Raw genomic sequence first — 115,343 nt, 5'->3', positions numbered from 1 at the left:
CGAAAAGAAATGTTCATCCCTTATAACGCTTACGAGTTCTACTTCGACTGTGAGCAGGACAATCAATTCAAGAATAACCACGCAAACCCGAAATGCGAACGTTGGGAGCTCCACAGGGTCTGGGTGGTCGAGGCCACATTGAAGCCAGGCCAACGTCATGTATACAGCAAGCGCCAGTATTACCTTGATGAAGACACCTTTGGGGTTGGCCTGTATGACGCATGGGACCAAAGCGGAGAGCTATACAGATCCATGTTTTTGAGTGGCGTACAACTCTACAACCTTGATATCCCCTACAACGTCAAAAACGTCATCTACGACTTCAACAAGAACATGTACGGCGTCATAAACGATGGCCTGGAGGGCGGCTACCGATTCTTCTTTGACGCCCTGCCGGAAGTTCAGATGTCCCCCGGGGCTATTGTTCAGCGCAAGAGCCAGCGCTAAATACCTTGACTAACAACCATTTCTCCAAGGAGAGCATTATGAAAACCTTCGACACCATTCCCGAAAGAGGCGACTTCGATTACCAGCAGCTGGTCGGCCCCCACAAAGTTACGGGGCCTGCGATCGCCGGTGAACGCGGCTTCTTTGGACTTAAGCTCAGTAAAAGCTCGCCATTCGGCTCAGTCCGGGACGAAGACGGCAACATCTATTCCTTCGTTCGTTCACTGCTGGCTCCCGGTGGTACACCTAACCCAACAAAGTTCATCTACCAGAGCAACCACATCGATGGTCAGAACTTGCGCATGGATCATGAGCGAATGAAGGCCCAGGCGGAGACTCCCATCCCGGTACAGACCCTCGATGGCGATGTCGTGAGTTGGAGCAACCAGCCCGACGAACCAGGAAATCCCTGGCAAATCACTGCGTCGAGCAACCGTTTGACATGGAAGGAAGAGGGCCTTTTCGAACTGGAAGGCAAGCTCTTGGGCTCTGGCATGCAATGGTATTTGCCGGGCGTGGAATGGGGGACGTTCTACGTTTCCCAGCTATGGGACATTCACGGCACATGCGAGGGCCGGCCAGTCAAAGGGGCGATGGCGTTAGACCAGTTCTATATGGCAGAAGGCGGCGCCATCCACTTCAAAAAAGACCTGGTTGTTAACAACAAGATGCATGTCATCTGGTGGTCGTTTGTCACCGTGTATACCGACGGAACCTGGGATGCTGGCTCCTTCATGGTCGGGCACAACCATCTAGGTTATGCCATTTTCATGAATGAAAAGGGCGAGGTCCGCGTCACCAATGACATTGAAGGCAAAGCCGTTCACAAAGACGGCAGTTACTTTCTGGAATCCGCCCGCATCGTTCTGGATGGCAAAGAGGAATGGGAATTCCTGCCAGACCCCAAGGGAGAAATGATCGACTTCGTCGGCGGTTTTCCGATCACCGCCCAGCAGGAAGGTCGCTGGCGTCGTGTAGGTGACACACGCACTCCCGATCACTGGCTGTCCTGGGGCGAATCGGATCGGCGCAACGGGTCCGAGCGCAATGTGAGGGGCTCAGACATCTGATCGACGAACGTCCGGATTCTGCTACTTATCCAGGCGGATCCGGCCTCAACGAACCCCTGGATCTGGAGTAGCTGCCAATGAAATTCGAGAACAAGGTTGTTCTGGTTACCGGCGCCGGTCGCGGAATGGGACGTGCAGTGGCGCTGGAATACGCTCGTCAGGGTGCCAACGTAGTTGTTTCAGCCCGCACGGTAGAATATGGAGAGGAAACCGTCAGGCAGATTCGGGCGCTGAATGCCGAGTGTGCATTAGTAGGTGGCGATATCGCAGATCGCGACGCTATCCGTACCATGATCGACGGCGCTATCAACGCCTTTGGCCAGTTGGATATCCTTGTACATTGTGCCGCTGACACGGCCCACGGCCTGATCACCGAGATGTCGGATGACACCTTTGATCACTTGGTTCGCAGCAACATACAGTCTCTTTTCTGGCTGGCGAAGGATGCCGCCCCCCACCTGTCGAAAGCGTCGGACAAGGGACGCATCGTATTTATTTCGTCTGGGGAGGCGAATCGTAAATACACCCCGACGCTCATCCCTTATGGCTCAAGCAAAGCGTTCATGAATGCGTTTGCTCGTGGCCTGGCGGTGGAGTTTGGTGCAATTAACATCCTGGTCAACGTGGTGGAACCTGGCCTTATTGGCACCGATCACATGCTTCGAACATTGGGTGAGGAGCTTCCACATAAACTGGCCGCGCACTTTCCGGTGCCTCGCTTGGGCGAACCCGCTGACATAGCCTCTGCGGTGCTGTACCTCACATCAAACGAAGCGAGCTACATCACTGGCACCTCCCTGCTTGTTGACGGCGGAGCGACCATGGTGACCTTGCCCAAGGTAGAAGACATTCTTAAACAACAATAATACCTGCCCTTGCCGACAGAACACCGTCGGCGCTGCATGCCCTTCGGAGCTGACTTATGCCGTCTGAAAACGCACTTCGCCACGCCAAGATAGATCTGACTGAATTCCGTTTGAGCTGGCGCATACTCATTCTCGGCCTGTTTGGTGTCTGTACCAGCATGAGTGCGGCACTGCTTTATGGCTTCGGTACGATGATCATCCCGCTTCAGAATGCCTTTGGCTGGGAGCGTGGGGAGTTGCAAACAGCAATTACCTTTCTGTTTGCTGGCGTAGCCATTGCTTCTCAACTTCTGGGCTGGTTATACGCGCGCTTTGGGTTCAAAAGAGTTGCGGTATATTCCGTCATTATCCAAATCATCGGATATGTTGCGTTGACCCAGATTAGTACGTCGATCCTTTGGCTATATTCTGCCTTTTTTATAATGCCCCTGCTCTGTGCGGGAACCATTGCGATTACGTGGACACAGCTGATAAACCTCTGGTATCACCGAAACAGGGGGTTGGCGCTGGCGACCATTCTCAGCGGAACCGGTTTAGCAGCCCTGACAATGTCCCCGTTACTTGCATGGGTTATGGAGCTCTGGGGATGGCAAGCCGGTTTTCTCCTTCTGGCCACGATACCACTGCTGACCACGCTTCCAATGGCGGTATTTTGGCTTAAACTCCCTGAAGCTGGTGCTAGCCGTCGTGCCACTGAGAACAAGGCCTCGAAACCGGCGGAGGTGGCCCAAGGAGTATTATTCGCTGAGGCCGTACGATCCAGAACGTTCTGGCTCTGCAACCTCGCACTGATTCTTTCGGTTTCACTGATCGTCGGAATGATCACTGTGACAGTGCCTTTTCTGCAGGATATGGGACTATCCCCGGTGACCGCTGGACAGGTCTTTAGTGCCTTTGGCGCATCGACAATTTTCGGGCGTCTGTTGGTAGGTTATCTCCTAGATCGGTTCTCCCCCATCCTGATCTCCGCCATGGCACTCTTTATGCCAGTGATCGGCTGCTCCATGTATCTTTTCGCCGGAGCCGACGACATTACCCTTCTTGTTCTTGCCACCTTGTGTGTTGGCTTCAGTGCTGGCGCCGAATTCGATATAGCGGCGTTTCTCGTGGCCCGGTATTTTGGGCTAAAAGACTACGCTCGCATATTTGGACTGCACCTCGGACTGGTCACTATCGTCGGTGGACTCTCACCCGCAGTATTCGGGTATGTCTACACCCGTTATGGGAACTATGATCCGGTACTTCTCTACTCACTGATCGCAGCTTTGATAGCTTCCCTGACATTGTTGAGCATGAAATCAGCGACAGCGTATCAACACCATTACCAGCCAGAGCCAACCTGATTTACGCGTGCTGGTGAGATTTGAACCCAGTCGTTAACAATACGCCAATATTGCGCTGGCCAACGCCTGTGGCTCACTCACCATCGCGTTATGACAAGTGTCTATCTCCACCACCTCATCCACTCTACCAAGGTTCTGCATGAATGCACGTTGCGACGCGGGGCTCAAAGCCTTGTCCTGCAAAGGCAGGACCCATGTGGTGGGTACATCGGGATAATTTCGTCTATCGACAGGTTCCACTGTCACTTTCGTGCTTTCATCGCACAGGCAACTGCAGACAAACTGTTTTTGCGCCCGAGTGGCGCCATTGGCGAACACCCACGAAGCGAACCACTTTGGGAGTGGTTTCGATACTTTCGTTAGTTTGGACGCCAACCCCGCCACCAAATTCATGGGCATATGCAACGTATCAATGACACGTTTGCCCTGCGGTGGAATACAGCAAGCGACATAGACCATACGCTGGATACGTGCAGCGCCCAGCCTGGCTGCAACGCCAGGCTGGGTGATACCGGCCATAGAATGGCCAACGACTATCATCCGCTGCGGGGCTTGGTGTTGTATTTGATCAACGACCTCATCAACGCAGTCGGAAACACTCAAAGTCGCTAAATCACCTGCCGCATCGCCATGGCCCGGTAAATTCACTGCCAAAGTTGGGCACTGTGGCGAATCCGAATTGATGACGTTGATTGTTGGCTCCCAACACCGCTTGGTATGCTGCCCACCGTGAACAAAAACAATCAAAGGGCTATCCACTATAATCGTCACCTCCTTAAATACAGCTGCTGTCGGATAAGGGCAAAGCAGAAAGCTGAGTTACTGCGTGGCGCCCGGAGCCTGCCCTTAACCATCCATTCCAAGCAGCGCGGCAATATCTCGGCCTGGGTCTGCATCGGAGCCGTATGAAAAGTCACCTTCACGCTGGCGTTTGGCCAACTTTTCCATCAAAAGGCGATAGCGGGTACCAGGTGCGTCGAAGCGGGAGTGAAGGTCCCTCTGTTCAGGCTGTTCGAAATAGCGCTGGTTTTGGGGACGCACCACCGAGTTATCTTGCGGCTGAATGATGTAGTTAATCCGCGGCATGAGGTAGCGAAAAGGTGATGGTGCAGCGGTTGTATTGAACGTTACGTCGCAGCGTGATCGATGCTTGCCCACGGGCAGAAAGGGCTGCAGGTTGGGCACATCATACCCGGGCCGAAAGCGCGGATAGGAAATGCACACATTGCTTCGCAGGTGAACATGAAGCACGGCACGGAAATCCTGATATTTTGCCCTCACACCACCCACCCAACGCATAATCGGCGCCACCGATTTCTGGGTCACTATGCGGGTACGGGTCACGGTTTCCGACGTCCACTCAACTTCAACAACATCTGACTCCGAGATGCCATCACCAATAGTATTAGCATGCAGAAAATCTGCATGGGTCAAGTCGAGAAGATTCTCTACCGACAGGGCTGAAGCCGCATCGAAACGGACAGTGCGCTGGGTATAGCCAGGAATATCCCCATCCAAAGGTAAAAATGGGATATGCGGCAGTAATTGTTGGTCAGCGTTATCAGGATTGCCGTACCAGGCCCAGACATATCCGTAACGTTCCACCACCGGATAGAGACCCGAGCCGCCGGTCAAGGCACTGGCGGCACCCATCATAGACTGCAACTGCGTAGGGTGAAACTCAGAGGCCATGGGCTGGCCACCCTCGCGCCAGAGAAAATACGGCTGGGCGTGGATAATACGACGGATTGGCCGTGAGGTGACATCACGGCTGTGGGAAACCGGAAACCAGGTGTCGCGCAAATCATAGTTGGTTGGAATCCAGTCGCCCCGGGGCTTGCGCTTCTTGCCCTGGGCTTCAGTGGCCGCCATGTCGTTGGAAGCGGTCGAAGTCTGCATCTTGGCGTCTCCTTGTCGGCGTCAAACGGCGGCGGTTGCGGGAATGCGTGACTGTTGCCGTAAGACTGTGAGGTCCCGCGACGGTGCGACCAACAACGCGGCTATCTGCGCACCATCTATTTCCGAGGAAACCGTAAACGGGGGACGTCTGGCGGCCCGCATCGCGCGCCAGCGTAGGGGCGCGCCCTCAACGTCATGGTCATGCATAAAGCCTCGCCAGCAGAGACTCGTCGTGCGGCGACGATTAGCTCCGGAGGCTACAAATACGGAACATATTAGTCTTTCCTCGGCCGTCAGCAGGTCAACCCGGATATCGCCGCCGACGAGCGGAACGCTGGTGCGCAGGATCAAGGGATAGTCCACAACGAAATTTGCGGGAAGCAGCTGAGTTGTCCAGACAGCGCCCCGATCAAGCACCAGATGGTTCTCTCGGCGGATCGGATCACCAAGGAAAAAGTCGGTTATTTTAACGCCCTCAAAATCAATCAGGCATTCCGGCCCATCAAGCATGACGGCCAGATACTCATCGTGCTGCAGGCTGACAACGGCCGATCCAGTAAACTCACGGCCCCGAGGCTGATAGCTTGCGGCCGGTAAGGAGTCGGACGGCTCCCCGTCGCCAAGCCATACATGCACAAATCCATTTTGCTCAGCAACCGGATAAGCGCGGGCAGCATAGCGAGGGGGAACCCGCTCGTCCGCGTGCAGATTGGGAATAGCTGTACAAGCACCCGTTGTACCGTCGAATATCCAGCCGTGGTAGCCGCACTGCACCGCATCGCCCACGACACAGCCAAGGGCCAGGGGGACCCGTCGGTGAGGGCACCGGTCCTCCAGCGCTAACGCTTGCCCCTTTGTATTTCTGAACAGGACCAACTCTTCACCGTCATAAACGACAGGGAGTGGTCTCTCACCATTCACGGCCTCGGATAGAGCCGAGGCCCACCAAGCGCTGGAGGACATAGGGTCACCTCAGATTATTATTGTTCTGCGTCCACGCGACCTGCGACTAGCCCCCTCGGACGGAGGTACCAGGCTAATTCTGACCGCCGATCTTTTCGGGAAACAATACGCTGTTACATTTTAACGAAATAGCGCACAAAGGTTTTGCCATTCTCGAATCGATAGTGCTCAATCGTTTCAATCACGCCACTACCGTCCCGCATGACATTTCGGTGATGACAGGCGGCCTCCTGCCCAGCAATGACAGAGACATCTACTTCTACCGAAAACTTACTGTTCTGCTGCTCCCACATGCCTTCAAGCACCGTCCAGCCATCGACGTTTAGCGGTGGGCGACCGACATACTCAATAACCAGGCCATTGGGACAGGTTGACCGGTACTGTTCGAAAAAAGCCTCTTTGTCACTCGCATTCCAGGCCTCAACCTGAGCATGGAGAAAGCGTTCAATGGTGTTCGAATCGATATCACTCATATTCATCCTCATTTCGCCACCAACCGGGGGCGTCCGCTGCAAACGTTCTAGTCCCAGATCACATGGATGGCCTTTGCGCCTCGTAGCTGGGCACCCGCAATCTCAGGGGCAGGTTTCGATGGATCCAGCCGGATACCGGGGAACAGATCCAGGATTGCATTGATGGCCGAGTTGAGCTCTACCTTGGCGACAAATTGACCGATACACATATGTGGTCCAAAGCCAAATCCAAGAGAAGGCCTGGCCTTACGGTCAATATCAAAGGTGTCAGGGTCAGGGAACGACTCTTCATCCCGGTTGGCTGAAATCACCATGCATTGTACAAGCGCACCTTTCGGCACCTTTACGCCACCGATTTCAACGTCTTTGGAGGCCTGTCGAACCTTAAAGGTTGCCACCGGTTCGTAACGTACCGTTTCGTCAATCAACTTGCCGATCAGGCTGCGATCATTTCGCACACGCTCCAACAATTCAGGACGCTCAAGCAACAGCGTCATGATCGAACTGAAGGTTCGTGTCGTGGTCTCACCGGCCGCCGGAAGGAGTGAGCGAACAAACGTGGTGACCTCATGATCATCCAGCGCCCGTCCTTCGTACTCGGCATTAATCAAACGGCTGATGAGATCATTTCCTTCAGTGCCTTCCGCGCGCTTTTTGACGACAACCTGGTTGATGGCGTCATACAGGCTTTTTACCGCCTGCCCCGCAATAGGCCCATAGATCTTCGCTTTTTCAGGGTCAATCTGATTGGCTGCGACCAATGCCAGGGCCCAGCTAGCGTATTGCTTGAACTTCTCCGCATCGTCGGTTGGAAAGCCCATCAATGCGTACATCACGCGAATCGGAAAATAGAGCCCGAAATCCATAAGGTTTGCTTTCTTTTCAGCGACTATCGGGGCCAAAAACTCGTCCCGAATAACCCGGTCAATCTCCGGCTTCCACTCCTTAACCGTCTCTGGCATGAAAACAGGTTGCAACAGCGCTCTAGTCCGCCGGTGCTGCTCTCCATCCATGGCCAGGATGATCAGGCCATCAAAGAATGCACCCAGACCCTCTGCAATAAAGCCACTGGTATAGGTCTCTGCATCACGCAATACCGACAATATATCCTTGTACTTGAACAGTGTGACTGCACATTTACCGCCCTTTGCTCCGGCATTGGTAGGTACTTTCAGGTAAGTATCAACGAAATCCCCCTGCATCACGGGCTCGTTGTGGCGTTTTTCCCTGCAGAGCGCGTGGATATCCACTTCCGAACCAAGATATGTGTCTGAAACCGCATGATATGCCGCCTCAATATCCAAATTGTTAGCTGTGAGTGCCATGCTTTTTCCTTTCCTCATCATCTTTCTTGTAGGTTTGTTACTGAAATAATCATCCATGTGGTGGCGCTGCTTTCAGGCCTGAGGGGCTACTGCGACTTTTTCTCAGCCTTTTTCGCGAGATAACGATTAACACGACTTGCGGCCAAGCGACCCGCCATACCATTTACGCCACCACCTGGATGAATACCCGCGCTACCGAGGTACAACCCCTGAACAGGCAAGGTGTCCCCTCCCAACCCCTGAGCAGGCCGCATAGTGCTCGATCGCATAGTCGTGGTATCGATGTGAACCACACACCCATTGACCGTATTCAACCTAGCCGTAAAATCCGGTGCTGCTTCGATACGACGACCAATCACCTGATCTTTCAAACCATCAACGTAGTCGGACGCCTGCTCAATAACCTGATCGGCAACCTGATCGCGAATACCATCCCAGCCATCCGTCGGATTAACCGGCATAACCGGCGGATAAATGTAAACAACCTCCTGTCCTTCAGGCGCCTGTGTAGCATCTACTGCACTTGGGGCGGCCATCGTTATGTAGGGGAGTTTCGGGACCTGCCCACGGGATGACGAGGCAAAGTTCTCCAGCACAGCTTCCTCCGTTCCGATCAGCAAACAGGCACGCCTCAGATCAACCCCATCACCCCTGGCTGCTTCAAACCGGGGGACTGAAATTTGCCCACTGAGGGCCACATCCACCTTCAGAGGCCCAGTGCCTTTAGCATTGGCGGGCGCCATCGCGACCCTTGTAAGAAGGTTCGATGGAATTTCGCCTTCACTTACCATCTCCAGAGCAACCTTCGGATGACAGCCTGCGATTACAACTGATGAACTAAAACATTGACCATCCTCAAGTTTCACACCCTTCACGACACCCTCTTCGGATATTATCTCGCTGACCGGCGCTGACGCTTTCACCGTACCACCCAGCTCTTCCAGGCGAGCCTGCATGGCGTTGCTCAACCGTTGCATACCACCCGAAACACGTCCGACACCGAAACGGTGGAGAAACCCGAGTAGCGCATAATAGATACCACCACCATCGGCCGTAATGTCACCGGCGAGCCCTGTTAAGGCGCACATTGCGGATATCGTGACTGGATGCTCAAAGCGCTCGCGAGCCGCTTGATGAGCCGAGCCGGTCATCAATGCCATTAGTTCAGGCTTGAGTTTTCTTTTCTTTAAAATCGCACCCAACACACGAAGCTTTGTCCTGATATTGGTGCGTGCGGGGTCGACCCGCATCATTGGCAACGCCACGTCCATGAACAGATCGATAAGATCCATAAACTTCAGGAACGCTTCCGCGTCGCGCTCGCTGAATCGCCTTATTTCATCCGCCGTTTTCAGGCGGTCCCGCCAAAATATCAAAGAGCTGCCGTCCGGATGCAGATAGACATATCCAGGACTGAGATCCAGAATTTCAAAACCATGGCGGGATAAATCCAATTCCTTGGGCACGTGGGAATGAACCCGCATCGACATCATGTCCAGTGCGCATGGATGTACGAGGTGCTCAGGAGCTTCCGGTATCAGATACCCTGATGAGGCCATCCCCCCAACCTTGTCCAACGCCTCCAGAACGAGCACTTTCTTTCCCGCTAAGCCCAGGTAGCAGCCTGCGGACAATCCGTTGCTACCTCCACCGACGATAATGACGTCGTACTCTGTCTTGTTGTTTTTCATGAATCCTGCTCCATACCCTGTTCAGATCAGCGCCTCCTCATCGTCAGGACACACCGCCAGCCATAAACCACAGGCCTGCTGAGATCACTTCATTGCGACAGATGACTGCCTATCACTGGACATGACCCTACCAGCAAACCGCCTCATATCATCGAACATCAGTTTTACCCGGAGTAAAACGATTGAAGCCGCCAACTACGCGGCCTGGACCTACTTTTGTGCATTTTTCATCACACTATCTTCTCCTGCGTTAAAATCTGAAAGCAGAATAAGATACTACATCAAGAATAATGGTTCGTGACGTTGAGCGATAGCTATATGCATTTCGTCAATAGTGGTTGGCGTTGTTCCGCCGGGAGCGATCGCTTTAACTAAAAATGTCGGACAACAAAAACAAGATTCATGGAGGCTTAGATGCCCAAAAACAGATTTTCACGTATCAACCACATTGCGCGGTTCTCGGTGCTGCTGACCTGTGCCAGTGCGACGCACGGGATGGAACTGGATACCGGCAACAATGACCTCATCATCCGATGGGACAACACCGTCCGCTACAACCTCGGTGTTCGCGCTGAAGCCAGGGACACTGCCCTTGCCAATAACGCCACCTACGACGAGTCAGATTACAAATTCGATCGTGGCGATGTGGTGACAAATCGTTTGGACCTGCTGAGCGAGTTTGAGCTGGCCTATAAGCGTGATCACGGTTTCAGGGTCAGTGCAGCGGGTTGGTATGACCAGGCTTACGCCGACAGCGACGTCGAAACAAACCCGGGTAATGTCTTTTATCCGGGCGCTCCATCCGGGCCCAGCACCCCCAGTTATGCTGGCGGGCGATACTCACCTCACACCGATCGCTATCACAATGGCCCCAGCGGTGAACTCCTGGACGCCTTCGCATTTACACGTTTCTACGCAGGCGACGCGCCCGTCAGCCTGCGGGCGGGCAGGCATACCCTGTATTGGGGAAATGGGCTACTGATTCCAGGACACGCAACGTCTTATTCCCAAGCTCCGCTTGATGGCCGTAAAGCGGTCACCAATCCAGGTACAGAAACCCGAGAAATATTTCTTCCTTTAACCCAGGTGTCTGGCCAGGTTCAGTTGACCGATCGCCTGTCAGTGGCAGCACAGTATTTTCTTGAGTGGGAGCCGACCAGAGCCGCCGAGGGTGGAACCTACCTGGCCTCTGCAGACGTGGCTCTTGAAGGCCCTGAGCAACTGCCTGTAGCACCAGGCTTCGCGTTCCCGATAACAGACCCCGTGGAGCCGGATGACACTGGCAACTGGGGGGTTATGGCTCGATATGGGTTCGACTTCCTACATTCCGATATCAGTGTGTTCTATCGCGAGTTCGACGATTACATCCCTTGGGGCCTGCAAACTGGCCCGGGGTTCGCGCGCTACGTTTATGCAGAAAATACGAAGCTTTACGGATTGAGCTGGTCAGCAGGTCCGGTTCTGGGAGGCGCCTCGGTCGGCGTTGACTTGTCATACCGCAAAGATGCAGCGCTTGCCTCCAGTGGTTTCAACCCAACGACGGATGAAGGGGCCAGAGGGGATACCTGGCACCTGGTCGCCAACAGCCTCTGGCTTCTTCCCTCTACCAAGTTCTTCGACACCGGTGTACTGATTACCGAAGTTGCCTACAGCCATCTGGACCGGGTAACTGAAAATCAGGAGCTGTTCAGGGGGGAAGGTTACGACGGCTGCCAGAACCAAGATAAGGACTGGGGCTGTGCAACACGTAATTATGCGGGTGTTGCAGTCAACTTCACGCCTCAGTGGCTAACCGTAATGCCCGGCCTGAATGTGTCCGCGCCAATGAGCATCAGCTATGGCGTCTCGGGAAATGCAGCCGCAGGTGGCGGTAACGAAGACGATTACAACTTCAAGGTAGGCATCGAGGGTGTTTTTGACGAGCGTTACGAACTGAGCCTTTCCTACATCGGCTATGGTTCAGATGCCATCAAGCGCGATGTCCCCAATGTCGGCAATACAGTGGTTGGCGGCAACGGCAGCATTGGTATCGCTGATCGGGATTGGGTATCGCTCAGTTTTAGCACGGCCTTTTAATTCTCCGTTCCTTTACGACCAAAATAATAACTGGAGTATTGTCATGAAGATAAACCGCTATTTCGTCAGTTCATTATTCGCACTGGTGACCCTGCAGGTTCATTCAGCACCAGACTGGACACCCAGCGATCTCGGTCAGGAGCTGACCCCCTGGGGAGCAGAAGTTGCCGGCAATGAGGCGGGCACAATTCCCGAATACACTGGTGGGCTGAAGCCCGACGCCGGCCTGACTCCCGGAGATGGCTTCTGGCCGAACCCTTTCGCCGATGAAGATCCACTGTTTCGAATTACAGCCGAGAACGCCGACGAATACGCAGATCAACTCTCTGCAGGGCAAATGCGTCTTTTGAAAAGGTATCCCGATACCTATTACATGGATATATACCCCACGCATCGAACTGCGGCCTATCCGGAACACTTTCTGGCAGCAAGTGAGCGTAATGCGAAAAATCCGGACTGCAAATCATTCAATGACGGGCTATCCGTCAGTGAGGCATGCCGTGGAGGCCTCCCCTTTCCGTTGCCGAAAACCGGGCGCGAGGCTATGTGGAACTATCTCCTGAATTATCAGGGCGTCAATGGCTGGGACTGGAATCATAGCGCTTATGTTGTCAGTGGCGGACACGTCACCCTGACCAATACCAACCGATCCACAGGAGAGAAACCCTTCTACCAGGTCGGTGTTGAGGCCCGCGATCCGAAAATGTTTCAGCGTATCTGGTCACGGGTTATCGCCCCGGCAAGAAACGCCGGTGGAGCCTCCGGCTACTGGGATTACCTGGACCCTGTCAAGCACGACCGATACGCCTGGAGCTATACCACCGGACAACGCCGGGTCAGAACAGCGCCCGAATTTTCCTATGACACCCCCAATTCCGCATTCGGTAGCGTGTCGTTCTACGACGAAATCTTTTTGTTCTCCGGAAAAATGGATCGTTTCAACTGGTCTCTGGACGGCAAGAAGGAAATGTTCCTCCCCTACAGCAACTACAAGCTCAAATGGGGTTGTGACATCGAAACCAAGCTGATGGAGCACCACATTAATCCCGCATGCCAGCGTTGGGAACTCCACCGCGCCTGGGTCATTACAGCCACCCGAAAAGAGGATGTCCGGCACGCCCAGGAAAAACGTCGCTATTACATTGACGAAGATACCTGGGGAGCTGCGCTATACGATGCCTGGGACGACAGCAACAATCTGTTCCGCTCGGGGGCCCAGTACAACATCCAGGCCTATGGTGTTCCCAACAACCCTCAGCAGGACAGCTACTCCCTCTACGACCACACTCGCAACCAATACGGCATGTTCGGCAACGGCCCGACTCGCTACCGGGAAGACCCCGTCAACGAACGTGAAGCCAACCCTCGAACCATCGCCGCTGGCCAACGACGCTAATTATGTCCGGAAGCAAACCGGCGACTCTTACATCGTCAACCTCATCCATATAAAGAAGGGCGTATCAGAATGAATCGTCTAAACGGAAAAGTGGCCGTTATTACCGGTGCCGGCAGTGGCATTGGTCGAGCAAGTGCCCTGGCCTTTGCGCAAGAGGGAGCCAAGGTAACCGTCAGCGACCTCTACCTCGACGCAGCTGAAACCGTCGCAGGAGATATTCAGGGAGCGGGGGGAACGGCTCTGGCCCTGAAGGCCGACGCTGGCAAAGAAGAAGATATAAAGCGGATGATCGACACCACCGTTGAAACTTATTCGGGTATCGACATCCTCTTCAACAACGCCGTTAACAAAAACCCGGATACGATTCGGGATGTCGATTTTCTGAACTTCAACGAGGACCTGTTCCACGACAACATGCGGGTTAACGTCTTGGGTGGTGTGCTCGCATGCAAACATGCCTTGCCGCATATGCTGGAACGATCCAGCGGCTCCATTCTCTTTACCTCGTCAACAAGCTCAATTGCAGGTGAAGTCGCCCAGTTCAGCTATGGCGCTTCCAAGGCAGCGCTCAACTGGTATGTGCAGACTCTTGCCGCCACCTTTGGCAAGCGCGGTATTCGGTGTAACGGCATTTTGCCAGGGGTGATTCGTACGCCAGCTATGGAAGGCTGGGCCAACGAAAAGATGAAGGAGGCCTTTCTGGAGCTCCAGAATTCACCGCGATTGGGGCAGCCCGAGGATATTGCACAGATGGCCGTTTATCTCGCGTCCGATGAGTCGTGCTATGTCAATGGCGCCCTCATGCGTGTCGATGGCGGCATGAGCTGCGCCACTCCCATGGTTCCGGTTGTCAGAACCTATCTCTAAATCCAAAACGGCATTCAAATAATTTCTGGAGGCGAATATGGGCCAGCGACAGGAACAACTAATCCGCAGCTTCTGCGATGCGTGGGGAGATGGGACCGCATCATCCCGCCCCGATGTCGAAAAGATCCTGGCCATGATGGCAGAAGACGCCGTCTGGCAACTATGGGTGCCGGGAGGGCCAACGATCAAAGGCCGTGCAGCATTAAGAAGCGAAATACAGCGACAAATGAGCTATGTCACACATAACCACTGCGTTATCCGACACATGGTCTCTTCAGACCACATAGTGATGACAGAGAGAGAGGATTACGCCGTATCCAGCGGTGTGCCGATGCCCCATTCGATGGTAGCAGTGTATGAACTCAACGAGGAGGGGCTCATCACCGCCTGGCGGGAGTATCTCGACACCGCCGACCTGGCACGGAAAAAAGGAGTGCCTATGGACCAGGTCGGTGGTCCCAGCCTTTAGTCAACGCGTTTCATTTCCATGGATTTACATACTGATACGCCCAAACGCACTGGGCCGGAGATACCAATGAATATGGCTGTCAATCAGACCAGAACCCAAACGGAACAGAAAATCTGTCAATTTGTTGAGCTAACGCTTGGCGGGCAAGTCACCCATATTGAACGCCTACCTCGTTGGCGTCCCGCCTGGAACCTTGATCTTCAATCAGGAGAGGAGCTGCTCAAACTGCACATCCGAGGCGAACGTGGCGGCGATGTTAACCCTTTTCCCGAGCTCCGCCGCGAAGCCGACATCCTTGAGGTTCTTGGTAAGCACGGCATACCTGTACCCCATATATATGGGTTCTGCGAAGACCCGCAGGCCATCGTCATGGAAGCTGTTCCTGGAACCCGGGACGTTTCCACTGCAAATGACGATACCCAAAGGCTTGAGCTCGCCAGACAGTATGTGGAGGCCATGGCAGCCATGCACAAATTACCGGTGGGGCCTTTTGTGGAGAAAGGTATTCACCTGCCCACCAGTCCGGAGGACATTGCATTGGCTGGGCTCGATGCGTACTACCCTCTTTACGAGCGTAACAAGACACGGCCCCAACCACTGCTTGAGTTTGCCTTGAAATGGCTCAGGCGCAACGTTCCACAACACCGCACCAAGGCGAGCCTGGTTCAGTATGACTCCGGGCAATATCTGTTCAAGGACGGCAAACTCAACGCCCTGTACGATTTTGAGTTTGCCATGATAGGCGACCCTCTCGCAGACCTTGCGTCCGCCCGTATGCGGGAGAACTATGAACCTCTGGGTTGCAAGTTCAGCGAGCTCTATCGCTACTACCAGGAAGTCAGTGGCGAGCCACTTGAGCCAGACGTCATCCGGTTCCACACCGTTCTGTTTTCCACCGTCAGTGCGATGCAGTTTTCATCAACCGTCGCCACACCCAAGCCTGGCGACCCCCACGATACCTACGTTGAATTCGATATCGCCCTGCGCCGGGTCGTGGTCCATGCACTGTCGGAGTCCATGGGTATTCCCATTCCACGCCCTTCCATCGACATTCACACACAAGGCCCGAATGCACCACTTATCAGTATGCTTGCCGATGCTGTCGAACAGGTAGAAACAACGGAAACCTTCCAGAAAACGAAACTCAATGCGGTCCGCAAAATTGTTGAGTATCTGGGCAAAGCCGACGCGATGACACTACACCTGCAAGCACAGGACCAGAAAGAAACAGAGCACCTGCTGGGGCAAAAATTCGAGACGCCCGAAGCACTGGACGAGGCCCTTGAAACCTTTGTAAAGCAAGCGGGGCCAGAGGAGGACCACGCTCTGTTCCAACTGTTTGCGTCTCAGATTGAACGGCAGGTACAGGTATTTGGGAAGACGGCTATTGGAGCCTCAGCAAGCCATATCGACCTGCCTGAAATATAAGGCCCGAATTCGTTCCTGGAGACATGACAATATGAGACTCAATCACGCTGATGCCGCTTCGGGTACTGACTTTTTTCGCAATTATGGACCCTGGGCATTGATCGCCGGAGCCTCTCACGGCGTCGGCGCAGCCTTTGCGCATCAGGCCGCATCGCGCGGGCTCAACTGCATTCTCGTGGCTCGCCGTCAAGCCGCTCTCGGGTCACTGAAATCTGAGCTGCAGAGCCAATACAGCGTAGAGGTTCTGGTTCTGTGCCAGGACCTATCTACCGTTGATGCGGCAGAACGACTGGTCGACGCAGTTGAACGGCGACAGGTCGGCCTGATGATCTACAACGCCGGCGGTGACCCCTTCATCAGCCAGTTTCTCAGTACCAGCATCGACAACTGGAATCGTTTGCTCAGGATGAACACCCAGACTGTGATGGAATTATCGCATGCGTTCGGCAGCAAGATGGTGGAACGCCGACAGGGAGGTCTGATTCTTGTCGGCTCTCATGCGGCTCTGGGTGGCGTACGGAAACTCGGCATGTACTCGGCCACCAAGGCATTCTGTCTCAATTTGGGGGAGTCCCTCTGGGCGGAGTGGAAAACACATAACGTCGATGTATTGAATGTGCTCATTAGCACTGTCGACACGCCAACAATCCGCGACACCATGGCGCGCCTTGGGATCCCCGAAGCCAGAACCATGGCGCTTCCCCAGGCCAATGATATTGCCGACACCGCCCTTCAGAACCTAGCCAAGGGGCCAACATTGGTACACCCGGACGACGTGGTCGGAGATAACAACAGTCCGGGCTCCCAGCGCAGGGCTCACGTACAGGCAAAAAGCGAGGAAGCTGCACGCTTTATTGGCGACGACTGAAAGCGCTTTCCACCCACCACATTATTTAGAGCATTGGATATGAAGAGTTTCAATAACAGAGAATTCAGGCTCGGCTGGCAGGTCCTTTTACTCGCGGTCGTTGGCGTTGCCACAAGTTCAAGCTCACTATTACTGTACAGTTTCAGCGCGCTGACCATTCCGCTGGAAAAGAGTATGGGCTGGGGCCGAAGCGAATTACAGGCTGCTGTCACAGCTCTCTCGTTGGGGACCATTATTGCGGCGCAGCTGGCGGGCTGGCTTAACCTGAAATATGGTTTACGCACCGTGACTGTCCTATCGCTGGTTGCCCTTTCCGCCAGCCTGGCACTTCTGACGCAAATTCAGGATTCGATCTGGTGCCTCTATATCGGCTATTTCCTGGTTCCTTTAGCGGGGCTGGGCACCCTTCAGATCACTTGGACGCACCTTGTCAATCTCTGGTTTATCGAGAACCGAGGGCTTGCATTGGCCATTATTCTCAGCGGCTCAGGCCTGGCCGCGGCTTTACTGCCCATACTAGTCACCTGGAGTGTTTCTGTATGGGGCTGGCAGGCAGGGTTTCTTGCCCTGGCTATTCTCCCGGTTACTATAGGACTTCCGCTGACACTTATTTGGCTGAAGACTGACGCCCAGGCAGATAGCCCGAAGAAAGATAAAGCCCGTGAACCGTTACCTGAGGAGGGACTGACGCTCAGTCAGGCCCTAAGGTCATGGCGTTTCTGGGTATGCAATATCTCGATGACAATGATCGTTGCCTGCGTTGTGGGCCTGGTCACAAACATCGTCCCCATGCTTCAGGACAACGGACTGTCTGCTGTCGAAGCCGGGCAAATCTTCAGTACTTTCGGACTTTCACTGATTGGTGGGCGCCTCATCGTGGGATACCTCATTGATCGCCTATGGGCGCCTGGGGTCGCTGCCATCGCTCTGGCGATGCCAGCCTTCGCCTGTCTCATTTTTGCGATGAGCCATGACAGCACAACACTCTATATTATTGCGACCATATTGGCCGGGCTGGGCGCCGGTGCCGAGTTCGACATCTCAGCCTTCCTGATTGCGCGCTACTTTGGGATGAGGGATTACGGGCGGCTCTTCGGCGTTCAGCTGGGGTTGGTTACCGCAGGCGCCGCCGCTGCCCCTCTATTATTCGGCGCACTCTACGATGCGACAAAGGACTATTCCGGTCTCCTGGCGTTCAGCACGTTCTGTTTCGTAATCGGACCTTTAATGCTGTTATCGCTCGGCCGATACCCGGTTTTCCATCGGGAGTACTCCGCCGCAATGAGCTGATCCCTCGCATTGAATACATTCAAACACTGCTACGGAACATCTCGGGGGTAACACCCACCTCCTTGCGAAAAGCAGCCGTGAACGAGGCTGGGTTCTGAAATCCAGTTTGATAGGCAACCTGCTTTATAAGAACGTTCGGATTCAACAATAGCGATTTTGCCTGACGTATACGGGTCTGCGCGGCGTATTGCCGCAACGTACGGCCGGTTGTGTTCTTAAATTGCTGGGACAGTTTTCTGGCCGGAATATTACAGGCTGCGGCCAGGGCAGCAAGCGACCAATCGACCTCAGGCCCTGCCTCAAACATGTCGCGTATATATTTGACCGTCGCTGTGCTCAGTTTGTCGGGAGAATTTGCTTCATAGACTTTCTGACCACCGTATTCATTTTGGAGATCCAGTGCCATTGCCGTCAGAAGACATTCAATCTGGAGTTCGCTGGCAAAACCGGGGGACATGCATTCCCGTGCAAGCCGCTGGAGAACAGACATCAGGTAGGGAGTGTCGAGGTTGAGCATGTTGTCATTCACACAGCCGTTCCAGTTCCACGGCATACCCGTCATCATGGGGCTCAGCGCATCAGGGTTAAACAGACAGATCAGTGCCTTGTGGTCTGTCATCCCATGACTGAACTGGAAGGTGGTATCGCTAGGAATAAAAAGAGCAGGTCCCAGTGGCTTGAAGTCCCCACCCCGATCAAGAAATCTTCCGGTGTTGTTGGAAAAACTCAGAGTCCGATCTGCAGAAGAGAGAATAAGTCGTAGCAAACAATTTTGCTCAGCTTCAATCGTTGCCATACCCGACCGAGACCATTGGGCATTTTCTATGCGGATATCAAAGCAATCACTGGATATCCTGGCTTCGGTAGAAAACTGTCTGGCGCTGTTGGGATCGTGTTCCAGGTAGCGAATGGAATGCATGGACTCCTCCTTCAGTTATTATGGTTTTTGGTACTGAAAGTGAATGCTCTTTAGCATCAGGCAATAATCTAAATAAACTATATCTGGACGCTTTATGATTCTCGGCATGGACCACTTCACCATCGTAACGAACCAGCTTGAGACCACCCGACGCTTCTATGTAGATCTCATAGGATTGCAAGAAGGGCCGCGCCCACCGTTCCCTGTCGATGGGTTGTGGCTCTACGTAAATGGAAAGGCCATTCTGCACGTCATTTCTGTAGATACTATGCCCAACCCACGGCGTGGTGTTCTCGATCATATGGCCTTCTCCGCACAGGGATTTTCCTCCACGCTGGACAAGCTGGACCAGTACGATGTGCGCTATCGTATTATCCGGGCACCGGGCAACGAACGAACCTGGCAAGTCTTTTTCAAGGACCCAAACCACGTCGATGTCGAACTGGATTTCGATCCCTCTGAAACGCCACCAGAGGACTGGAGATCTCGAGGCCGACAGTGATTCAACACTAGATTAGCCCCGAGTAGGCACCACCATCGATTTGAAGATTTTGCCCAGTAATATAGCCGGCCTGACTCGAGCAGAGGAATGTACAGGCTGCAGCAAACTCCTCAGGGGTTCCAAAACGCCTGGCGGGAATGGGCCGGACCATTGCCTCACGGGCTTGTGCCATATCGATACTTTTCGACATCGCGTACTGTTCCGTCATGTAAGTCAGCCGATCTGTTGCAATTCTCTCCGGGAGCACGTTGTTGATCGTTACGTTATGGCGAGCCACTTCCACCGAGAGCGCTTTTGAGAAGGACGTTAACCCGGCTCTGGCAGCCGTCGAAAGCCCGAGCGGCAGCCGTGGCGTTTTCACCATTGCGGATGTAATGTTGACGATCCTGCCGAAGGAACGCTCCTGCATCCCGGTTACAACGGACTGGATCATCATGATTGCAGACAACATGTTTGCATTGACGGCCTGCTGCCAACGCTCCATGTCCCAGTCTTTAATCGAACCGGGCTCCGGCCCACCATTATTGGTAATGAGGATATCAGGCATTGGACAGGCCTTGAGCAGGGCCTCGCGTCCGGACTCCGTATTCAGGTCGGCGACAACGGAGATTGGCTGATTGCCCGTTAATTCGAAAATCTGCCGTGCGGCCTCAGCCAAGGTTTTTTCAGAGCGGCCATTGATAAAAACTTCACAGCCCTCTTGAGCCAACGCTTCAGCACATGCCCGCCCCAGACCACGTGATGACGCACAGACAATGGCTCTACGTCCCGCAATTCCCGTTTCCAAGCCAGCCTCCTAGTTTCATAGAATGGTCACACCGCTTTTAGGCATTCGCTACATTACTCTCTGCATCTAAATGGTTTATTCTGAATTCGTACTGCAGCGCGTAAATTTTAACGAAAAGTAAAAAACGCTATGACGAACGAGACATCGAAAACACTTCCCAATAAAAGAGATACCCTGGATCGCCTCTTGACCTCAGCAAGGGAAAATTTCGCGCTAAAAGGCTTGGACGGCGCACGCATTGAAGATATTGCACGCGAAGCGGGTGTTACCAAACAACTGGTCTATCACTACTATGGATCCAAGGCTTCTCTTTTCTCGACTGTATTGGAAGACGTATCAACCCAAATCATGGAAGAACTCATTGAGTTGGACACAGACAACCTTGAACCAGATGAAGGGCTCCGTAAGTTACTTTACTGCTGCTTCGATCAGTATATGAATGATCCCTTGTTAGGAACCCTGGCACTTGAAGGGATTCGATATCACGAATCACAAGACAGTCGCCCCAACAATTTCATTCATCGTTCTCCGGCTCTCGCAAACAAGTTCTCGTCGGTTCTGGAGCGAGGCATTTCAAACGGAACTTTCAGGCCTGATATCGATGCCCGATTATTTCTTGCGACTTCGTCACTCTTGATGTCAGGCGCATTCACCAACCATTACTCGATGTCAGCTCTGATTGGATTTGATACTCGTTCTGATGAAGGCATGCTTATCTGGCGTGAACATTCAGCCAATTTCATCCTGGCCAGCATCTCACAAAATCATTCCCAGGCTGGTCAGGACTGATCCTGACCATCGCCCGCCTCACATACTTCCGCCCCCGGATTTGGCAAAAAACTCACGCATTGCCACCAGTGAGGGCGTGTGGCTTCCAAACCCTCCGTCAGCGACCACCGTTGTTCCGGTGACAAAAGACGATTCGTCACTGGCGAGAAACGCAACAACATCCGCAATTTGTCGAGGTGTACCCAACTCAGGCGTCAGGTGGTTGTCTCGCAGGATATCCAGCAATTCCGTGGGCATTGAGCTATGAGCGTTTTCAGAGGGTGCAAGTCCGATTTGTACCGCATTACCCCGAATTCCCAATTTTCCATACTGTGCGGCGACGAGCTTGGGCAACATGTTGAGAGCCGCTTTTGAAGACGCATACCCCGTGAGAGAGAGGTCGCCCTGAGCGCCCAATCCTGACGTTGCGAAAATCACAGACCCCCTACCACGCTTCAGCATGACGGGGATTGCGTACTTCGAGCAGAGAACCGCCCCCCGAAGATTAACTGCAATTGCGCGGTCCCAGGCCGCCATATCCAGATTGCAGATATCCCGATCAAGCTTGCGTTGCTCAACGCTGAGCACCGCAGCGTTGTTGTGTAGAATGTCAATTTGACCGAAAGACTCCTCTACGCGTTCAATCATCGCCTTGACGTCGCTTTCGGAAGAAACGTCCGTCTGGATCGCGATAGCCTCATGCCCTGCACGCTTGAGCGCTTCAGCAACACTAAGGGCGGCCTCCTCATTAATATCGACGACGGCCAACCTGGCTCCGTGAGAGGCAAGCACACGGGCACATTCCGCGCCTAGCCCGCCACCTGCGCCGGTTACTATCGCTACTCGATCTGCAAGCTTTTGTGTGGTCATACCATACTCTCTATTTTATTTTTCCCTTGACTAGCGCTGACTACTCGCCCACAAAGTTAGGCTCTCGACGTTCACTGAATGCCAACGCAGCCTCTCTGGCATCATTGGTAGGTGCCAGCAGCGCGAATAAATCCAACTCCAGATCAAGACCGCGCTTCAACTCCAACTCCAGCGACGCTCGCGCGGCTTTTTTGACATACGCGGTCGCCAATGGTGGTTTCACAGCAATTTTTTGCGCCAGATCAGCCACTTCACTAAGAAGACTCTCTGCGGATTCAGAAACGCGGGTCACGAGGCCAATACGCTTTGCCTTGGGCGCATCAAGGCGATCACCGCTCAAAAGCATATCCAGTGCTTGGCCAGGCGCAACAACACGGCATAGGCGCTGGGTTCCGCCGCCCCCGGGAATCAACCCAAGCCCAGTCTCAGGCAAAGCCATCACGGCGTCCGGTGAGGCAAAACGAATATCGCAAGCCAGAGCCAGCTCCATTCCCCCACCCATGCAGTACCCATGGATCGCCACAATAACCGGCTTGGTCGTGGAATCGATGGCTTCAATCCACCGGGTACATTCCATCCGCTTTCTCACCTGAAGGGAGTTCTCCGGACCGCGACGTTCCTTGATATCAGCTCCGGCACATAAGCCACGCTCGCCTTCTCCCCTAATGACAATCACGCGGATATCAGTATCCAGTTCAAATTGTCTGAGAGCTTGGGGCACCCCAGTACGGACATCATCGTTGATGGCGTTGATCTGTTTCGGTCGATTGAGAATCACCCAGCCGACATTACCGTCCCGGCAAATACTGACGGCGTCGTTGATGGCTTCGTTGATCTTCTCCTTCACGCTCATGTCAGCACTCCTCAAACTCGAACAGCTGGCCTCGAAGTTCAGCGGGATCAACTCGGATCAACGCCTTACCACCTACCGCGTCACAGGACTCAATCCAGGTGAACTTGGTTCCACGCGCACTAAGATCTTCTGCCTTTGCCGCCAGGTCGGTTACCGCTATCCGAATGTAATACGGTCCGGGTCCCCAGCTATTGAGATACACACCCGCATCGCTGTTCCAACGTGTTGCCTCAATCACGTCAAGCGTGGCGCTGTTGGGAAGGTTGAAGCCCATACGCGCACGACGATAGCCTTCGCCGCTGATCGTCTCCACGGGCGCGGAAGGTTCCCAGTCAAGATTGGCAGACAGGCGACGCAGCGTTTCATCCAGATCCCGAACCAGATAGCCACGGGCTGAAACCCGGACCATATCACCGGGTTTCGGGTCCCTGGGTTCTTGCGGGGGAACGTCGAAGGTTTCCGGCGGCATCTGTAACGGTTCCATCGGCATGATTTCGATACACAGTCCGCCGTCCACGATAGGGTCGTAGTGTGGTTTTTCGGGGGTGGCACCCAGCCACAGCCGGTCGAATGGCATGTCGGGGGTACGCTGAGCCATTCTGAAAGGCAGTCCACGGCGCATCAGCTTGCTGACGAGTTCGTCGAACTTGTCTCCTTTCAGAGACAATACAATAGAATGCGTCAGCATCGGGCGATGGCGGCCCTGGAAGGTTTTCAGGCTTTCCAGGAACTCATGAAACATAGGGTCGCCGGGGTTTGGGCGATCCAGGTGCCACTGCGGCTCAACTCGGGTTGGTGAAACCGCCAGTGACTTATGAACCCGCAAGAAGTGAGCGATATAAGGATGGTCGTCGAATGCCTGGCGCCAACGTTCGTGTTTATGAATTCCCAATTTGCTTACTAACAGCTCCGTCATACCATCAGGATCCGGAACCATCATGTCGGCGCTCATTAATAGATCAAACATTTCATTTCTCCGTATATATGGGAAGCGTTCCATTGGAATAAGACTCCCCGCCACAACATAAGATCATTCAGCAGCCATTCTTGAGGACATAGTATTGGCTTGCTGAGCAGCTTGAGAGTCACTGCCTTCCCCTCTGGGCAAAGCAGGCGTTTCTGCAGAGCTACTTTCAGGTTTTAACTTTTCTGTATCATTGAGCAAGAAGTGAGACAGGGCAGGAATGAGGATCAAAGCCCCAATCATGTTCCACAGGAACATAAAGGTCAGCAGGATTCCCATATCCGCCTGGAATTTGATTGGAGACCAAGCCCATGTTACGACGCCCGCAGCCATGGTCAGCCCGATCAGAGCCACCACTCGGCCGGTGAAGTCCAAAGATCTTCGATAGGCCACTGTCAGCGATTCGCCTCTTGCTTGCACCGCCACCTGTACACCCAAAAGGTAAAGCGCGTAGTCCACCCCAACCCCAACGCCAACGGCAATCACTGGTAAAGTGGCGACCTTTAGCCCAATACCGAGACCTACCATCAGAGCCTTACAGATAATCGTCGTCATGATGAGTGGGACCATGGCCACTACTGTTGCCCGTATTGCACGGCCAAAGCTGCGGAAGGTCAGTAAACAGAGCAGCGCTGTAGCTCCGTAAACTGCAAAATACATGATGACAATGCCCTTCCGAACTTCAATGTTGGTAGCCGCTTCTATGCCGGCATTCCCTGCTGCCAGCAAGAACTCTACTGGTCGCTCAGCCTCTTGCTTGGTGTTATTTTCCGCGGCAAAGTCTTGGACTTCATTCAGAACACGGGTCAAGGTGTCTGCTTTGTGATCTGTCAGATAGGCGATCAGTGGTGTAACCGAACAATCCTGATTTGTCACTCCCGGGGAGGAAATCATGGCTGCATCAACTGCTGCATTTGTTATTGCTTGATCGCGACTGATCGTAAACCACTTGGTGCTACCCTCGGCCATCCCCGAGGTCATCAAGCGAACGCGTTCTGCGAGCGAATCAGTCGCTTGCACTCCGGAGGTTTGCCGAAGCTGCCAGGCCAATTTATCCATGGCTTTTAGAGGCTCATAAAACCGGCAGCCGTCGGGATCAGTTTTCATGATCACCGCAAACTGATCGCTGGATAACCCATAATTTTCATTGATGTAGGCATTGTCTAGGTTATATCTGGAGTCAGGGCGCAACTCAGGCGCACCTGGATCAAGATCACCAATTTTCAAGTCCATCATAATGACCGAGCTGATGGCGGTAATCAGTACCGACGCGAAAATAGCGCCAATTGCGAACTTGCGATCAGTGAACTTGTCCAGGCCTGCCCATACACGACCCAGCCAAGTGCTGCTCTGCGAATCGGATTGCTCCTTTTCAATAGCAATTCTTGCCGCTTTTTTACTGACACCGATATAGGATAGAGATACTGGTATCAGAATGAGCTTCGTGAAAATCAGCAGAAAAACCCCAATACTGGTAGTGATCGCCAAATCACGAATTACCGGAATGTCGATGATCGCCAGAACTGCAAACCCGACGATATTGGTGAGCAAGGCAGTAAGCCCTGTCAAAAAGAGTCGGCGAAAGGTATACCGTGCAGCGACGTACTTATGCGTACCGCGTCCAATATCCTGGAGCACGCCATTCATCTTCTGAGTGCCGTGGGACAACCCGATAGCGAATATCAGGAATGGAACAAGGATGGAGTAGGGGTCAAGTGCATAGCCCAAGAGCTGCATTAATCCCAAAAGCCAGACGACACCAATCACGGCGATACTAACTAACAAAATAGTACTACGCAGGCATCGGGTATACAGGTAAACGAACAATGCCGCTATCACTACAGACACAGCAAAAAACAGCATTACGGCTTGCAGCCCGTCTATCAGGTCTCCCACCAGCTTGCTAAAGCCTACAATGTGAATGCCAATTTTCTCACTTTCAAAAGATCGGATTTTATCCTCAAGTTCTTGAGAAAACTCCCCGTAATCCAGAGGTTCTCCAGAGTTGGGGTTTCTGTCCAACAGCGGTGCGACAATCATGCTGGAGGACTCATCGCTCGCTACCAGGCTCCCTCTCAAACCAGCACGATCGACATTCCTTTTAAGCGATTGAATGGATGATTCTGTACCGTCGTAATCCGATGGCATAACCGCGCCACCAGTAATTCCGTTTTCCGTAACCTCACGCCAGCGAACTATGGGCATCCAAAGGGAACGCATCCATGACCGATCAATACCAGGAATCAGATACAGCGTGTCGTTTACTTCCTCTAGGGTTTTCAAATACTCGGGGTCGTAAATATCGCCCTGCTTATTGCTAACGACAACCCGAATGGTATTACCAAGACCTGGCAGTTCACTCTTATACTGGAGATAGTTTTGAATGTAGGGATTATTAACGGGAATCATTCTTTCAAAACTGGCATTGACATCCAGTTTCGCCGCAAAGAATCCCATTACAAGGGTCATAAACAAACAACTGAAGAGAACCAATTTTCGATGGCTGAATATCAGGCGTTCGAAAGCTCCTCCAGAGCGCTTGTCAAAATCCTCAAGATTGGGTACGACAGGCATACCAGTGTGTGCTTTCTGATTTACCATTATTCTCTCCAAGGAGCGGAGTTGGGGCGGCCTGAAAAGATCAGACAGTCGGCGCTAGCTGAAGGCCCTACGGATACTAGAACTGATCCGACGCCTAAGTTAATGCCCCCATCAAACGCTTTAGTTACTGAAACTGTTTTGAATTCAAAGTTGTCGTACCGTTGAACAGCGCGGCAACAAGGGTATTTTTTGAACTGACCAACACCATTGAATTAATGGCCCCGTTGAATACGGCATCCACTGGATCGACCTTCAGCGTTTCGTGATTGAGCCTAGTCATCTCTCCCCGCTGACTCACAATTAACGAGTAATTCTCGTCCAAACGAATGGCGTCGATGAGGCCGCCTTTCTGACCATTTTCAATATGATTCCAACTGCCGGCGTGGTCCTTGCTCGCAAAGAGGTTCCCGCGAAGCCCGTAGGCCAAGATAACGTCACCATGAATACTGACGCCAAAGAGGGTTCCTGGGTAAGGAATGTTGACCTCTGCAAACCTTTTCAGCTCCCGATCCAATTTCATCAATAGACCTTGCTCTCCACTGATGTACATCGAACCATCATCAGCTGATGCGATACCGTAGAGGTGCATCCTGCGCTCGTTGTCTGTGCGCTCGATCCATGGCACCCAGCTCTCACCATTGTCATCGGTATAAAGCAACATTCCGAAGGCCCCCAGAACAAAACCCTCGCCGTTTTCGTCAATATGGACATTCAGAAACGGAGTTGGGATTACTTCTGGATTTGCCGAAGTACCCGTAGCGAAGTCAATCTCAGACAGCATATTCTCGCGTTCAAAGTCGTCGAGCGAGGGCGCAGATGAATAGTGATTTTCTAGCAGAGTCTTTAGTTTTTTTCCGTCCAGATTTACTGACCAAGAATTGCCACCGTCTTCCGTTTGCAATAAAACGGAATCGTGACCAACTGCCCAACCGTTCTTGGAATTACTGAACTGGACATCAACCAGGTCAGTGGCGACAGGGCTTGAGATCTGCTGCCAGGTCTTACCGTTATCTTCCGACCTGATTATCAGCCCGCGTAAACCCACCCCGATTAAATCACTTCCTGCCGTCGCAAGCCCGATAACTGGCTGGGTAGAGGGATAGTATTGGTTCGGAGCTTCTTCGAATAAATCACCCGATGCATTCGCATTAGCCGTACCTGAAGTTGACGCAGCGAAAAGCTGCTGAGGATTAACTAGCACCAAGCAGATAAGCCACGCGACACCGCAGTTGCGAAGTGCGGATCTGGCAAAGCTTGTTGGCAAATGGAATCGGCGAGTTTTCATTGTTTTTTGTCCTTGGTAATTCAGATTAGTACTTTGTTTTTCTGAACTTCCTGGAGAAGGGCGACACTTTGTCGAGCAAGCATCCCATCCCTGGGAATACCTGCAGGCCAGTTTTAACGAGCACTCTCTCTGTTCACGATAACTTGCGGACTCAGCTCTCGCTCTGACCGAGGCTCTTCGAGCACGCGATAACCGCCGTTGAGTGCATCATTGATAATGCCGTACATGCCCTTGTTGAAGTCATAAATAGCATGCTTAACGATGTAAGGAATGTCATGATCGTAAAATTGCACGCCACCCAACATCATTGAACGATAAAGCTGACCGCTTTGGTCCCAAGCGTCATACATACCAGCTCCAAACGTATCCTCATCGAGGTAATACGTACGCTTACTGTAGACGTGGCGGTATTGATCTTTAAGGGTCGCTTCAACCACCCAGACTCGATGCAACTCCCAGCGCTCGCACTCAGGGTTCACGTGATGCTTCATGAACTGGTTGTCCTGCTCGCAATCGAAGTAGAACTCGTACGTGTTATAGGGAATGTACATTTCTTTTCGGCCGACAAGCTTGAAATCGAACCGGTCTTGCATGCCCGAGAACATGAACAATTCATCGAACAGCTCTAGACCGCCCATACTTGCAACCGGGGTATCATAAGCAAATTCCGGAGCTCTCTTGATCCGACGCTGACCAGGAGTATAACTCCATGCCCGGCGGGGGCTTTCGGTAGGATCAAGAAAGTCCATAAAACCAGTTAGCTCACCAGCACGGCGCGCAGGCTCTTGTGTAACCGAGTACACTCGGTAAAACATTTGGGGATCGCGACCCTCGACATCTGTCTGATAGAAGGGGCGCTCTACGAAAGTCCGCTGTTCAGAAGCCTTGGTTACGCTCCCGTTTGAATCAACAATCCAACTATTAGAAGCGGATGTTGTAGTTCCATATTTGCCATCGTTGTAGCGAACTTGCTGATTCCACATCAGCTCATTACCCGTTTGAGGAATCGGGAATGGGAGCCCGCCACGACAGGAGGCATCCAGCGCTAAACCGTTCTTGAGAGTTTCACAAGTTGTCGCATTACGAACAGTGGCATCAAGCACGTCTTGCGGATAGGCCGCAGTTCGATGGGTTGGATAAACGTCAATGTAATAGGTATCCGGGTATGTAGTCAGCAACTTAATCTGACCGGCACTGAGTTTAGCCTCATGCTCTTGATAATTGCTTGCGTCGATTCTAAGGCGCGGCTCTTCACCCTTGAATGGATTGATCCAATAGCCATTGTCCGGTTCAAATCCCTCTGGAGCGGTTCTCAACCCACCCTCGTATGACGGAATGGTTCCTTCGTCATTCCCGGCTTTAATGGCCCCAAAAGGAGTCAACGTGTCACCAAGCTTCTCGGCGGCTTCACCAGAAACGGCGGCAGGTAAAGTCGATGCAAAACCCAACATCGATATACCAATAGCAAGAGTGTAAGCAAGCTTTTTGATTTTCATGAAGAATCTCCGTTTTTGTGCTTGTTAAAAGGAGGTTTTATAAGTGAACGACAGCCATCCACGATCTGTTCCACCGACAGCACCATTGCCGTTTACCATCTCGTCACCGAATACGTTCTGGGTATTCTTCTCTTGCGCCGCCGTATCGGCATAGCGAAGGGTGAATTGATGGCTTTGCTGGTAGGTCATTTCAGCACCCACCGACCAGGACAGGGAGCCTTCCGAGCCACCACCTGCAGACGCAGCGTTGCCACTCAAACCATAATTAAGCGTAAGCGGAACTTTCAAATCCCACGATGGAAGTACTGCCAGGTACTCAGGCGTGAAATTAACGGCGACCGCATAGTAATTCCGGGTTGAACAGCCATCGCTTTCATCACCTTCGCCGCCGGTTCGAAGGTCCGTACAGTTATACCCCTCACCCTTGAACAGTTCCTCGTGAGCAGTCACCTTGTCGAGGTGGCTATAGGCCAGCTCTGCTACCAGCACAGAGTTGTCTGCGAGCCAGTTTCTGGGCACGCCGTAAACGGTATTGATAACAGCATGGATGGTGTCGCCACGCGGTCCTTCATCATCAACACTGCTAACGCCCGTGGCGTTCAGGGCTCCATCTTTACGATAGGAAATTTCAGCACCAACAGAGTGTGTACCGACAGTGCCACCCCAGCTCAAGCCAAAGAGCTTGACGTCACGCGGATAGACCAGCCGATATTCGCGGGCAGCCAGGTCCACTTGAGGCGACAGCCAGGCCTGATAATCGTCAAATTCGCGGTAAAACGCACCGACCCGTGACCCGGTACTCTGGAATGTGTACATCGCCATTACACCCCAGTTGGCATCATCACGCCCGAACTTGGATTCTGCGTGATCCAGGTTAAAACCAGGCGCTGCCGGCAAGCGATCCGGCCCTTCGAAGAAAGGGTCAGCCGCGCCAAAGTAGGTACCACCATAGGGAAAACGGGTGTGCTCCCACTCATAGTAATATTGAGCTGCGACCGTAAGGCTGTCTGTTAGCTGAGCTTGCGCTGTCACCTGCCCCACAGGCAGAAAAACTTCTTTTGTTTCTATGCCAGGGCTGGTCACGGCCTTTACAGCATCCAACGGTGCCTGTGAATAGGAAACCGCGTGGGCACCAAACAACAGACCTTCACCCCAGTACTGGGTATGCTGGCCAACCTTTAAGTTGACGGGTGTACCGACGACATCAAAGTTTGCCCATACAAACGCGTCCAGAACTTCTCCAGACGGCCCGTTAACATAACGAGACACTTCAGAGCTGTAACGATCTCCGTAGTAGCTCGTTGAATAGCCAGGCAGATTCGACTCAACAGTCCGATCTTTATATGCATCGTCGTACCAACCCGCGGCACTGACCCGGGCGCCGAAATGCCATTTATAAGACACATCGACTTCCGTCAACCAGTCTAAACGATTGGTGACAACATCGCCTTGTTCAAATTTACCGTCAGATTCGTCGTAGTTCGGGTTGTTCATGATGGCGCTGTCTTGGTCCTCAACGCGAACACCAAGGTTGTAACGCACCGTATTATCCCAGCGCATCCTAATGTCCGGGTTGCCAACATCTATCTCGACAGCTGACACACTACTGGCAGCAACCATAACGGCCACAACTACTGCACTGCGGGGACCCAGGTTAATCTGATCATGTTTTTTTATACTGTTCATATTTTTTCCCTTGTTCTTATTTTCAGAGCTTACGGCTGCTTGGCGGTCTTTGTCTCAGACAGGTGACCTGTCAGCCGACCCAAAAATCTCGGATAGAGAATCCCTCTACCCTCTCCGCCATCCTAGCTGAACTTTCCGCAAATTCCCAATTCAGATCTTTATTCTCTATTGAGATTTATTAAAAATCAAACGATTTGCGAAAGATTTGACAATACTCTTTTATTTCATGGCCTTACAATGAAAATCTCCGGACTCACCCAATAAATTAAACATATTAGAATTCTATGTCCAATTTATGCTTTACTTCCTGAGTAATACCACTTAGGGAGGGCTAACAAGCCTTAAACCAAAACTGGAGCCAAGACAGGCCTGTCCAAGGACAGACTCTACCCAAACCACAATTACGAGGCTGACACTATGAACATCGACCTAAGAGAAAAGCGGGTAATCGTTACCGGTGCATCACGAGGCATCGGCTACGCCATCGCTTCGGCGTTTGCGGAAAACGGAGCCCGCGTCGCCATATGCGCGCGCAACGAAACAGCCATCAAAGAAGCTGGTGCAACTATGGAAGCACCCTCTGCCAACATCATTGCCCGATCCGTCGATGTCACAGATACGAGAGCCGTAAAGGCTTTTGTCAACGAAGTTGCCGAAGCATGGGGTGGTGTCGACGTTCTGGTCAACAACGCTGGCCAGGGAAAGGGAGGCTCCCTCGATACCCTTAGCCCTGAAGACATTCTTGAACAAGCCAATGTTCTACAGATGGGTCACTTTCGATTTGTTCAGGCAGTCGTCCCACACATGAGAGCGCAGCGCTGGGGACGTATCATCGAAATCAACGCTCTGGCTGGCACGATTCCCACACCTGCCGGCATACCCTCGGTCATTAACCGCGCTTCCTGCGTCGCTCTGTCGAAGTCTTTAGGCATGTCTCTGCCCAAGGACAACATACTCGTTAATTCCTTAAACATGGGATGGATCGACACAGGACAATGGGAGCGCCACTTCCAGGAGATGGGTCCCGGCGTTACCCGGGAGGAGTTCGACGAGATGGTTTTGAAAGTCGTTCCTTTGGGACGCTATGGTAAACCAGAAGATGTGGCTGGCATGGCGCTTTTTCTGTCCAGCGACTATGCAAGCTTTATCAGCGGCGCGTCTATTGACATTGCGGGCGGCATGGGCGGACAGATTGCTTACTTCCCCACCCTCAAGAGCGACTTTGCCAAGTCCATTCAGGCTAAACGCGAAAAAACATAGAAACTAGCTGACCGAGTCCCTCTCATTACCCGAAGAATTTACGTTAAAACAGGGGCGAAACACCGCCCCTGCCATATACGCCCTGCCGTTTAATTCCGACCAAGCATCAAGCATGCAACTCCCAGACGTTATTTCCATCGAACCCACAGCCCATTCATTCTATGTACAAAACTAAAGTCTGTATGTAGAATTACGAGAATTGATTGGTCATCATTAGATCAATACTGATTTTCTGCCCCAATTGGACCTGGCTTGGCGAGCGAACTATCTGAATTTGCCCCAACCCCTTGGGCAGAGATGCTCCTACCGGGGCATTTGCGTGGCTACCCCCCATGGTAGTCACGCCTTTTTATTTGGAGAGAAACTATGCAAGACGTAGTGATTGTGGCGGCCACCCGCACTGCCATCGGAAGTTTTCAAGGTTCCCTTTCAAGCGTGCCCGCCTCTGAACTCGGGGCCACTGTCATACGTGCGCTACTGAAATCTACAAACCTTGACCCTGCACAAGTGGACAACGTCATTATGGGGCAGGTTCTTACCGCAGGCTGCGGCCAAAACCCGGCGCGTCAATCCGCTATCAGCGCGGGACTTCCCCTAAACACACCGGCGATGACGCTGAACAAACTTTGTGGGTCCGGCCTTGAAACCGTGAACCTCGCTGCGCAGGCAATTCGCTGCGACGAAGCTGATGTCGTCATTGCGGGCGGAATGGAGAGCATGAGCTTATCCCCGTATATCCTGCCAAAAGCGCGGACGGGATTGCGCATGGGGCACTCCCAGTTTGAAGACAGCATGCTGACAGATGGCTTGATGGATGCCTTTAACCATTACCACATGGGTGTTACTGCGGAAAACCTCGCTGAAAAGTATCAATTAAAGCGGGAGGAACAAGATTCGTTTGCCAGGCTCTCCCATGTGAAAGCGAGCGAAGCTGTTTCTTCTGGTCGTTTCAAAAAAGAAATCACGCCCGTTGAAGTCCCACAGCGCAAGTCCGCCCCGCTCCTGTTCGATACCGACGAACAACCTCGCGGCGATACCTCTGAAGGCAGCCTTTCGAAACTGCGGCCAGTGTTTGCGAAAGATGGCAGCGTAACCGCCGGAAATGCTTCAACGTTGAACGATGGCGCCGCTGCCGTACTTTTGATGTCCGCCGAAAAGGCCCGTGAACTGGGGTTACCGGTTTTGGCGCAAATCAAGAGCTATGGCAGTGCGGCAGTGGATCCAGCGATCATGGGCATTGGCCCGGTACCCGCCAGTAAAAAATGTCTCGCCAAGGCGAACTGGTCGATCGAGGACTTAGACCTCATTGAAGCGAACGAAGCATTTGCCGCTCAATGCCTCTCCGTCGGAAAAGAACTTGCATGGGACACCGACAAAGTGAACGTAAACGGCGGAGCAATCGCCCTTGGCCATCCGATCGGCGCTTCGGGCTGCCGCATTCTCGTCACCTTGCTCCATGAAATGGTTCGCCGCGACTCGAAAAAAGGCTTGGCAACTCTCTGTATTGGGGGAGGACAAGGCGTCGCAATGGCGCTAGAACGGCCTTAGGCGAGCGTGCAGTAACTACCAGAAATTTGTCATAAAAAAGACAAAAAGGAGACCAAAATGAAAGCAGCAGTCATTAAAGAACGCGGCGCCATTCCGGTTATCGAGGATTTCCCAGTGCCAGACGCACAGGAAGGCGCCGTTCTAATCGATGTGGATACTGCAGGCTTGGGCGGTTGGGACGTACTGGGCGCCTACCGGATGGGTGTAGAGTACCCCTGCGTTATTCGAGGTGAAGGTGTCGGCAAAACCTCTGATGGAAAGAGGGTTTATTTCGGTGAACGCTCAGTGCCTCCCTTTGGCGCCTGGGCAGAGCGGACTCTCGTCCCTAAAGAAGAAGTATGGGAAGTTCCAGATCATATCGACGACCGTACGGCGATTACTATGGGTATTGCTGCCACAGGTGCCCTTATTCCGCTTGAAGAAGCGAACATCCAACCCGGTGAAACAGTTCTGATTCTCGGTGCCACGGGAACTCTGGGGCAAATTGCCCTGCAACTTGCAAAGTATCTGGGCGCCGGAAAAGTCATTGCGGCCGCACGACATGAAGAGTCCCTTGATCGCCTGAAAGAGCGTGGCATCGCTGACGATACTGTGCGCCTTAAAGGCGACGAAAGTGATGTGGAAGCGCTTAAAGAAGCAGGCGGCGACGGAATTGATGTGGTGCTTGATCTCGTCTGCGGACAACCGATGCTCAACGCTCTGAAGGCCACGCGCTGGGGAGCACGCATCATGACCATTGGCACCGGTGCCGGCCGCCAGATCAATCTCGATATGGGGCTTTTGTTGTTCCGGTCACTGTCGGTTGTCGGAACTGGGCAACGGGCACCGGATGATAGACGGAGAATTTGGGAACGCTTGTTAAAAATTGCCGTTGAGCAAAACATTTCTGTGGATTATGCAGAGTTCGAGTTTGACCAAGCATCCAAAGCATGGTCTACCCAGGTTGATGGCCCTCACGCCAAAATTTACTCAAAGATAAAGTAAGCCAAACCCCGACAACATCAGCAGGAAAGGCACCCATTGAAAGAGCTGTGCTTTCCTGCTGATGGACTGTCCTAGTGATCGAGCTTTCGGGTGAAAGATTATGGGAATGAAAACTGAACGTTTGCCAGTCCCCCATAAGGATCAGCCAATGTCACAGCAGCATATTTGTAGCATCGGCGAATTAGCCAATGAATTTGATATTACCACCAGAAGTGTCCGCTTCTATGAGGATCAGGGATTACTCATTCCGTATCGGCGAGGAAACATTCGTATTTTCGATGATAAGTGCAGAGCCCGGTTGAAGCTCATTTTGCGCAACAAACGGATGGGCTTCTCGCTTTCGGAGATCAAAGACCTTTTTGACCGGTGGGACGCAGCAATCCCCGGCGGCAACGAAAAACAGCTCCTGTTGATGCTGGACACCCTGGCCCGCAAACGGGCGCAACTGGAGCAACAGAAAAACGACATTGCCCAGGCAGAAATGGAAATGGACACCGCAGAAGCACGATGCCGCGAGGCGCTTGCTGACCTGCAAAAGCGAAAGCGTAAACAGACAAAGGCCACCACCAAAGAGCCTGAGTCCACCGAGCAGAAATAACAGGAAGATCAAAAGGTAGCCAACCATGAAATCACAATACTCAGAGTTCAACTTCGGCCTCGGCGAGACCCTGGACATGCTGCGCGAGCAGATCAACGGCTTCGCAGCCTCCGAAATTGCGCCCCGCGCCGAAGAAATCGACCGCAAGAACGAGTTTCCCATGGACCTCTGGCGCAAAATGGGCGACATGGGCCTGCTGGGCATTACCGTTTCAGAGGAATACGGTGGTTCTGACATGGGTTACCTGGCGCACGTTATCGCTATGGAAGAAATCAGCCGGGCTTCCGCCTCTGTTGGCCTGTCCTACGGTGCCCACTCCAACCTGTGCGTGAACCAGATTCATCGCAACGGGACCGAAGAACAGAAGAAGAAATATTTGCCCAAGCTGGTTAGCGGCGAACACGTAGGTGCGCTGGCCATGTCCGAGCCTAACGCCGGCTCCGATGTTATCTCCATGAAACTCTCTGCCCGGGACGAAGGCGACCACTTCGTGCTGAACGGCAACAAGATGTGGATCACCAACGGCCCCGACGCCAACGTCTACGTGATCTACGCCAAAACCGACCCATCCGCTGGCCCCCGTGGCATCACCGCCTTTATTGTGGAACGCGACACCCCGGGATTCAGCCAGGCCCAGAAGCTCGACAAACTCGGCATGCGCGGCTCCAACACCTGTGAGCTGGTGTTCGAAGACGCCAAAGTGCCCAAGGAAAACGTCATGGGCGGCGAAGGCAACGGCGCCAAAGTCCTGATGAGCGGCCTCGACTACGAACGCCTCGTCCTCTCCGGCGGCCCGCTGGGCATCATGCAAGCCGCCATGGACGCGGTCGTACCCTACATCCGCGAGCGCAAACAGTTCGGCCAGGCCATCGGTGAATTCGAACTGGTCCAGGGCAAAGTGGCTGACATGTACACCTGGATGAACACCGCCAAGTCCTACGTCTACATGGTCGCCATGTCCGCCGACCGCGGCAACACCACCCGCAAAGACGCCGCCGGCGCCATCCTCTACTCCGCCGAAATGGCCACCAAACTGGCCCTCGACGCCATCCAGCTTCTGGGCGGCAACGGCTACATCAACGAGTACCCGACAGGCCGTTTGCTGCGGGACGCCAAGCTCTATGAAATCGGCGCTGGCACGTCCGAAATCCGCCGGATGCTGATCGGGCGTGAGCTGTACCTGAACAATTAAAGGCAGTGGCATCGCAAGGCCAGCACCCAAGAACGACGAGGGTCTGGTGGCATGGCGCTCCGGGACCGTAAAAAACAGGGATGTTTTTTACGAGCCTACAGGGACGTATTCACGGCGTGTCCCGGATCGCCATGCCACCAGACCCGACGCACGGACTCAGACACACGGACTAAAATGCTATGACGGTACTCCAAAGCAAAGTTAACCCAAGGTCCGAAGAATTCCAGGCCAACCAGGAATCCATGGCCAAGGCCGTGGCCGACCTGCGGGACAAAGTGACCACCATCCAGCAAGGCGGCGGCCCTTCCTACCAGGAACGCCACATCGCCCGCGGCAAACTGCTCCCCCGCGAGCGCATCAACCGCCTCTTGGACGACGGCTCTCCTTTTCTTGAGGTAGGCCAATTCGCCGCCTACAACGTCTACGACGAAGAAGTCCCCGCCGCAGGCGTCGTCGCCGGCGTCGGCCGCGTTTCCGGCACCGAATGCATGATCATCGCCAACGACGCCACCGTGAAAGGCGGCAGCTACTACCCGTTGACGGTCAAGAAACACCTGCGCGCCCAGGAAATCGCCCTGCAGAACCGCCTGCCCTGCATCTACCTGGTCGACTCCGGCGGCGCCAACCTGCCCCGGCAGGACGACGTCTTCCCGGACCGCGACCACTTCGGCCGCATCTTCTACAACCAGGCCCGCATGTCCGCCGACGACATTCCCCAGATCGCCGTCGTCATGGGCCTGTGCACCGCCGGCGGTGCCTACGTACCCGCCATGGCCGACGAATCCATCATCGTGCGCAACCAGGGCACCATCTTCCTGGCCGGCCCGCCGCTGGTAAAAGCCGCCACCGGTGAAGTCGTCAGCGCCGAAGACCTGGGTGGCGCCGACGTGCACTGCAAAGTCTCCGGTGTGGCCGATCATTACGCCGAGAACGACGCCCACGCCCTGGAAATCGCCCGGCGCTGCATCTCCAACCTCAACCGCCGCAAACCGGCTGACGTGGAGATTCGCAAACCCAAGGCACCGCTGTACAACGCCGAAGAAATCTACGGCATTGTCGGCACCGACCTGCGTAAACAGTTCGACGTGCGCGACGTCATTGCACGCATCGTCGACGGCTCCGAATTTGACGAATTCAAACGCTACTACGGCCAGACCCTGGTGACCGGTTTTGCCCATATCCACGGCTACCCGGTGGGCATCATCGCCAACAACGGCATCCTGTTCAGCGAATCCGCCCAGAAAGGCGCGCACTTTATTGAGCTGTGCTGCCAGCGCAACATCCCGTTGCTGTTCCTGCAGAACATCACCGGCTTCATGGTGGGCCAGAAGCACGAATCCGAAGGCATCGCCAAACACGGCGCCAAGATGGTCATGGCCGTGGCCTGCGCCGAGGTGCCCAAGATCACCGTATTGATCGGCGGCAGCTTTGGCGCCGGCAACTACGGCATGTGCGGCCGCGCCTACAGCCCCGACTTCCTGTGGATGTGGCCCAACGCCCGCATCTCCGTGATGGGCGGCGAACAGGCCGCTGGCGTGCTCGCCACCGTCAAGCGCGAAGGCATGGAGCGCAAAGGCCAGGAGTGGAGTGCCGATGAAGAGGCCGAGTTCAAGAAGCCCATCGTCGACTCCTACGAACATCAGGGCCACCCCTACTACGCCAGCGCGCGGCTGTGGGACGACGGCGTGATCGACCCGGCCCAGACCCGGGAAGTGGTTGCCCTCAGCCTGTCCGCCACCCTTAACCGCCCGGCCAAACCAACACGCTTCGGCGTGTTCCGGATGTAATCGGGGAGACTGACATGACAGACAACGAATCCGCAGTCCTGCTCAGACACCGGTCCGACGGCATTGCCGAGGTGGTTCTCAACCGCCCGGACAAGCGCAACGCCTTCGACGACGTGATCATCCAGCAGCTGATTACCGCGCTTGAGAACGTCGACGCTGACGACAACACCAAGATTGTCATCCTACGCTCCGAAGGCAAACACTTCTCCGCCGGGGCGGACCTGGGCTGGATGCGCCGCATGGCGGACAACAGCCGCCAGGAAAACCTGGACGACTCGCGGGAACTGGCGCGGCTGATGAACGTGCTCAACCACCTGTCCAAGCCGGTGATCGGCCTGGTACAGGGCGCTGCTTTCGGCGGCGCGGTGGGCCTTGCCGCCTGCTGCGACATCGTAATCGCCACCGAGAAATCCAGCTTCTGCCTCAGCGAAGTGAAGCTCGGCCTGATTCCGGCCGTGATCAGCCCCTACGTGGTGCGCGCCATCGGCGAGCGCCAGGCCCGGCGGTACTTCATCTCCGCCGAAGTATTCACCGCCAAGCAGGCTCAGGAATACGGCCTCGTGCACATCGTCTGTGACGATGTAGATGCCATGGAAGCCCGCTGCAACGAGATGCTCCAGCAACTGGCCATGAACGGGCCCGAGGCCATGAAAGCCGCCAAGGACCTGGTATTCGCCGTCAGCCACAAGCCCATCAACGACGACGTGATTGACGACACCGCACACCGCATCGCGGATATCCGGGTGGGTGAAGAAGGGCAGGAAGGGCTCAGCGCCTTCCTGAACAAGCGCAAGGCCAACTGGGTTCCGGAGGAAGAATAACAATGTTCAGCAAGATACTGATCGCCAACCGGGGCGAAATCGCCTGCCGGATCATACAAACCGCCCACCGCATGGGCATTCGCGTTGTCGCCGTCTATTCCGAGGCCGACGCCAATGCACGGCACGTGGCCATGGCTGACGAAGCCTTCCACATCGGCCCTGCACCCAGCTCCGAGAGCTACCTGCGGGCCGAAAAGATCATCGAGATTGCCAAAAAGAGCGGTGCCCAGGCCATCCACCCGGGTTACGGTTTCCTTTCGGAAAACACCGGGTTCGCCGAATCCTGTGAAGCCAACAACATTGTCTTCATCGGCCCACCCTCCTCGGCCATCGCTGCCATGGGCTCCAAGTCCGCGGCCAAGGCCATCATGGAAAAGGCTGGCGTGCCGCTGGTGCCCGGTTACCACGGCGACGACCAGTCGGTTGAAACCTTGCGGGCCGAAGCCGAGAAATGCGGCTTCCCCTTGCTGCTCAAGGCTGTTGCCGGCGGCGGTGGCAAAGGCATGCGCGTCGTGAACAACATGGGCGAGTTTGACGATGCTCTGGCTGCGGCCAAGCGCGAAGCCCAGAACGCGTTCGGCAACCCGGACATGCTGATCGAACGTTACCTGACCCAGCCCCGGCACGTGGAGATTCAGGTCTTCTGCGACCAGGAAGGCAAGGGCGTGTACCTGGCCGAGCGTGATTGCTCCGTGCAGCGCCGCCATCAGAAAGTCCTGGAAGAAGCCCCGGCCCCGGGCCTGAGCGAAGAAACCCGCAAGACCATGGGTGAGGCGGCCGTGCGCGCCGCCCAGGCCATTAACTACGTGGGTGCCGGCACCGTTGAATTCCTGTACGACGTCGACGGCTCCTTCTTCTTCATGGAGATGAACACCCGCCTTCAGGTCGAGCATCCGGTTACCGAAATGGTCACCGGCCAGGATCTGGTGGAATGGCAGCTGAAAGTGGCCTGGGGTGATGCCCTGCCGCTGGAACAGTCTCAGGTGAAAACCCGGGGCCACGCTCTGGAAGCGCGGATCTACGCCGAAGACCCGGACCAGGACTTCCTGCCGGCCACCGGTAACCTGCGCTACCTGAGCACTCCGGATGAAAGCGCCCATGTGCGCGTCGACACCGGCGTGACCGAGGGCGACGACATCAGCATCCACTACGACCCCATGATCGCCAAACTGATCGTGTGGGACGAAACCCGCGACCAGGCCATCAACCGTATGGTTCAGGCCCTGGAGCACTACCGCATTGCAGGCGTGAAGACCAACATCCGGTTCCTGCACGCCCTGGCGGACGCCCAACCTTTCCGGGAAGCGGAACTGACCACCGGCTTCATTGAGGATCACCGGGAACTGCTGTTCCCGAAATCCAAGCTGGATACCCACAAGGCCCTGGTACTGGCCGCCGGTTTTGTTCTGGAACAGCGCAAATCCCGGGAAGTGGTCAGCACCGACCCCTGGTCGCCGTTCGGCCGCCAGAACAGCTGGCGCATGAACTCCGAGTTCGCCCAGCCACTGCAGCTGCAGGTGGGTGAAGAGATTCACGACCTGAAGGTGCTGGAACGCGACGACCGCTATCAGGTGTTCGTGGGCGACAGCGTATACAACCTTACTGCCCGACTGGACGATGACTACCTGCAGGCCGTCATCAACGGCCACCGCATCAGCATCCACGGCAACCTGCACAACGACCAGCTGGTGCTGTTCTACGAAGGCGACACCTTCAACTGCACCGTGTACAAGGAAAGCTACGGCTTCGAGGAAATGGCCGGCGAAGGCAGCCTGGCCGCACCCATGAACGGCGCCATCGTGGCCGTGCAGGCCAAGGTGGGCGACAAGGTCACCGCCGGCCAGAGCCTGGTGATCATGGAAGCCATGAAGATGGAACACGCTATCAAGGCCCCGGCCGACGGCGTGGTTACCGAAATCTTCTTCGCAGAAGGCGACCAGGTGTCCGAAGGTGCCGAACTGATTGCCATTGAAGTGAACGAAGAAGAGGAGGCAGGCTGATGGCCTTTCCCAAACAGGTTCGCCTGGTTGAGATGAGCCCCCGGGACGGACTCCAGAACGAGCCCGGCCCGGTGATTGCCACCGCCATCAAAACCGGGCTGATCGACCGCCTGGCAGACAGCGGCCTGAGCCACATCGAGGCCGCCAGCTTCGTGTCCCCGAAATGGGTGCCACAGATGGGCGATGCCGCCGAAGTAATGGCCAGCATCAACCGCAAGGCCGGCGTTCGCTACTCTGCCCTGACCCCGAACCTGAAAGGGTTCGAAGGCGCACTGGCGGCGAAGGCCGACGAGGTCGCCGTCTTCGGCGCCGCGTCCGAATCCTTCACCAAAAAGAACATCAACTGCACCATCGCCGAAAGCCTTGAGCGCTTCGCCCCGGTGGTGGAAGAAGCCCGCAAACACGGCATCCCCGTGCGCGGTTACGTTTCCACCGTGATGGGTTGCCCGTACGAAGGCGACATTGCACCCGAGCAGGTGGCCACCGTGGCCAAAGCCCTTTACGACATGGGCTGCCACGAAATCTCCCTGGGCGACACCATCGGCGTCGGCACGCCGCTGAAAGCCAAACGCATGCTCGAAGCCGTCGCCGCCCACGTGCCCATGGAAAAGCTGGCCGCCCATTTCCACGACACCTATGGCCAGGCACTGGCCAACCTTTATGCCGTACTGGAAGAAGGCGTCAGCGTTATCGATGCCTCCGTTGCCGGCCTCGGCGGCTGCCCCTACGCCAAAGGCGCCTCGGGCAACGTCGCCACCGAAGACGTGCTATATCTGCTTAACGGTTTGGGCATAGAAACCGGTGTTGATCTGGAAAAACTGGTCGCGACCGGCGACTGGATCTGCAATCAGCTAAACCGTCACAACGGTTCGAAAGTCGGTCAGACAACAGACTGTCAAGCCGGCTCATGAAAATAGGATTTGACTCATGAAAAACCAAACCACTCCCAGCCCTGATATTTTATGGTCGCCCTCAGAAGACACCCTGAAGAACTCCAGAATGGGCCAGTTCAAGGCCTGGCTGGAGCAGCAGGGCCTAGGTCCCTTTACCGATTACCACGCTTTGCACCAGTGGTCGATTGATGAGCTTGAGACCTTCTGGCAAAAGGTCTGGGATTACTGTGGTCTGGTCTGCGACACACCGGCCGATAAAGTCCTTGGCAAGCGTGAAATGCCTGGCGCCGAATGGTTCCCGGGTATGAAGCTGAATTTTGCCGCCAACCTGCTCCGTTTGGCGCAGGGAGAGCACGCCAATCGCGAGGCGGTGGTGGCCTACTGTGAAACCCGCCCTGTGCTCCGCCGCACCTACGCCGAGCTAAGGGCGGACGCGGGTGCCCTTGAAGCATTCCTGCGTGGCAAAGGCATTCAACAGGGCGATCGAGTGGCTGGTGTGGTCACTAACGGCTATGAAGCCCTGGTTGGTATGCTGGCAGCGACCAGCCTCGGCGCCATCTGGAGTTCCGCGTCTCCCGATTTTGGTGTTGGCGCCATTCTCGATCGTTTTGGTCAGATTGAACCCGCAGCGCTCATCGTTGTTAACGGTTACGGATACGGTGGCAAGGTGTTCGCCCGCCAGCAGGATTTTGCCGAGCTAATCGCCGGCCTGCCTACGCTGAAAACCGTTGTCAGCGTCCAGCAACTGCCTGACGAAGCCCCGATTCCTGGTGATCTGGTCACCACCTGGGAAGATGCACTGGCCTCCGGTGCGGGCAAGCCGCCTTCGTTCACGCCGCTTGCCCCGGACCACCCAGTGTATATCCTGTATTCGTCCGGTACCACGGGCAAACCCAAGTGCATCGTTCACGGCAACGCCGGACTGTTGGTTAATCATGCCAAGGAATTGATGCTTCATGGCGACGTTGGTACGCAGGACCGGTTCCTGTACTTCACCACCTGTGGCTGGATGATGTGGAACTGGCAAGCCTCCGCCCTGATGACAGGCGCGGCAGTGATCACCGTTGACGGCTCCCCGGGCTATCCGAACCTGAACTTCCTCTGGGACATTGTGGCGGAAGAGAAGGTCACCCATTTCGGCACCAGTGCGCGCTTCATCGCCGGCTGTCGGAAGGGCGAGCTGGCGCCCGCGAAAACGCTGGACCAGAGCAAACTGCGGGTGGTGTTCTCCACCGGTTCGCCGCTGTTGCCGGAAGATTACGATTGGGTCTACAGCGACGGTGCGCCAGGCGCCCTGCTCGGATCTATCGCCGGCGGTACTGATATCTGTGGTTGTTTTGTGGGCTCAACCCCGCTGCTGCCTGTTCGTCGCGGCGAAATCCAGTGCCGTTTCCTGGGTGTTGATGCTGTCGCTTACGCCGACGATGGCCAACCGGTCAGCGAAGGCCGCGGCGAACTGGTCTGCCGTCAGCCCCTGCCATCCATGCCCGTCAGCTTCTGGCAGGACCCGGATGGTGAGCGCTACCGCGATGCTTACTTCAACACCTTCCCCGGCGTCTGGGCCCACGGCGATTTCATCGAATTCACCGAGCACGGCGGCGCCATCATCTACGGCCGCTCCGACGCTACCCTGAATCCCGGCGGTGTTCGAATCGGTACCGCGGAAATCTACCGCCAGGTCGAAACCGTGGCTGAGGTCAAAGACAGCCTTGTGGTCGGTCGCCAGATCGACGGCGACGTGGAAGTGGTTTTGCTGGTGGTCCCGGCCGCCGGCCAGGAAATCACCAACGATCTGCTTAAACAACTCAAGAGCCGAATCCGCGAGGGCGCCAGTCCACGGCACGTACCCAAGCGCATCGTGCAGGTGAACGATATTCCGTACACCCGAAGCGGCAAGAAGGTGGAGCTAGCCGTCGCCAGGCTAATTAATGGTTCCAAAAAGTCGGATAACCGCGATGCCCTGAGCAACCCCGAGGCGCTGGACGAGATCGCAGCAGCACTAACAGATGTCGGCCTCCTGTAATTAAAGGCGCCTACACCTGTGAAAATCAACACTTCGATTAGCCGGTTAAAATTAACTTTCTTGAATTGTGGAGGGGCATAGTGGAACGCGAATCGATGGAATTTGATGTTCTGATCGTCGGCGGCGGCCCGGCGGGCCTGTCGGCAGCGTGCCGTGTCATGCAGCTGGCGCAGGAAGCTGGCGAGGAACTCACCGTATGCGTGGTAGAAAAAGGTTCTGAGATCGGCGCTCACATTCTGGCCGGTACCGTATTCGAGCCCACTGCCCTCAACGAGCTCTTCCCGGACTGGAAAGAGAAAGGCGCCCCGCTGAACACGCCGGTTACCCGCGACGATATTTTCCTGCTGAAGAACCAGGAAAGCGCCACCAAGATCCCCAATGCGTTTGTGCCCAAGAACATGCACAACCATGGCAACTACATTATCAGCCTGGGTAACCTGTGCCGCTGGCTCGCCGAGCAGGCAGAAGGTCTGGGCGTTGAGGTCTATCCCGGTTTTGCCGCCGCCGAGACCATCGTTGAAGACGGTCAGGTTAAAGGCATTATCACCGGCGATATGGGCGTTGCCCGTGACGGTTCCGAAAAAGACGGCTACATGCCGGGCATGGAACTGCGCGCCAAGTACACCATGTTTACCGAAGGCTGCCGTGGTCACCTGGGCAAGCGCCTGGTCAATGACTTCAAGCTGGATGAAGGCAAGGATCCGCAACACTACGGCATCGGCATCAAAGAGCTGTGGGACATCGATCCGGCCAAACACGAACCGGGCCTGGTGGTTCACACCACTGGTTGGCCGCTGAAGGAAACCGGTTCCACCGGCGGGTCTTTCCTGTATCACCTGGAAAACGGCCAGGTCTACGTGGGTCTGATCACCGACCTTTCCTACAGCAACCCGCACCTGAGCCCGTTCGATGAATTCCAGCGTCTGAAGCTGCATCCCGAGATCAAGAAACACCTCGAAGGTGGCAAGCGTGTTTCCTATGGTGCACGTGCAATCACCAAAGGCGGCTACAACGCACTGCCGAAGATGAGCTTCCCGGGTGGCCTGCTGCTCGGCTGTGATGCCGGCACTCTGAATGGCTCCAAGATCAAGGGCTCCCACACGGCCATGAAGTCCGGCATGCTGGGCGCTGAGGCGGTTTTTGAGGCGCTGAAGGACGGCAAGAGCGGTGAGGAAATCACCAGCTTCCAGAAGAAGTTCGAAGACAGCTGGCTGTTCAAGGAACTCTACGCGGAGCGCAACTTTGGCCCGGCCATGCACAAGTTTGGCAATGTGGTTGGCGGTGCCATCGCCTTCTTCGAGCAGAACATCCTGCGTGGCAGCCTTCCGATCACCTTCCACGATACCACTCCGGACTACGCCACCCTGAAGCCGGCGGCCGAGTGCAAGAAGGTGAACTATCCCAAGCCGGATAACACCCTGACCTTCGACCGTCTGTCCTCGGTGTTTATCTCCAACACCAACCATGAGGAAGATCAGCCGGTACACCTGAAGCTGACGGATCCGGAACTGCCGATTCGCGATAACCTGCCGAAATACGACGAGCCTGCGCAGCGTTACTGCCCGGCCGGTGTGTACGAAGTTGTCGAGAAAGATGATGGCAGCGGTAAGCGCTTCCAAATCAACGCTCAGAACTGTGTTCACTGCAAGACCTGTGATATCAAGGATCCTGCCCAGAACATTAACTGGGTTACTCCGGAAGGGGGCGGTGGCCCGAATTATCCGAATATGTAGGCGACACCAAACCGTGAGATATAGCTTGTAATTACCCTTTTCAAAGGAGGCTCCATAAGCCTCCGTGACTTCCTACTGTGTGTCCATTTTGATTCAATCAAGCGATCCTAGAGAATCAGAGCATCTTAACCGCTTGCAAAGAAATTGGTGACAAGGCCTCTCCGTCAGAGATTGCGTATTCCTTTATCTGGCGCTTCATTTCCCTGGCCCAGAACTTAGTAAGATGTTGTGCAACAAATTGAATCGCCTCTTCACGACACTGCGTTGGCGCATTAATGCTGATTTGATTAACCATCTTAACTAAATGTGTCGTTTGATCACTGCTCACATTTATTTACCCCAATAAATTGCCAAATTCTACTCAATGCTTGCGCGTATAAATAACGTGCCTTCCCGGTCTTGCAAAGCCGATCAGAGTCATTCCGGCTTCTTCGGCCCGGCGAATTGCCAGTGCCGTGGCTGCCGAAACAGCAACCAGACAGCGAATGCCTACGCTCGCGCTTTTCTGGACCATTTCGAAACTGGCCCGACTTGAGATGAGCGCGAAGCCGTCGTTGAAAGCGTTGGGGCCATACCGAGCAATCCGCGCACCAATGAGCTTGTCCAGAGCATTATGCCGACCGATATCTTCCCGGATCGTCTGAATCATGCCCTCGCTGTCACACCAGGCAGCCCCATGGGTAGCCCCGGTTTCAGACTGCAGGGGTTGATGCTGCCGTAGTCCATGAAGGGCAACCTGAACAGATCGATTGTGGGGAGAAGTATGATTGGGCACCTCTTGAATAGGACGAACCGCTTGAGAGAGACTCTCGGTGCCACACAGCCCGCAGCCTGTTCGACCGGCCATGTTTCGGCGCTGCTCCTTCAATCGTGCAAAACACTCGCCTGCGACATGCATCTCCAAGGTGATGCCCTGTTTACCAACCCCCACGTCAAGCTGGAAGAGTTGCTCCGGGCAATCAATAATCCCCTCGCTTAAGCTGAACCCAAGACCAAAATCTTCCAGGTCGGAGGGCGAAGCCATCATCACAGCGTGAGAGATGCCATTGTAGACCATAGCTACCGGAACCTCTTCTGCAACCTGATCACTGTGCGGAGTGCCCTCAATCCCGCCGCAAACATCGACCGTCGTTTCGAATACGGTCGAAGGAAGAGCTTGCTCCTGTGTCCCAGGCTCCATCACCGCATCCTCAACCTTACTCAAAGGAAGCGACATCGGAGCGCTCCTCTTCGCCTGCCTTTGAATCCAATAACTGATGCTGGCGCTCGTCGAACTGCGCAAAGTGCCGCTGCCACGCGGATGGCTGACTAACCTTCTCTACCTGCACCGCCGTGACCTTGTACTCAGGGCAATTGGTGGCCCAGTCCGAACTATCAGTGGTAATAACATTGGCACCGCTGCCCGGATGGTGGAAGGTGGTCCAGACTACCCCGGGCAGCATGCGGTCACTTATTCGCGCCCGCAAAACCGTCTGCCCTACGCGACTTGAAACGCCTAGCCAGTCGCCTTCTCGAACACCGCGCAGTTCGGCGTCACTGGGGTGGATTTCCAGAACGTCCTCGCTGTGCCACTGGCTATTTTCAGTCCGCCGGGTTTGTGCGCCCACGTTGTACTGACTCAGGATACGTCCGGTCGTAAGCAACAGCGGGAACTTACGATTAGTTTTTTCCTCGGTAGCAACATACTCGGTGACCGCAAATTTGCCCTTGCCGATCGGGAAGTCGAGGGTGTGCATGGTAGGGGTTCCATCAGGGTGCTCGTCGTTACAAGGCCACTGGATACTACCAAGATCGTCCAGCCTGTCGTAACTGACTCCTGTGAAGGTCGGCGTCAGCCGAGCAATCTCGTCCATAATCTCGGACGGATGGTTGTAATGCATCGGATATCCCAACGCATTGGACAACGCCATGGTGACTTCCCAGTCTTCCATCCCGGCCACTGGCGCCATCACCTTGCGCACCCGGTTAATCCGTCGCTCGGCGTTGGTGAAGGTGCCGTTCTTTTCGAGGAAAGTGGAGCCCGGCAGCAACACATGAGCGTACTTGGCGGTTTCGTTCAGGAAGATATCCTGCACAATCAGACAATCCAGCGAACTGAGTGCCGCCTCCACATGCTGGGTGTTGGGATCGGACTGGGCAATATCCTCGCCCTGCACATACATGGCCTTGAAACTGCCGGCAATGGCGGCATCAAACATGTTGGGAATTCGCAGGCCCGGCTCGTTGTCTATGACCACATTCCATGCATCCTGGAACTTGGTCCGTACCGCCGAATCGCCCACATGCTGGTAGCCGGGCAGTTCGTGAGGGAAGGAGCCCATGTCGCAGGAGCCCTGAACGTTGTTTTGTCCCCGCAGCGGGTTCACCCCCACACCTTCACGGCCAATGTTACCGGTGGCCATTGCCAGGTTGGCGATACCCATCACCATGGTGGAGCCCTGGCTGTGCTCTGTGACACCCAGGCCATAGTAGATGGCTCCATTATCCGCTTCGCCATACGCCCGCGCGGCCTGACGCACCAAGTCGGCAGACACACCGGTGACCACCTCCAGGGCTTCCGGAGAATGGCGTTCCTCGGCAATGAAATCCCGCCACTGGTTGTATTGTTTGAGCTCACACCGGCTTTCGATGAACCCTTTGTCTTCCAGCCCCTCGGTCACAATCACATGGGCCAGCGAGTTGATCATCGCTACGTTGGTACCCGGACGTAACGGCAGGTGAATGCCTTCAGTGCCATGGGGCGTTTTCAGCAGATCGATGCGGCGCGGATCAATCACGATCAGTTTTGCGCCCTGGCGAAGACGCTTGCGCATCTGGGAGGCAAACACCGGGTGGGCATCGGTAGGGTTGGCACCGATCACCACTATGGTGTCGGCCTTCATAACGGAATCAAAGGTCTGTGTTCCCGCGGATTCGCCCATGGTGGTCTTCAGACCAAAGCCGGTGGGGGAATGACAGACACGTGCACAGGTGTCTGTGTTGTTGTTGCCGAACGCCGCGCGAATCAGCTTCTGCACCAGATAGGTTTCCTCATTGGTACAGCGGGAAGACGTAATACCGCCGATGCTTTCCCGACCGTATCTTGCCTGGGTGTCTTTGAGCTTCTTGGCAGAAAACTCAATGGCCTCTTCCCAAGTCACAACTTGCCAGGGGTCGTCGATCGACTCCCGGATCATTGGCTCCTTGATCCGGTCCTTGTGAGTGGTATAGCCGAACGCAAAACGCCCCTTCACGCAGGAATGACCTTGGTTGGCATCGCCACCCTTGTAGGGAACCATGCGCACCAATTGGTCACCTTTCATTTCTGCCTTGAACGAGCAGCCCACACCGCAGTATGCGCAAGTAGTGACCACACTGTGCTCTGGCTGGCCAGCGTCGATCACGCTCTTTTCCATTAATGTGGAGGTGGGGCAGGCCTGCACGCAGGCACCGCACGAGACGCACTCGGAATCCATGAACGGATCGTTCTGTCCGGCAGACACCTTGGAGTCGAAACCACGGCCGTCGATGGTCAGGGCAAAAGTGCCCTGCACTTCCTCACAGGCGCGTATGCAACGGGAGCAGACAATGCACTTACTGGGGTCGAAGCTGAAATAGGGGTTGGAGTCGTCCACCTCCGCATCGAGATGGTTCTCACCCTCAAATCCATAACGGACTTCCCGAAGCCCCACGGCGCCGGCCACGTCCTGCAGTTCGCAATTGCCATTGGCCGGACAGGTCAAGCAGTCCAACGGGTGGTCTGAAATATACAGCTCCATGATGTTGCGCCGGAGCTTCGCCAGCTTGGCGTTCTGAGTGGTGACAGTCATGCCTTCGGACACCGGAGTGGTACAGGAGGCCGGATAGCCGCGTCGGCCCTCGATCTCCACCGCGCACATGCGACAGGAACCGAAGGCTTCCAGGTTGTCCGATGCACACAGCTTGGGAATATTGATACCCGCCAGGGTGGCTGCCCGCAGTACCGAGGTTCCTTCTGGCACGGCGATATCGGTGCCGTCTATGGAGAGGCTGACTAGAGTTTCTGAATTACTGGGCGGCGTACCATAGTCGATATTGGGATTCAGGCCGCTCGTGTCGGGATCAAAATATTGCAGCATTGTTATTGCCTCCACTCGCGTTGGTCAGGCCGTCAGGTCGTCCGGAAAATATTTCATCACACTCTGTACAGGGAATGGGGTCATACCGCCCATGGCACATAGGGAACCATCCACCATGGTCTCGCACAGCTCCTCCAGCAGAACCAGGTTGGCCTCCGGGCTCTCGCCAGCACGAATTCGGTCGATCACTTCGAGACCACGCACTGAACCGATCCGACAGGGTGTGCACTTTCCGCAGGACTCCACGGTGCAGAACTCCATGGCGAACCGAGCCTGCTCGCCCATATCCACCGTGTCATCAAAGACCACCACGCCGCCATGGCCGATGCCTGCGCCAAGTTGGGCAAAGGCTTCGTAATCCATCGGCGTATCCCACTGGTTTTGCGGCATGTAGGCCATCAGCGGGCCGCCCACCTGAACCGCTTTCATGGGGCGGCCAGTGAAAGTGCCACCACCGAAGTCTTCCAGGATCTCTCTCAGGCTGACCCCGAATGCAAGTTCGATCAGACCGCCCCTTCGAATGTTGCCCGCCAACTGGATGGGCAGCGTACCCCGGGACTTACCCATTCCGTAATCAGCGTAGGTCTGGCCGCCTTTTACAAGAATGAATGGCACAGCGGCGAACGACAGTACGTTATTGACTACTGTAGGCTGGCCGAATAGCCCTTTGATCGCAGGCAGGGGCGGCTTTGCGCGAACCAGGCCGCGTTTGCCTTCCAGACTTTCCAGAAGCGAGGTTTCCTCACCGCAGATGTAGGCGCCCGCCGCTAGCCGCACTTCCAGGTGGAAGGCACGACCGCTACCTCTGACATCCCGGCCCAGATAACCTTCGGCTTCGGCACGACTGATCGCTTCATTCAGAATACGGTGAGCCACAGGATATTCCGAACGCAGATAAATGAATCCCTGTGTCGCCCCCACTGCCAGCCCGGCGATGGTCATGCCTTCAATCAGCATGTAGGGGTCGCATTCCATGGCAAGCCGGTCTGCAAAGGTTCCGGAATCTCCCTCGTCGGCGTTGCAGACAATGTACTTCTGTTGCTGCCAGGGCTCATCGTGTACGGTCTGCCACTTGATGCCGGTAGGAAAAGCAGCGCCACCGCGACCGCGCAGACCGGAAGCCTTCACTTCATCTACAATTGCCTGAGGCGACAGGGAGACGGCCTGCTCCAGACCGACGAATCCGCCGTGGGACCGGTAGTCTGCAATCGACAGCGGATCCGTGATGCCAATGCGGGAGAATGTCAGCCTCTGCTGGAGCTTGAGGTAAGAAATGTCTTCCACCATGCCAAGGCATAGCGGATGGTCAGACTTTCCTTCGAACAAACCGGCATCGACAAGCGCATCAACGTCATGCGCCTCTACCGGGCCGAAACCAATGCGGCCCGAATCGGTTTCAACTTCTACCAACGGCTCCAGCCAGAACAGTCCGCGGGAACCGTTGCGCACCAACTCGATCTCAAGGCCACGGGCATTGGCATGACGCTCTATTAACTTTGCCACCTTGTCCGCGCCCATCGACAATGCAGTGGTATCACAGGGCACGTAGATTCTTTTCAACATAATCAATGCCCCTTCGCTTGCACAAAATCCAGTGCAGTGGTGGTGAGCTCGTCCACCAGGCGATCAAACTTCTGCGGGGTTACCCGACCATGAATGTCATCGTTAACACGGATCGAAGGTGCGCAAGCGCAGTTACCCAAGCAATAAACCGGTTCGAGGGTAAACTCGTTGTCCGAAGATGTACCGTGATAGTCCACTCCCAAGCGGGCTTTGACATGCTCTTCAAGTGTTCGCCCCCCCATGGCCTGACATGCTTCCGCGCGGCAAACATGAACCACTCTGCAACCTACCGGATGGCTCCGGAAGTGGTGATAGAAGCTGATAACCCCATGCACTTCAGCCCGGCTCAACTGAAGCTTCTCTGCGATAATTGGGACAGAACTCTCCGGGATATACCCAAAATGATCCTGCACAGAGTGGAGAATAGGCAAAAGTGCCCCGGGCTTATGTTTCAAGCCTTCAACTATCCGCTCGATCATGACTGACATCTCTCTCGCTATGCCTAAGGCGATGGAGTTAAAATTCGCACCGCATATATGCACACCTGTTCTTATTTAGTAGTATTAAATGCAACAAAAGAACCTTATCACTCATTAAAAAGAAGCCAAATATGCATGGCTATACCTAAACTTTCTGTTTTCCCAGCGTGGGCTATCCATACAACTCATGCCAGCCAACTCGACCCTGCGATATTTCCTCTCCTACAAGCGGTTCGGGAGACAGAAAAGCTAACTGAAGCCGCAAAATTTGCAGGGATATCATATCGCCATGCCTGGAACCTGCTGCACCAATTAGGCGAAGCTTTGGAGTTTCCCATCGTAGTACGGCAAAGAGGCAGGGGGACTCGATTATCGGATCTTGGGGAACGGGTGTTACTGGCCGAACAAAGAGTTAGAGCGCGGCTTGGCCCTCAGCTCGACAGCATGGCTTCAGAAATTAATGATGAGATTCAAAAAGTGGTGGCTGGGCGCAATGCAGTACTTCGGATTAATGCCAGTCACGGCTATGCCATATCACTGCTACCTCAACACAATGACCAAGTTGAAATTAACCTCCAATACCGAAACCCTCAGGAAGCACTGCTTGACTTGTTGAATGGTCGATGCGATATCTCAAGTTTCCACTTCCCAACGTGCCCATTTCTGGCCAAGCGTGTTCTAGATCACTATGAGAGCGAGTTAAACAGGGCTCAATTGAAATTGATTCGGTTTGTTAAGCGTAAGGAAGGCTTAATGATGAAACCGAGCATCGGCCCCTTAAAGTCTCTTAAAGAGCTAACGGAGTCTAATGCACTGTTCATTCGTCGCGATACGCATTCTGGGACGCGCATCCTATTCGACTTACTTATGGAGCGAGAGAAGCTGACCCTAGGTGCAGTGAACTGCACATCGCATTATGAATACACTCACACCGCCATTGCCGCCTGTGTAGCTGCTGGCATGGCAGATGTTGGTTTCGGAGTGGAAGCTGCGGCGAATCAATTTGGACTTTCTTTCTCAGAGCTTGCTGAAGAACACTACCTTCTAGCATGTCGAGAGGAGAATCTTAAACTTGAGACTGTTCAAGATCTGATCGGCTTAATCCAATCAAAGTCGGTCTTGGATTCGGTAGAAAACCTACCGGGCTACTGTCCCGACTCGCCCGGAGAAATCACAACCTTCGATGAGCTCTTGAGCGAGAATCAAGGTTACGTTCCGAGCAATCATGTTGCCCCTTGACGCCCGAATACAGACGTGGTCAGACGGATAGACCATAGCGGCAAAAGATCACGAATATTTGAAGAAGCCCGGGGCAATATCAAATTTAAGAGATGGTGGGATGGGGCCGAGCATCGCCCCTAATCCTCAAGAACCGAACTGCCAAATTGAACTTTCCTGTCTGATTTTCAAGTTCCTTGGCATACCTCTCAAGCGAGTCGCTTATACCATCAATAGCTCTGGAGCGATCGGCACTCAGGCCGGCCAGATCATTAATTTGAGTGATGTTCTGGTTGATCTTTTCAACCACTTCGGTTTGTTCCTCTGTTGCAGATGCCACACTGGCGTTCATCTCTACCGGCTTTTTCTGGCTCAACTGACTGGAGGCCTTACTGAAAAGTGCGCATTGCGGCTCTGTTCTTGCCAGACCGTTTCGCGAGGTACATGGTTTCATCAGCCACCATCAGGGCTTTATCGACTCGACCGGGTGTTTCATTGAAGGTCACCACGCCAAGTGAAAACGTCACCGGCCAGTCATTCTTCTTCATCTTGTTCTCCAGGGTCTCGACCAGGCGCGGGATAAACTTCCTGGCCGCGTCGAAATCCGTATCAGGAAGCAACACCGCAAATTCGTCGCCACCGATGCGTGCCGGGAAGTCGCCGCTACGAAGGCCAGACTTGAGAGTATCCCCCACGTCTATGAGCACTTTGTCTCCCTCTGCATGACCGTAGTCATCGTTAATCGGCTTGAAGTTGTCCAGATCAATACTGATTAGCGTGAAATGTCGACCGTAGCGAGTAAGACGTTCGATGGAGCGCTCAAGCTCTGCCCGAAAGCTCCGAATGTTAGCAATCGACGTAAGGGGGTCTGTCCGGGCAAGCAGTCGTTCCTGATCCAGTTCATTCCGTAACCCGGTCACAAGGTAACGCTGCTCAGATACATCCTGACAAATCGCCAGGGTGTAACTTCCGCATGCCAACGTAATCTGCCTCAGAATAATAACGATGGCGAAGCGTGTCCCGTCCCCTCGCACAGCCTCCAACGCAGAATTCGCGATCCGTGACTCCTTCTCTGGAGATTTATGAAAGCTCGCCATTTTATCATCGTGACCTTCCCGCTTTTCGACTGGAATGAGTTCCCAGACATGCTTTGCGTGGAAGCTATCACCGCTGGATTTGAACACACGTCTGGCCATTTCATTAGCAATAAGGATTTCACCGCGATCGTCAACGACAAGGGCCGCTTCGGGAAGAGTATTAAGAAACCATTTGTAATCGGAAAGAATAGGCAGGTTGTCAGGATTCAAGAACTGGAACTCACAGGTGCTGAAATCAGCACGAAACAAAGACGACGGGAACGAAAAGAAGCGGCGATTATATAGGCTTCAGCCCAAAACATGGTCAATCATTGACCATGTTTGACAGGAATTTACGAGTAGTATTCGTTTTTGCTCCTAGGATGTAAGTCCAAATTGGCTGAACTATGTCCAATTCAACGCAGCTGCAACCGGACAAAATTCAGGTAGTTGTTTAAGTAAAACTGGGCGAGTAAAGTACGAAATCAAGGGTACAGGGCAGCGGTCGTTTTGGTAGTTTTTTGGCAATCTCAACCAGACAACCCTGTGCCCGGATTCGGCCTAAATCGTGTAAATATCGGTATTAAAAGGGTTTTTCAAAAGGCCGAACTTGAAACGTAACCGCTTGAACCGCCTCACTTTACATCGATTAACCCCCAGTTAAAACACCATGGTAGGCTGCACTCCGGAGGCAGAGGTCAGAGGTTCGAATCCTCTCGGGCGGGCCATTATTTTCAAAGGCCTGCGTGAAAACGCGGGCTTTTTTATTTTGGCGTATCTAAACCTGGACTTACTCCGGTCCACTAGACACTCCTGACCTATGATTGGACTTACCCCACTGAGCAGTAGCACGCCGGAAGAATCGCCATGCCTGGCGGAACTGCCCCCGTCAGGTTGATCAGCACCAGGGGGATGGCCAGGCTCAGGGCGGCAGCGCCTTTGAAGATACCCCTTACAAAAGCATCGAACGTGCCCGAAACTCCCATAATGAACATGATGACAGCAGCGGCCATGTAGGCACCCACTGCTTCGTTCAGGGAAAGCTCCAGAAACAAGGTCACCAACAATGCCGTGCCGAGTGCCGACCAGGCAGTCACAACCGGCGCCTTGAGCCAAACCGACAACAGGATTCCATGGCATTTCTTCAGAGACTGTAAATAGCAGGCCTTGAAGTCGATCAGAGTTTTGTGAACAACATTGATGACGGCGATGGCCGCCGATCCGAATCCATATTACGGGTGAAAATTGACTGGCAAAAGCCATGGAGCTGAAACCGACTGCAGAAGGTGCAGAGACCGAAGGCCAGTTAAACTGGTGGAAGTCGCGAAAATGCGACATCGCTCAGGGGTATCTGTTGGGTAAGCCAATCGACAAAGAACATTTCTTGAGACGGCATTATGTAAATTAAAAGGCAGTCTCGGGCACCTAAGTGCCCGGGACTGCCTTGCGTGAAACCAATAAAACCTATTGCTTTACCAAAGCACCATCAGAACTTGTACATCGCCATAATCTCCACTTGTCGCCCCTCGTCCCGTACGGAACTGGACGCAAAGTTTGCCGCAGAAGGCAGCGTCGCAGCATTCTGATCACGTAACTCGATGCCAAAATCAAGACTGGGCGTATAGCTGTAGATCAGATTCGCTGTGGCCATTTTGAAGGTATCGTCGGACACGGAAGCATCAACCTCTTCCGCTTTGACTTGGCCGTATCTGAGTGTTCCCCGAAGTTTACTGGTGAATTGATGCGTTACCCCCGCAGACAGCCCGGTAGTGGTGATGGGCTCTCCAGCAGAGTTAACATCAGACGTGCTCGCGCCTCTGGAGCCATTAAACCCCCAACCTGCGTAAACTGCCTGCCCCTCACCGGTGTAAGCTGTCAGCGACAAAGCGGTCTGACCGAGACTGAACTTGCTTGCCAAAGAAACAGCAGCGCCCAATTCGGAATCTCCATTCAAGGTTCCGACTTCCCGGCCCGTGACAGCAAGACTGAAGGCATGCCCACCATCCGTGCGAAGCGTATAGGATCCAATCATGTCTGGATAGGCGGCGTCGTCATAAATGGGGTCCTGCAAAGTTAACCGGAGCCCGTTTTTCGCGTAGTGAACCACCAATTCGGGGCGGACAACTGCGCCGTTACCGGCGATAGTCCCGGCTCCCGGGCCCCAGAAATTAATAATCCGAACATCCAGTGGCGCCGTCGCAAAAAATTGTCCGTTCCATGTTTGGCCGAAGGTCAGGTTATCTACACTGATAAAAGCATGACGCAGACGCAAACCAAATGTGCTATCCGAGCCGTCATTTACATTGTCCCAGAAATCCGCCTCGATAAATCCCTTTAGTTTGTGACCGTTTTCCTCACCCTGAGCAGTGAGGTTGAATCTGGACTGACGGGCACTACCTGAAAATTGGTTGTCCCCGACATCTGGCATATTGTGAACACCTTCAACTTTCACATACCCACCGAGATCAAATTGAGTCCCGTTAATTTCCCCAAGATCAACTGCACTCACACTGGTAGCGGCACTTGAAAGGAGGATAGCTAAATATGTTTTTTTATTCACTTTAAATCTCCGGACGATTAAACACCGATCTTAGTTTTGTTTTAAGAGTTTATTTCAATAGCACTAGCCCATAAGGCACCTTAATGCGACAAGTTAACCCCCTTTTTCGGAGAGATTTATTTTGGCCGCACTAAACCCTGAGGATTTCTAAGGCCATTTCACCCTTTAAATCCTCAAAGACTTTAAAAACTTCGGGAATTGGAAAAAAACTACTGCATCCAGTGCACCATTTGGAGCGTTAATGCTGGAAATACAATAAGAAGAACAAGGCGAACCAGGTCAACACCAATAAAGGGTATCAACCCCTTAAAAATGTCTTTAAAAGCCACATGGGGAAGAGTTGCTTTTATTACGAATACGTTCATTCCGATAGGGGGTGTAATCAACGCAATTTCCGTAACAACAACAACGATAATACCAAACCAGATAAGGTCAAAATCATTCGCAATTATGATTGGCGCAAAAAGTGGCACGCAAATCAAGATAATTGCAAGTGAGTCCATAACACAGCCAAGCAGAAGAAATACCAAAAGAATGGCGAAAATAAGCTGGTAGCTGGTTAGCTCTGCCTGCTCAACGGCCGACAAGAGGCTCTCGCCTAACCCCGAAAAAGCTATCAACTTAGCAAAGAGCATCGCGCCAAAAAGAACGCTATACAACATCACTGAAGTGAAAGCTGAATCGAGAAAGATTTTCTTGAAGTCAGATTTCGACATACGCCCCTGGACAAGAGCGATTATCAGGGCAAAGCCAGCCCCCATGCCGGCGGCTTCAGTCGCGGTAAAGATTTTTGCGTAAATTCCACCGATAATCAGCAGAAACAGCAGACAAAACGGCCAAACACCGCTAAGGGTTTTGAACCGTTCGCGATTGGAGGTTTTTTCACCCTTGGGGGCTGCATTGGGGTTAACTCTGGCAATTACGTATATTGCAGCCATATAAAACACCAATCCCAGCACACCCGGAACAATCCCGGCAATGAATAGATGCCCTATGTTGGTTTGCGTCAAGATTCCATAAATCATCAGAATGATGGAAGGAGGAATCAGGATTCCCAGGGTACCGCCTGCCGCTATTGTGGCCGACGCCAGGGAGTCGGAATACCCGTACCGCTTCATACTGGGATACGCAACTTTCGACATCGTGGCGGCTGTAGCAAGGCTGGAGCCGCACACGGCGCTAAAGCCGGAACACGTGACCATAGTTGACAGCGCAAGACCACCACGAACATGACCCAAGTAAGCATTGGCGGCTTTGAAAAGATCGGCGGAAATGCCGGTTCTGGACAATATGTTGCCCATAAGAATAAACAGAGGCACCACAGCCAACTCGTATGAGAACACTGCCTCGGAAATCGTCATCGAAAGCATCGTAAGCGACGCGTCCGTGCCCAGTATTGAAGCAATGCCAACGAGCGAAACAGTCAGAAGTGAGAACGCAAGCGGAACGCGCAGAAAAGCGAGAACAAGAACCGCTGCCAGGGCAATAAGTCCGGTGGTCATAATGGCTCCTCCAACTCGCCGCCGCTACTTTTTTGAGCTGGCAGAATTGCAACGATCGCGCTTAAGAGACAGCTGATGCTAATAAAGGAATACATATAGCTTCTTGGCACATGGAGTTCTTGACTCACTTCCTTTATCTCAACCGCGTCAATTGCCGAAATCATAAATTGATAACTCATAAGCAGAAGAATCCCTGCGATGAGAAGGTTCGTTAAAAACCGGAACCACTGCATTCGATCGGACATAATGAATCGGTCAAAAAGATCAACTGCCAAATGCCCACGAGAGGAAGTCAACAAGGGCAAGCCACAGAAAACGATTATTGCCATCAGATGTTCTGTGACATCGTGCGCACCGTAAATGGGTGCGTTAAACAAATGACGACCAAGCACATCGGAAAAAGTGAGTATTACCATTGCAAGCAGCGTCACAATCAGTGCTTTCTCAACAAGCCGTCTAATTAAACTGAATGTAAGAGACATCTCAAAATCCATGCTAGCTTTCGCGAACATTGTGAACCGGCAATTGACATTGCCGGAACATGATCACCTACCCGATAATTCTTGATAGCGATTTTGGTGGAACTCGACGATTTCGAGCGGTTTCGAAACCCCGAAAGCATCGCCCTCTGAAGCCCAGTCTTCGATCATCCGTTCCCGAATCTCGGCAATTTTCTCCAGCAATGCGCTCGATGGTGTATTGAAGCTGTGACCAGCGGCCTGCAACTCTAATTCCGCTTGGTCAATCTGCCGTTGAAATTCCTTACCCCATAAGCTTGAAAACACCTCCCCAGAGACGGACATAATTGCATTCCGGTCTTCTTCGGAGAGCTTCTTCCACTTTCGTTTATTGATCGCCAGGAAAAAGGTTGCATCGTAAAAACCACCCGGAATTTCTGTGTGGTGTGACAGTTGTTCCGTCAACCGGAAATTCACGACCGATTCCAGTGTGTGGAGGGACGCATCCAATACCCTTCCTTCAAGGAGCTCATAGGCTTTAGTTGCGGGCGCAGCGACTGGAATGGCTCCAAGCTCTTCAAGCAAGCGCTTCTGGATTGGGCCACCCATACGGACTTTCTGATTAGCCAGGTCTTCAAGGCTGACAATATCTTTACTGGAATGATTGATGACCCCTGGCCCCAAAGATCCAACGCCAAGTACTTGAACGCCCGAAAAGGCGGCGTTGTCTTTAAAGTATTTTTGATAAGTGTCCCAGAGCGCGACGGAAGTTGCTTCAGCACTTTCACCGTTAAAGGGCATTTCGGCGAACCACATGACCTTGAAGCGGTCAGGCTCGTACGTAAAGTTACCCCATGTGATGTCCACAACGCCCTTTCGAGCCAACTCCCAATGCTGAGCCGGGCTGCCAATCGGTTTGGGAAGCATTCTTACTTTGACGCGACCGTCAGTGGCGACATCAACTTTGTCGGCCCAAACCTGCAAGATATCGGTTGTAACGAAATGGGTAGGAGGTACCCAGTTAGACATTGTCAGTGTGGTTGCTTTGGCCGCCAACGACACGCCGGACATCAAAAGGCCTGCGCAAATTCTTACTGATAGAGATTTAATTTTCTTGTTTTTGAACATTGTCTCACCTCGTTTTTGGATTTATTTCATGAGCTTGAGAGGTAGCGAGTCGCAAGGTTTACCCAAAGCTGAGCACCTCCGATCAACGCTTCATCATTAAAGTCATAATGGGGATTATGAACGCTACAGGGTCCGACCCGGTTACCCGACTGGAACCCATTATCGCCATTGCCAATAAGCACATAGCATCCAGGACGCTGCTGCAGCATATAGGCAAAGTCTTCACTTCCCGTTAAGGGACAGTAGTCAGTGTTGACGTTTTCAACTCCGAAAACCTCCTGCGCTGCGACCTCAATGATTTTGGATTCATTTTCGCTGTTAATTAGGACGGGATAACCGTTTTCATAATTTATACTTGCCGTGCACCCGTAGGCCGCTGCAGTACTCTCAACGAGCTCAACAATGCGTCTTCTTAGAGTTTCCCGTACGTTGGGCTGCAGGGCACGAACACTGAGTTCAAGAAATCCTTCTTCGGGGATTATGTTGTATAACTTCCCAGCACTCATTCGACCAACACTGACGACCCCGGTTTCCAGAGGATCAATGTTTCGCGATACCAAGCTTTGAAGGCCCATTACCGTAGCAGCGAGCGGCTGAGTCGGATCTACCGCTAATTGCGGGAGTCCCCCATGACCGCCCTTGCCTTTAAAGACAATCTGGACCTTGTCCGAAGAACACATAAAGGGACCGCTTCGAAAAGCACAGTGACCAACTGGCAAGCCGGGGTAGTTATGGAGTGCAAATATCGCGTCGCAAGGGAACGAGTGAAACAACTCCTGATCAATCATGACCTGAGCCCCACCGTTACCACCCACTTCCTCTGCAGGCTGGAAAATCAGATGGATTTTTCCGTTTAGGTGCTCATTCTCTGCATGTAATCGAGACAATGATTCAGCAGCACCAAGCAAAATCGCTGTGTGGCCGTCGTGACCACAGGCATGCATTTTTCCCTCTTGTTTGCTTTGCCAGGGCAGACCTGTTTCCTCGTTTATCGGAAGCGCATCCATGTCAGCGCGCAGCCCCAACTTCGGACCTGTTCCAGAACCGAAAACCAAAGTGCCCACAACGGCAGTCTCAGCCATACCGGTGTGCACCTCATAGCCCCAATCGCGCAAACGTTCTTCAACCAGTTTGCTGGTCGAATACTCTTCAAAACCTAGCTCTGGATATTCATGGATTCGATGGCGCCATTCCTTCATGGCTTTGAGATCGACGGGGTGACGCGACATTCAGTGACTTCTCCTAGAGGCTTTTTGTCTTTAGTGGATTTACCGTATAACCTTTCAGTGAATCACATAAGGCATCAATATCGATTTGATGAACACATTTTTTGGTCACCACTATGAAGAACTCACAAATAAACGCATTGGTAAAGATTGCTGAGACGGGCTCCATTCGTGCCGCAGCGCGACAAATGAACCTCAGTCAAAGCGCCCTCACGAGAGCAATGCGAGAGCTCGAAGAAGATATTGGTGCAGAATTGATCATGCGGAGCTACAGAGGGGTAACCTTCACTCCAGCCGGTCATGCTGTGCTTAAACGAGCACGATTGATTTTAGAAACGATCAATCGCGCAAAAGATGAGGTACGCCAAATCACGGGAGGCAGTGGTGCAAAAGTGACTATTGGAGTCACTCCAGTCATCGCGACGACACTGCTTCCGCTGATTTATCGTCAATTCGTTCAGACAATGCCTGACGCTGAATTGACCTTATCTGAAGGTCTACTTACCGGGATCGTGCCCGAATTACTGGAAGGTCGTTTGGATTTTGGAGTTGCAATCGCGACACAAGAAGAACTTCCCCAGGAGTTGGTATTCAATCCCTTGTTCGATATTGATTGTTGTGTGGCAGGACGGAAAGGACACCCACTCTCAGGTCAGACTGACTGGACAACGTTGGCTAACGGGCGCTGGATCTTGAATCTTACCCCGGGTAGCAGCGCCAGCTACCTTTTAAGCTGGCTGGATCAGCAAGGATTACCGAGGCCGGAGCGCCTAGTAAAATGCTCGTCAACATTATTAATGCTGGAAATGATGCGCCGAACAGATCTCATCGGTTTTGGGCCGTCGCTGGTATTGAAAGATAGTCTGGCCTCGGCGGGTCTCGATACTTTTGATATGGAACCTGTACCTCCTCAAATAAGCTTGGGGATTGTGCGCGTACGAGGCGTTCCAATAACTCCCGCCGCACAGTTCCTCGAAACCCTTTTTTTCCGCCAAGCGGCTTCATGACCTACCTGGACAAACGGTGTATTTCATTACTGCAACACCTCCTGAAAAAGCTTCAGCACGAACTTATTGATGTTTCGCTGGAATCGACCATCCCAGAGCAATAAGGTGCAGAATGTCACAACCGAACTGCGATTTGGTCTGCTCCCTTAGCTAAATAGCCAACTAATCGAGTTGGCAATACAAGCGACACGCGCACAAGACATGAAGGACGCAAGCCCAAAACGCCTAGACTATTTCCAATTCAGGACAGCTATAACCGGACAAAATTCAGAAAGTTGTTTAGGGTGGTCAAGACGAGTAACGTATGAGATGAAGACCACAGGGCAGCGGTCATTTTGGTAGTTTTGCGACAATCATAACCAGACAGCTCTGTGCCCAGATTCAGCCTAGATCGTGTAAGCATCGGTATTAAAAGGGTTTTCCAGCTTTCCGGAATTGAAACCTAACCGCTTGAACTGCCTCAAATTACACCGAATTACCCCTCGTTAAAACACCTTGGTATAGTGCCCTCTGGAGGCAGAGGTCAGAGGTTCGAATCCTCTCGGGCGGGCCATTATTTCAAAGGCTTGCGTGAAAACACAGGCCTTTTTTGTTTGCCTGCCCCAAATGGTGCCTTGCTGGTGCCCAGTCACTTTAGGCCGCTGCATTACCATCCAGTAACGGGACCCTCGCACGGATTCCACTTCACCATCTCTATGGCGCTGCCACTCCGCGTTATCTAAGAACCTAAAATCACCTTGCTATCGAAACCTCTGGTCGCAAAGCTGACATTCGGGTTGAGCGATCTATCCCGATGAAATGGCCTCCGTTTGAAACTGGGGTGTGTCACGCTTAGTGGGGGAAGTCCAGTTGGTCAGGTTTGGTTTGCTCCCGAACTGATACAGTGACAGGTGCGGTTCGTAAAGTGGTAGTACGTGATCAAACAAAACCATTTTTAACGCAAAGGGATATGTATGAACGATTCTAAAGACGTGCTTCAATCCCCACTTTTTCAAGCCGTCGCTGGCTTGGCTTTTGAATCGATCATGGTGACAAAAGCCTCTTCCGATCATACAAACTCTGTGATCGTCTATGTAAACCCGGCCTTCAGCAATCTGACCGGCTATTCTGCGGATGAAGTAATCGGAAAAACACCAGGATTGCTTCAGGGACCGAAAACCGAGAGAGGAGTAAAAGAGCGTTTGGCTGAGGATTTGAAGAATAATCGGACCTTTCACGGCGACACCATTAATTACCGCAAGGACGGCTCCACTTTTATCATCGAATGGAAAATCGCTCCGGTGATGGATGGCGACGAAGTCACGCATTATGTGGCAGTCCAGAGAGCTGTCGGTTAGGGCTTATAAATGCGTCCGAGCAGAGGGCGACATTGCATCATTAACGTTGCGCCACCACTCGCTCACCGTCCGAACCGGTGTGTGAGGCTGCAGGCCCGGTCATGATTCGCTCGAAACTTGAGGTCGGAAATTCAAATCCTCTCGGGCGGGCCATTATTTCAAAGGCCTGCGTGCAAACGGCCGGGAGGCGGCACCGTTTTGTTCAAGAGCATTTCGATGTGATGCGAACACCCTCGACACACACCCTAACCCCATATCGAGTTGCCTATTTAAAGTTCTGGGAGATGAAACCTGAAAGGTTGGTTATATCTTCATCACTCAAATTTCGCGCATTCGGAATCATCAGCCCAGAGTTAGCTCCCACCCGCTCACCGGCGCGGTAGGTTTCGAGACGAGATTTAAGGTAACTCGCATCACGACCTGCAAGGGATGGAAAACTGGCCATACCTTTGGCCGTGGGGCCGTGACACTGGGCACAATTATTCAAATACAGATTTTTGCCCGCTTCCTGATCTGCCGCCTGCAGGTGAGTGGAAAGCAAAGCGAAGGTTATCGCACACATCACAATACGTACCACAGGTTGTCCTCACATGTCTGGTAGAAACCGCACTGCCCCATGGCAGTGCGGTCGGCCGTTTACTCTGCGGTAAACCGATGAATCTGACCCTCATCAACCGCCGTATAAAGAGAACCATCCGGCCCCATCACCAAGCCACGGAAACGGGCCGGGCCGGCTGGCAGAGGCATCTCTGTGTTATGCATGATTGTTGGCCCCCATGGCATCAGGTCGATGACGTTAATACGCTGGCCCACCGGCGTGTCACCGAAGCCAATTCCAAGGAAACTAACAACCAGGCGACCGTTCCAGTCACCCCACTGTTCACCCTCCAGGAAAGCCGTACTGCTGATGCCCTGAGAATAATTGTTATTGGTCCACAGTGGCCTCATGGCATCCGGGTAGGTTTCATAATCGGTCATAGGCATATATTTCCTTCTTTCTTCAGGGTCCATGCCTTCGTTCTGGTTTGGCTCATAGCCGCAGTAGTTGTCAGGACAATCGCCACGTCCTGCCATGTTAGGCCGGGGGTCCCATCCACTGTTACCACCAGGCACCAGGGCATTTACTTCATCGGTATGCCATGGGCCATGTTCGGCGATAATTGGCTGATGAGTTTGCGGATGAAATGAAATGCCCTGAACGTTGCGGTGGCCGTAGGTGAAGGTGCGAGCATCGAATCCATCAGGTAACGCGTCAGCGTTCATCGGGGCTGCCTTCCCGTCACGGTCAATGCGCAAAACCTTGGAGCCAAGATTGTCTCCGAATTGCGGCAGGCTGCTGTTGTGATTGTCGCCCGTGGTCACGTAGAGGAAACCATCACCCGGATTAAAGCGGATGCGTCCTCCATTATGAGCTCCGGCGTCACCGAAGGGGTGATCTGTGGGAGCCTGCTTATACGGAATGTTCTCAACGATGTCTGTACGGTTCGAAACACTGGAAAAATCATCGCTGACAGTCAGTCGTAACACGCGGTTCGTCGCAGGGTCGTCGCCCATGCGGGATGCTGAATAAACAAAGACAGTCCTGCTGCTGTCGAAGTTCGGATCGAGAGCCACACCATTCATGCCCGCTTGTCCTTTACAAAACAGATCGTCGGCTGTCATGGAATAGCCGTCGGTGCCTCCCATGCCAAGCAGATTATTGACCGTGCCATCCGGGAGTCGGACCGAGAGGCCTTTACATTTTTCAGTAAAAAACATGGTTCCATCAGACAGGAAGGCCATGTCCCAGGGATTTTCGAGGCCATCCATGAACACAGTTTGGCTGATTTGGGGCGGCTGGGCCTGCAAGCTCATCGGCAAACTCAACAGTACAGACGAGGCGGTCACGACACCCACATAACGTATGTATGAGGATTTTTTCATGATTGTTGAACCATCCGTGTTGTTTTTGTGTTTTTGGAAAACACCACGTAAACAGATTAGGCCTGGTCAAAAAATAGTCAAGCCTGACCCGTGCCACTCCGGAGGCAGAGGTCAGAGGTCAGAGGTCAGAGGTCAGAGGTCAGAGGTCAGAGGTCAGAGGTTCGAATCCTCTCGGGCGGGCCATATTCCACCAGTGCAAGCTTGGCGGCGGTCGATTCTGGCAAGATCTAACTAGTTGGTGGGGTCGTCAAAAATCCGAATTGCCGACTGGTCTTGCGCTTCCCTGCTTTGACTCAAGAAGCGCGCACCCGACATAAAGGCGCCTTACTTACTGCACCTGTCCTCCCCTCTCATTGACGGCGGCGTACGCCACAATTTCTATCAGCATCTCCGCCCGAGCAAAGCCCGAAACAATAATCGCCGCCCGGTTGGGATAAGGCACGCTGACATATTCCGCATATACCCGATTTACAGTGCCAAGGTCTTCCCGTTCGGTCACATAAATCAGCGCCTGGGTGAGGCTGGCCATGCCGCCTCCAGCACACTCCAGGGTATGTTTGAGGTTTTCCATGGTTTGCCGGGCCTGGGTCTCGATTCCACCGGCAACGACCTGGCCACTGGCGTCGATCGGAATCTGGGCGGTAAAGAGGATGCCATTGGCACTGACCGCCCATTCAAGAGGGGCTTTTGAGCGTGGCAATTCAGTTGCGATCGGTGTGATCATGGTTTGTCCGGTCATCGTTGATTCCTAGTCAGTCGTTGTCGCTGGTGCCTGCGCCGGCGCCGCTTCGAGAGGCATCGGTTGCCTCAACCAGTAACCGGTCGGCCAGGGATTTAAGGTTGTGCCAAAGCTCCTCATCCACATCCATGCCCTCTACCAATGCCCGGTCTCGCTCTCTTTCCAGGTCTTCCTCGGTCTGGCGCATAAGATTGGTCAGGGTGTACTGCGAGCGCAGGCTTGGCAGTAAATCAACATGATTGGCCATGATCAGGGTGATGCCGTCGTTCTTCTCAGTATCATCCGGCGCATCGTCCAGACTGTATAGGCAGATCTCGGGCACCGGGTGGCCAGCCTTGAACCCGACCACGAGTTCCGTCAGTGGGTCGTGAGCATTACGCCAGAACGCCGTAACGTTCATACCTCGTCGAGCCAGCCGGGAAAGGTAACCAATGATCAGTATGCGGTTGTGGCAGTGACGAATCTTGGTGACCGACAAGCCTCTTGATCTGGCCCGGGCGTAGCCCAATTCCACGGCGAGGCTGGCGTTCCCCAGAACGCTGTGGTTATGGGCGTCCAACACGCTGAAATCGGCGTCCTGATAGATCAGGGTTGGCGATTCGGCCTGATCCTCGGTCAGCAGAAACTTCAGGCCTTTTTTCAGCGCCCCGACGCCGCCAAGGCCGTGGGCTTCCATCCAGGCCACCATTTCGGCGGCATCGATTGCATCACCCTCGGCAAAGCCGATACCGATAAAGGCCTTGCGACCGATGCCTTGAAGTTCATTAAATGAGACTTTCATAGTGCTTCCACATCCGGCTCGACTGGAAAGCTCCAGTCGTCCAGCTCTCGCAGGCGCGCCTTGTCGGCGCCATGATGGCTGAAGAGTTCGCAAAACAGGGGCGCTCCCTGAAACAGGGTTACCCGAACCCAGCGGTCCGATTTGGGATCGAACCGACTGGCACCGAAGAACGACAACTTGGTGCGCAGCAGATGCATGGGTTTCATCTCCCTGTGCCAGAGGTTGGCCTGAATTTCACCGTAGGGCGTGGCGGCCATAGTCTGGATACGTCGGACGCATTCCTTCTGCCGCGGATGCGCCATCAGGTATTCCACCACTGAGCCTCGGGGCGCACGATCAAGAAAAGCATCCAGCAGCTGGTAAGTGCGATAGATCCGGGGCCCGATTGCCAAAGGCAGCTCTTTGTCGGCACCGGATTCCGCAGAACGCACGCCCAGCCTCGGCTCTTCCTTTTCCACCGACCGATACCAGAACCAGTACTGGTGGTCCGGATTCTTGGGGTCATATTCCAGCGCCCAGGCAAACCGGGTTTCGATTTCCTGCTTCAGGGTTTCCGCCCGCATTTCCGGCTGCAACTCCAGTATTTCCTCACATCCAAGCTCGTTCTCCACGGCATCGATCAGGTCCGGATACAGCTCAATCAGCAGGGTATTAATCAGCTCCTGCGCCTCCAGAGAGCATTGCCCGTCGGCCCAAGCCACCAAATCGTTCCAGAGATCGGGCGTGGCCGGTGTCTTTTCCAGCCATTCAATAACCGCTGCAATTGAGACGACCGTGGCCTCATTGCGCCGAGTCTGCTCAGCGTCCTCTGTTACCGTTTCCAGGAAGTGTCGATGCGCTCGCCTCAGCAGCATCAGAAGCTCTTGACGACTGGCCTCATCGGGCAAGTGTTCACGGGCATAAGCCAATGCCCTTTCACGGCAATACACCCATTGCTGGATCAACTGCGGGTGGTTGATCAGAAAGGGGGCCATGCCGAGGCCCGTGGAATTACCGATCCCGAGGTAACGTTGCAACTCCGGGTGCAGGGCAACTGCGCGCTCCGGTGAGTGGTGTTGAGCAAGATGCTCGACCTGCTGAACCGAAAAGTGGCGCAACAGATAAACCGCAAACATCTGCGCTGAGAAGGGGCGATTGAAATCCGGATTTTTTTGCAGGCGGGCATAATCGGCAATGCCAAATTTGCCATTACCGTAAACGGCGGTGGTACGGTAAAGGTAGCCGACCCGGGTTAACCAGGCAGGATCCGGCTGACGCCCGGACGCCAACGCCTCAACGAAGTGACCGAAGTTCCTGAGACTCTTGTTGGCCCGCGAAAGCACCAGCAGCCTTGGGTGTTGACGGCCGGCCTCCTGCAAAGGCACGTTGGCCGCCATCTGTTCCAACAGACTGTCTTCTACCTCCCCTTCAACCAGCGAGAAGGTGACGTCCCAGGCTTCGGCAATCACCCGGTCGGAGCGACGCTCCGGGTCCAGATACTGGGAGAATACCACCCCGTGATAGGTGTGATTCGGCGTACTAAGGCGATAAATGGCGACCCCGTGACCCTCAGAATCAAGATCAAAACGGACCCTGGTTACCGTCCAGTCCTCACGCGCCATCTGGCGAACCAGACTTCGCGAGAAACTCAGGCGACTGGCGTGCAGGCTTCCGAGCCGAACCAGGTTCATGACCTGGTCGGCGGGACGGAGGTGAAACTCGGGCTTAACGTCCAACTGGGTTACCATGCTTCAACCTCTTGGGCTCTGTGCAGAACCGGTCGTCTTGCCGACCAATGCGACTTCGCCTTTTGGCGGCACGATGCCTTGCTCCCGGGCCATGGCATAGGCCGATTTTGGGCCAATATACAGCGAGGGCAACAGGATCAATGAAACCGGTATCGCGGTGATAACAATGAACTGCTGAAGCGCGCTGATCTGCCCTGCTCCCATGTATAGAAGCACTGCCGCCATCAGCGCCATGGCCACACCCCAGAAAGCCCGCACAATCGGCTCCGGCTCGTCGTGGCCGACACTGACAACGGCGATGGCATAACTCATTGAATCGCCCGTGGTGGCCACGAAAATGGTGGTCAGCACCAGGATCGCCAGCGCCATCATCGAGCCCCCTGGCAGGGCTTTGGCAATGGTCAGTGTGGCGACATCAAACTTGAAACTGTTGAGTGCCTCGGCAAGATCAATTACCCCGGTGAGCTGGAAAAAAATACCGGAACCACCGAGCAGGGTGAACCAGATAGTCGTCGCAATCGGCGCCATCACGCCGACCGCCAGTATCATCTGGCGAATGGTACGCCCGCGGGAAATACGAGCGACGAAAATGGCCATCAGGGGACCGTATCCGAGGAACCAGGCAAAGAAGAACACCGTCCACCACTGCATCCACCAGCCTTCGGCCGTGCCGGCAGTTACCGTTGCCATCGTGAAGAACGAAGTGACGTATTCCCCGAACCCCTGAGTGTAGGCGTTTGTCAGGAACAACGTCGGGCCGAATACGAAGATCACAGCTGCGATCGCCAGAGCAAGGAATACGTTGAAGCGGCTCAACAACTGGATACCCCGATGAATGCCGGTCATTGCTGACGTCACGTAAACCCCGGCGAGTACCGCAAGGATAATCAACTGGGTACCGTACCCTTCAGAAAACCCAAACAGATCATGCAGGCCAAAACTGACCTGAGTGGCGAGAAATCCGATGGGCCCGACCGTTCCCGCCACGACGGCGATAACGCACGCCGCATCGACACAGGCGCCAAACCATCCTGTCATCACACGGTCACCAAATACAGGGTAAAGCAGTGTCCGTGGTTGCAGTGGTTGGCCCTTGACGTAATGGGCGTGAGCCAGAACGATGGCAGACAGGGTTCCGAGGATCGCCCAGGCCAAAAAGCCCCAGTGCATAAAGGATTGAGCGAGGGCTGGGGCAACTGCCTCTGCTGTGCCAGCCTCGGTATCAAACACCGGCGGTGTAACCACAAAATGATACACCGGCTCACCGGCCGCGAAGAAAACGCCTCCGCCTGCAAGCAGGGTGCACATAATGATGGATAGCCATTTGAACGTGCTCAGGTCAGGCGTATCCGTGTTCCCTATCTTGGCGCCGGCTGCTGGCGAGATTGCCACACCCATACCGATAAGGAAGGTTAGCAGCAGCAGAAGCTGGAAATAGGAGCCAAGGTACTTGGCCGTCCACGCGAAGCCCGTGCCGATCAGCCCGGCCGTCCACTCAATGTCGTAGAGCGAAAAGCCTAGAAAAAGCAGGATAAAACCTACACTGAAAGCCAGGACAATCGGGTCGCCGAAGCGCTTTACACCGGTGTCCTGGATAGCCACGGAGCTGGCTGAGTTTGTCATGACGATCACCTGTTGTTGTTTTTGGAACAGTGTGTGCTCAGAACGCGCCGTCTGCGACTGGTCGCGTGCCCTCGGTCAATTGCCTGAGCCAGTTCCGGCCCATGATTTTCTCGATCTCTCCAGAGTTAAAGCCCTTCTGGCGCAGCCCTTCAATAATATTCGGGAAGTGCCGGTTGTCGCTGAACCAGGGCAGCGGTGCAGGCCAGCCGGCGTTTGCCTTACTGCCCTCGCCGTAGTCCATGGCCTTGGTCCAACGCCCGTTTCGCATCCAGGTCAACACTGATTCGGGCTGAGCCTGGCAAAGATCCGTGCCCATCCCGATGTGGTCAATGCCCATCAACTCGGCGGTATCGGCAACCATGCCGCAGAAATCGTCCAGCGTGCAGTCCGGGCCGTTCTTCAAGTGAAACGGATACACTGAGAAGCCGAGAATGCCGCCGCTTTCGGCGATGGCTCGCAACACCGAATCGGACTTGTTGCGTTTCGCCGGATGAAAGCTCGCCGGATTCGCGTGGGAAATAATCACCGGCCGTTCCGACAGCTCAATGGCCTCCAGCGTGGAACGCTCGGCGCTGTGAGACATATCGATCAGCATCCCGACCCGGTTCATCTCCCGGATCGCCTGCCTGCCAAAACGGGTGATGCCACTGTCCTCGGCCTCGTAGCAGCCGCAGGCCAGCAGGCTCTGATTATTGTAGGTGAGCTGCATGATCAGCAGCCCCAGCCGGCGCATGATCGCCACCAGATCGATATCGTCCTCGATCGGCGAGCAGTTCTGGGCACCAAAGAAAATTCCGACCCGGTTGGTCTCCCTAGCGAGCTCAATATCACTGGCCTCGCGTACTGGCATGATCAGGTCGGCATGTTCTTCAAAGCGTCGCTGCCATTCGCCAAAACGCAGAAGGGTCTCCCGGCAATTTTCGTGATACACCAAAGTGGCGTGCACAGCATCAACACCACCCTTCCGCATCTGCTCGAAAAGGACCCTCGACCAGTTGGAATACTGCAGGCCATCAATGGTTAACACAGACTGTGACATGGACGTGTCCCTCAGGCCTTGGTGTAACAGGTTTTCACCACGGTGTAGAACTCCCGGGCGTACTGACCCTGCTCGCGGGGGCCGAAACTGGACTCCTTACGGCCACCGAACGGTACATGGTAATCCGTGCCGGCAGTGGCCAGGTTGACCATCACACAGCCGGTCTCGGCCCGGGCCTTGAAATCGCTGGCACGCTGCAGGGAACGGGTCATGAGGCCCGCCGTAAGGCCATAGTTGGTGTCATTCAGTGCGGCCAGAGCGCTGTCATAATCCGGAACGCGGATGACACAGGCCACGGGCCCGAATACTTCGTCGCGGTTGATGGCCATGTCATTGGTGGTGTCAGTGAACAGCACCGGCTGCATGTAGTGACCGTCACGTCCGGCGTTAATCTCGTCACCACCGAACGCCATGGTCGCGCCTTCCTCAAGGGCAACGCCAACCCAGCGTTGATTGGCGTCAAGCTGGGGTTTGCTGGCGATGGGGCCAATCACCGTTTGTTCGGACAGGGCCGGGCCGACCGTGGCGCTCGACAGTTTTGCCGACAGCTTCTCAACGAACTCGTCGTGCACAGCATCCATGACGATCAACCGGGAGGACGCGGTGCATTTCTGCCCTGACCCTGAGTAGGCACCGGCGAACGCAGCCTCAACTGCCAGGTCGATATCTGCGTCGTCGAGCACGATCAGCGCATTCTTCGAACCCATCTCAAGCTGACATTTCACCAGGTTGGCGGCCGTGGCTGACGCCACCCGACGGCCGACGTCGAGAGAACCGGTGAACGTGATTGCCTGCACATCGGGGCTGGTTATCAGGGTTTCGCCGGCGTCACGGCCAGTGCCCGTGACCAGGTTAAAGGTACCGGCCGGCAGGTTCTGCCGGCTGATAATCTCGGTTAACGCCCAAGCGCTGGCGGGCACCAGATTGGCAGGTTTGAACACCACTGCGTTGCCAAAGGCCAGGGCCGGCGCAATCTTCCACACCGCAGTGGCCATGGGGAAATTCCAGGGACTGATCACACCTACAACCCCCAAGGGTTCACGCCGGGTTTCAATTTCTACACCGGGACGTACGGACGCGACCCGGTCATCAATCTGACGCAACACTTCCGCTGCGTAGTAGTGGAAGAACTGGCCAGAGCGATAGACCTCTCCCTTGCCTTCAGCCAGGGGCTTGCCTTCCTCCCTCGACAACAGTTCGCCCAGCTCATCCTTGCGGGCAATCAGCTCATCGCCAATGGCCATTAGCACGCCGTAACGTGCCTCCAGCCCGGACTCGGCCCACACTTTCTGACCGGCTCTGGCAGCCTGGATTGCCTGCTTTACCTGATCAGGGCTGGCCTGGTCATAATGGCCGATAATATCGTTGAGGTCTGACGGGTTCTGATTGGGCAGGGCAGCATGAGCGCCCTCAACCCACTCTCCACCGATGTAAAGTGCGTATGATTGTGACATTGGGTCCTCCTCGAATGATTACCCAAGCCTAACCCCCTCAGAATAATAAGGATAATCAAAAATATCGTGATTTTGATAAGTTAATCTTATATTTTATGGGTAGTCAGGTTTGAAGGGCCTCGGGATGTCGATCGAACTCAAGATTCAACCACTTCGCTACGTGTTGGCCGTGCGTGAAGAAGGTAGTTTTCATGGTGCTGCCCTTAAGCTTCATCGCAGCCAGCCGGCACTGTCCATGGCGATTCGAGATCTGGAAGAACGGCTGGGGCAACCGCTGTTTGAAAAGACTCACAAGGGGCAACTGACGCCTTTCGGCGAGTACTGCCTGCCCAGGTTCCGGGAACTGATCAAACAGCACGACCGGCTCGCCAATGAGTTACAGCACATGGCCAAGGGGCATCAGGGGCGAGTAACTCTGGCGACGGTGCCGTCGGTTGCCAGTCGGCTGATGCCAGAATTTCTGGCCGCCTTTGTTGCCGAGCATCCGGACATCAACATCAACCTGCATGACGAAAATGCGGAGTTTGTCTGCCGGCTGGTGGCGAGTGGTGAGGTAGATCTCGGTATAAGCAGTATGTGGGTTCAGAACGAGAGCCTTACCTTCACATCTCTTTTTGAAGACAATGTGGGCGTGGTGATGCGCCGGGATCACCCCCTGGCAAATCGTGACAGTCTTGATTGGCAGGAACTAACAGAAGAACGTTTTATTGCCAACGGCACATCCCGATTACTTGAGCACACGGCGGCCGCCAGCCTGGTCGATAACAACGACTTCTTCATCTCCAACATGATTTCCCTGCGTGCCATGCTGGAAGCCGGCAGCGGCATCACCACACTGCCCCGCCTCGCGTTTCCGGTGAATAACGACAGGTTGTGTTTCGTGCCTTTGAGTGAACCGAAACTGGTCCGCCAGATCGGCATTATCAAACAGGCCAACCGCTCACTGTCCCCCTCCGCCCAGGCCTTGGAAAAGATGATTATTGAACGATTGGCGGGAATGCCTGTTCCATAAATTAATCAGTTCGGGCACGTATTTCAGGCAGCAAATCCCAACCGGAGCCATCCGGAGGACAGATCAGGCCGGCTCGAATCGTTCCTGCAGCCATGTCTTGATTTCGTCAGACTCGTACAGCCAGCGCTCAGTGCCATCTTCCCGGTGAATCTTCAGGCAGGGCACCTTGATGCGGCCGCCACCGGCCTCCAGCGCCGCACGATGCTGCGGGTCATGCTGGGCATTGCGGGTTTCAATATTCAGGCCAAGCCGCGCGATTTCCTTGCGTACCTTGATGCAGAACGGGCAGGCGCTGAACTGGTAAAGAGCGAGATCCTTGCTGGCCTCGTCGGCGGCGGCCTGCTCTTCAGCGGTGCGGGTCACGCTTTTCGGCGTGCTGAGCTTTTCGCTGAGCAGCATGAAGGGTGTCAGCACCAGGCGCAGGAAGCGAAAAAAATAACGAATAACAACTCTCATGGGTAAGACTCGAGCTCCAAATTGGTGGTGGCCTGCCGGGTATCGGCATTCAAGCTTGATATGCGTGCTCGGCAGCGGTGCGTAAGGGTATCACAAGCCCCCGGCACGTACTTTTCATGCACGGTGCTTTGCATACCGATAATGAATACGCTTGTTCAGGGCCTCCAACAGATCGCTGGGAGAAACCTGTGACTTGAGCAACACCGACTCGACCTTGCGGGCCTCATCGGCTGTCAATTCCGTACCAGAGAGAACCAACACCCGCGCCTCAGGCTGCCGGGCGCGTATTTCAGGCAGCAAATCCCAACCAGAGCCATCCGGAAGAGCAATATCCAGAACAATCACGTCGAAGCGTTCAAGCGCAATCCGTTCACGAGCCCTACGTACGGAAGTTTCCAGCTCAAAATCGAATCGATTGCCCGCCATGGCACGAATTACCTGGTGGACATCTGAATCATCCTCCACGTGCAGAACACGCGCTTTGGAATGTTCCGATGAGCCAAGCAGCCTCTCAAGAGATTCCAGCAATCGCCACTCGTCTATGGGCTTGGCTAGCCATTCGATACCAGAGAAATCACCGTTGATGGCCAGGCGCCCTTCTTCCATCTTGGCGGATAGCACCATAATCGGCAGATCCGCTGTTTCAGGCTGCTGGCGCAGATGACGAATGATATCCATCCCGCTGATGTCCGGTAACATCAGGTCCAGGCTTACTGCGTCGTAGCGGTTCTCCGCCAGCGCCTCCAGCGCTTTTTGCCCGGTGTGCGCGATATCAATCTGGTAGCCACTGCGGGTGAACAACATACCAAGCACCTTAGCGACATCTGGCTCGTCTTCCACCACCAGAATTCGTGGTGCGCTCAACTGCACCGGGTCCTCAGACATCGTATTTGGGTCGAATCGGCTCTTGTCGATCAGAGGCAGCTCAAACCAGAAGGTCGCTCCTTGCCCCTCGACTGAATCAAAACCGACGCGCCCCCCCATGTGTTCCACTAGCTCACGCGTAATCGCCAGACCCAGGCCAGTACCGCCTTTCTGACGCGTATCGGATGAATCCGCCTGGGAGAATTTCTCGAAAATTCGGGACTGGAATGCCTCAGGAATGCCAGGTCCCTGGTCGGTTACCGTCACACGCACCTGCCCCGCCACCTGCTGCGCCGAGATATTGACGGCACCGCCCTCGGGCGAAAATTTGATGGCATTTGACAGCAGGTTGGCCAGCACCTGTTGCAGTCGCTGGCTGTCCACCCGCACATCGGTATCTTTCGATTCAGAATCCAGAGACAACACCACGTTGCGCTTGCCGCCGAAGGTCCGGTGACTTTCCAATGCCTGCTCAATGAGTGGTATCAGCGGCTCCATCTTCATATCAAACTGCAGTTTCCCGGCGGAAATTTTTTCAATGTCCAACAGGTCATTAATCAGGTGAGTTAGGCGCAAGCTATTATTCTGAGCAATGCTTATCATTTGCCGAACCTGTTCCGGCAATTCGCCCAAACCACCCCCGACCACCAGGCCCAGCGCACCAGAGATGGAAGTCAGAGGTGTGCGTAGCTCGTGACTGACCGTGGAGACAAATTCGCTTTTCATGCGCTCCATGCGTTTGCGTTCACTGATGTCTCGCACCATGCCCACGTACATGGGCTGCTCATGCTGGGTGATCTCCGAAACCGCCAGCTCCATGGGGAACAGACTGCCATCTTTGCGCTGGCCCTCAACCTCACGGTCAGTGCCAATAATTCGTGCCACGCCGGTGCTCTGGTAATTGCGCAGATAACTGTCGTGAGCCTCTCGGTGTGGACTCGGCATCAGCATGCTGACGTTGTGCCCGAGTAACTCCTCGGCGTCATAACCGAAGATCCGTGTCGCCGCGTGATTGGCTGACTGGATAATGCCGTCTGAATTGATGGTGAAGAGACCGTCCACCATGTTATCGAGAATGGTCTGGGTGTGGGTCGCCTGCTCTCGCAATGCCCTTTCTGCTCGTTTACGCGCAGTGATATCGACACCGATGGCCACAACAAACTCGACCTCACCCAGCTCATCTAGCAACTCCGCATTTGACCAGTCATAGAGACGGCGTGTGCCATCACGCATTAACCATTGGCTTTCATGCCGGGCTGGAACGCTGCCCGGCGTCAGCCGTTGGAAAACGGCTTCGACAGCCGCGCGGTCTTCCGGTGGCGCCAAGTACTCCCAGCCCAGCTTGCCTTCAAGCTCCTCAGCGCTGTAGCCGGTTGCGATTTCCGCAGCCTGATTAAACCTGACAATCCTTCCCTCTCGGTCAAGAACAGCCATAATCGCGCCCGCCGAGCTGAACAAGGCCGCGTTAAAATCGCGCAGTTCTCGAACGCGCCCAGCAAGCAATCCGGACATCTCGCGCAAACTCTTGCCAAGGCCATCATATTCGGCGATTGCGCTGTCAGGCAGTTGAGGCTTAATACCTTGGCTAATCTGGGTACTCAGATCCCGGCTGATGCGTTCCAGCTTGCTGAGTGGCTGGGTCAGCCGATGGCTCAGAATTCGGGCGATCAAGATACCGAATGCCAGTAGCCCCGCGAGGAAGGTGAACATACTCACGCTCCCCTGTTCCAAGGTCTGGACAAGAGGTGTAGCCGACTGTTCCATCACCACTTCCGCCACGCCTTCCTGGCCATCTACAGGCAAACTGATCTGGTAACGGCCCTGCTCCCACCGGGGCATGGCGGGCATATCGCCCGCCGGCAGCCAGATGGATAGGCCATTTTCAAGCGAATGCAAGCGACCTGGGCGTTCCGAAAGACTCGCGACCTCCCCCTGGCGCAAGAGTGTCTCGCCACTGGGTCCGCGCAATGCGACCCCCATGCCGTCGATCTGCCGTCCTGTTATCAGGCGTTCGCCCCATTGCTCCGGTGGTTCAACCCTGAGACGTGTCGCCACATCGCTCGCACGTTCTGACAATCGTTCCGCCATGAAGGCTTCCAATTGCACCCTTTGGTTGTCGCCCTGGATAATAATGGGCACCGAACCCGCAACCAGAATGGTCGTCAAAAGCACATGAAACAGCAGGCTTGGCAGCGTCGCAGTGCCCAATACACGGCGGTCGCCTGCACGCCAGTATAATTGCACGCTCAGGATGACGAGGCCGGCGAGCAACGCATTGAACAGGCCATTCAGCGGTTGCTTCAGGGTGATTAGGATTGTGGCTTCCCACTCCATGCCCATCGCCCCTCGATAAAACACGAGCACCAGCGGGGCACCCAGTACGAGCCAAAACACCAGGTCAGCCAGCACCAGATTTCGCAGTCCTCGTCGATACAGCAAGCCGACTGCCGCGGCTTCAAGGGTGAACGTCACCAGGGCATAGGGATGCCCCCACAACACCAGGGTGTATAGACCACCGGTGATGGCCACGAGAACGGCTGGCAGTGTGCCCAAAAACCGCACCGCCAGCATTACCATGATGGAGCCGAAGATAAAGCTGATGCCGAAAAACAGTGGCAGACTGAGATAATTCCCTCCCAGTGCCAGAAGGGCGAGTGCCAATGTGGCAACGACTTTGCCACGCAGGCTCATTAAAGAGATTTCTGAAACGCCCATGAAGAATTCCCAGTACTTGTTGTTCTATTGTTAAACCAGAAAATCGCGCCCTCATTGGCCGGTATTGCCACCCGCTAGGATCAGGGTTCCGCTATTTCAACTGCTTTCGGTTTAAAACCATTGCAAAGAACATAGCATTGAACATATCCGCCTGCGTCGCAATGGGTCGAGGTTGCTTTTGGGCTTGCTGGCCAGGCTTGTGGGAGTTGTCTGGTCCCAGTTTCATTCTCGCCTGGGTTGAATCCTTCTCCACCCCTTGAGAATCTTGGATAAAGCAGGTTCAATCGTCGATTCACTAATGCAGGACTCCACCTATAAATGGACTCTTTGGTTGAAGCCTTTCGACTGATCATTTCTCTGGACGCAGATTTATTCGAGATTCTTTGGCTATCCATCAAGGTCAGCCTGGTTGCGTTGATCATCGCCGCGTTCATCGGTTTGCCACTAGGAACCTATCTGGCAATCACCAAATTTCCGGGACGGAAATTCTGCATTCTCTTGCTCAACGCCCTCATGGGCATGCCCCCGGTGGTCGTGGGGCTGATGGTGTATTTGCTGCTTTCTCGGTCTGGTCCACTGGGTTGGCTGGGGCTGCTGTACACGCCCACTGCCATGATCATCGCGCAAGTTGTGCTGATTACCCCAATTATCGCGGCCCTTTCGAATCAGGTAATTGAGCATCTGCACCAGGAATACAGCGATACCTTTTACTCAATGGGCGTCACTGGACGCCGCGCGGTGGCAGCCTACCTGGTGGATGCACGCTATGCGCTGACCACCTGCATTCTGGCAGGCTTCGGCCGGGCTATTGCTGAGGTTGGCGCAGTCATTATCGTCGGCGGCAATATTGATCATCTGACCCGAGTGATGACCACAGCCATCGCGCTGGAAACCTCCAAGGGCAACCTGACCCTGGCCTTAGCTTTGGGTGCCGTGTTACTTGCACTGTCTTTGCTGGTCAACGCTCTGGTGATTGGCGTTCGTGAATATGCAGCGAAGCGCCAATATGCCTAGATCAATCCTGCCCCTGAGTATCTGCGACCTGCGCCTGATCAAAGGCGATCGAGCCTTGTTAGGAGGGGTCAACCTGATGATTGATCACCCCGGTATCACTGTGATCATGGGCCCAAACGGTGCAGGCAAGAGCCTACTGCTTCGTTGTCTGCACGGACTGATCAAACCGGATTTCGGGCGGATTACACTCGGTCATCAGAGTGTTGCCGACAGCAGTGATCAACAAGCCATGGTCTTTCAGCAACCGGTATTACTGCGCCGAACCGTGCTTCAGAATTTAGCCTTTGCTGCTCCCAAGACCGCTAAAACCGACCCGCAATGTTTGATGCGAGCATTGGAGTCTGTCAACTTGGCTGACAGAGCTCACCAACCGGCTCGCATGCTGTCAGGTGGAGAGCAGCAACGGCTGTCCCTGGCGCGAGCGCTGTTGAGTAGGCCGGCGTTACTGCTCCTGGATGAGGCGACCGCCAGCCTGGATCCCGCATCGGTCCTATTAATTGAATCGTTGGTTAAAGCGCAGAGCGCCCAAGGAACCAAAGTTATTCTAGTCAGCCACGACCAAGGTCAGGCTCGACGTATGGCCGATGAAGTCGTATTTATATCCAATGGGCAGGTAGCCGAGCAGAGCCCGGCAGAGCAGTTTTTTACCGCGCCCCAAACCCCGGTGGCTCAAGCTTATCTGGCCGGTGAAATCTCGTTTTAGAAGATGATAGAGAATAATTATGAAACACCTGATTATTTGTGCTGCGTTGGCTCTAAGCTCCCATACCTTCGCAGACACCATTATTGTTCAGTCAACCACCTCGACGAAGAACAGTGGCCTTTACGATTACCTGCTACCGATTGTAAAAAGCGCCACAGGCATTCAGGTTAATGTTGTGGCGGTAGGCACTGGCCAGGCCATAAAGAATGCCATGCGCTGTGATGGAGACGTGCTGCTGGTCCACGCCAAGTCGGCCGAGGAGAAGTTCGTGGCTGACGGCTTTGGCGAATACCGCCACGATCTGATGTACAACGACTTTGTCATAGTTGGGCCGCAAGCCGATCCTGCCAATGTGGCCGGCGCCAGTGACGTCATTGACGCACTGCGCCGGATCAGTCAGGCCGGTGCCAAATTTGCTTCACGCGGTGATGACTCAGGAACCCACAAAAAAGAACGCGCCTTGTGGCAAGAGGCAGGCATTGACCCTGTCAAAGGCTCTGGTCGATGGTATCTTGAAACCGGCAGTGGCATGGGCGCCACCCTGAATACCGGTGTTGGCCTGAGCGCCTACGTGTTGACCGACAGAGCCACCTGGATCACCTTTGCCAATAAGCAGGATGCGGTCATAACTTTTGAGGGAGACCCGACGTTGTTCAACCAATACGGTGTCATTCCCGTGAGTGCCAAGAAGTGTCCGAATGTGAATCAGGACGCGGCGGAGACCTTTGCGCGCTGGTTGCTTTCCGACACCGGACAAGCCGCTATTGCTGCCTATCAGGTTGATGGTAAACAGCTATTTTTCCCAAATGCTAATTAGGCTTGGCAGATACGACTGAGTTGATCGAGCGTATTTCAGAGTCGTAGCTGCCAAATTGAGTAATCTCCGTACGGGCTATAACAACAATGACGACGAAACCTCTGCTTCCCAACCCGACTGACCCCAGGCTATCCCGTCCCGTTAAGGGCGTTGATGAAAGCGGGCAACCGAAATCGATCAGCGTGATCGAAGAGCGCCCGCTGACCATCTATCTGAACAGCCAGGAAATCGTCACCGCCATGACCATCGGCGACTACCCGGAATACCTGGCACTCGGATTCCTTTTGAATCAGGGGATGCTTCGTGAAGCCGACCAGGTTACCGGGATCGATTTTGACGAAGAGCTGGAAGTGGCTGTCGTCCGCACCGCCGGTGTCACCGATGTCGAGGAAAAACTTAAAAAGAAAACCCGCACCTCGGGCTGCGCAGTGGGGACAGTGTTTGGTGACATGATGGCAGGCCTTGATGGCTTGCTGCTGCCGGACACCCCAGTACACACCAGCACCTTTTACGACCTCTCGTACCAGATTAACCACACGCCCAGCCTGTACATGGAAACCGGTGCCATTCATGGTACCGCTCTGTGTCAGGGCCAGCGAGTACTGGCCTACATGGAAGATGTCGGGCGCCACAACGCGGTCGATAAGATTGCGGGCTGGATGCACCTGAACAATATCTCGGCAGCCGATAAAGTCCTCTACACCACGGGCCGACTGACTTCCGAGATGGTGATCAAGACCGCCCTGATGGGCATTCCAACGCTGATCAGTCGGTCGGGTTTTACCGCCTGGGGCGTAGATATCGCCCGCCAAGTAGGATTAACGCTGATCGGCCGGATGCGCGGCAAGAAATTCACCTGCCTCAGTGGGCAACACCGCCTGGTGTTTGATCAGGACTTGTCGCAGGTGCCGGACGAGGACAAAAAAATGCGGCGCAAAGGCGCAGCCCATGATTGACGGAGACCAGGCATGACGGAATGCGCAGTCATTCTGGCCGGCGGCCAGGCAAACCGCATGGGCGGTGGTGACAAAGGGCGTTTGATGCTGGGCGACCAGTCCCTGATCCAACGTGTTATTGATCGAATCACACCACAGGTCGATGCCGTGGTGTTAAACGCCAACGGGGATTTGAGTCGTTTCGCCGATTTGGGCCTGCCGGTGGTGGCCGACTCGATCCCGGATTTCCCGGGCCCGTTGGCCGGTGTGCTGGCGGGCATGGATTGGGCCGCCGAACAGGGGCATGAGTGGCTGATCAGCGTGGCTGCGGACACTCCGTCATTCCCGCTGGACCTGGCCGAGCGACTGGCAGAGTGCGACACTCCGGTGGTGCTGGCGGCGACGCCGGATCCGGAGCGCGGCCGTCTGCCCCAACCAACCTTTGGCCGTTGGCGTGTCGCATTACGGGATGATCTGAGGGGCGCCCTGCATGACGGCGTACGCAAGATCCGGCAATGGACCCAGGCTCAGGGCGAGTCGCTGGTGGTGTTTGGGCCGGACGACTTTTTCAACATCAATACGCCAGAGGATCTGGCCTGGGCGGAGCAGCACCTGAAGTGAACGTTATTGGCATCGTGGGTTGGAAAAACTCCGGAAAAACCACCCTGGCAAGCGCATTGATCCGCGAACTCACCGTCCGAGGGCTGAGGGTAAATTCGATCAAACACGCCCATCATGGAGTGGATGTCGATCAGCCCGGCACCGACAGCTACCAACATCGGGAAGCCGGAGCCCAGGAAGTGATTCTGGCCGGAGGCCAGCGCTTCGCCATCATGCACGAATTGCGCGGCGCCGCTGAGCCGACCATGGACGAGTTGCTGGAGTGGCTTGGTCCCTGTGATTGGGTGGTGGTGGAAGGCTTCAAGTCCCACTCGCACCCCAAAATCGAAGTACACCGTCAGGCGAGCGAGCGGGCGCCCTTGTACCCTCAGGATGACAGCATCATTGCGGTGGCCGCGGACTACACTCCGGATTTTTCAGGTCCTGTATTCGATGCCGGGGATATTACCGGAATTGCCGACTTCGTCGTTGGCCTGTCAGAACCTTTAGCGAACGAGAAACGCACGAGAGACACATGAACAATACCGCCAAGCCACTTCGTAACGACTGTTTTGCTCTGCCCCCGGGGGTGAACTGGACCCCGGTAGACGAGGCGCTCGAGCGGTTGCGTTCACGCTTGCATCCAGTGGTGGGCGTGGAGCGGGCGGTTCCGCTGTCACAGGTGAATGGCCGAATCCTGGCGCACAACGTCTATGCGCCCCGCGCCCATCCCCCCAGCAGCAATTCCGCGATCGATGGCTATGCCTTTGCCGGACCACTGACCAACGTACCCTGTACCCTGCCCCTCATCGATGGCCGAAGCGCAGCCGGCGAGCCGTACATGGGCCACGTCCCAGAAGGCCACGCTATCCGGATTCTTACTGGCGCGGTGATGCCTGAAGGCACTGATACCGTGGTTTTGGAAGAAGACTGCGAGGTCATCGATCAGGAACTACACCTGCAAGGCACATTGAAGGCCGGCGCTAACCGGCGCAAGGCCGGTGAGGACATCCAGGCACAGGATCAAATCCTGGCGGCGGGAGCCCGGCTTACACCAACCCAGATTTCCGTCCTAGCCAGCGTCGGGGTCGAGTCGGTCGACGTATATCAGCGCCTGCGTGTCGGCGTCCTGTCCACGGGTGATGAAGTGAAGCCGGTCGGCTCCGCCGTTACCGACTGGCAAATTTATGATGCCAATCGTCCGATGTTGAGCGCTCTGATCACTCAACTGGGCTATGAACTGATTGACCTGGGCCATGTGCTGGACCGGGCCGACGAGGTGAAAGCTGCACTGGAACGGGGTGCCGAGCAATGCGATCTGATACTGACCAGTGGCGGCGTCTCTGCCGGCGACGAAGACCATGTATCGAAAACCCTGAAAGCCCACGGCGATATCAGCAACTGGCGCATCGCCATCAAACCGGGCCGGCCCCTGGCGCTGGCCATGTTCAACGGCACGCCGGTGGTGGGTCTGCCCGGCAACCCGGTGGCCGCGTGGGTCTGTGCGCTACGCTTTGGTACGCCGGCCATGGCGCTGCTGGCCGGCGGCGAATGGTTCGAGCCCCAGAGCTATGTCATGCCCGCCAACTTCTCCAAGAACAAGAAACCCGGGCGCAGCGAAATGCTGCGGGCCCGGGTCCGTGATGGGCAGGTTGAGGTGTTCGGCTCAGAAGGCTCGGGCCGGGTAACCGGTCTGGCCTGGTCCGATGGTTTGGTGGAACTCGATGAGGGCGCCCAGCAGATAGAGCCGGGCACCCCGGTTCGATTTATCCCCTACGCCAGCTTCGGGTTGTAATCACTCGACGCTGCCGTGCACCGCAAAGGCCTCGAGCGAAGCACCTTGCGGGGCTCGGGTGCGGTAGGTTTCTTCAACACCCAGATCAGTCAGCGTGCGGCTGACCATCAGCAGGGTGTTATCCTCGAAGTCCTCACACATGCTCCGCATCTGGTCGATTTCCTCGCAGGCAACGGGATAGGCGGCGGCGATGTCCGGTGCGCCGTAACACTCCACAAAGGTCTGTGCGAGGGTCTGGCGCAATTGCTCCAGTTCCGCTTCGGTGATATCGCAGACGCCAACAAAGCTGGCCCGTCCGCCCGATTCGATACTGTACCAACCGTTGCTGAAAGCCTGGCGGGCCTTGCCGGTCAGCTGCGCTTCAGTCCAGTTGGAAAATTCGAACCCGCCCGAGATCGCCCATTCACCACTTGGGGCCGGTTTTTCAAACACGTTGTCATCGGATACATCCAGTCGCAGGGTTCGGGCCAGTTTCATAGGTGCTCCGCGAATTCAATCAAACTCAAGGTCTCGGTCATCACGCCCTGGCGCAACAGCATTCGGCCTTTGTCGTCCAGGCCAACGAACACGCCGGGCTTTGGCTGCTCAATGATCTCGCCAAGACCGTCACAGCGAGGTCGCCATTCGTCATGGACGCGCTCGAAACCGCTGTCCATGAAATAGGTCAGCCACAGCAACGTGTGTTTCGACCAGCTTTCCAGCAAGCCCATGGGGGTGATCTCGACACACCCTTCTTCGTGCAGGCACGTAGCATTCGGGTTTTCCCCCGGTTCATTGCCGGGGTGGATGAAGGGCACTTCGATCCCGATCACCAGCCAGTTCGGTTCTGCTCTGGGGTCGGACACATCCGACGCAAAGCGAACGCTACCGCAGATCGCACCATTCACCTTAATACGATCCGGCCAGACAAAGTGCACGGGCACCTCGGGCGGGGCCAGTGCCCCCAGACTTTCGGCCAGGCCTATTTGGGCCACATAAACAGCCTGAATAGCCTCTTCCAGCGGCGTTTCCGGAGCCAGCACCAGCGCAGCCCTTAAGGTATCGACAGCCTCAGAGTAAAAAATCGTGCCCGAATCGACCCCGGCAATGGCTCGGCTGACGGCCTTATTAAAGGGATCCGTGTGCTTAGGGACCACCTCTCCCGAGAACAGCGGTGGGAACTGAGGTGATTCGGTCATTGCATCGCCCGGGCGTATACGTCGGAGGCCATGATTTCATCGGCAATGCGCTGGAAGGCCCGGGCCTGAGGGCTTTCCGGCTTGGACACCACAATCGGAACGCCGCCGTCGGAACCAATCCGGATATCCAGATCGAGGGGAATCTCCCCAAGAAAAGGCGCTCCCAGTTTTTCCGCCTCAGCCCGGGCGCCGCCAGAGCCAAAGGGATGATGCTCTTTGCCGCAGCCGTCACAAACGAAAGAAGCCATGTTCTCGATCAGGCCGAAGAGTGGTACTTCCATCCGGTTGAACATATCGATGCCTTTGCGGGCGTCCATCAGGGCGATGTCCTGGGGGGTCGAGACCACCACCGCGCCGGCGACAAAGAACTTCTGGCTCAGGGTCATCTGGACATCACCGGTACCAGGGGGCAGGTCCACCAGCAGCACGTCCAACCGGCCCCAATCCACCTGGTTCATCATCTGTTCCAGGGCGCCCATCAACATAGGCCCTCGCCAGACGATGGCTTCGTCCTCCGTGGTCATCAGGCCCAGGGACATCAGGGTCACACCGTGATTGCGCAGAGGCAGGATGGTGTGTCCGTCGGGGCTGGACGGGCGTCCTGAAACACCCAGCATGCGGGGCTGGCTGGGTCCGTAAACATCCGCATCCAGCAGACCAACCTTGAGACCTTTCGAGGCCAGCGCCACCGCCAGATTCGACGCTACCGTCGACTTACCCACGCCGCCCTTGCCCGAGGCAATGGCAATAATGCGATCAATGCCCTTCGGGTTTTTGTCCTGTGGCCGGGGCGCATCGGTGCCGATGATGCTGCTTTTTCCGGCGTCAACGTATTCAACCATGTTGTGTCCTGTTGAGTGTTTAACTGTCTAGGTAGTCGTCACTGGTGCGAACCCGGGGACGCTCGCCCCCGGCCATGGGCGCGTTCTTGCCATGGAATTGGGCTTTGACCCGACAATCGTCACACATCTTGATGAGCTGCACATTGTCAGAATTGGTGTACATCCAGTGCTGGTTTTCCAGCTTCTCAACGATCCGGTTGATGGTGCTGGCGACGCCAAAAGGCTTACCACAACTGATGCATTCGAACGGTTCCTCGCCGTGCAGTGCCCGGGCACTCAGCGCATCCTTCGAGAGATCCAGTTGAGGTTTGAGTGTGATGGCCGTCTCGGGGCAGGTGCTCTCACAAACGCCGCACTGAACACAGGCGTTTTCCGTGAACTGTACCTCTGGCCGATCCGGATGGTCGTTGAGCGCGCCGGTCGGGCACAGGGAGACACAGGCCAGACACAGCGTGCATTTGTCGGAATCAATTTCGATCGCGCCGTACGGGGCACCCACGGGCAGAGGAATCGGCGCCTCGACCTTGCCCGCCATCGCACCGACCGTGACCCGCGTAATGTCGCGGCGGCCGCCAACCAGCAGCACCGGGTCGCTGACACGGCCAGCGTTGTCACCAGCGACACTCAGTTCGGTGGCGGCGACAACCCGGACTCGACTGGGAGAATGATGTGCACCGCTGACCATGGCCTGAGTCAGTTCAACCTCAGAGGCAACGGCCTGACGGTCTTCTTCATTGTCCGCCAGGATCAGCACTTCGGCGTATCCTGCACCCAACGCAGCCAATATTTCGGCATGACCAATACGATCCACATGCTCCAGACCCAGCGGAATCAGATCGTCCGCCAGCCCGTCGCCATAACGGGCCAGCTGGGCAATGGCATCACCACCCGCGTCCAGGGTATGGAAAACCAGACGCGGCGATTCGTTAGTGTGCTCACGGTAAACCTTGGCCATAACGTCCACCGCTTTGGTAATAGCCTCGAACGGAGTTTCGTTCATGGTCACTGCCGATGTCGGACAGACCGCCGCACAGGAGCCGCAGCCGGCGCAGATATCCGAGTCAATCTGGACATGGTCCCCAAATGAGAAAATGGCCTCGGTAGGACAGACATCCAGACAACGGGTACAACCGGGTTTATTGGCCCGGGAGTGTGCACACAACGAGGTTTCCAGATTGAAATACACGGTTTTCTCAAACTCGCCGACCCGCTCCCGGGCAGTCAACGCAATGCGTTCCAACTCGCCAGTTTTGGTTGGGTCAGCCCAGAAATAGCCGTTGCGCTTTTGATGGCTGGGAAACGCAGGCTCAGCACCACGAAGGTCGATAAACACATCACACTCACTTCGGGCGCTGGCTTTTACCTCACCGTAACCAAGGGCGCCGCGGCCAGCGGGATTCAGACTCTGCAACTGGGAAAATTCAAGCTGAAAATTACCCAGCGCACCCTGGGCGGCGGTCAGTTGGCCACGAGCCACGTCGTAACCCGCGGAGGGGAGCTGTACCAACCCCTTGTCACTGACGACACAGGTCACACCGAGTTCGTCCTGGACCAGCTCGGCCATTCGGATGGCCTGCTCGGTTGGGCCGACGATGCAGCACACGCCGCCGGACTGAATGGTTTTGACCGGCGCCATGGGTGGTGGCAACTGAGCGGCAGCAATCAGCGCCGCCTGTTTCGCGTGTAGGCGTTTGGGGTCTGCGTTCGGTGCACTCCAGCCAGCGCGATCACGAATGTCGATGGTATTGAGGAGTGCCGAGTGCTGAAATTCAGCTTCGACGTCTTCGCTCAATCGCTCGAACAGGGCGGCCTGTTGGCCACAGGCGATGAGCACGTCGCTTGTGCCGCCCAGAGACTCCGCAGCCGTCGCCAGCTCTTTACCGCACAGTTGATCGACTGCGATCACCTGATCAGCTGCCGCGGCCGTTCGCAGTTTCTCTGGGTCAAACGACTGGGTTTTGTCGCAAGTGCAGAGCAGTAGGGTTTTTTGTGCTGTCATCAGGATTTTGACTCTTTCATTGTTTTTATACGTATACGTAACAAACCCAAGTTTCGAGCATGCCACAGCCGTTTGATCTTCGACAATTGGTTAATTGGATATTTATGCGAGCACTGCTAGCTTCAAGAGATAACAATAGAGAATACCCATGAGTCGTCGTACAGAGAGTTGGAAGCGCGAGTTAAAAGTCGGAGCCGTTGTTCGCCGGTCACCGGGGGTAACCCGTTGGGCGCGGGAAATCTGGAAGCCAGTGGCGGTGATTCCTGGCGCGCCGGAGGCATCCTGGAAAGAAATGGTCCGCGAGGGCGACGTGGTTGATTACCATGCCGGTACTGTGTGCATGGAGTTATTCCGTGCCGACGTCGAATCCTACCTTGTTTCCCTGAATATGACGGTCCCGTCCGTATGGATCATCATGGATCGCGACGACACCAATCGCTCCCCGTCCGGGTGGTTCGTCAGCGCCATTACCGCCAGTGCCTTCGAAGCCCAGGATGCGCTGGACAGCGGGGAGAGCATCGTCGAACCGGTTCCCATCCCCGAATCCCTGGCGGCCTGGATCAAAGAGTTCGTCGACATGCACTACATCGAAGAGCCGTTCAAGAAACGCCGGCGTGACAAACACCGCATAGATGGTATCGAAGATGGCAAAGGCGATGCCCGCATTCGCCAACAGAGCGATGTCTTCCGCGCACCTTCCAATATTAAAAAACCGAGCAACATCAAAAAACCGAGAGTGCACTGATGGCTGAGTCACGCTGGCAGCGCTGGTCGCGCAAAAAATCCGAAGCTCGCAAGGAGGTTGAACTTACCCCTCCGTCGACTGTTGAGGCCGAGCCAGCTCCCGAACAACAGGAACTTGCCATCAATGAAGCTTTGCCCGAACACGAGGTGCTGAAGAAATACGATTTGCCTGATCCGGATGCCATCGAATTGGGCACGGACATTACCGGTTTTATGCGCAAGGAAATACCTGAACTTCTGCGCCGTAAGGCCCTGCGTTCGCTCTGGAAATCCAATCCCGTCCTGGCGGTGCTCGACGGACTCAATGACTACGATGAGGACTTCACGGATTCCGCTCCTGGAGTTAAAGGAGCAAAGACCCTCTATAAGGTGGGCAAGGGTTTTGTAGACAGAACCGCCCGAGCGAAAGAAGAACCTGGCGAACAGGTTGGAGACGGGATCAGAGAACAGGCTAAAGAAGAAAACGCGAAAAAAAGACAGGAACAGGTCAACGAGCCAAGAGCCGAAAAGCAAAGCGCCGAAAACATTCCAGAACCAGGCGTTGCGACCGTCGATCCGAAAACCAGGATTCAACCATCAAAGTACACAGAACCGGTGAGCCCGGAGGCTGATGAGGAACCGGTGCCACGCTATCGCCCCCGGATGCGTTTCGACTGATCACGCTGGGAACCTTGGGAAAAGATGAGTGTCTCATCTATCTGTTGCGCGCTGATCCGAACAGGTCTATAAAAAGTACGTATAACAATTCCAAAAAATAAAATGAGAGAGACGTTTTGACCAACGCCGTTGAAGCTCAGTGCCCCCGCTCGATTTGTGAAGAAGATCGAGCGCGCGCACAAATGTACCAGTTGCTGGGCGTCCTGCTCGGCAACCCGCCTTCGAGCGAATTGCTGCGGGGACTGACATCCCTGCAGGGTGATAACACGCCTATTGGCTCTGCCTCGAAGAATCTCGCTGCCCTTGCCGAACGCACCTCACCTGTTGAGGCGGAACGGGAGTACAACAACCTGTTCGTCGGCCTTGGCCGTGGTGAATTACTGCCCTACGCCAGTTACTACCTCACCGGTTTTTTGAACGAGAGACCCCTTGCGGACTTGCGTACCGATTTGATGTCCAGGGGTATTAAAGCGAACGACGACGTCAAAGAGCCCGAAGATCACATTGGCACACTGTGTGAAATTATGGCGGGCATTATTACCGGTGAGTTCGTGTGTAACAGTGACCTGCCCTCACAAAAAGCCTTTTTTGACGCCCACTTGGCCAAATGGGCGGAGTTGTTTTTTACCGATTTGGAAAAAGCGCAAGCTGCAGTTTTCTACGCGCCTGTAGGCTCCCTCGGGCGAGCTTTTATGGCTGTAGAGGCTGATGCGTTTGCGATTCAATGACGGGATCGATGCGATCCCTTTACTGAGGTAGAGGTGTTCTATGGACCACCAAGAGCAAGAAAACAGTCGTCGTCGCTTCCTGCGACTGGCAGCAGCTGCAGCTCCAGCCGCCGTTGCCATGGCCGTTGCGCCAAACGCCGCCGCTGAGGTCGTCAAACCCGATGTCCCGAAAAGCCGCGGCCTGCGTGACACTGAGCACACACGTAAATATCTCGAATCGGCTCGCTTTTAAGGAAGCGTAGGTCAACCAAGGTTGCGTGATGCTCTTGGATGACCACCCCTTCCGGAACCGAGAAGAAAAACAACAGAGGTAACTGACATGTTAAGAAAGAAGACCAACGGGGTTGCGAAAGGCTCCCGTGCAGGATCTTTACTTTCATCCCTCTCCGCGAAGACCATGGATCGTCGTCAGTTTCTGACGACCTCCGGTGTCGCCGTCGGCGGCATGGCTGCTTTGTCACTACCCTCCACCCGCGTTAAGGCAGCGACCCCGTCGACGGGAGGTGGAGAAGTCGTTCGCAAGAAATCGGTCTGTACACATTGCTCGGTTGGCTGCACCGTCGAGGCCGAAGTTCAAAATGGCGTATGGACGGGCCAGGAACCCGGTTGGGACAGCCCCTTCAACATGGGCGCTCACTGTGCCAAAGGTGCTGCGGTCCGTGAGCACGCTCACAACGAGCGCCGCCTGAAACATCCAATGAAAATGGTCGATGGCCAGTGGCAAAAGATCTCCTGGGATCAGGCGATCAACGAAATTGGCGACAAGATGCTGCAAATCCGGGACGAGAGCGGCCCGGATTCGGTCTACTGGCTAGGCAGTGCGAAATTCAACAACGAACAGGCCTACCTATACCGTAAGTTCGCCGCCTACTGGGGCACCAATAACGTCGATCACCAGGCCCGAATCTGTCACTCCACGACAGTCGCTGGCGTAGCCAATACCTGGGGCTACGGCGCAATGACCAATTCCTACAACGACATCCACAAATCCAAAGCGATCTTCCTGATAGGCGGCAACCCAGCAGAAGCGCACCCGGTTTCGTTGCTGCACATCCTGAAAGCCAAGGAAGAAAACAACGCTCCGCTGATCGTTTGTGATCCTCGCTTCACACGCACTGCCGCTCACGCCGACGAGTTTGTGCGTTTGCGGCCAGGTTCAGACGTAGCACTGACCTGGGGCATCCTCTGGCACATCTTCGAGAATGGTTGGGAAGACGAAGAGTTCATCCGCACCCGGGTTTACGGCATGGACGACATCCGCGAAGAAGTGGCGCGTTGGAACCCGGAGGAAGTGGAACGGGTTACTGGCGTTCCGGGTGGGCAACTCGAACGCGTCGCACGTACTCTGGCGAACAATCGCCCGGGCACCGTCATCTGGTGCATGGGTGGCACCCAGCACACCAATGGTAACAACAACACCCGAGCCTACTGCATATTGCAGTTAGCACTCGGCAATATGGGTGTTTCCGGCGGCGGCACCAACATCTTCCGTGGTCACGATAACGTTCAAGGCGCCACCGATCTCGGTGTGTTGGCCGATACCCTGCCCGGGTACTACGGCCTGAGCGCTGGGGCCTGGGGCCATTGGGCCCGGGTCTGGGAAGAAGACCCGGAGTGGCTGAAGGGCCGTTTTGCAACCTGGGACAAGGGCGGCAAGAGCAGAGCCATGATGAACGAGAAGGGCATTCCCGTATCTCGTTGGATTGACGGTGTACTGGAAGCCAAGGAAAACCTGGAGCAGCCCGACAACACCCGTGCGATGGTGTTATGGGGCCACGCGCCCAACTCCCAGACCCGCATGCTCGAAATGAAGGAAGCCATGGAAAAACTCGACCTGTTGGTCGTAGTAGATCCCTTCCCCACCGTTTCCGCCGTGCTGCACGACCGCAAGGATGGCGCTTATCTGCTGCCAACCACCACCCAGTTCGAGACCTCTGGTTCAGTAACGGCTTCCAACCGTTCGCTGCAGTGGCGTGAAAAGGTTGTCGAGCCACTGTTTGACTCGAAGGTTGACCACGAGATCATGAAGCTGTTTGCGGACAAGTTCGGTTTCACCGATCGCATGTTCCGCAACATCGCAATCGACGGCGATGAGCCGTCGATTGAAGACATCACTCGGGAATTCAACCGAGGTATGTGGACCATCGGCTACACCGGCCAGTCGCCTGAACGCCTGCAAAAACACATGGCGAATCAGCACCACTTCGACAAGACCACCCTGCGTGCAGTCGGCGGCCCCTGCGATGGCGACATCTACGGTATGCCCTGGCCGTGCTGGGGTACTCCCGAGATGAACCATCCGGGAACACCGAACCTGTACGATCTATCGCTGCCAGTGTCCAAGGGTGGCCTCACCTTCCGAGCCCGCTTTGGAGTCGAGCGCGACGGCGAAAGCCTGCTCGCGGATGGCGTTTACTCGAAGAACTCCGAAATCAAGGACGGCTATCCAGAGTTCACCATGCAGATGCTGATGGACCTGGGCTGGGATACGGACCTGACGGCGGAGGAGCGAGCCACCATTGACGGAGTTGCCGGCGCTAACACCAACTGGAAGACCGACCTGTCGGGTGGGATCCAGCGTGTGGCCATCAAGCATGAATGTGCCCCCTTTGGTAACGCCAAAGCCCGGGCCATTGTCTGGAACTTCCCGGATCCGATCCCGATTCACCGCGAACCGCTGTACACCTCGCGTCGAGACCTGGTCAAAGACTACCCAACGTATGCAGACAAGACCTTCTGGCGTGTGCCGACTTTGTACGAGTCCATTCAAAAGAATGACTTCAGCAAGGACTTCCCCATCATTCTGACCTCCGGTCGACTGGTTGAGTACGAAGGTGGTGGTGACGAGACGCGTTCGAACCCCTGGCTGGCAGAGCTTCAACAGGACATGTTCATCGAGGTGAATCCACGCGATGCCAACAACCTGAACATCCGAGATGGCAATGACGTCTGGGTGTCCGGCCCCGAGGGCGGACGCATCAAAGTCAAAGCCATGGTGACGGAGCGTGTTGGCGAAGGCGTAGCCTTCATGCCATTCCACTTCGGCGGGCATCTGGAGGGTAAGTCGTTAAGGGACAAATACCCCAAGGGCTCAGACCCTTATGTTCTGGGTGAATCCACAAACGTTGTTCAAACATACGGGTACGACTCGGTCACGCAGATGCAAGAGACCAAAGCCACCCTATGTTCGATTATGCCGGCATAACAAGAGGTGTAGACCATGGCACTTGAAGGACAAGCAAGAGCAAAATTCCTTTGCGACGCCGAGCGCTGCATCGAATGTAATGCCTGCGTAACGGCCTGTAAGAATGAGCATGAGGTTCCCTGGGGCATCAACCGTCGACGCGTGGTAACTATCGAAGACGGCAAACCTGGCGAGCGTTCGATCTCGGTAGCCTGCATGCACTGCTCAGACGCGCCTTGCATGGCCGTTTGCCCAGTGGATTGCTTCTACCAGACTGAGGACGGCGTGGTGTTGCACTCCAAGGATCTGTGTATCGGTTGTGGATATTGTTTCTACGCCTGCCCCTTCGGCGCGCCCCAGTTTCCCCAGGCGGGCAATTTTGGCAGCCGGGGCAAAATGGACAAATGCACGTTCTGTGCAGGCGGTCCGGAAGAAGACAACTCCACGGCTGAATTCAACAAATACGGACGCAACCGCATCGCCGAGGGCAAGCTGCCGATCTGTGCAGAGATGTGCTCAACCAAGGCCCTGCTGGCCGGTGACGGCAACGACGTGGCGGACATCTATCGCCAGCGTGTGGTGAACCGGGGATTCGGTTCCGGCGCCTGGGGATGGGGCACAGCCTACGAGAAGAAGGGTGCATAACACCGCCTGAGTATAGCCCGGGGCCCTTAGGCCTCGGGCTCCTCTGAGGCAACGAATTCTTCTGGTTGATTCCGTTGGAGTGCTCGAATGAATCTAAAACTCTTAGGTGCCGCCTTAGTTGTCTTGGCGACACTGGTCTCTAATCCACTTTGGGCGGAAGAGGCTTCGGCGGGTGATCGGACCGCTACCGGGGGTGCACAAACTCTCGAAGATATTATGGCCCGTCAGGAACAGTTGAAAGTTGATGAGAGCTTTCGGTCTGAAAACCTGGGCGACCCCGCTAACGCCGCGCCCAGCACTGATCAATTGGGCACCAACGGTGGGCTCTCAAATTCCGATGTATATCGCGCCATTCGCTACAATGAGGCTGACGTCCGTACTCAAGCCCGGACACCTGCGGCGACCGTCCTGATTCAGGACGGAGGCATGCCCTGGTACAAGCTTCGTGAAGGGCCGTTGATCACCTACGGCGGTCTTGCGCTCTTGGGTATCATTGCGCTGCTCGCGGTGTTTTATCTCATTCGTGGCCGAATCAAAATCGATGGCGGCCCTGCCGGCACCACGATTGAACGGTTCAAGGCCATCGAACGCTTTGGCCATTGGTTGCTAGCCGGCTCGTTTATCGCCCTGGGCATAACGGGGCTGATCACGTTGATGGGACGCAGCTTCCTGATCCCCGTTCTGGGGCCGGAGGCCTATGCAACTCTGGCTGCCGGCTCAAAGTGGCTGCACAACAACATCGCCTGGGCCTTTATGTTGGGCCTGGTCATGACGTTCAGCATGTGGGTGGTGCACAACATTCCGAACAAGTTGGACTGGCAGTGGATCAAGGCCGGTGGCGGTATCTTTACCAAGTCTCATCCGCCGGCGAAGAAGTTCAACGCCGGCCAGAAGATTATTTTCTGGACCGTGATGTTGCTGGGTTTTTCCGTTTCCTTGTCGGGCCTGTCCCTGTTGTTCCCGTTCGAAATGCCCATGTTTGCCAAGACATTTGGCATTATTAACAGCGTCTTGGGAACGGATTTGCCAGCCGTTCTGGCTCCACATGAAGAGATGCAGTACGCCAACATCTGGCACTCAATTGTGGCGTTCGTGATGATGGTGGCCATTATTGCTCACATCTACATCGGTTCGGTCGGTATGGAGGGCGCCTTCGACGCTATGGGGAAGGGTCATGTTGATCTGGAGTGGGCGCGCCAGCACCACGATCTGTGGGTCGCTGAAGTCGAGGCGAAACAGGGCAAAGGAGGGTCATCATGAAGGTCATGGTTGCCGGTTTCGTCGCCGCGCTGGTGATTGCCTACGCGGCTCCGATGGCTCTGAACCAGTTTGGCTGGTCTTCAGCCGAAGAGTACAGCAGCGAAACGAGTGTGCGCCTTGATCAATCAAGCCACTGACCAGGCACCCGACCTCACTGAGGCATACCAGATCGACGCTATCGGTTTGGTATGCCCTCTCCCTATACTGCGCTTCAAAAAACGCACCCAGCATTTGCCCAGCGGCACCCAGGTGGAATTCCTTTCCGATGACCCTACCGGTCGCAAAGACCTGCAGGCCTTGTGCGAGCTGACCGGCCATCGGATCGAGTGGATCCGCGAAGAAGGTGCGGGTGTCCTTCGTTATCGCATCTGTCTAGCCTAGCGGGCGAGCTGATGCAATGGCGGTTCAATCAATCTGCCGCTGGGGCTGGGCGTTTCAGGAAATGCTCCTAATCACGCGCCAATAAATCAATCAGCTCAGGCACAATGGCCTCACCATGACCTTGCTCAGTGACTTGCCGATAGAGCCCGCCAACACTGTCTGAGACTTGATGGGAGGCCCTCAGCTCTCCAGCCATCTGGGTGTAATAGTCAAGGTCCTTGAGTGCGTTGCAAAGTGAGAACCTGAATCCTGAGGGATCGTCAGTCAGAATGAAGGGCTTAAGCCGTTCAAATGCCGCGCCTCCTCCCCCACCATTGCCCAAAACCTCCACCAGAACCTCAGCATCGATACCGGCCCTGCGACCTACCGCAACCGCCTCAGCCAGGACCGCACAGAAACCCAGGGATACATAGTTGTGCAACAACTTGACCTGATGCCCCATGCCCACTGGACCGGCATGTGTTATGTGTTCCGCAAAGGCCTCCAGCAGGGGCTTCACTTCAGCAAAAAGCTCATCCGAAGCACCAACAATCAGGTTGAGCCTACCCTCTTCAGCCTCCTTGGGTGTCCGAGTCATGGCCGCATCGAGAAATCGTACTCCCTGGTTTCTTAATCGCTCCTCGATGCACCGAGTTGTGCTAGGTATCGCAGTGGAGCAATCGATAACCAGAGTCCCGGCGTTGATCCCGGCCAGGACACCCTCGGGCTCAAACAGGACAGCCTCCACTTGAGGGGTGCCGGTGACACAGATGATCACTACCTCTGACCTGGCCGCTACCTCGGCAGCACTGCGGAGGGGAATGGCCCCCACGGCCAAGAGATCGTCAACCGGCTGGTTGCCCGCATGGTCCAGGAAGTAGAGCTCATGGCCATACAACAACAGGTTCCTCGCAATACCGTGGCCCATCAGACCAACGCCTATCAGGCCAACTCTGCGGCAGGTTTCCGGAGACCGTGATTCCGTTTCAAAACTCATGAGAAATGCCCTCCCCTCAGTTTCCGTAAAGTAGATTAACCAGTCCCAGGGAGATCCAAGGCATGTATGTTATGGCGATCAGACAAGAGAGCACTACCAGCACAAATCGCATGAGCCAAGGCAGTAACTGATCGATCGAGAGCTTGGCTACGGCACAGGCGGCGAACAAATTGACACCCAGGGGCGGAGTGAACATACCCAGAGCGAGATTGACAACCACAATGAGACCGAAATGCACTGGGTCGATGCCATAGTAGACGGCAATCGGCGTGAAAATCGGCGCCAGCACCAAAATAGCGGCGGATGTTTCCACAAACATCCCTACGATCAGCAGCATGACGTTCACCGCCAGCAAGAACGAAATGGGGCTGTTAAATACTTCGGTGACCCAGGCGGCCACCTCCCGCGGCAAGCCTGATCGGGTGATCAGGAAACTAAACAGGGCGGCCGCCGCAATGATCAACATCACCGCAGCAGTGGAAATAACACTGGCACGAAAGATCGGCCAGAGTTCGGCCATAGTCAGTTCCCGGTACATCATTCCCCCGACGACGAGCGCGTACACTACCGCCACCGCCGATGCCTCGGTCGGAGTAAAGACACCACCATAAATGCCGCCAATCACCACAACCGGCATCAGCAGAGCGCCCCAGGCGCGCCTGAAAGCCACTAGAAAGGAAGAGCGGTCTTCGTGATCCCGCTGCCCGTAGCCACGCAGCTTGCAAAAGACATATAGAAACAGCAGCAACGCGACTCCGATCAGCAATCCTGGGCCAATGCCGGCAATAAAGAGCTTGCCGATGGAGGTATCCGTGCTCACACCATAGAGAATCAGCGGTATCGAGGGCGGGATAAGAACCCCAAGTTCGGCGGATGATGCCTGGATTGACGCTGCCAGCGGCCTCGGATAGCCATGCTTGACCATCGCCGGAATGAGGATTGAACCAATGGCGAAGGTGGTGGCGATGCTGGATCCTGAAACCGCAGCAAACATCATACACGTCAGCACACAGGTCATTGCCAGGCCGCCCTGCAACCCCCCGACAACAGACTTCGCCAGGTCAACCAGGCGCCTGGAAATGCCGCCCGCAGCCATCAGGTTGCCAGCAAGAATGAAAAAGGGAATCGCCATCAGAGGGAAGTTGTCGATACCTACGAACATCTGTTGGGGTACCAACAACAAGGGCATATTGGTAAAAAACTCAATACCAATGATGGACGCCAGAACGATCGAGATAGCGATCGGGACTCCCAGCGCGAAGAACAAAATCAGTCCGAACCCAATGGCTGCGTTCATTGGCGCACCCCTCCCTCGCGCTGGGCCAAGCCCGGGTTGGCGCCGGAGCCGGCTCCTGACTCAACGATTGATGAGGCTTCACCGTCAGCTTTCCCTTGCCGGGCCAACTGCTCCTCGGGAAGTTCACTGTCATCCGGGCCAATACGCTCACTGCCGGTCGCCTGGGCCAGAAGTCGCCCGACCACAGAAATCAGAGCGAATACCGCACCCACCGGCATAGCCGCGTATGCCCATGAGATCGAAACGCCAAGTCCTGACAGCATCTGAGTCTTAACCCTAATGGCCATGGCCGTGCCGTAGTATACGAGGACCAGAAGAACAATGGCGCAGCACAGTGCTATCAGACCCTCAAGCCAGATTAGGCGGCGAGCAGGCATTAACCGGTAAATGACCTCGACCGACATCATAAAACCCCCTCGAAAACCGGCAGCGGCACCGAGAAAAACGCACCAGATCATCGCAGAGCGAGATATGACTTCGGACCATGTCGAGGGTTGGTCCAACAGAAAGCGGGTTAGTACCTGGTAAAAACCGAGTGTAACCGAGATGATAAGCATGACCACGGCTGCAATCAGTGCAATCCTGGTGGTCAGCCTTTCAAAGCGTAAAAAAATTTCAACCATCGTGGTCACCGTCAGGTCGTAATCAAAACACAGTGAATTCAGGTTGTTGTGAAGAACAAACACATCACAACACAAGGTACGCGTGGAGGAAGGCATGGCCATAGGCAGGCCTTCCTCCACGGCCGGTGCTGAGGTCAGCAACTGCTGCCGCGAATCCTCTTCAGCATCTCATCCCCGTACTGGTCGGTGTACACTTTATAGGCCGGCTCAACCGCTTTCTGAAACGGTGTCTTATCCACATCGGTGGTCACCGTCATACCGTTTTCCCGCAGAAGGGCAACGCCCTCTTTTTCAAGCCGGGTCACTTCATCCCGCGTCGCTTTCACTGAGGCATCCGCAGCTTGCTGGAACCAGCCTCGTTGCTCTTCGTTAAGGCCATCAAGCAAAACCGGAGAACCCAGAACAATGGCTGGCGAATAAACATGCCCGGTCAGGGTCAGGTAGTCCTGTACTTCCCAGAACTTGGTGGCGACGATAACCGTGATGGGATTTTCCTGGCCATCGACAGTGCCTTGCTGTAACGCCGTGAAGACCTCCGGGAACGCCATGGGAGTTGGGTGCACACCCATCTCCGTGAAAGCAGCCATATGAACCTTGTTTTCCATGGTGCGGACTTTCAGGCCTTCAGCATCTTTAGGACTGTCGATCTGCCGCTTGCTGTTCGTCATGTGGCGGAAACCGTTTTCGGACCAGGCCAGCCCCACCAGATTGTGCTCTTCCATCTTGGCCAGCAGGTCCTGACCAATGTCACGGTCCAGCACGCAACGAGCCTCTTCGTAGTCCGCAAACAGGAATGGCAGATCGAGCACATAGCTCTCTGGCACGAAGTTGCCAAGGGGCCCGGAAGATGTAATGACCACGTCTACCGTACCGATCTGAAGCCCTTCGATCATAGCGCGTTCGCCACCAAGCGAGCCGGAGGGATGCTCAGCCAGCTTGAACTTGCCGTCACTGAGCCGTTCCAGAGTTTCCTTGAAGGCGTCAGCACCAACGGAGTAATGCGAACTGTCAGACAGCGTATGGCCCAGATTAATAGTCTGTTCCGCCTGCACCCCCATGGTCGTAAAGGCCAGGGTGGCGACGGACAGGTTTGCAACGGCAGTGGTCAGCTTACGGCGAACAGATGTTATTGTTTTCATAGGTTGCCTCTTCTTGGTTTCACGCTTGAGGTTATCCCTTGACCGACGGTCAGAGGGTTGAGGAGCGTTCGTTAGGTCGAGCGCTCGTTAAGAAAAGCATCAACAATGTCTGAAAAACCGGAATCACCTGAAAAACCAAGTTCCCTAGCTCGGTACGTGTCGAACGCCACCGGCCAACTGGAAACAATCGCCGTGATTCGAGGATCAGGTTCATGGCGGACCAGGGCGAGCGCCTGTTCTCCGCCACGCTCACGCAGGTTGTCCAGCATCTCCGCGACACTGATGGTAATTCCAGGCAGCATGACGCTGCGCGAGGGCCCGAAGGCGGTCCCCGACACTTCGGCGCCGTGAATCAGCGCCTCGATGACACGGCCCGGTGACATCACAAACAACTTCAGATCGGTTGGCACCGGACAAATGGCCTGCTGCCCGTTAAAGGGCTCTCGCAGGATACTGGAGGCAAAGCTGGACGCCGCGGCATTCGGCCGGCCCGGACGGATAACAATGGTGGGTAGCCGAAGCACTCGACCATCAACCAGACCACGGCGACTGTAATCATTTATCATCAGCTCGCACATAGCCTTCTGCGTGCCGTAGGAGCTTTGTGGCGTCAGGGCCGTCATGTCGTCCAGAATTGGCGGCAGAGCGCCACCATAAACCGCAACCGAACTGGCCATGATCAGCCGGGTTGTTGACAGGTTCCTGCTGCGGCACCCTTCAAGTAGCGCATGGGTGGCACCGAAGTTAACCGACCACCCGAGGTCAAGATCCTCCTCGGCAGCGGAGCTTACAACGGCGGCAAGATGGAAAATCACATCCGGACGGTCGTCAAGGAGGGCATCAAGACTGCCTGGGGCCGAAATATCCACAGCTTGGGTCTGAACTTCCGGGACGTTAGGTTCAAGCCCACTGATGTGCGGCACACTTGCTACAACCTGGTCTACCAGGGTAAGGCGGGACAGGGCCTTGCCGGCCAACTCGCCGCGAGCCACCAAAGTGTGGATCAGGCGTTGACCCAAAAATCCGGCGGCGCCAGTTATCAGAATATGCATGATCAAATCCTTGTTATTGTTTTGGTCTGTCGAATTCCAGATTCTCTGGGTTCGTTACATTGCAAGCGCCCGACCGGATAAGCCGTAGGCATGCCCCCAGCTCAGTCCCGCCGCCGTAGTGCCGGCTGGCCGATACTCACAACCAACCCAGCCCTCATAACCCAGCGACTCAAGGCGATCGAGGACCGCCGGGTAATGCACTTCACCCCGATCCGGTTCGTGGCGTTCGGGCACGCCGGCGATCTGAACATGACCAATATTGGCGAACTGGGCTTCAAGGTTGCGGATCAGGTCACCTTCCACAATCTGGCAATGATAAAGATCAAACTGGACCCGAAGATTCTTTGCACCTACCTGTTCTATCACCGCCTGAGCCTGGGCCTGGGTGTTGAGCAGGAACCCGGGCATGTCGCGGGGATTGATCGGTTCTACAAGCAAGACTTTGCCTCTTTCCGAAAATTCGGATGCGGCGTAACGCAAGTTGCTGATATAGGTTTCCCAGTGCGCCACACGAGTTACCTCGTCAGCATTTTCGGGCAGCAAGCCCGCCATGGCATGTAGCCGGGGGCAGTTCAGAGCCTCGGCATAGTCCAGCGCCTTGGCGACAGAATCGCGAAATTCCGCCTCCCTACCGGGTAGGCTCGTCAGCCCCCGCTCACCCGAATCCCAGTTCCCTGGTGGCAGGTTAAACAGCACCTGGCTCAAGCCTGCAGAATCCAGAGCTGCCCTCAGCTGCTGGGTGCTGTAGGCATAAGGGAACAGGTACTCAACCCCACGGAACCCCGCAGCCGCCGCGGCCGCAAAGCGGTCGAGGAAGTCGTATTCGGTGAACAGCATGCTGAGGTTTGCAGCCAGTCGGATCACATCAGGGTCCTCATCGGTATCAAACTCAAAAGTAATCAGTCGCGTGGGAAGCGCGCCTCTAGATCAGAAATTTGCTGTGGGGAGAGAACCCTCGGGTTTTGGCCTCGTAGCAGCAGGAACAGTTTCGCGGTTTCCTCCAATTCCTCTGTGGCATAAATCGCCGCCTCCAGGGTTTTGCCCGCCACCACAGGTCCATGATTGGCGAGCAACACTGCATTGTGTTTTCCCGCTAGCCCTCGGACTGCATCCGCCAGCGCCGGGTCGCCGGGCATGTGATAAGGCACAAGGGGCAGTTTGCCAACCCGCATGATGTAATAGGCAGTCAGCGGAGGTATGCAGTCGCAGGGATTGATCTCCGGCAGGCAGGACACAGCCACCGAATGGGTGGAGTGCAAGTGGACGATCGCACCGGACTGGGGACGCTCGTCGTACATTGCCATGTGTAAAAAATGTTCCTTAGTGGGGGCATCACCATCAAGGAGTTGCCCCTTGGCGTCTAGGCGCGCAATCCTCGCCGGATCAAGCCGACCCAGGCAGGCATTCGTGGGCGTCATCAGCCAGCCACCATCCCCCAGCCGCACACTGATGTTGCCACTGGAACCCATGGTCAAACCTCGTTCGAAAAGCGACTGGCCATAAACCACGATCTGCTCTCGGAGGCAATTAATGTCATGAGCGTTCATTGGAGCACCTCAAATGCACGCGTGAAGAAATTTACTGCTCCAAAATTGCCTGATTTGAGAGCCAATGACAGAGGCTTATCCTTGCCTTCGATTCGCGCCTGAGTCCAAGGGACGCCCGGATCAATTTGTCCACCAATCCGCAGGGCCTTAATTCCCAGAGCCGAAACCACCGCACCGGAGGTTTCTCCTCCTGCCACGATCAGTCGGCCAACGCCTTCGCTGACCAGAGTTGTAGCCAAGCTGGCAAGCGCACTCTCAACCAGTTCCCCGGACGCCTCAACACCGAGTTGCTGTTGGGCTTGCTGCACGCTGCCTGCCAGGGCAGAGGCATAGACAATCAGCGGAGCGCCGCAGCCAACCCGGTTCCGGGCGAAATTCAACGCCTCGTGGTAATGGTCGTCGCTGGTCGCCAGTGCCAGTGGATCCAGGGCAAAACCCTCGTAGTGCGTGAGGAAGGCATCAATCTGGGCCAGCGTTGCGCGTGAACAACTACCAGAAAGCACCAATGCACTACCACTGGCAGGCTCGAGCTGACTGGCATCGGCAATATGGCTCAGCCACTCGCGCTTGCGATATTCGGCCGGCAGCGCCTGACCCAGTCCAGACCCCCCAGTAACCAGCGGGAAATCCACAACAGCTTCGGCGACGGTCTGGAGATCATCTTCATCCAGACTGTCACAGATGATATGACTGCAGCCTTCGCCCCTGGCCTGATCAAGATGCGCCCGCGCGGCGTCAGCACCGCCCTTAAGAACGGAATGGTTCAGAAGACCCACGGTCCACTTGCTCTGTTGCGCCAAAACCCGCACCAGATCGGCGTCGGTCATAGGATTCAGCGGGTGTTGCTCCATGCCGCTTTCATTGAGCAGCCGGTCACCCACAAACAGATGCCCCTGATATACGGTGCGCCCGTTAACCGGGAATGCCGGCACCATGACGGTCTGGCGAGCGCCGAGGGATTCAAGTAATGCGTCTGCCACGGGACCAATGTTACCTACCGCGGTGGAGTCGAAGGTGGAGCAGTATTTGAAGAAAACCTGACGGACACCTCGTGCCTGCAGCCACTCCAGAGCCTCCAGCGACTGCGAAACTGCCTGGGCTGCTTCACAAGATCGTGACTTCAGTGCAACAATTACCGCGTCTACGTCTTCGAGCAACAATGGAGTATCGGGCACACCAATCACCTGCAGGGTGCGCATACCCGCCCGGACCAGATTATTGGCCAGGTCGGTGGCCCCGGTAAAATCGTCGGCAATAGCACCCAGCACTATATTCATAAGCCTACCATCGTCATTAGTGGTTTCTTGTTTCGATGCATGATCACCGCTCAGGCAACGGTATCGTTGGCTGCTGGCAGATTGATGCCTGACAGCCTCTGGTAAACCTTGATCACCGCAGAATCGTCCTCCCGTCCCAGACCGGCACCACTTGCCGCAGTGAACTGCTGAAGGGCGCTGGCAGCAACAGGCATCGACAGCTTCAACTCGCGCCCGGCCTGATGCACGATGTTCAGATCCTTGACAAAAATATCCACCGCAGACAGCGGCGCGTAATCACCCTTCAGGATATGGGGAACCCGATTCTCGAACATCCAGGAGTTTCCAGCGGAGTGGGTAATGACGTCATAAAGGGTGTCGGGGTCTATACCCATGCGAATACCGAGCGCCATAGCTTCAGCCGCGGCCGCAATATGGACACCAGCCAAGTGCTGATTGACCAGCTTGACGCTCGAACCTGCGCCCGGGGTATCACCGAGTCGGTAAACCGTTTCCGCCATGGCCGCAAGAACCGATTCACCCGCGACATAAGCCATGGAACTGCCCGAAGACATGATGGACAACTTCCCCGATCTTGCTTTGGCAGCACCGCCACTCAGAGGCGAATCCAGCATTAGCAGATCCTGCCCCTCAAGACGCTCGCCCAGTGCCGTCGCATAGCTTGGGGCCACCGTGGCGCACTGCAGAATGAGACTTCCAGCCGCCAGCGTACCGGCCAATCCCTGAGCCCCGAACAGCACAGTTTCAACCTGATCTGCATTCACCACGATCAGGAGCACAAGGTCGCATTCAGGACCAAGTGCTGCCGCTGATGAGACACAGCGACCACCGTCGCGGACAAAACGCTCACGAGCCGCTTCGGAGACGTCATAGCCAATCACATCAAAACCTGCGTCAAGCAATGCCAGGGCCGTACCCATGCCCATGGCGCCAAGCCCCACAACGCCGACTGTTTTGGTTTGCACTTGCTGCACCATCGGATGGAATCCCCTGTTATTATTTTTTGGAATCGCTAAATGTTAGCGCTACCATATTGATAGCTCAGATGATGAAAAGACGCAACCACTAACGAGGCATACCGACTAATGTCTAGTTCCACCCAGAAACCGAAAAGACCGCGCAAGGGCTCCATGCAACCCACAATCGCCGACGTGGCCCGCGAGGCTGAAGTCTCTGCCATTACGGTGTCGCGTGTACTCAATGCGCCGGCAAGCGTCCGCGCCAAGACACGTGCCCGAGTGGAGGCGGCTATCGATAAGGTCGGCTATGTACGCAATATGCTGGCTGGGAGCCTGGCCTCAGCCAACTCCCGCTTCATTGCCGTGGTCGTCCCATCCTTGTCCAATATCGTTTTCATTGAAGTGATCAAGGGCTTGCAGAGTGAATTCGAGAAACACGGGTACCAGATCCTGCTTGGCAACACCGATTATGACCTTGAGCGGGAATGTCAGTTGGTCAGAACCTTCCTGGGTTGGTCATCCTCCGCACTCGTCATCAGTGGCCTGCGGCACAATGATGCGTGTCAAAGAATTCTCCGGGAGTGGCCCAACCCTATTGCAGAAATCATGGAACTGGGCGAAGCAGTAGACATCAACGTTGGCCTGGACCATCCCGAAGCGGGCCGCTGTATGGCACGGCATCTATTGAGCTGCGGCTATCAAAACATCGTTTATGTTGCTGCACAGATGGCGAACGACTACCGGGCACGCCTACGTTACGAGGGCCATCGGGAAATTCTGGAGGCGGCCGGTCTTGAGGCTCCGCTTATTGAAATGGACCAACTGGGCCAGTTTGAGACTGGCGCCAAAGCCCTGGATAAGGTCAAGGCGATACTCCCGGAGGCAGATGCCATCCACTTCGCCAACGATGACCTGGCAACCGGTGCAATCCTGCACGCCCAGCGCCGAGGCATCCGGGTACCTGAAGACATCGCGATTGCTGGCTTTAATGGACTCCCCATCGGCCAACATATTTCCCCAAATCTGACGACAATTTGCTCGCCCCGAGAGAGTATCGGCCGCCTCAGCGCTCGAGCCATTATTGCCCGGCTCGAGGGGAAACCATTGACGGCATCAAGTCACGATGTTGGTTTTGAGTTACATGTTGGAGAGAGTGCGTAACGTGCCACAGCGCGTTAGTTCTGTTTCCTGATTCACACTACGGCTTAGAGACACTGAACAACAGGCCGATCTGCCATGGCCCCGAGCCGTTGCTGCGCGTGTTCGATCAAGGCGCCACCTTGGCTGGCGGTTTCATCCAACACCCTGACCAGCCACTCCGGGATTTGCCGGTTAAGTGAGTAATAAACCCATTGGCCCCGGCGCTCGGTTTCCAGCAGGCCCGATTCCCTCAACGTCGCCAGGTGCCGGCTGACCTTGGGTTGGGGCGCATCGAAGGCTTCGGTCAGCTCACAGACACACAGCTGTTGCTGATCCCGGATAAGCAACAGGGCAGACAGGCGGAACTCATCCGCCATGGCCTTGAACACCGCAACCGGATCGTATTTGATGGGCTTCCGGCCGGTCTCTTTCTGATGCACCAGGGTAAACAGCGAGATTCGCTCTTTGATTTCCTTGAGGGTCAGGGCAAAGGTGGCGTGTCGATTGGATGGAACCGGGTCGGGGAAATCCCAGGCAATCTGTTGCGCGGGCTGGCAAACACTGCCGCATTCGCTGGCGGCTTTTTCACACAGCGTAATCACATAATCCCAGTGTTGGTCCTGCAAATCCGCCAACTGCTTGCTGTGCAGGCCATCAGTGGCAATGCCGGCCTCTTGCAGCACCTGCAAAGCCATTGGGTGAGGCGAGGTCGGACCGGTACCGGCACTGGCCACCTCGAAAAAATCTCCGGCCATGTCCTGGAGCAGAGCTTCTGCCATCAGTGAACGGGCACTGTTGGCGGTGCAGACGAACAAAATCCGGCGCTTCATCCCCTAACCTCAATATATGCATTTTTTTGAATATGCTATTTTTTGCATAATAATTCCAGCGCACTCATGAGTAAAGCAGGAAGCCATTAGATCCACAGCAAGCGCACTGCTGCACCGGCCGACTAAGGGCTTGGAACTGGTCCCCAATGAAACATCCCTGACTGCTTATCCAAAATCGTAGCGGCAATGCGGCCATTGCTTGGCCCGTTGGCGAGCCCGTAACACACGTGAAGAGGCAGCAGGTGCTCCTCCCGAGGATGGCAGAACCGGGCGTGGGGTGCGGATTCCCAAGTCACCAGCCGCTGGTAGCGCTCTGTTTCGGTTAGGTTGGGGTCGCAACAAGTCTGCGCCAGCCAGTCTTCAAAGGCCTGATTCGACGCTTGGACCTCCGGGGTATTCGGCGCAAAAAACGCCCCCATGTTATGGAACGAGAATCCCGACCCGATCACCAGCAGATCGTCATACTCCAGGTGTCTGAGCGCACGCCCTATCGACAGATGGGTAGCGGCATCCAAACTGTTGACCAGCGAAAGCTGAACCACTGGAACATCCGCTGCCGGGTACATCAGTTTCAGTGGTACAAACACGCCGTGATCAAATCCCCGCTCGTCATCGAGCCTCGGCGACAGCCCAGCCAGTTCCAGCGCCCCATACACCCGGTTTGCCAGCTCGGGCTCGCCCGGACACGGGTACTGGATCTCATAGGCCTCGGCGGGAAAACCATGGTAGTCGTAGATTAACGGGGGCTGACTCCCCGCGGTAATTGTTGGTGCCGATTCTTCCCAATGGGCGCTAATAACCACAATGGCCTGGGGCTCGGGCAATGTAGCGGCCAGCGTCGTGAGCTGGTCCACCATGTCTTGATGACCCGGATCGCCCAACAGCGGCAAGGGCCCACCACCATGGGAAAGGAACACAACATCGGTTCGGGTATTCATTTCGCCTGCTCCTCCTGAAACCAAAGCGCTCCCCGTTTTCGGGGAGCTGTACTGGCTGAACTATGCGCTGTATCTAATCACCGTTGCAGCGTCAGGCTGCTGCCTGCCGGCTGCGGCTGGCACCGCCAATTTGCTGCTGCAGCAGTCCGTCCAGCGAGAACCGGCCGCCTCCCTGGATTGTCAGCGCCACGGTAACCGCAAACAGAGTCAAAGCGTATTCGTAACCGTTGTTGGACATGAAGAGACCATTGCTGAAATGGACCGCAAAAATCGCCACGAGCATAGTTAGTGCCGACACCAATGCCGCTGGACGGGTCAACAAGCCAAGCACCAGCGCCAGGCCGCCAAAGAACTCAGCACTACCGGCCGCCAGCGCCATCAGGTAGCCCGGTTCAAGACCGATGCTTGCCATCCATTGACCGGTACCTTCCAGTCCGTAACCGCCAAACCAGCCAAACAGTTTCTGCGCGCCGTGGGCCGCCAGAATCAGGCCAACCGGTACCCGAAGAACCAGGGCCGCGAAACCACCGTTGGAGCCGACTAATGCCTGTGTAAATTGAGTGTTCATGTTTGTCACCTCTAAGCTTTCTTTCGTTAATGTGTCCTGAAGCGCTGCCTCAGACGATGTAAACACTTTACTCTCGCCAAACCGAAAGACTAAGAGGGCTGATATTGAGTTATTATCAACGATACGTTGACAATAATTGAGCCAGAGGGAAAAGCAGGATGGACCGCATCGAAGCAATGCGAACATTCGTCACGGTAGTAAACGAAGGGTCGTTCACCAGCGCCGCCGACAGGCTGGCGATGTCGCCTCAGCTCGCCAGCAAGTATGTCTCCCAGCTGGAGCAACACCTCGGCGTGCGCCTGCTTAATCGCACCACCCGCAAACTGCACCTGACCGAGGCCGGGGCCCGTTACCACCAGCACGCCCAGCAGGTGCTGGACGACATCAACGACATGGAGAACCAACTGGGTGACCTCCAAACCCAGGCGCGGGGCCTGCTCCGAATCAGCGCTCCGGTTTCCTTTGCTACTCGTCACATGGCCCGGCTGTTGAGCGATTTCCAGAGCGCCCACCCGGATGTCGGCATAGACCTGCAACTGAATGACCGTAAAGTCGACATCGTAGAAGAAGGCTTCGACGTTGCCCTGCGCATCGGCCACCTGAAAAGCTCATCACTGATTGCCAAACGGATTGCACCGGTGCGCCTTGTACTGTGCGCCTCGCCCAATTACCTCGCCAAATATGGCACCCCTGAAAGCCCGGACGAGCTCACCAACCACCGTTACCTGCAGTACAGTTATCTGGATCCGGAAGCCAGCCCGGCCGTGCTCAAGGGATTCCATGGCAGTGCCCGCGACAGTAGCCGCGACATGATCAGCAACAACGGCGATGTGCTCGTGGCTGCGGCCATCGCAGGTGCAGGAATTGCGCTGCAGCCCACCTTTATTTCCGGCGCAGCCATTAAAGAAGGTGCCTTGCAGATCATTCTGCCCGACGATGAGCCCGAGCCCATGTCGCTCTATGCTGTGTACGCCCACCGCCAGTTGCTGGCCAGCAAAGTGCGTAGCTTCATCGACTTTATCGACGGCTATTTTGGCGAGCCACCTTACTGGGATTCGTTTGAGTAACGGTTAGTCGCGCATCTCCTTAGCAACGGATATTCCAACCCTTCCGGTCTCCCGATATGATCTCGGGATGAAAAGCATAATAAAACATGATTCTTCCACCCCACCCCGCCTGCGCACACTGCAGCGCAACGGCTTGGCCAGACGATATCTTTTTAGTGCATTGGTGATCGCGCTGGTGCCACTCGGGTTGCTGGCCAGTGTGTACGACACCCAGTACGTGCGGGCACTGGACAAGGTAACTGAGAGCCGCACCAATGCCCGGCTTTCGGGGGCTGAAAACCTTCTGCGCACGTTCCTTCAGGAACGCATCTACGAATTGGAGGGACTTTCCGATATTCCCGAAGTTTTCGAGTGGCTGACGACCGCGAAGCCTGGCGATGAGCCTGACCAGGTGATGCTGGCCCAAGTAAGACAGCAGCTCGACAGCCCTCACATCTATGGCGTAGTGGCCAAGCCTGCTCAATTTGATCAACCACAGTGGTATCTGACGCAGACACTGCTGAAAGACGTTTCCTGGCACACTTTGCCGCGGACAAGCTTTGCTGGCGCAGAGCTACTTGGTCCAGCACTCCCAACTCACGAGCGGCCGGGCTGGCTCATCCTGCGCCTCAGCCCTAGCGGCTTTAATCCTGCTCCCGAAGCCTGGATTGGTCTGGTGATTCGGCTTGCGAGTCTCACTGAACAGATTCAGGATCTGACTTTACCAGGTTTGCAGAGCCCCCTGATTGTACCGCCCCAAAATGTGCAGCTAAGCTCAGTAGGGAATCTAACGCCCCCTGGACCACCGTCGCAAAAAGACATTAACTCCAGCGACTTTATCAACGGCTGGCACATTCGTTTGCAATGGTTGGGCGATCCCTTGTTAGGGCCGCTGGAGTCCGCCCGGTTCGGGCTGATTTTCCTGGCGATTGGTGCCGCACTCGCGGTCACACTTCTGTCCCGACACTTATCAAAGCGACTTGAACGGCAAGTCACCCCGCTAATTGAAGGCGCTGACCGAGTTGCCAGGGGAGACTTCGACACGCCGTTAGGTATGGAGGGCACGGCTGAAATAGGTTACCTCTCGTTTGCACTGGAACGCATGCGCCTGCGCCTGAAACGACTGGTAAAAAGTATGGTGGACGTGGAGCGGCGCGCCATACTTGGGCAATTCTCAGCCGGGGTTGCCCATGAGATCCGGAATCCGCTGGCCACCATCAAAACCACTATTCAGGCACTTTCCAGAAAGGAGTCTGACCCTAAACGTCAAAAACTGATGGCGTCCGTTGATCACGAGATTGATCGAGTGAACGATGTTGTGCAGCTTCTGTTGGATTACGCACGCCCAAGGGATGCCAAGGCAAGAAAGGTCGACATTCTGGACGTCGTGGAAACTGTCAAAATTCTTGCCGATGCTGTCGCACATCGCCATGAAGTAGAACTGATCCAAGTCGAACATCCGCCAGTGTTTGCCTGGGCAGATCCCCCACAGGTGCGCCAGATCATCATGAACTTGGTCATGAACGCAATTCAGGCGCTCGAAGGCATTGGCGGCCGCGTTGTTATCCGAATTAAGCAGCAGGGGCTTGCAGTCTATGTCTCGGTCAGCGATAACGGCCCGGGTGTGAGCGCAGATCAACTGAGCCATCTGACCGAACCGTTTTTCACCACCAAGACCAACGGGACCGGGCTGGGCCTTGCCATTTGCAAACAGCTTGCCCAAGCCAACGAAGGCACGCTGAGGTTTCAAAGCGTGCCCGGTGAAGGGCTGAAAGTAACCCTGCAACTACCGTTGTATCTGAACAATTCAATCCTGGAATAACCCATGCGTAAACCCAACGTCCTGATCATTGATGACGAGAAAAATCTGGTCAGCAGCCTGATTTTTTCATTGGAGGAGGAAGGCATGTCGGTCCATGCCGCCTATACCGGCAAAGACGGTCTCGCAGCGGTTGAAATCCATACTCCGGACATTGTTCTTCTGGACCTGAAATTGCCCGACCAGTCCGGTTTCGACATTCTCGACAAACTTAAGACCATGACGGCACCTCCGATTACCATCATGATCTCAGCTCATGGCGACACCCGAGCGGCCGTCGAGGCGGTCAAAAAAGGGGCTCAGGACTACATTACCAAGCCCTTTGATCTGGACGAGCTAATCCTGCTGATCCTGCGCAATCACAAACACCGGCAGCTCAGTGAAGAGGTTGCCTACCGTCGGGAGCGCGAAGCCAGTACCCACGGGTTGATCGGCAGCAGCAGCGCAATGCAAACCCTCTTACAGAATGTGGAGCGCGTCGGACAAAGCTCAGCGCGCACGATACTACTCCAAGGCCCGTCCGGCAGTGGCAAGACACTGATCGCAAAGGCTCTTCATTCCCAACGAGACAAGAGCGCACCATTTGTCTCGGTCAACTGCGCATCGCTGCCCGAAAATTTGCTGGAAGCGGAACTGTTCGGAGCCGAAAAAGGCGCTTACACCGGAGCCGATAAACGGCGCACAGGCCTAGTCGAGCTGGCTAACGGCGGCACGCTTTTCCTGGACGAAATCGGTGAACTACCACTAGCACTGCAAGCGAAACTACTAACCTTCCTGGAAACCCATCGCTTCCGTGCAGTGGGGGGCCAAACCGAAATTGAGGCAGACATCCGGGTTATTGCGGCGAGTAACCGTGATTTGCAAGTAGAAGCCCAGTCCGGAGCTTTTCGGGAGGACCTTTTTTACCGGCTGAACGTGATGCCATTAAGCATCCCCTGCCTGGCAGAGCGCCGGGCGGACATTCCCGAATTGGTGTCGATTTTTTCAGAAGAGTTGGCGCTGCAAGAGGGTTGCAGTCCGATCACCATGCACCCAAAAACCCTGAGCTTGCTACGCGATTACCCATGGCCGGGCAACATCCGTGAGCTAAGAAACACCATTGAGCGGCTGACAATCCTATACGCCGGAGAAAACATTGGCCCGGAGCGGTTGCCCCCGGAAATTACCGTAGCTGCGAGAGACCCGATCACCAACAACGTCGACACAGACACTGGCGATATCGGTTCCGAGGGCGAAGGCTCTCTCGCCAATGAAATTGCCAAACGGGAAGCCCAATGCATTCGCGAAGCGCTCCTGCAGTCCCGGGGTCGAAAAGGTGACGCGGCCAATTCGCTCGGCATATCCCGTCACGCCCTGAAACGGCGAATGCAGAAACTCGGATTGACGGGAGATGGGTTTTGATTTCAAACCTGCTTGGGTCATTTTCCCGAAAACTGGCGCTGCTCAAAGCAGTCTGCCTACTTATCATGGCACCGTCGATGGCCGAGGCGGAGGCTTTGGGCGCGACAAAAGAACAGGCTGATGTCACGGTGGGGTGCCTGTATCCAATGTCCGGACGGGCAGGAGTCCTTGGCCGCGATTCGGTCGTCGGCATCCGCCTGGCACTCAAATATCTCGAGCATCAAGGGGGACCAGACTCCCCGCGTCTGCGAATACTCTTGGGCGACACCAAGTCAAAACTATCAACGGCAACGACCCTAGCCCGACGATTCCTTAAAGACGAAGGTGCGAGTTTTCTATGCGGCGTGGTCAATTCCTCAGTCGCCATTGAAGTGACTTCCGTTGCAGCATCTGAAGGAGCATTTTTTGTTGGCACAGACCACGCGTCATCTCGGCTCACCGACGAATTTCTCCACGACCGCTATTTCCGAGTAACCAACGATACCCGCCAGTCAATGACTGCCGGAGCTCTGTTCATCAAAGATTTCTTCTCTGAACACCTAGCGAAAAAGCCTCTGAGAATTTCATACCTAGGCCCGGACTACGAATACGGCTATCAGGTCTGGTCCGACTTCCGGCAAGCTTTGGCACGATTCGGCGTAAGCTACGAAATCACTGGGGTGCTCTGGCCCAGGCTGAGTGAGCCCGACTACAGCCACTACATCAACGAACTTATCCGTCAAAAGCCAGATCTGGTGGTGAACAGCCTTTGGGGCGGTGATTTCGTCGCCTTCGTCACTCAGGCTACTGACACCAAACTGTTCAAAACCTCCCGCTTTGCCAATTTCGAAAAAGGAGGGGACTACGAGATCTTCGCGCAGCTTGGAGAAAAAATGCCGCTTGGACTGCTGCTGGCCTCACGTCACCATAACAATTGGCCGGAAACGGACTTTAATCGTTGGTTTGTGGAAGAATTTCACCGAGAGGCCGGCTACTACCCGTCATCCGGTGCCCAGGGCGCGTTCACAGGAATTATCGCGATCGCAAAAGCCCTGGAAAATGCGGGCACCAACTACCGCAACCCCGCCGCCGTTAAACGGGCCTTTGAGCGACTGACACTGTCCACTCCGGAAGATCCCACCGGTTTTCAATCCTCTATGGATCCCGACTCCCATCAGATCAGGCAAGTGATGGCCATTGGTGAAACGGTTCCTAACACACAGTTCCCGCCAGCATCCGTGATGCTCGGAAACTGGCATATCTACCACCCCTCACAACTTGAACCCGAGATCAAAGGCTTTGAGTGAGCGATTATCGCTCACAATCGCTCACAGCTTCGGAGCGAAAACCGCTCATCTCACTTTTCGAGCTACCAGATTAATAAAAATAACCCTAAAAATCATACAGATAAAATAATTCCGATTCTGGCACAGCTACTGCTTAGTGACGTTACCGACCTAGTAGAACGTCGGACCGGACACCGGAAAATAACAATACTGGTCGTCCGACCATACGACACAAGAACAACAGTCTGGAGATCCAATAATGAAACACTCTCTGCTGACCGCAGCGACGGTCGCCTGTGCCATGACAACAGGTGGGCTGAGCCTCAGCGCTCATGCCGCCGACGACTACAAACTTGGCCTGGTTACTTTCCTATCCGGCGCTGCCTCGGGTCCCTTCGGGATTCCAGCCAAAAACGCAGCTGATCTCGTGATTGAGGCGATCAACGACGGAACCCTACCCGCTCCGATTCAGGGAAAAGGTATTGACGGTCGTCAGATTACGCCCGTTTACGTTGATGAAGCCGGAGGCGCCACCAAGCAAACCTCAGAATTCCGAAACCTGGTTGAGCGGGACGGCGTGGATGCCGTTGTCGGTTACATCTCGTCAGGTGACTGCCTAGCCATTCCGGCCGTTGCAGAAGAGCTGAAAAAACTGACGGTGCTGTTCGACTGCGGCACACCTCGTGTGTTCGAAGAGGCTGACTACAAATACGTTTTCCGCACGCACTCCACCGCCAGCATGGACAACATTGCGGCTGCGCACTACGTGAACGACAACGTGCCCGAACTGGAATCTGTGGCCGGCATCAACCAGAACTACTCCTGGGGCCACGATAGCTGGCGCGATTTCACCGAAACATTGAAAGTGCTGCGCGACGGTGACATCGAGATCACTACCGAACAGTTCCCAAAACTGTTTGCAGGCCAGTATGGCGCTGAAATTTCTGCACTGCAGGTCAATTCTGCCGATGTCATTCACACCTCGTTCTGGGGCGGCGACACCGACGCGTTCGTACTGCAAGCGGCAGCGCGGGGCCTGTTGGCAGACAATCAGGTTATCTTCACCGCCGGTGAGACCGCGCTTAACAGCCTGGGCGAGCACCTGCCGGACGGCGCAATCATTGGTGCCCGTGGTCCCTTCGGCCCATTTGCGCCGGACAGTGAACTGAACACCTGGTTCCAGACTGAGTTCACCGAGCGCTTTGGCACACCGCCGACCTTCCCTGCCTACCACATGGCACATGCACTGATCGGTCTTAAGCTTGCTCAAGATAAAGCCGGCGTTGGCGCTTCCACCGAAGAAGTCATCACAGCGTTTGAAGGTCTCGAGTTTGAAGGTCCGGGTGGCAAAGTGGAAATGAGCCGAGGTAAAGGTCATCAGGCTGCCACTGAAATGGTCTACGGCCGTCTCGAACGCGTTGATGGTGAAATCACGTTCACTGACATCGTGCGTTACCCGGCAGACTGCGTAAACCCGCCGGAAGGTACCGAAACTGTTGAGTGGATTCAGGCCGGCATGCCGGGCGCTGAGTGCAACTGACCGTTCTGACCTAGCAGCATACGCACCGGAGCCCTGCTCAGGGCCCGGTGCGTCTACCCAATTATCTTTCACTCCTGCTCCGTGGCTATTCCAAGCACATTCGGACAACTAGGGCTGTGCAAAGAATCGGGAGTACCCCAATGAAACAACTTATTGCAATCCTGGTGGATGGATCAGTCTACGCATCCTGGCTGTTCATCATCTCCGCCGGTCTGACCCTGATTTACGGGGTTATGCGAATACTCAACATGTCCCACGGCAGCTTCTATGCTCTGGGCGCCTATTCCGGCGCAGCGATGGTGGGCTGGTATTTCTCCACCGGTTCTGTGCCCTGGTTCAGCTTCGTCGCACTGATCGGCGCAGCGTTGGTCGCCGGTATTACCGTCGGCTTGTTGGTCGAACGCGGCTTATTGCGTTTC

General features: G+C 55.1%; 105 protein-coding genes and 1 tRNA gene (2 of these 106 cut by a window edge). 52 read left to right on the top strand and 54 right to left on the bottom strand.

The genetic code is table 11. The features are described 5' to 3' along the window. The 4 genes from FCS96_RS09845 to FCS96_RS09830 all read left to right on the top strand — a co-directional run. Positions 1–447 carry the 3' end of a DUF1329 domain-containing protein gene (locus FCS96_RS09845; RefSeq protein WP_138440171.1) on the top strand. It extends 918 nt beyond the left edge of the window, so only the last 447 of its 1,365 coding nucleotides appear in the window; its start codon lies beyond the left edge, outside the window; it ends in the stop codon at positions 445–447. A 38-nt stretch (positions 448–485) separates the two neighbouring features. Then, positions 486–1,517, top strand: coding sequence for a hypothetical protein (locus FCS96_RS09840; protein ID WP_138440170.1), 1,032 nt, complete (start codon positions 486–488; stop codon positions 1,515–1,517). A 77-nt stretch (positions 1,518–1,594) separates the two neighbouring features. Beyond that, positions 1,595–2,383 (top strand): SDR family NAD(P)-dependent oxidoreductase, encoded by a 789-nt coding sequence (locus tag FCS96_RS09835; RefSeq protein WP_138440169.1) that lies wholly within the window; start codon positions 1,595–1,597, stop codon positions 2,381–2,383. Positions 2,384–2,439: 56 nt separating this feature from the next. After that, the gene (locus FCS96_RS09830; protein WP_138440168.1) at positions 2,440–3,726 is read left to right on the top strand and encodes an MFS transporter; all 1,287 of its coding nucleotides are present in this window, start codon (positions 2,440–2,442) and stop codon (positions 3,724–3,726) included. 33 nt (positions 3,727–3,759) lie between these two features. Here FCS96_RS09830 and FCS96_RS09825 read toward each other — a convergent pair whose 3' ends face one another. The 6 genes from FCS96_RS09825 to FCS96_RS09800 form a co-directional block, all read right to left on the bottom strand. Next, complete coding sequence (locus tag FCS96_RS09825; protein WP_171040723.1) at positions 3,760–4,485, bottom strand: alpha/beta fold hydrolase; 726 nt, start codon at positions 4,483–4,485, stop codon at positions 3,760–3,762. A gap of 87 nt (positions 4,486–4,572) precedes the next feature. After that, the gene (locus tag FCS96_RS09820) at positions 4,573–5,625 is read right to left on the bottom strand and encodes an aromatic ring-hydroxylating dioxygenase subunit alpha (RefSeq protein ID WP_228264065.1); all 1,053 of its coding nucleotides are present in this window, start codon (positions 5,623–5,625) and stop codon (positions 4,573–4,575) included. Between the two features lie 21 nt (positions 5,626–5,646). Continuing rightward, positions 5,647–6,588, bottom strand: a complete 942-nt coding sequence (locus tag FCS96_RS09815; protein ID WP_138440166.1) for a Rieske 2Fe-2S domain-containing protein — start codon at positions 6,586–6,588, stop codon at positions 5,647–5,649. Positions 6,589–6,701: 113 nt separating this feature from the next. Then, positions 6,702–7,061: a nuclear transport factor 2 family protein gene (locus tag FCS96_RS09810; RefSeq protein WP_369810911.1), complete on the bottom strand. Its 360-nt coding sequence runs from the start codon at positions 7,059–7,061 to the stop codon at positions 6,702–6,704. Between the two features lie 47 nt (positions 7,062–7,108). Further along, positions 7,109–8,386 (bottom strand): cytochrome P450, encoded by a 1,278-nt coding sequence (locus tag FCS96_RS09805; RefSeq protein ID WP_138440417.1) that lies wholly within the window; start codon positions 8,384–8,386, stop codon positions 7,109–7,111. An 86-nt stretch (positions 8,387–8,472) separates the two neighbouring features. After that, positions 8,473–10,077, bottom strand: coding sequence for a phytoene desaturase family protein (locus FCS96_RS09800; RefSeq protein ID WP_138440164.1), 1,605 nt, complete (start codon positions 10,075–10,077; stop codon positions 8,473–8,475). Between the two features lie 414 nt (positions 10,078–10,491). Here FCS96_RS09800 and FCS96_RS09795 point away from each other — a divergent pair, with 414 nt between their 5' ends. The 7 genes from FCS96_RS09795 to FCS96_RS09765 all read left to right on the top strand — a co-directional run bounded on the left by FCS96_RS09795 (position 10,492) and on the right by FCS96_RS09765 (position 18,471). Next, complete coding sequence (locus FCS96_RS09795; protein ID WP_138440163.1) at positions 10,492–12,153, top strand: DUF1302 domain-containing protein; 1,662 nt, start codon at positions 10,492–10,494, stop codon at positions 12,151–12,153. A 43-nt stretch (positions 12,154–12,196) separates the two neighbouring features. Next, positions 12,197–13,549 (top strand): DUF1329 domain-containing protein, encoded by a 1,353-nt coding sequence (locus tag FCS96_RS09790; protein WP_138440162.1) that lies wholly within the window; start codon positions 12,197–12,199, stop codon positions 13,547–13,549. 69 nt (positions 13,550–13,618) lie between these two features. Beyond that, positions 13,619–14,416 carry an SDR family NAD(P)-dependent oxidoreductase gene (locus tag FCS96_RS09785; RefSeq protein WP_138440161.1) on the top strand — a complete coding sequence of 266 codons (798 nt, stop codon included), beginning with the start codon at positions 13,619–13,621 and terminating at the stop codon, positions 14,414–14,416. A 37-nt stretch (positions 14,417–14,453) separates the two neighbouring features. After that, positions 14,454–14,885: a nuclear transport factor 2 family protein gene (locus tag FCS96_RS09780; RefSeq protein WP_138440160.1), complete on the top strand. Its 432-nt coding sequence runs from the start codon at positions 14,454–14,456 to the stop codon at positions 14,883–14,885. Between the two features lie 66 nt (positions 14,886–14,951). Then, the gene (locus FCS96_RS09775) at positions 14,952–16,313 is read left to right on the top strand and encodes a phosphotransferase family protein (protein WP_138440159.1); all 1,362 of its coding nucleotides are present in this window, start codon (positions 14,952–14,954) and stop codon (positions 16,311–16,313) included. A 31-nt stretch (positions 16,314–16,344) separates the two neighbouring features. Then, positions 16,345–17,181, top strand: coding sequence for an SDR family NAD(P)-dependent oxidoreductase (locus tag FCS96_RS09770; RefSeq protein ID WP_138440158.1), 837 nt, complete (start codon positions 16,345–16,347; stop codon positions 17,179–17,181). A gap of 39 nt (positions 17,182–17,220) precedes the next feature. Further along, positions 17,221–18,471, top strand: coding sequence for an MFS transporter (locus FCS96_RS09765; protein WP_138440157.1), 1,251 nt, complete (start codon positions 17,221–17,223; stop codon positions 18,469–18,471). Positions 18,472–18,490: 19 nt separating this feature from the next. Here the strand turns inward: FCS96_RS09765 and FCS96_RS09760 are convergent, their stop codons facing one another. Next, positions 18,491–19,390: a helix-turn-helix transcriptional regulator gene (locus FCS96_RS09760; protein ID WP_138440156.1), complete on the bottom strand. Its 900-nt coding sequence runs from the start codon at positions 19,388–19,390 to the stop codon at positions 18,491–18,493. A gap of 94 nt (positions 19,391–19,484) precedes the next feature. Here FCS96_RS09760 and FCS96_RS09755 point away from each other — a divergent pair, with 94 nt between their 5' ends. Further along, positions 19,485–19,892, top strand: coding sequence for a VOC family protein (locus FCS96_RS09755; protein WP_138440155.1), 408 nt, complete (start codon positions 19,485–19,487; stop codon positions 19,890–19,892). Positions 19,893–19,899: 7 nt separating this feature from the next. Here the strand turns inward: FCS96_RS09755 and FCS96_RS09750 are convergent, their stop codons facing one another. Beyond that, on the bottom strand, positions 19,900–20,679 hold the full coding sequence (locus FCS96_RS09750; RefSeq protein WP_138440154.1) for an SDR family oxidoreductase: 780 nt from the start codon (positions 20,677–20,679) through the stop codon (positions 19,900–19,902). A gap of 129 nt (positions 20,680–20,808) precedes the next feature. Here FCS96_RS09750 and FCS96_RS09745 point away from each other — a divergent pair, with 129 nt between their 5' ends. Then, positions 20,809–21,468: a TetR/AcrR family transcriptional regulator gene (locus FCS96_RS09745; RefSeq protein WP_171040721.1), complete on the top strand. Its 660-nt coding sequence runs from the start codon at positions 20,809–20,811 to the stop codon at positions 21,466–21,468. Between the two features lie 18 nt (positions 21,469–21,486). Here the strand turns inward: FCS96_RS09745 and FCS96_RS09740 are convergent, their stop codons facing one another. The 7 genes from FCS96_RS09740 to FCS96_RS09710 all read right to left on the bottom strand — a co-directional run bounded on the left by FCS96_RS09740 (position 21,487) and on the right by FCS96_RS09710 (position 31,202). After that, positions 21,487–22,317 carry an SDR family NAD(P)-dependent oxidoreductase gene (locus FCS96_RS09740; RefSeq protein WP_138440153.1) on the bottom strand — a complete coding sequence of 277 codons (831 nt, stop codon included), beginning with the start codon at positions 22,315–22,317 and terminating at the stop codon, positions 21,487–21,489. A gap of 40 nt (positions 22,318–22,357) precedes the next feature. Next, positions 22,358–23,170: an enoyl-CoA hydratase/isomerase family protein gene (locus tag FCS96_RS09735; protein ID WP_138440152.1), complete on the bottom strand. Its 813-nt coding sequence runs from the start codon at positions 23,168–23,170 to the stop codon at positions 22,358–22,360. A 1-nt stretch (position 23,171) separates the two neighbouring features. After that, a complete protein-coding gene (locus FCS96_RS09730) occupies positions 23,172–24,137 on the bottom strand; it encodes a VOC family protein (protein WP_138440151.1) in 966 nt (321 codons plus the stop codon). A gap of 63 nt (positions 24,138–24,200) precedes the next feature. After that, entirely contained in the window at positions 24,201–26,735 is a 2,535-nt protein-coding gene (locus FCS96_RS09725) for an efflux RND transporter permease subunit (protein ID WP_138440150.1), read from the bottom strand. Between the two features lie 124 nt (positions 26,736–26,859). Continuing rightward, positions 26,860–28,020 (bottom strand): YCF48-related protein, encoded by a 1,161-nt coding sequence (locus FCS96_RS09720; protein WP_138440149.1) that lies wholly within the window; start codon positions 28,018–28,020, stop codon positions 26,860–26,862. 113 nt (positions 28,021–28,133) lie between these two features. Further along, entirely contained in the window at positions 28,134–29,516 is a 1,383-nt protein-coding gene (locus FCS96_RS09715) for a DUF1329 domain-containing protein (RefSeq protein ID WP_138440148.1), read from the bottom strand. A 24-nt stretch (positions 29,517–29,540) separates the two neighbouring features. Beyond that, positions 29,541–31,202, bottom strand: a complete 1,662-nt coding sequence (locus tag FCS96_RS09710; protein WP_138440147.1) for a DUF1302 domain-containing protein — start codon at positions 31,200–31,202, stop codon at positions 29,541–29,543. Between the two features lie 417 nt (positions 31,203–31,619). Between FCS96_RS09710 and FCS96_RS09705 the strand changes: the two genes are divergently transcribed. From FCS96_RS09705 to FCS96_RS09655, 11 genes are all read left to right on the top strand, one after another. Next, a complete protein-coding gene (locus FCS96_RS09705; protein WP_138440146.1) occupies positions 31,620–32,462 on the top strand; it encodes an SDR family oxidoreductase in 843 nt (280 codons plus the stop codon). Positions 32,463–32,828: 366 nt separating this feature from the next. Continuing rightward, positions 32,829–34,010, top strand: coding sequence for an acetyl-CoA C-acetyltransferase (locus FCS96_RS09700; RefSeq protein ID WP_138440145.1), 1,182 nt, complete (start codon positions 32,829–32,831; stop codon positions 34,008–34,010). Positions 34,011–34,067: 57 nt separating this feature from the next. After that, positions 34,068–34,994, top strand: a complete 927-nt coding sequence (locus FCS96_RS09695) for a quinone oxidoreductase family protein (protein WP_138440144.1) — start codon at positions 34,068–34,070, stop codon at positions 34,992–34,994. 148 nt (positions 34,995–35,142) lie between these two features. After that, positions 35,143–35,592 (top strand): MerR family transcriptional regulator, encoded by a 450-nt coding sequence (locus FCS96_RS09690; protein ID WP_138440415.1) that lies wholly within the window; start codon positions 35,143–35,145, stop codon positions 35,590–35,592. A gap of 25 nt (positions 35,593–35,617) precedes the next feature. Beyond that, the gene (locus FCS96_RS09685) at positions 35,618–36,784 is read left to right on the top strand and encodes an isovaleryl-CoA dehydrogenase (protein ID WP_138440143.1); all 1,167 of its coding nucleotides are present in this window, start codon (positions 35,618–35,620) and stop codon (positions 36,782–36,784) included. 179 nt (positions 36,785–36,963) lie between these two features. Further along, positions 36,964–38,571: a carboxyl transferase domain-containing protein gene (locus FCS96_RS09680; protein WP_138440142.1), complete on the top strand. Its 1,608-nt coding sequence runs from the start codon at positions 36,964–36,966 to the stop codon at positions 38,569–38,571. 14 nt (positions 38,572–38,585) lie between these two features. Then, positions 38,586–39,392 (top strand): enoyl-CoA hydratase-related protein, encoded by an 807-nt coding sequence (locus FCS96_RS09675; protein ID WP_138440141.1) that lies wholly within the window; start codon positions 38,586–38,588, stop codon positions 39,390–39,392. Between the two features lie 2 nt (positions 39,393–39,394). After that, complete coding sequence (locus FCS96_RS09670) at positions 39,395–41,392, top strand: acetyl/propionyl/methylcrotonyl-CoA carboxylase subunit alpha (protein WP_138440140.1); 1,998 nt, start codon at positions 39,395–39,397, stop codon at positions 41,390–41,392. After that, complete coding sequence (locus tag FCS96_RS09665) at positions 41,392–42,303, top strand: hydroxymethylglutaryl-CoA lyase (protein ID WP_138440139.1); 912 nt, start codon at positions 41,392–41,394, stop codon at positions 42,301–42,303. Before FCS96_RS09670 ends, FCS96_RS09665 begins: the two co-directional genes overlap by 1 nt. Positions 42,304–42,319: 16 nt before the next feature. Next, positions 42,320–44,308 (top strand): acetoacetate--CoA ligase, encoded by a 1,989-nt coding sequence (locus FCS96_RS09660; protein WP_138440138.1) that lies wholly within the window; start codon positions 42,320–42,322, stop codon positions 44,306–44,308. 80 nt (positions 44,309–44,388) lie between these two features. Continuing rightward, the gene (locus FCS96_RS09655; RefSeq protein WP_138440137.1) at positions 44,389–46,041 is read left to right on the top strand and encodes an electron transfer flavoprotein-ubiquinone oxidoreductase; all 1,653 of its coding nucleotides are present in this window, start codon (positions 44,389–44,391) and stop codon (positions 46,039–46,041) included. Positions 46,042–46,156: 115 nt separating this feature from the next. Here FCS96_RS09655 and FCS96_RS09650 read toward each other — a convergent pair whose 3' ends face one another. From FCS96_RS09650 to FCS96_RS09630, 5 genes are read right to left on the bottom strand one after another with little or no spacing between them, the layout of a single operon-like run. After that, a complete protein-coding gene (locus FCS96_RS09650; protein ID WP_041646015.1) occupies positions 46,157–46,369 on the bottom strand; it encodes a formate dehydrogenase subunit delta in 213 nt (70 codons plus the stop codon). A 33-nt stretch (positions 46,370–46,402) separates the two neighbouring features. Beyond that, positions 46,403–47,257, bottom strand: a complete 855-nt coding sequence (fdhD, locus tag FCS96_RS09645) for a formate dehydrogenase accessory sulfurtransferase FdhD (protein ID WP_138440136.1) — start codon at positions 47,255–47,257, stop codon at positions 46,403–46,405. Beyond that, the gene (fdhF, locus tag FCS96_RS09640; RefSeq protein WP_138440135.1) at positions 47,238–50,138 is read right to left on the bottom strand and encodes a formate dehydrogenase subunit alpha; all 2,901 of its coding nucleotides are present in this window, start codon (positions 50,136–50,138) and stop codon (positions 47,238–47,240) included. Before fdhF ends, fdhD begins: the two co-directional genes overlap by 20 nt. Before the next feature lie 24 nt (positions 50,139–50,162). Continuing rightward, positions 50,163–51,701 carry a formate dehydrogenase beta subunit gene (locus FCS96_RS09635; RefSeq protein ID WP_138440134.1) on the bottom strand — a complete coding sequence of 513 codons (1,539 nt, stop codon included), beginning with the start codon at positions 51,699–51,701 and terminating at the stop codon, positions 50,163–50,165. 2 nt (positions 51,702–51,703) lie between these two features. Next, positions 51,704–52,180 (bottom strand): formate dehydrogenase subunit gamma, encoded by a 477-nt coding sequence (locus FCS96_RS09630; RefSeq protein ID WP_138440133.1) that lies wholly within the window; start codon positions 52,178–52,180, stop codon positions 51,704–51,706. Between the two features lie 135 nt (positions 52,181–52,315). Between FCS96_RS09630 and FCS96_RS09625 the strand changes: the two genes are divergently transcribed. Beyond that, positions 52,316–53,419, top strand: a complete 1,104-nt coding sequence (locus FCS96_RS09625; RefSeq protein WP_228264064.1) for a substrate-binding domain-containing protein — start codon at positions 52,316–52,318, stop codon at positions 53,417–53,419. Positions 53,420–53,504: 85 nt separating this feature from the next. On the opposite strand, the gene FCS96_RS09620 is transcribed toward FCS96_RS09625, so the two are convergent. The 8 genes from FCS96_RS09620 to FCS96_RS09575 all read right to left on the bottom strand — a co-directional run bounded on the left by FCS96_RS09620 (position 53,505) and on the right by FCS96_RS09575 (position 61,351). Further along, positions 53,505–53,774, bottom strand: coding sequence for a hypothetical protein (locus FCS96_RS09620; RefSeq protein ID WP_138440131.1), 270 nt, complete (start codon positions 53,772–53,774; stop codon positions 53,505–53,507). A gap of 13 nt (positions 53,775–53,787) precedes the next feature. Next, a complete protein-coding gene (locus FCS96_RS09615) occupies positions 53,788–54,705 on the bottom strand; it encodes a GGDEF domain-containing protein (protein ID WP_171040719.1) in 918 nt (305 codons plus the stop codon). A 599-nt stretch (positions 54,706–55,304) separates the two neighbouring features. Further along, entirely contained in the window at positions 55,305–55,601 is a 297-nt protein-coding gene (locus tag FCS96_RS09605) for a benzoate/H(+) symporter BenE family transporter (protein ID WP_266094459.1), read from the bottom strand. 359 nt (positions 55,602–55,960) lie between these two features. Then, the gene (locus FCS96_RS09595) at positions 55,961–57,034 is read right to left on the bottom strand and encodes a porin (RefSeq protein WP_138440127.1); all 1,074 of its coding nucleotides are present in this window, start codon (positions 57,032–57,034) and stop codon (positions 55,961–55,963) included. Positions 57,035–57,243: 209 nt separating this feature from the next. Next, the gene (locus tag FCS96_RS09590; RefSeq protein ID WP_138440126.1) at positions 57,244–58,536 is read right to left on the bottom strand and encodes a TRAP transporter large permease; all 1,293 of its coding nucleotides are present in this window, start codon (positions 58,534–58,536) and stop codon (positions 57,244–57,246) included. Next, the gene (locus FCS96_RS09585) at positions 58,533–59,030 is read right to left on the bottom strand and encodes a TRAP transporter small permease (protein WP_212747067.1); all 498 of its coding nucleotides are present in this window, start codon (positions 59,028–59,030) and stop codon (positions 58,533–58,535) included. Before FCS96_RS09585 ends, FCS96_RS09590 begins: the two co-directional genes overlap by 4 nt. 51 nt (positions 59,031–59,081) lie before the next feature. Further along, a complete protein-coding gene (locus FCS96_RS09580) occupies positions 59,082–60,122 on the bottom strand; it encodes a TRAP transporter substrate-binding protein (protein ID WP_138440125.1) in 1,041 nt (346 codons plus the stop codon). 26 nt (positions 60,123–60,148) lie between these two features. Beyond that, positions 60,149–61,351, bottom strand: coding sequence for a M20 aminoacylase family protein (locus tag FCS96_RS09575; RefSeq protein ID WP_138440124.1), 1,203 nt, complete (start codon positions 61,349–61,351; stop codon positions 60,149–60,151). Positions 61,352–61,464: 113 nt separating this feature from the next. On the opposite strand from FCS96_RS09575, the gene FCS96_RS09570 reads away from it, so the two are divergent. The 3 genes from FCS96_RS09570 to FCS96_RS09560 all read left to right on the top strand — a co-directional run bounded on the left by FCS96_RS09570 (position 61,465) and on the right by FCS96_RS09560 (position 63,692). After that, a complete protein-coding gene (locus FCS96_RS09570) occupies positions 61,465–62,355 on the top strand; it encodes a LysR substrate-binding domain-containing protein (protein ID WP_138440123.1) in 891 nt (296 codons plus the stop codon). 470 nt (positions 62,356–62,825) lie between these two features. Continuing rightward, a tRNA-Gln gene (locus FCS96_RS09565) sits at positions 62,826–62,908 on the top strand. A gap of 400 nt (positions 62,909–63,308) precedes the next feature. Then, on the top strand, positions 63,309–63,692 hold the full coding sequence (locus FCS96_RS09560) for a PAS domain-containing protein (RefSeq protein ID WP_138440122.1): 384 nt from the start codon (positions 63,309–63,311) through the stop codon (positions 63,690–63,692). A gap of 265 nt (positions 63,693–63,957) precedes the next feature. Here FCS96_RS09560 and FCS96_RS09555 read toward each other — a convergent pair whose 3' ends face one another. The 8 genes from FCS96_RS09555 to FCS96_RS09520 all read right to left on the bottom strand — a co-directional run bounded on the left by FCS96_RS09555 (position 63,958) and on the right by FCS96_RS09520 (position 72,978). Further along, the gene (locus FCS96_RS09555; protein ID WP_212747066.1) at positions 63,958–64,269 is read right to left on the bottom strand and encodes a c-type cytochrome; all 312 of its coding nucleotides are present in this window, start codon (positions 64,267–64,269) and stop codon (positions 63,958–63,960) included. A gap of 59 nt (positions 64,270–64,328) precedes the next feature. Further along, entirely contained in the window at positions 64,329–65,615 is a 1,287-nt protein-coding gene (locus FCS96_RS09550) for a PQQ-dependent sugar dehydrogenase (RefSeq protein ID WP_138440121.1), read from the bottom strand. A gap of 328 nt (positions 65,616–65,943) precedes the next feature. Further along, positions 65,944–66,354, bottom strand: coding sequence for a RidA family protein (locus tag FCS96_RS09545; protein WP_212747065.1), 411 nt, complete (start codon positions 66,352–66,354; stop codon positions 65,944–65,946). Positions 66,355–66,367: 13 nt separating this feature from the next. Beyond that, on the bottom strand, positions 66,368–67,135 hold the full coding sequence (locus FCS96_RS09540; RefSeq protein ID WP_138440120.1) for a DUF3726 domain-containing protein: 768 nt from the start codon (positions 67,133–67,135) through the stop codon (positions 66,368–66,370). Next, the gene (locus FCS96_RS09535; protein ID WP_138440119.1) at positions 67,132–68,862 is read right to left on the bottom strand and encodes a hypothetical protein; all 1,731 of its coding nucleotides are present in this window, start codon (positions 68,860–68,862) and stop codon (positions 67,132–67,134) included. The genes FCS96_RS09540 and FCS96_RS09535 overlap by 4 nt, the downstream gene beginning before the upstream one ends. 3 nt (positions 68,863–68,865) lie before the next feature. After that, on the bottom strand, positions 68,866–70,485 hold the full coding sequence (locus FCS96_RS09530) for a BCCT family transporter (RefSeq protein WP_138440118.1): 1,620 nt from the start codon (positions 70,483–70,485) through the stop codon (positions 68,866–68,868). 37 nt (positions 70,486–70,522) lie between these two features. Further along, entirely contained in the window at positions 70,523–71,524 is a 1,002-nt protein-coding gene (locus tag FCS96_RS09525; RefSeq protein WP_171040718.1) for a dipeptidase, read from the bottom strand. Between the two features lie 11 nt (positions 71,525–71,535). Beyond that, positions 71,536–72,978, bottom strand: coding sequence for an aldehyde dehydrogenase family protein (locus FCS96_RS09520; RefSeq protein WP_138440117.1), 1,443 nt, complete (start codon positions 72,976–72,978; stop codon positions 71,536–71,538). Between the two features lie 124 nt (positions 72,979–73,102). On the opposite strand from FCS96_RS09520, the gene FCS96_RS09515 reads away from it, so the two are divergent. Beyond that, the gene (locus tag FCS96_RS09515) at positions 73,103–73,990 is read left to right on the top strand and encodes a LysR family transcriptional regulator (RefSeq protein WP_138440116.1); all 888 of its coding nucleotides are present in this window, start codon (positions 73,103–73,105) and stop codon (positions 73,988–73,990) included. A gap of 63 nt (positions 73,991–74,053) precedes the next feature. Here the strand turns inward: FCS96_RS09515 and FCS96_RS09510 are convergent, their stop codons facing one another. Both FCS96_RS09510 and FCS96_RS09505 read right to left on the bottom strand, forming a co-directional pair. After that, positions 74,054–74,446 (bottom strand): glutaredoxin family protein, encoded by a 393-nt coding sequence (locus FCS96_RS09510; RefSeq protein WP_138440115.1) that lies wholly within the window; start codon positions 74,444–74,446, stop codon positions 74,054–74,056. Positions 74,447–74,560: 114 nt separating this feature from the next. Beyond that, positions 74,561–78,025 (bottom strand): PAS domain S-box protein, encoded by a 3,465-nt coding sequence (locus FCS96_RS09505; protein WP_212747064.1) that lies wholly within the window; start codon positions 78,023–78,025, stop codon positions 74,561–74,563. Between the two features lie 318 nt (positions 78,026–78,343). Here FCS96_RS09505 and FCS96_RS09500 point away from each other — a divergent pair, with 318 nt between their 5' ends. From FCS96_RS09500 to FCS96_RS09470, 7 genes are all read left to right on the top strand, one after another. Further along, a complete protein-coding gene (locus FCS96_RS09500; RefSeq protein WP_138440114.1) occupies positions 78,344–79,039 on the top strand; it encodes an ABC transporter permease in 696 nt (231 codons plus the stop codon). Next, positions 79,032–79,742 (top strand): ATP-binding cassette domain-containing protein, encoded by a 711-nt coding sequence (locus tag FCS96_RS09495; RefSeq protein ID WP_138440113.1) that lies wholly within the window; start codon positions 79,032–79,034, stop codon positions 79,740–79,742. Before FCS96_RS09500 ends, FCS96_RS09495 begins: the two co-directional genes overlap by 8 nt. Before the next feature lie 19 nt (positions 79,743–79,761). Next, the gene (locus FCS96_RS09490; protein WP_138440112.1) at positions 79,762–80,559 is read left to right on the top strand and encodes a substrate-binding domain-containing protein; all 798 of its coding nucleotides are present in this window, start codon (positions 79,762–79,764) and stop codon (positions 80,557–80,559) included. Positions 80,560–80,645: 86 nt separating this feature from the next. After that, positions 80,646–81,515: a formate dehydrogenase accessory sulfurtransferase FdhD gene (locus FCS96_RS09485; protein ID WP_138440111.1), complete on the top strand. Its 870-nt coding sequence runs from the start codon at positions 80,646–80,648 to the stop codon at positions 81,513–81,515. A gap of 12 nt (positions 81,516–81,527) precedes the next feature. Next, complete coding sequence (gene mobA / locus FCS96_RS09480) at positions 81,528–82,115, top strand: molybdenum cofactor guanylyltransferase MobA (RefSeq protein ID WP_138440110.1); 588 nt, start codon at positions 81,528–81,530, stop codon at positions 82,113–82,115. Beyond that, complete coding sequence (gene mobB, locus FCS96_RS09475; RefSeq protein WP_138440109.1) at positions 82,112–82,633, top strand: molybdopterin-guanine dinucleotide biosynthesis protein B; 522 nt, start codon at positions 82,112–82,114, stop codon at positions 82,631–82,633. The genes mobA and mobB overlap by 4 nt, the downstream gene beginning before the upstream one ends. Continuing rightward, on the top strand, positions 82,630–83,889 hold the full coding sequence (locus tag FCS96_RS09470) for a molybdopterin-binding protein (RefSeq protein ID WP_138440108.1): 1,260 nt from the start codon (positions 82,630–82,632) through the stop codon (positions 83,887–83,889). The genes mobB and FCS96_RS09470 overlap by 4 nt, the downstream gene beginning before the upstream one ends. Here FCS96_RS09470 and FCS96_RS09465 read toward each other — a convergent pair whose 3' ends face one another. The 4 genes from FCS96_RS09465 to FCS96_RS09450 are packed head-to-tail and all read right to left on the bottom strand — an operon-like array spanning position 83,890 to position 87,908. Beyond that, on the bottom strand, positions 83,890–84,366 hold the full coding sequence (locus tag FCS96_RS09465; protein WP_138440107.1) for a DUF6505 family protein: 477 nt from the start codon (positions 84,364–84,366) through the stop codon (positions 83,890–83,892). Next, positions 84,363–85,067, bottom strand: a complete 705-nt coding sequence (locus FCS96_RS09460) for a biotin/lipoate--protein ligase family protein (protein WP_138440106.1) — start codon at positions 85,065–85,067, stop codon at positions 84,363–84,365. The genes FCS96_RS09465 and FCS96_RS09460 overlap by 4 nt, the downstream gene beginning before the upstream one ends. Further along, the gene (locus tag FCS96_RS09455; RefSeq protein ID WP_138440105.1) at positions 85,064–85,909 is read right to left on the bottom strand and encodes an Mrp/NBP35 family ATP-binding protein; all 846 of its coding nucleotides are present in this window, start codon (positions 85,907–85,909) and stop codon (positions 85,064–85,066) included. The genes FCS96_RS09460 and FCS96_RS09455 overlap by 4 nt, the downstream gene beginning before the upstream one ends. Positions 85,910–85,928: 19 nt before the next feature. Then, positions 85,929–87,908, bottom strand: coding sequence for a 4Fe-4S binding protein (locus tag FCS96_RS09450; RefSeq protein ID WP_138440104.1), 1,980 nt, complete (start codon positions 87,906–87,908; stop codon positions 85,929–85,931). A 148-nt stretch (positions 87,909–88,056) separates the two neighbouring features. On the opposite strand from FCS96_RS09450, the gene FCS96_RS09445 reads away from it, so the two are divergent. From FCS96_RS09445 to FCS96_RS09410, 9 genes are all read left to right on the top strand, one after another. Then, on the top strand, positions 88,057–88,653 hold the full coding sequence (locus FCS96_RS09445; protein ID WP_138440103.1) for a DUF3305 domain-containing protein: 597 nt from the start codon (positions 88,057–88,059) through the stop codon (positions 88,651–88,653). Further along, on the top strand, positions 88,653–89,309 hold the full coding sequence (locus FCS96_RS09440) for a DUF3306 domain-containing protein (protein ID WP_138440102.1): 657 nt from the start codon (positions 88,653–88,655) through the stop codon (positions 89,307–89,309). Before FCS96_RS09445 ends, FCS96_RS09440 begins: the two co-directional genes overlap by 1 nt. Before the next feature lie 116 nt (positions 89,310–89,425). After that, complete coding sequence (locus FCS96_RS09435) at positions 89,426–90,037, top strand: TorD/DmsD family molecular chaperone (RefSeq protein WP_138440101.1); 612 nt, start codon at positions 89,426–89,428, stop codon at positions 90,035–90,037. A gap of 40 nt (positions 90,038–90,077) precedes the next feature. Further along, on the top strand, positions 90,078–90,269 hold the full coding sequence (locus FCS96_RS09430) for a hypothetical protein (protein WP_138440100.1): 192 nt from the start codon (positions 90,078–90,080) through the stop codon (positions 90,267–90,269). An 87-nt stretch (positions 90,270–90,356) separates the two neighbouring features. After that, positions 90,357–93,242 carry a formate dehydrogenase subunit alpha gene (locus FCS96_RS09425; protein WP_138440099.1) on the top strand — a complete coding sequence of 962 codons (2,886 nt, stop codon included), beginning with the start codon at positions 90,357–90,359 and terminating at the stop codon, positions 93,240–93,242. Between the two features lie 15 nt (positions 93,243–93,257). Next, positions 93,258–93,866 (top strand): formate dehydrogenase FDH3 subunit beta, encoded by a 609-nt coding sequence (gene fdh3B, locus FCS96_RS09420; protein WP_138440098.1) that lies wholly within the window; start codon positions 93,258–93,260, stop codon positions 93,864–93,866. 87 nt (positions 93,867–93,953) lie between these two features. Further along, entirely contained in the window at positions 93,954–95,126 is a 1,173-nt protein-coding gene (locus FCS96_RS09415; protein ID WP_138440097.1) for a formate dehydrogenase subunit gamma, read from the top strand. Continuing rightward, entirely contained in the window at positions 95,123–95,263 is a 141-nt protein-coding gene (locus tag FCS96_RS20055) for a hypothetical protein (protein WP_171040716.1), read from the top strand. Before FCS96_RS09415 ends, FCS96_RS20055 begins: the two co-directional genes overlap by 4 nt. Then, positions 95,244–95,507 carry a sulfurtransferase TusA family protein gene (locus FCS96_RS09410; protein ID WP_228264062.1) on the top strand — a complete coding sequence of 88 codons (264 nt, stop codon included), beginning with the start codon at positions 95,244–95,246 and terminating at the stop codon, positions 95,505–95,507. The genes FCS96_RS20055 and FCS96_RS09410 overlap by 20 nt, the downstream gene beginning before the upstream one ends. 67 nt (positions 95,508–95,574) lie before the next feature. On the opposite strand, the gene FCS96_RS09405 is transcribed toward FCS96_RS09410, so the two are convergent. From FCS96_RS09405 to ltnD, 9 genes are all read right to left on the bottom strand, one after another. Next, complete coding sequence (locus FCS96_RS09405; protein ID WP_138440096.1) at positions 95,575–96,483, bottom strand: NAD(P)-dependent oxidoreductase; 909 nt, start codon at positions 96,481–96,483, stop codon at positions 95,575–95,577. A 16-nt stretch (positions 96,484–96,499) separates the two neighbouring features. Continuing rightward, the gene (locus tag FCS96_RS09400; RefSeq protein ID WP_138440095.1) at positions 96,500–97,780 is read right to left on the bottom strand and encodes a TRAP transporter large permease; all 1,281 of its coding nucleotides are present in this window, start codon (positions 97,778–97,780) and stop codon (positions 96,500–96,502) included. Beyond that, on the bottom strand, positions 97,777–98,505 hold the full coding sequence (locus FCS96_RS09395; RefSeq protein WP_212747063.1) for a TRAP transporter small permease: 729 nt from the start codon (positions 98,503–98,505) through the stop codon (positions 97,777–97,779). The genes FCS96_RS09400 and FCS96_RS09395 overlap by 4 nt, the downstream gene beginning before the upstream one ends. Positions 98,506–98,537: 32 nt before the next feature. Beyond that, entirely contained in the window at positions 98,538–99,542 is a 1,005-nt protein-coding gene (locus FCS96_RS09390) for a TRAP transporter substrate-binding protein (RefSeq protein WP_138440094.1), read from the bottom strand. A gap of 71 nt (positions 99,543–99,613) precedes the next feature. Continuing rightward, positions 99,614–100,594: a D-erythronate dehydrogenase gene (gene denD / locus FCS96_RS09385; RefSeq protein WP_138440093.1), complete on the bottom strand. Its 981-nt coding sequence runs from the start codon at positions 100,592–100,594 to the stop codon at positions 99,614–99,616. A gap of 54 nt (positions 100,595–100,648) precedes the next feature. Continuing rightward, the gene (gene otnI / locus FCS96_RS09380) at positions 100,649–101,458 is read right to left on the bottom strand and encodes a 2-oxo-tetronate isomerase (protein WP_138440092.1); all 810 of its coding nucleotides are present in this window, start codon (positions 101,456–101,458) and stop codon (positions 100,649–100,651) included. A 35-nt stretch (positions 101,459–101,493) separates the two neighbouring features. Continuing rightward, entirely contained in the window at positions 101,494–102,141 is a 648-nt protein-coding gene (gene otnC / locus FCS96_RS09375; protein WP_138440091.1) for a 3-oxo-tetronate 4-phosphate decarboxylase, read from the bottom strand. After that, positions 102,138–103,418: a 3-oxo-tetronate kinase gene (otnK, locus tag FCS96_RS09370; protein ID WP_138440090.1), complete on the bottom strand. Its 1,281-nt coding sequence runs from the start codon at positions 103,416–103,418 to the stop codon at positions 102,138–102,140. The genes otnC and otnK overlap by 4 nt, the downstream gene beginning before the upstream one ends. Before the next feature lie 50 nt (positions 103,419–103,468). Beyond that, positions 103,469–104,395, bottom strand: coding sequence for an L-threonate dehydrogenase (ltnD, locus tag FCS96_RS09365; protein ID WP_138440089.1), 927 nt, complete (start codon positions 104,393–104,395; stop codon positions 103,469–103,471). A gap of 153 nt (positions 104,396–104,548) precedes the next feature. On the opposite strand from ltnD, the gene FCS96_RS09360 reads away from it, so the two are divergent. Beyond that, on the top strand, positions 104,549–105,538 hold the full coding sequence (locus tag FCS96_RS09360; RefSeq protein ID WP_212747062.1) for a LacI family DNA-binding transcriptional regulator: 990 nt from the start codon (positions 104,549–104,551) through the stop codon (positions 105,536–105,538). A 44-nt stretch (positions 105,539–105,582) separates the two neighbouring features. On the opposite strand, the gene FCS96_RS09355 is transcribed toward FCS96_RS09360, so the two are convergent. The 3 genes from FCS96_RS09355 to FCS96_RS09345 all read right to left on the bottom strand — a co-directional run bounded on the left by FCS96_RS09355 (position 105,583) and on the right by FCS96_RS09345 (position 107,853). Further along, positions 105,583–106,347 carry a metalloregulator ArsR/SmtB family transcription factor gene (locus FCS96_RS09355; protein ID WP_138440087.1) on the bottom strand — a complete coding sequence of 255 codons (765 nt, stop codon included), beginning with the start codon at positions 106,345–106,347 and terminating at the stop codon, positions 105,583–105,585. A gap of 122 nt (positions 106,348–106,469) precedes the next feature. Continuing rightward, entirely contained in the window at positions 106,470–107,285 is an 816-nt protein-coding gene (locus FCS96_RS09350; RefSeq protein WP_138440086.1) for a DODA-type extradiol aromatic ring-opening family dioxygenase, read from the bottom strand. Between the two features lie 91 nt (positions 107,286–107,376). Then, positions 107,377–107,853: a DoxX family protein gene (locus FCS96_RS09345; RefSeq protein WP_138440085.1), complete on the bottom strand. Its 477-nt coding sequence runs from the start codon at positions 107,851–107,853 to the stop codon at positions 107,377–107,379. Positions 107,854–108,011: 158 nt separating this feature from the next. Here FCS96_RS09345 and FCS96_RS09340 point away from each other — a divergent pair, with 158 nt between their 5' ends. The 6 genes from FCS96_RS09340 to FCS96_RS09315 form a co-directional block, all read left to right on the top strand. Next, positions 108,012–108,920, top strand: coding sequence for a LysR family transcriptional regulator (locus FCS96_RS09340; RefSeq protein WP_138440084.1), 909 nt, complete (start codon positions 108,012–108,014; stop codon positions 108,918–108,920). A gap of 67 nt (positions 108,921–108,987) precedes the next feature. Next, positions 108,988–110,721 (top strand): sensor histidine kinase, encoded by a 1,734-nt coding sequence (locus tag FCS96_RS09335; protein ID WP_138440083.1) that lies wholly within the window; start codon positions 108,988–108,990, stop codon positions 110,719–110,721. 3 nt (positions 110,722–110,724) lie between these two features. Beyond that, a complete protein-coding gene (locus tag FCS96_RS09330; RefSeq protein ID WP_138440082.1) occupies positions 110,725–112,119 on the top strand; it encodes a sigma-54-dependent transcriptional regulator in 1,395 nt (464 codons plus the stop codon). Next, positions 112,116–113,405 (top strand): ABC transporter substrate-binding protein, encoded by a 1,290-nt coding sequence (locus FCS96_RS09325; protein WP_228264061.1) that lies wholly within the window; start codon positions 112,116–112,118, stop codon positions 113,403–113,405. Before FCS96_RS09330 ends, FCS96_RS09325 begins: the two co-directional genes overlap by 4 nt. Before the next feature lie 238 nt (positions 113,406–113,643). Continuing rightward, positions 113,644–114,924 (top strand): ABC transporter substrate-binding protein, encoded by a 1,281-nt coding sequence (locus FCS96_RS09320; RefSeq protein ID WP_138440081.1) that lies wholly within the window; start codon positions 113,644–113,646, stop codon positions 114,922–114,924. A gap of 140 nt (positions 114,925–115,064) precedes the next feature. Beyond that, positions 115,065–115,343: the 5' portion of a branched-chain amino acid ABC transporter permease gene (locus tag FCS96_RS09315; protein WP_138440080.1), read on the top strand. The gene runs 618 nt beyond the window's last position; 279 of the gene's 897 nt are visible here — the first part of the coding sequence; its start codon is at positions 115,065–115,067; its stop codon lies beyond the right edge, outside the window.

The organism is Marinobacter alexandrii, assembly GCF_005871205.1.
Taxonomy (GTDB): domain Bacteria; phylum Pseudomonadota; class Gammaproteobacteria; order Pseudomonadales; family Oleiphilaceae; genus Marinobacter; species Marinobacter alexandrii.
Note: the sequence above shows the minus strand (reverse complement) of the source record. Positions and strands in the feature narration are given on the sequence as shown.

Coding starts and splice junctions, on each gene's coding strand:
- FCS96_RS09440 (WP_138440102.1), top strand. CDS start 88,653: ATGGCTGAGTCACGCTGGCAGCGCTGGTCGCGCAAAAAATCCGAAGCT.
- FCS96_RS09500 (WP_138440114.1), top strand. CDS start 78,344: ATGGACTCTTTGGTTGAAGCCTTTCGACTGATCATTTCTCTGGACGCA.
- FCS96_RS09550 (WP_138440121.1), bottom strand. CDS start 65,615: ATGAAAAAATCCTCATACATACGTTATGTGGGTGTCGTGACCGCCTCG.
- FCS96_RS09810 (WP_369810911.1), bottom strand. CDS start 7,061: ATGAGTGATATCGATTCGAACACCATTGAACGCTTTCTCCATGCTCAG.
- FCS96_RS09665 (WP_138440139.1), top strand. CDS start 41,392: ATGGCCTTTCCCAAACAGGTTCGCCTGGTTGAGATGAGCCCCCGGGAC.
- FCS96_RS09760 (WP_138440156.1), bottom strand. CDS start 19,390: ATGCATTCCATTCGCTACCTGGAACACGATCCCAACAGCGCCAGACAG.
- FCS96_RS09695 (WP_138440144.1), top strand. CDS start 34,068: ATGAAAGCAGCAGTCATTAAAGAACGCGGCGCCATTCCGGTTATCGAG.
- FCS96_RS09560 (WP_138440122.1), top strand. CDS start 63,309: ATGAACGATTCTAAAGACGTGCTTCAATCCCCACTTTTTCAAGCCGTC.
- FCS96_RS09730 (WP_138440151.1), bottom strand. CDS start 24,137: ATGTTTGATCTATTAATGAGCGCCGACATGATGGTTCCGGATCCTGAT.
- FCS96_RS09360 (WP_212747062.1), top strand. CDS start 104,549: ATGCAACCCACAATCGCCGACGTGGCCCGCGAGGCTGAAGTCTCTGCC.
- FCS96_RS09585 (WP_212747067.1), bottom strand. CDS start 59,030: ATGGATTTTGAGATGTCTCTTACATTCAGTTTAATTAGACGGCTTGTT.
- FCS96_RS09395 (WP_212747063.1), bottom strand. CDS start 98,505: ATGGCCATGCCTTCCTCCACGCGTACCTTGTGTTGTGATGTGTTTGTT.
- FCS96_RS09540 (WP_138440120.1), bottom strand. CDS start 67,135: ATGAAAGTCTCATTTAATGAACTTCAAGGCATCGGTCGCAAGGCCTTT.
- FCS96_RS09515 (WP_138440116.1), top strand. CDS start 73,103: ATGTCGATCGAACTCAAGATTCAACCACTTCGCTACGTGTTGGCCGTG.
- FCS96_RS09590 (WP_138440126.1), bottom strand. CDS start 58,536: ATGACCACCGGACTTATTGCCCTGGCAGCGGTTCTTGTTCTCGCTTTT.
- FCS96_RS09690 (WP_138440415.1), top strand. CDS start 35,143: ATGTCACAGCAGCATATTTGTAGCATCGGCGAATTAGCCAATGAATTT.
- FCS96_RS09355 (WP_138440087.1), bottom strand. CDS start 106,347: ATGAAGCGCCGGATTTTGTTCGTCTGCACCGCCAACAGTGCCCGTTCA.
- FCS96_RS09340 (WP_138440084.1), top strand. CDS start 108,012: ATGGACCGCATCGAAGCAATGCGAACATTCGTCACGGTAGTAAACGAA.
- FCS96_RS09805 (WP_138440417.1), bottom strand. CDS start 8,386: ATGGCACTCACAGCTAACAATTTGGATATTGAGGCGGCATATCATGCG.
- FCS96_RS09680 (WP_138440142.1), top strand. CDS start 36,964: ATGACGGTACTCCAAAGCAAAGTTAACCCAAGGTCCGAAGAATTCCAG.
- FCS96_RS09390 (WP_138440094.1), bottom strand. CDS start 99,542: ATGAAAACAATAACATCTGTTCGCCGTAAGCTGACCACTGCCGTTGCA.
- FCS96_RS09770 (WP_138440158.1), top strand. CDS start 16,345: ATGAGACTCAATCACGCTGATGCCGCTTCGGGTACTGACTTTTTTCGC.
- FCS96_RS09320 (WP_138440081.1), top strand. CDS start 113,644: ATGAAACACTCTCTGCTGACCGCAGCGACGGTCGCCTGTGCCATGACA.
- FCS96_RS09800 (WP_138440164.1), bottom strand. CDS start 10,077: ATGAAAAACAACAAGACAGAGTACGACGTCATTATCGTCGGTGGAGGT.
- FCS96_RS20055 (WP_171040716.1), top strand. CDS start 95,123: ATGAAGGTCATGGTTGCCGGTTTCGTCGCCGCGCTGGTGATTGCCTAC.
- FCS96_RS09765 (WP_138440157.1), top strand. CDS start 17,221: ATGAAGAGTTTCAATAACAGAGAATTCAGGCTCGGCTGGCAGGTCCTT.
- FCS96_RS09570 (WP_138440123.1), top strand. CDS start 61,465: ATGAAGAACTCACAAATAAACGCATTGGTAAAGATTGCTGAGACGGGC.
- FCS96_RS09625 (WP_228264064.1), top strand. CDS start 52,316: ATGGCTATACCTAAACTTTCTGTTTTCCCAGCGTGGGCTATCCATACA.
- FCS96_RS09405 (WP_138440096.1), bottom strand. CDS start 96,483: ATGAGTTTTGAAACGGAATCACGGTCTCCGGAAACCTGCCGCAGAGTT.
- FCS96_RS09630 (WP_138440133.1), bottom strand. CDS start 52,180: ATGATCGAGCGGATAGTTGAAGGCTTGAAACATAAGCCCGGGGCACTT.
- FCS96_RS09820 (WP_228264065.1), bottom strand. CDS start 5,625: ATGCAGACTTCGACCGCTTCCAACGACATGGCGGCCACTGAAGCCCAG.
- FCS96_RS09635 (WP_138440134.1), bottom strand. CDS start 51,701: ATGTTGAAAAGAATCTACGTGCCCTGTGATACCACTGCATTGTCGATG.
- fdh3B (WP_138440098.1), top strand. CDS start 93,258: ATGGCACTTGAAGGACAAGCAAGAGCAAAATTCCTTTGCGACGCCGAG.
- FCS96_RS09470 (WP_138440108.1), top strand. CDS start 82,630: ATGAACAATACCGCCAAGCCACTTCGTAACGACTGTTTTGCTCTGCCC.
- FCS96_RS09840 (WP_138440170.1), top strand. CDS start 486: ATGAAAACCTTCGACACCATTCCCGAAAGAGGCGACTTCGATTACCAG.
- FCS96_RS09745 (WP_171040721.1), top strand. CDS start 20,809: ATGACGAACGAGACATCGAAAACACTTCCCAATAAAAGAGATACCCTG.
- FCS96_RS09700 (WP_138440145.1), top strand. CDS start 32,829: ATGCAAGACGTAGTGATTGTGGCGGCCACCCGCACTGCCATCGGAAGT.
- FCS96_RS09535 (WP_138440119.1), bottom strand. CDS start 68,862: ATGGTAACCCAGTTGGACGTTAAGCCCGAGTTTCACCTCCGTCCCGCC.
- FCS96_RS09445 (WP_138440103.1), top strand. CDS start 88,057: ATGAGTCGTCGTACAGAGAGTTGGAAGCGCGAGTTAAAAGTCGGAGCC.
- FCS96_RS09415 (WP_138440097.1), top strand. CDS start 93,954: ATGAATCTAAAACTCTTAGGTGCCGCCTTAGTTGTCTTGGCGACACTG.
- FCS96_RS09460 (WP_138440106.1), bottom strand. CDS start 85,067: ATGACCGAATCACCTCAGTTCCCACCGCTGTTCTCGGGAGAGGTGGTC.
- FCS96_RS09530 (WP_138440118.1), bottom strand. CDS start 70,485: ATGACAAACTCAGCCAGCTCCGTGGCTATCCAGGACACCGGTGTAAAG.
- FCS96_RS09455 (WP_138440105.1), bottom strand. CDS start 85,909: ATGGTTGAATACGTTGACGCCGGAAAAAGCAGCATCATCGGCACCGAT.
- FCS96_RS09835 (WP_138440169.1), top strand. CDS start 1,595: ATGAAATTCGAGAACAAGGTTGTTCTGGTTACCGGCGCCGGTCGCGGA.
- FCS96_RS09675 (WP_138440141.1), top strand. CDS start 38,586: ATGACAGACAACGAATCCGCAGTCCTGCTCAGACACCGGTCCGACGGC.
- FCS96_RS09485 (WP_138440111.1), top strand. CDS start 80,646: ATGACGACGAAACCTCTGCTTCCCAACCCGACTGACCCCAGGCTATCC.
- FCS96_RS09785 (WP_138440161.1), top strand. CDS start 13,619: ATGAATCGTCTAAACGGAAAAGTGGCCGTTATTACCGGTGCCGGCAGT.
- FCS96_RS09345 (WP_138440085.1), bottom strand. CDS start 107,853: ATGAACACTCAATTTACACAGGCATTAGTCGGCTCCAACGGTGGTTTC.
- FCS96_RS09790 (WP_138440162.1), top strand. CDS start 12,197: ATGAAGATAAACCGCTATTTCGTCAGTTCATTATTCGCACTGGTGACC.
- FCS96_RS09735 (WP_138440152.1), bottom strand. CDS start 23,170: ATGAGCGTGAAGGAGAAGATCAACGAAGCCATCAACGACGCCGTCAGT.
- FCS96_RS09670 (WP_138440140.1), top strand. CDS start 39,395: ATGTTCAGCAAGATACTGATCGCCAACCGGGGCGAAATCGCCTGCCGG.
- FCS96_RS09505 (WP_212747064.1), bottom strand. CDS start 78,025: ATGGGCGTTTCAGAAATCTCTTTAATGAGCCTGCGTGGCAAAGTCGTT.
- fdhD (WP_138440136.1), bottom strand. CDS start 47,257: ATGTCGCTTCCTTTGAGTAAGGTTGAGGATGCGGTGATGGAGCCTGGG.
- FCS96_RS09710 (WP_138440147.1), bottom strand. CDS start 31,202: ATGAACAGTATAAAAAAACATGATCAGATTAACCTGGGTCCCCGCAGT.
- FCS96_RS09490 (WP_138440112.1), top strand. CDS start 79,762: ATGAAACACCTGATTATTTGTGCTGCGTTGGCTCTAAGCTCCCATACC.
- denD (WP_138440093.1), bottom strand. CDS start 100,594: ATGCATATTCTGATAACTGGCGCCGCCGGATTTTTGGGTCAACGCCTG.
- FCS96_RS09830 (WP_138440168.1), top strand. CDS start 2,440: ATGCCGTCTGAAAACGCACTTCGCCACGCCAAGATAGATCTGACTGAA.
- FCS96_RS09685 (WP_138440143.1), top strand. CDS start 35,618: ATGAAATCACAATACTCAGAGTTCAACTTCGGCCTCGGCGAGACCCTG.
- FCS96_RS09520 (WP_138440117.1), bottom strand. CDS start 72,978: ATGTCACAATCATACGCACTTTACATCGGTGGAGAGTGGGTTGAGGGC.
- FCS96_RS09705 (WP_138440146.1), top strand. CDS start 31,620: ATGAACATCGACCTAAGAGAAAAGCGGGTAATCGTTACCGGTGCATCA.
- FCS96_RS09430 (WP_138440100.1), top strand. CDS start 90,078: ATGGACCACCAAGAGCAAGAAAACAGTCGTCGTCGCTTCCTGCGACTG.
- FCS96_RS09740 (WP_138440153.1), bottom strand. CDS start 22,317: ATGACCACACAAAAGCTTGCAGATCGAGTAGCGATAGTAACCGGCGCA.
- FCS96_RS09425 (WP_138440099.1), top strand. CDS start 90,357: ATGTTAAGAAAGAAGACCAACGGGGTTGCGAAAGGCTCCCGTGCAGGA.
- FCS96_RS09775 (WP_138440159.1), top strand. CDS start 14,952: ATGAATATGGCTGTCAATCAGACCAGAACCCAAACGGAACAGAAAATC.
- FCS96_RS09715 (WP_138440148.1), bottom strand. CDS start 29,516: ATGAAAATCAAAAAGCTTGCTTACACTCTTGCTATTGGTATATCGATG.
- FCS96_RS09815 (WP_138440166.1), bottom strand. CDS start 6,588: ATGTCCTCCAGCGCTTGGTGGGCCTCGGCTCTATCCGAGGCCGTGAAT.
- FCS96_RS09755 (WP_138440155.1), top strand. CDS start 19,485: ATGATTCTCGGCATGGACCACTTCACCATCGTAACGAACCAGCTTGAG.
- FCS96_RS09400 (WP_138440095.1), bottom strand. CDS start 97,780: ATGAACGCAGCCATTGGGTTCGGACTGATTTTGTTCTTCGCGCTGGGA.
- FCS96_RS09450 (WP_138440104.1), bottom strand. CDS start 87,908: ATGACAGCACAAAAAACCCTACTGCTCTGCACTTGCGACAAAACCCAG.
- FCS96_RS09720 (WP_138440149.1), bottom strand. CDS start 28,020: ATGAAAACTCGCCGATTCCATTTGCCAACAAGCTTTGCCAGATCCGCA.
- FCS96_RS09495 (WP_138440113.1), top strand. CDS start 79,032: ATGCCTAGATCAATCCTGCCCCTGAGTATCTGCGACCTGCGCCTGATC.
- FCS96_RS09780 (WP_138440160.1), top strand. CDS start 14,454: ATGGGCCAGCGACAGGAACAACTAATCCGCAGCTTCTGCGATGCGTGG.
- fdhF (WP_138440135.1), bottom strand. CDS start 50,138: ATGCTGCAATATTTTGATCCCGACACGAGCGGCCTGAATCCCAATATC.
- FCS96_RS09525 (WP_171040718.1), bottom strand. CDS start 71,524: ATGTCACAGTCTGTGTTAACCATTGATGGCCTGCAGTATTCCAACTGG.
- otnK (WP_138440090.1), bottom strand. CDS start 103,418: ATGAATATAGTGCTGGGTGCTATTGCCGACGATTTTACCGGGGCCACC.
- FCS96_RS09335 (WP_138440083.1), top strand. CDS start 108,988: ATGAAAAGCATAATAAAACATGATTCTTCCACCCCACCCCGCCTGCGC.
- FCS96_RS09575 (WP_138440124.1), bottom strand. CDS start 61,351: ATGTCGCGTCACCCCGTCGATCTCAAAGCCATGAAGGAATGGCGCCAT.
- FCS96_RS09660 (WP_138440138.1), top strand. CDS start 42,320: ATGAAAAACCAAACCACTCCCAGCCCTGATATTTTATGGTCGCCCTCA.
- otnC (WP_138440091.1), bottom strand. CDS start 102,141: ATGAACGCTCATGACATTAATTGCCTCCGAGAGCAGATCGTGGTTTAT.
- FCS96_RS09465 (WP_138440107.1), bottom strand. CDS start 84,366: ATGAAACTGGCCCGAACCCTGCGACTGGATGTATCCGATGACAACGTG.
- FCS96_RS09350 (WP_138440086.1), bottom strand. CDS start 107,285: ATGAATACCCGAACCGATGTTGTGTTCCTTTCCCATGGTGGTGGGCCC.
- mobA (WP_138440110.1), top strand. CDS start 81,528: ATGACGGAATGCGCAGTCATTCTGGCCGGCGGCCAGGCAAACCGCATG.
- ltnD (WP_138440089.1), bottom strand. CDS start 104,395: ATGGTGCAGCAAGTGCAAACCAAAACAGTCGGCGTTGTGGGGCTTGGC.
- FCS96_RS09795 (WP_138440163.1), top strand. CDS start 10,492: ATGCCCAAAAACAGATTTTCACGTATCAACCACATTGCGCGGTTCTCG.
- FCS96_RS09545 (WP_212747065.1), bottom strand. CDS start 66,354: ATGACCGGACAAACCATGATCACACCGATCGCAACTGAATTGCCACGC.
- FCS96_RS09580 (WP_138440125.1), bottom strand. CDS start 60,122: ATGTTCAAAAACAAGAAAATTAAATCTCTATCAGTAAGAATTTGCGCA.
- FCS96_RS09725 (WP_138440150.1), bottom strand. CDS start 26,735: ATGGTAAATCAGAAAGCACACACTGGTATGCCTGTCGTACCCAATCTT.
- FCS96_RS09510 (WP_138440115.1), bottom strand. CDS start 74,446: ATGAGAGTTGTTATTCGTTATTTTTTTCGCTTCCTGCGCCTGGTGCTG.
- FCS96_RS09330 (WP_138440082.1), top strand. CDS start 110,725: ATGCGTAAACCCAACGTCCTGATCATTGATGACGAGAAAAATCTGGTC.